Below are 115343 nucleotides of genomic sequence, written 5' to 3' on the forward strand. Positions count from 1 at the left end.
GATTGCAAAAATTGAACAAGGAACTTATGGCATATGCGAGGCGACAGGGCATACAATGCCCATTGAACAAATGAGTATTCTTCCGACAGCTCGTACGACTGACGACTTTTTATATCATAAGCAATACGAGAAAAAAGCATTCACCCCTTATCCTTATGAATCAAACGATTCTCATTTTGAAGCCTTCCACATGTAGGGAGGTTTTTGTCTGTCAACTAAAGTTTCTTTACTCCATCCTGTTTTCTTGATAAAATGCATAAAGACCAAAGTATGAAGATGGAGGAACGTGTGTGTTCTATTACATAATCGCATTCGTGATAATTTGTTTAGATCAATTAACAAAATGGCTCATTGTCAAACATATGATGCTCGGTGATTCTATTCCTGTGATTGATGGCTTCTTTTACATCACATCCCACCGAAATTCAGGAGCCGCATGGGGGATTCTCCAAGGACAAATGTGGTTTTTCTATGTGATCACACTCGTTGTTATTGCAGGAATTGTTTATTATTTGCAAAAACATGGACAAAAGGACAAGCTACTTGGCGTAGCGCTTGCCTTAATGCTTGGCGGAGCGATTGGAAACTTTATTGACCGTATTTTCCGTCAAGAAGTGGTTGATTTTGCTCATTTCGTATTTGGGGATTACCATTATCCAATCTTTAATATCGCAGATTCCTCTCTATGTGTGGGGGTCATTCTGCTCTTTATTCAAATGCTGTTAGATGGAAAGAAAAATAAGGAGTCAACTACATGAATCAAGTAAACATTGCCGTTTCAGAAGAACAAACGAGTGAACGGCTTGATAAATTTTTAAGCACAACTGAACCAGAATGGTCAAGAACCCAAGTCCAGCAGTGGGTGAAAGATGGGCTCATCGAAGTAAATGGAAAACAAGTGAAGGCCAATTATAAAGTACAAGCTGGAGATCAAATCAAAGTAGAGATTCCAGATCCAGAAGCACTAGATGTAGAAGCGGAATCAATGGATCTTGATATTTATTATGAGGATGAAGATGTACTAGTGGTCAATAAACCAAGAGGAATGGTCGTTCATCCAGCACCAGGACATGTGACAGGTACTCTTGTTAATGGCCTCATGGCTCATTGCAATGATTTGTCAGGCATTAATGGTGTGATGAGACCAGGAATTGTCCACCGGATTGATAAAGATACGTCAGGGCTTTTAATGGTCGCAAAAAATGATATGGCTCATGAATCACTCGTCAATCAGCTGGTGGCGAAAACGGTCACTAGAAAATACACAGCCGTTGTTCATGGCATCATTCAGCATGATACTGGAACGATTGATGCACCAATTGGTCGAGACAAAAAAGATCGCCAAAGCATGACGGTCACAAAAGAAAATGCAAAGCAGGCAGTCACTCATTTTGATGTGATGGAGCGCTTTAAAGACTTTACCGTTGTAGAATGCCGCCTTGAAACAGGAAGAACCCATCAAATTCGTGTTCATATGAAATACATTGGTTATCCTCTTGCCGGAGATCCAAAATATGGCCCGAGAAAAACCGTTGATTTCAATGGACAACTGCTGCATGCAGGCGTGTTAGGATTTGATCACCCTAGAACAGGAGAATATATGGAGTTTACAGCTCCAATTCCAGCTGATATGCGGGGCTTTATCGATTCATTAAGAAATAACGATTGACAGGCCGTTCTTTTTTTGAAATAATAAACGAAGAAATTGAGATTCTTTAAAACAGTCCAGAGAGGCTGAGAAGGATAACGGATCAATTTGTGCACGAGTATGCACAAATGAGCGCCCCTCTCTGCCCTTTGCAGAAGGGGCTTTTTATTTGTCAAAAAGAGGTGTAAAAGATGGAACAAAAAGCAGTTATTCTTGATGAACAAGCGATAAGACGAGCGCTTACCCGTATTGCACATGAAATGATTGAGCGCAACAAAGGGATGAAGGATGTCATCCTGGCCGGGATCAAGACAAGAGGTATTCATCTTGCAAAGCGCCTTGCAGAGCGCATCGAGCAAATAGAAGGAAACCCCGTGACTGTGGGTGAACTGGATATTACGCTATACCGTGATGACCTGACAAAAAAGACAGAGAATCAAGACCCGCTTGTCAAGGGTGCAGACATTCCAGCTGACATTAATGACAAAACACTCATTGTCGTGGATGATGTGCTGTTCACAGGCAGAACGGTGAGAGCAGCTATGGATGCGCTTGTGGATGTAGGAAGACCATCTTCCATTCAGCTGGCTGTTCTAGTCGACCGGGGACACCGGGAGCTGCCGATTCGGGCAGATTATATCGGAAAAAACATCCCAACATCAAAAGCAGAGACAGTCATGGTTCAGCTCAATGAAGTAGATCAAAACGACCTTGTCGCTATATATGAAAAATAACCTTTTTAAATGCATTCCAGAGAGTTTGCAAAGAGGGCAATAACAGAGACACCGAGCACACGACTAAAGTGACGTGTACGGTTTTTCTAGGCCTCTTTGCGCATACTCGCAAAGAGGCTTTTTTAATGAAAAGGACACATCTAGGAGGAAAATCATGAGTCAGCAAAAAGCCAATTTAGGCATTCGAGATATCCCAAAACCGTTCACATGGCTGTCACTCAGCCTGCAGCACTTGTTTGCCATGTTTGGTGCAACCATTCTTGTACCAAAGATCATTGATATGAGCCCAGCCGTTGCGCTCATCTCAAGCGGGGTTGGAACCATTGTGTACTTAATCATCACAAGAGGACAGATTCCGGCGTATCTTGGATCGTCCTTTGCCTTTATCGCCCCTATCTTGAATGTAAAAGCCACCGGCGGCCCAGGAGCCGCAATGGTAGGTGCCTTTATGGCGGGTGTGGCATATGCACTCATCGCATTATTTATCAAATGGCTCGGCACAGGCTGGTTAATGAAGCTTCTGCCGCCTGTTGTTGTAGGCCCCGTCATTATGGTCATCGGACTCGGACTCGCTGGAACAGCTGTTAACATGGCGATGTATGTGGATCCAAATGCAAAGGAGCTTGTTTACAGCCTGAAGCACTTAATGGTTGCAGGTTTCACGCTCGCTGTCACCATTATTAGTATGATTTTCCTAAGAGGATTCCTTAGCTTGATTCCAGTCTTAATCGGCATTATCAGCGGCTACCTTTTTGCTTTAACACAAGGCATTGTGAACTTCCAGCCAGTCATTGACGCAAAATGGTTTGCTGTACCAGACTTTGTTGTGCCATTTGTCGACTATACACCTGCTGTGACCTTAAGCATTCTCACAGTGATGGTGCCGGTTGCCTTTGTGACCATGTCTGAGCACATCGGCCATCAAGTCGTGTTAAGCAAAGTTGTTGGACAAGATTTTATTAAAAAGCCAGGTCTTCATCGCTCCATTTTAGGAGACAGTGCGGCGACAATCTTCGCTTCACTCATCGGCGGACCTCCAACAACGACTTATGGAGAGAACATTGGTGTCCTTGCGATCACAAGAGTGTTCAGTATCTTCGTTATCGGCGGAGCAGCGGTGTTTGCGATCTGCTTCGGCTTTGTTGGGAAAATTTCAGCATTAATCAGTACAGTACCATCCGCGGTTATGGGGGGCGTTTCGTTCCTGCTCTTTGGAATCATAGCCTCAAGCGGACTGCGAATCCTGATTGATCATAAAGTGAATTTTGAAGAAAAGCGCAATCTCATTATCGCATCAGTCATCTTAGTCATTGGAATTGGCGGGGCATTCATTGAGGTGAAACAAATCAATCTGACGCTGTCAGGAATGGCACTCGCTGCCATTACTGGCGTCCTGTTAAACATGATTCTGCCGCATCAGAAGGCAGAAGATGATGAGTCAAATGAATCGAATACCGAAAACCTTTTAAAAGAAGTCCAGTGAGGCTGACAAGGGTTCTAAACGGAGCAGAACGTGCGAAAGCACCCCTGCTTCTTTTGGAGAACCCTAAGCTGCCGAGGCTTAGGGTTTTTTTGAACCTGAAAGTGATGAAAAACTAGAGGGGGCAGAAAAAATGAATGATTTATCGACAATGAGCAGCTTGTCAAAGGAAGAAATTTTACAGCTGATTGAAGAAGCATGTGCGTTGAAAAAAGGGAAAAAGGAACATGGTTTAGCAGGTGAATTTGTAGCGAACCTCTTCTTTGAACCAAGTACAAGAACGCGTTTTAGCTTTGAGGTGGCAGAGAAGAAACTTGGAATGAATGTGCTGAACCTAGACGCAGCAAGTACCTCTGTTCAAAAGGGAGAGACCCTTTACGATACAGTGAAAACACTTGAATCCATCGGAGTCAAGGCATGTGTCATCAGAGACAGTACAGACGAATATTACAAAGAGCTGATTGGGAAGGTCGGGATTCCAATCATTAATGCGGGAGATGGCTGCGGACAGCATCCTACCCAATCATTGCTGGATTTGATGACGATTTATGAAGAGTTTGGCGGTTTTGAAGGCTTAACGATCTCGATTCATGGTGATATCAAGCATAGCAGGGTGGCAAGGTCCAATGCTGAAGTCCTCGCAAGACTAGGAGCGACAGTGCTCTTTTCAGGACCAGCTTCTTTCCAAGATGAACAAAACCCTCATGGAACGTATGTCGAAGTGGACGAAGCCATGAAGCGGTCTGACGTGGTGATGCTGCTGAGAATTCAGCATGAAAGACACTCAGAAAAGATGGGCAACGAGGGTTACTTATCGACTTATGGATTAACAGTAGACAGGGCAAGCAACATGAAAGAAAGAGCGATTATTATGCATCCAGCACCAGTAAATAGAGGTGTTGAAATAGATGATTCATTAGTAGAGTCAAAACAGTCAAGGATTTTTAAACAAATGGAAAATGGTGTGTATATCCGAATGGCTGTGTTAAAAAGAGCTTTTCAAAATAGCAGACTACATCAAAAAGGGAGAGATTCTGTCTATGTCATATCTCATTAAAAACGGTTTTATCTTAACAAGCACAGGGGAAAGAGTGCAGCAGGATATTAGGGTAGAAGGAAAAGTGATCCAAGCAATGGGTTACTTAGAAAGAGGAGACGGAGAAGAAGTCATTGATGCAGCAGGGCTATTTGTATCACCAGGTTTGATTGATCTGCATGTGCATTTAAGAGAGCCAGGCGGCGAGAAAAAAGAAACCATTGAAACAGGTTCTAAGGCAGCAGCAAGAGGCGGGTATACGACCATTGCAGCAATGCCGAATACACGACCAGTTCCAGATACAAAAGAACAAATGGAATGGCTGATGAATCGAATCAAAGAGACCTCCTCTGTAAGAGTACTGCCATACGCTTCCATCACGACGAGACAAATTGGCGAAGAGATGACAGACTTTGCAGCGTTAAAAGAAGCGGGCGCTTTTGCCTTTACGGATGACGGTGTTGGTATTCAAACAGCAGGCATGATGTACGAAGCAATGAAAAAGGCAGCGAGCCTTGATCAAGCCATAGTGGCGCACTGTGAAGATAACTCACTCATTTATGGAGGATGCGTTCATGAAGGAGACTTTTCAAAAGCAAATGGGTTAAACGGAATACCGTCCATTTGTGAATCGGTGCATATTGCAAGAGATGTCCTCTTAGCAGAAGCAGCGAATTGTCATTATCATGTATGTCATATCAGTACAAAGGAATCCGTCCGAGTGGTACGCGATGCAAAAAAAGCAGGCATTCGTGTGACGGCTGAGGTCTCTCCACATCACCTTCTCTTATGTGATGCAGACATTCCAGGTCTTGACACAAACTATAAAATGAATCCGCCGCTCAGAGGAGCGGAAGATCGCGAGGCACTGATCGAGGGACTTTTAGATGGCACGATTGATTTTATTGCCACAGACCATGCACCGCATACAGAAGAAGAAAAGAACGAAACGATGCAGAGGGCACCATTTGGGATTGTCGGACTTGAAACAGCGTTCCCGCTTCTGTACACACGTTTTGTGAAAACAGGGGAATGGACATTAAAAGAACTTGTTGATTATATGACCATCAAACCAGCAGAAGCCTTTGCTCTTCCATACGGAAAGCTGGAAGAAGGTCAAATCGCTGATATCACACTGATTGATTTAAACAAAGAAATGGCAATTGACAAAAAAAGCTTCTTATCTAAAGGACAAAATACACCGTTTGACAAATTGACTGTATCAGGATGGCCGGTCATGACACTTGCATCTGGGAAAGTCGTTTATGAAGAGGGGAGACTAGTAAAATGAAGAGACGCTTAGTGCTAGAAAACGGAACAGTATTCGAAGGAACAGGCTTTGGCAGCTTAGAACCGTCAGTCGGAGAAGTCGTCTTTAACACAGGGATGACAGGCTATCAAGAAATTTTGTCTGACCCGTCGTACTGCGGACAAATTGTCACACTCACTTACCCGCTGATCGGCAACTATGGCATTAACCGTGATGATTTTGAATCGATCACACCGTTTGTGAAAGGGCTGATCGTGAAAGAGCTTTGTGAAAAGCCTTCAAACTGGCGCTCTTCATACTCACTTGATGAGTATTTAAAAATGAAAAATATCCCGGGTCTTAGCGGTATTGATACACGCAAGCTCACGCGCATGATTCGAAGTGCAGGTACATTAAGAGGAGCTTTTGCAGGACCGGATGAACAAGTAGAAGACGTTGTGAGCCGCCTTCAAACAATGCAGTTACCAACAGATCAAGTAAGCCAAGTATCTGTGAAAAATGCGTATCCAAGCCCAGGAAGAGGCAAAAGAATTGTGCTTGTCGATTTCGGCATGAAGCATGGCATTTTGCGCGAACTCAATAAGCGAGATTGTGATGTCATTGTGGTGCCATACAATATCACAGCAGATGAAGTATTACAGTTAAAACCAGATGGCATCATGCTTTCAAACGGACCTGGGGATCCAGTCGATGTGCCAGAAGCGGTTGAAATGATTCAGCAGCTGATCGGAAAGGTACCACTCTTTGGTATCTGCCTAGGACACCAATTATTCGCACTTGCGTGCGGCGCAAGTACAGAAAAAATGAAATTTGGGCATAGAGGATCCAATCATCCAGTCAAAGAACTAGCAACTGGCAAGGTAACCTTGACGTCTCAAAACCATGGCTACACGGTTAGCGCCATTAATGAAGACGTGCTTGAAGTCACACATATTGCGCTAAATGATAATACGATTGAAGGATTAAAACATAAAGAAGCACCAGCATTCACTGTCCAGTATCACCCAGAAGCATCACCGGGTCCAGAAGATGCGAACTACTTATTTGACGAGTTCATGGACATGATTCATACAACTGAGAAAGAAGGGGAAGAAGTATGCCAAAACGCGTAGATATCAAAAAGATTTTAGTGATCGGTTCAGGTCCAATCATCATCGGTCAGGCAGCGGAGTTTGACTATGCAGGCACACAGGCTTGCTTAGCGCTAAAAGAAGAGGGCTATGAAGTCGTTCTTGTGAACTCTAACCCTGCGACGATCATGACGGATACAGAAATGGCCGATAAGGTATACATCGAACCACTGACACCAGAATTTTTAACACGAATCATTCGAAAAGAACGTCCTGATGCGATTCTGCCGACACTTGGCGGACAAACTGGATTGAACCTTGCTGTTGAATTATCAGATCTTGGTGTACTCGCTGAATGCGGTGTTGAAGTACTAGGCACCAAGCTGTCAGCTATTCAAAAAGCAGAGGACAGAGATTTATTCCGTAATCTAATGAATGAATTAAATGAACCTGTACCAGAAAGTGAAATCATCCATAATCTTGAAGAAGCGATGGCATTCACAGATCAAATCGGTTTCCCGGTCATTGTTAGACCAGCCTATACACTAGGCGGAACAGGCGGCGGAATTTGTACAAATGAACAAGAATTAAAAGAAATCGTCGAGAATGGACTGAAGTTAAGTCCGGTGACACAATGTTTGCTTGAAAAAAGTATCGCAGGCTTTAAAGAAATTGAATATGAGGTCATGCGTGACAGCGGAGATCATGCCATTGTGGTTTGTAACATGGAAAACTTTGATCCTGTCGGCATCCACACAGGTGACAGTATCGTTGTGGCACCAAGTCAAACGCTAAGTGATCGTGAATATCAGCTGCTTCGTAATGTGTCACTCAAACTGATCCGTGCACTTGGCATTGAAGGCGGATGTAACGTACAGCTGGCGATTGACCCAGACAGCTTCCAATACTATATCATCGAAGTAAACCCGCGCGTGAGCCGTTCTTCTGCTCTTGCGTCTAAAGCAACTGGATATCCAATTGCAAAACTTGCAGCGAAAATCGCAGTCGGCCTAACACTTGATGAAATGATGAACCCAGTCACAGGTAAAACATATGCAGCGTTCGAGCCAGCACTTGACTATATTGTTTCAAAAATCCCGCGCTGGCCTTTCGATAAATTTGAATCTGCCAACAGACGACTTGGAACACAAATGAAAGCAACGGGTGAAGTCATGGCGATTGGCCGCACATTAGAAGAGTCTCTTTTAAAGGCTGTTCGTTCACTTGAAGCGGATGTACATCACATTGAATTAAAAGACGAAGCGGACATTACAAACGAAGTGCTTGAAAAGCGGATTATCAAAGCAGGAGATGAGCGTCTGTTTTATATCGCTGAGGCGCTAAGAAGAGGCTATACTGTCGAACAGATTCATGAATTCTCGAAAATTGATTATTTCTTCCTTCATAAATTGGAAGGCATCATCACTTTTGAAAAGACACTAAAAGAAAATAAAGGCAATGTAGACGTTTTAAAAGAAGCGAAAGAAAAAGGTTTCTCAGATATTTATATTAGTCGCGAATGGAATATGAATGAGGCAGATGTCTATAACCTAAGAACAGAAGCAGGCATCGTTCCTGTGTATAAGATGGTGGACACATGTGCGGCAGAATTTGAATCAGAAACACCGTATTTCTACAGCACATATGAAGATGAAAATGAATCCGAACGAACAGATAAGAAAAGTGTCATCGTGCTAGGCTCAGGTCCAATCAGAATCGGACAAGGGGTTGAATTCGATTATGCGACCGTTCATTCAGTGTGGGCAATCAAACAAGCAGGCTATGAAGCCATTATTATTAACAACAACCCTGAAACCGTCTCAACAGACTTTAGTATTTCAGATAAGCTCTACTTTGAACCACTCACTGTAGAAGATGTGATGCACATCATCGACCTTGAACAACCAGAAGGTGTCGTTGTTCAGTTTGGCGGACAAACAGCGATTAACTTAGCAGATGAATTATCAAATAGAGGGGTTAAGATTCTTGGAACTTCGCTTGAAGACCTTGACCGTGCGGAAAACCGTGACAAGTTTGAACAAACATTAGAAACACTCGGCGTGCCGCAGCCAAATGGTAAGACAGCAACGTCTGTGCCAGAGGCAGTAGCGATTGCGAATCAAATCGGTTACCCCGTGCTTGTCCGTCCTTCCTATGTATTAGGCGGCCGTGCAATGGAAATTGTGTATCAAGAAGCTGAGCTCCTTCACTACATGGAGAATGCGGTGAAAGTCAATCCGCAGCATCCAGTGCTCATTGACAAGTATTTGACAGGAAAAGAAATTGAAGTAGATGCTGTGTCTGACGGAGAAACGGTTGTCATACCAGGCATTATGGAACACATTGAAAGAGCCGGCGTTCACTCTGGAGACTCCATTGCGGTCTACCCGCCGCAAACTTTGTCTGAGGACATCAAAGCGAAAATCGCAGAATACACGATTAAACTCGCAAAAGGCCTTAACATCATTGGGCTTTTGAACATTCAATTTGTTCTATCAAAAGGTGAAGTGTATGTACTTGAAGTGAATCCGCGTTCAAGCCGGACTGTCCCATTCTTAAGTAAAATTACAGGCATTCCAATGGCGAACTTAGCTACAAAGGTTATTTTAGGAGAAAAACTGAAAAACTATGGCTACCAAGAAGGGCTTCATGTTGAGCAAGAAGGCGTATATGTTAAAGTTCCAGTCTTCTCTTTTGCAAAACTAAGAAGAGTAGATATTACACTAGGGCCTGAAATGAAATCAACAGGTGAAGTCATGGGGAAAGATGTCACAATCGAAAAAGCCCTCTACAAAGGGCTGATTGCATCAGGCATTCAAATTCCAAAAGACGGAACGGTTCTCCTGACAGTGGCTGATAAAGATAAAGAAGAAGGACTTGAGATTGCAAGAAGATTCCATTCCATCGGCTATCATATTTTAGCAACAGAAGGAACAGCGAATTACTTAAAACAAGCTTCCATTCCATCAAGTGTTGTCGGCAAAATAGGAGAAGAAGGAAAGAATCTGCTGGATGTCATTCGAAATGGTGAAGCCCAATTTGTCATCAACACCTTAACAAAAGGAAAACAGCCAGCAAGAGACGGCTTTAGAATTAGACGTGAATCTGTTGAAAATGGTGTCGCTTGCTTAACGTCACTAGATACAGCGGAAGCGATTTTAAGAGTGCTAGAGAGCATGACATTTAGAGCAGATGAAATGCCAGAAGTGAAAACGAATGCTGAGGTGACAGTAACGATATGAAAAAAGCATACTTGACGGTCGTCTCGAACCGAGAGATCGCTGATCATATTTACGAAATGACATTAAAGGGTGATCTTGTTGAATCCTTTCAAACAGCTGGACAGTTTCTTCATATAAAGGTCAGTGAATCCATGACACCGCTGCTGAGAAGACCGATCAGTATTGCCAACATTCATGCCGAAAAGCAAGAAGCAACCATCATTTACCGCGCAGAGGGAGAGGGCACAAAGCTCCTTTCCCAAAAGCGGGCGGGAGAGTCAGTCGATGTGTTAGGTCCGCTTGGAAACGGCTATGACCCTTCAGTCGTTCAGGCCGGACAGACCGCATTATTAGTCGGTGGAGGAATCGGTGTGCCTCCGCTATATGAACTGTCTAAGCGGTTAACGAAAAAAGGCGTCATCGTAAAGCATGTTCTCGGTTTTCAATCGAAAAAGGATGTATTTTATGAGGAGAAGTTTCAAGCACTCGGAGATACGTTTATCGCAACCGTTGATGGGACATATGGTTCGAAAGGTTTCGTGACAAATGTCATTGAAGAGAATGAGCTGGACTTTGATGTCTTGCTTTCCTGTGGACCGACACCTATGTTAAAAGCACTAAAAGACTCTTATCCCGATAAGCCTGTCTATATTTCAATGGAAGAACGAATGGGCTGCGGAATCGGTGCATGCTTTGCTTGTGTCTGTCATACCGATCAGCACGAGAAACCGTACGTTAAAGTTTGTCTGGATGGACCTGTTTTTAAAGCGGAGGAGGTGGCGCTATCATGCTAAACATCGAATTACCCGGCTTATCTTTAAAAAATCCAATCATTCCTGCATCAGGCTGTTTTGGATTTGGAAAAGAATTCGCATCATTATATGACCTTTCCTTGCTGGGCGGCATCATGATTAAAGCCACGACCCTTGAACCGAGATTTGGCAACCCGACACCGAGGGTAGCTGAGACAGGAGCCGGTATGCTGAATGCGATTGGTCTCCAAAATCCAGGTCTAAAAGGCGTGCTTGAACATGAATTACCTTGGCTTGAGCAGTTCGATACCCCTATTATTGCCAATGTTGCTGGATCACAAGTTGATGATTATGTTGAAGTAGCAAAGCAAATTAGTCAAGCAAGCAATGTTCACGCCCTTGAACTGAATATCTCGTGTCCGAATGTGAAAACAGGCGGAATTGCCTTTGGGACCGATCCAGAAATGGCGGCTACATTGACAAAAGCTGTTAAGGAAGTTTCCTCCGTTCCTGTTTATGTGAAACTGTCACCTAATGTAGCCAATATCGTTGAGATTGCTAAAGCGATTGAATCGGCTGGAGCGGATGGACTCACCATGATCAATACCTTGATTGGGATGCGTTTAGATTTAAAAACAGGCAAACCCATTCTTGCCAATAAAACAGGCGGATTATCAGGTCCTGCTGTAAAACCTGTTGCCATCCGAATGGTGCATGAGGTCAGTCAGGCCGTTTCTATTCCGATTATTGGGATGGGCGGGGTGCAAAGCGCTGAAGATGTACTTGAATTTTTACTAGCTGGCGCAAGTGCGGTAGCTGTTGGGACAGCCAATTTTGTGAACCCATTTATTTGCCCGGAAATCATTGATGAACTGCCGAATGTGTTAGCGGCTTATGGGTATTCATCTGTAGAGGAATGCATCGGAAGGAGCTGGAAACATGAAGCACTTGCCCATCATCGCGCTTGATTTTCCATCAGGACAGGAGGCGCACGCCTTTATAGATCGTTTTGAAGGCACTCCATTATTCGTAAAGGTCGGCATGGAGCTGTTTTACCAAGAAGGTCCTGCCATTATTGACGCACTGAAAGAAAAAAATTGCCGTATTTTCCTTGATCTGAAGCTTCATGACATTCCAACAACCGTGCAAAAAGCGATGAACAGGCTTGCTGCACTTGGTGTTGATTTGGTGAATGTGCATGCAGGCGGCGGGAAAAGAATGATGCAGGCGGCCGTAGAGGGGCTTGAAAGCGGAACCCCTGCCGGGCAAAATCGCCCAGGCATTATTGCAGTGACCCAGCTGACAAGCACGTCAGAAGATATGATGAAAAAAGAATTACTAATTGACCGCCCATTGCAAGAGGCTGTGCTTCATTATGGACAATTGGCATATGAAAGTGGACTTGATGGTGTGGTGTGCTCTGTTCATGAATCAAAACAGCTTCATGAACAAATCTCTCCTTCCTTTCTCACTGTGACACCAGGAATTCGCTTACCAAATGATCAAACGGATGACCAAAAGCGTGTGGCGACACCTGCCTTTGCCAAAGAACAGGGTGTTTCACAGATTGTTGTGGGAAGATCGATCACAAAAGCCACAAACCCAGTGGAAGCTTATCAACAAATTTTGAAAGAGTGGGAGTGACTGCCGGATGAAAACGAAAATCGCGAAGCATTTATTACAAATCAAAGCTGTCTCTTTAAAACCAGACGAACCATTTACATGGGCGAGCGGTATCAAATCACCGATTTACTGTGACAATCGCCTCACCTTGTCTTATCCTGAGGTCAGAGGGGACATTGCGGAAGGTTTAAAAGACTTGATTCTCACTCATTTTGAAGGAGCGGAAGTTGTCGCAGGTACAGCTACAGCTGGCATTCCTCATGCGGCATTAGCAGCTGATCGTCTGAATGTACCGATGTGTTATGTAAGAAGTAAACCAAAAGCACACGGAAAAGGAAATCAAATTGAAGGAGCCGTATCACCTGGACAAAAGGTGGTTGTCGTAGAAGACCTCATCTCAACTGGAGGCAGCGTTCTTGAAGTTGTGGCTGCGCTAGAAGAAGAAGGCTGTGACGTACTCGGAGTTGTTGCGATCTTCACTTATGGACTGCCAAAAGCAGCTGCGGCTTTTCAAGAGAAAAACATTCCCTATGTCACGCTGACAGACTATGACACACTGACAGAAGTGGCACTTGAGCTAAAAGCAATTGAGCCTTCTGCTATGAATAAACTAAAACGCTGGAGACAGGATCCTTCGTCTGAATCTTGGATGGAAGAAACGGTCTAAAAAGCTTGTCTTGTTTTAAAAAAGCTGTGCTGCACTGCACAGCTTTTTATTTGGTTAAAAATAGTAAAATAGACTCAAATTTAAATAAAAACTAATCCTATCAATAAAGTCGGGTTGACTTTTGTTTGAATTGTGTTAATATTTAATACAAATTAAAACTCTTATCCAGAGAGGTGGAGGGACTGGCCCGATGAAGCCCGGCAACCTGCGATTTGCAAGGTGCTACTTCCTGCAAAATGATTCTATTTTGAAAGATAAGGAAATCGTGAGCTTCCTCATCTTTCTTTCGGACTGAAAGAAAGTTTTTTTATTTTAACGGTGAGGAGGAAGAGGAGATGGAACTGAAACAAAACCAGGATGAGGACTTAGTGAAGCATATGCAAGAGCTGATTGGGGATATGAAATTCGGTTCAATTACGTTGATCGTTCAGGACGGTCAAGTGATTCAAGTGGAAAAAAATGAAAAAATCAGATTAAAGTAGTGCGGAGAATAGCAATAGAAGCAGTACTCCGGAAGGGGAGAAACAATGTTAACTTATGAAAATTGGCAAGAGCCGTCCATTACATTTCAAGAGGACGATTTGTATAAAGGGGCCCTATCTGTGCTGAAATGGGCGTACGGCCACTATGGTGATCAGCTCGTTTATGCATGCAGTTTTGGCATTGAGGGCATTGTCCTGATCGATCTTATTGCGAAAGTAAAAAAAGATGCAAGAATTGTCTTTTTAGATACAGGTCTGCATTTCAAGGAAACATACGACACCATTGATGCAGTTAAGGAAAGATATCCTGGTTTAGACATCGTGCTGAAAACACCTGAGCTGACGGTGGAAGAGCAGAATGAGCAGCATGGTGATAAATTATGGGAAACGAATCCTCAAAGCTGCTGTCATATGAGAAAGGTCATTCCATTGCAAGAGGCACTATCTGGCTATCCGGCATGGCTGTCTGGTTTAAGAAGAGAGCAGTCGCCTAAACGAGCAGGTACGAACTTCTTAAATAAGGATGAAAAATTCCAATCAGTCAAAGTATGTCCGCTCATCCACTGGACGTGGAAGGACATATGGAGATATGCGTCTAGAGAGGATCTTACTTATAATCCGCTGCATGACCAAGGATATCCAAGCATCGGGTGTGCACCTTGTACACAGCCGGCATTTACTGCTGATGATTTGCGTTCTGGAAGATGGTCAGGGACAGCAAAGACTGAGTGCGGATTACATGAGTAAGGGAGCATAATGTATGGAAATCGCCGCAATTTTATTTAGCTTATTCTTTGCTTTAAATATTGGCGCAAGCGGAGCAGCCGCTTCGATGGGCATCGCATATGGTTCAGGTGCGATCAAAAAGCCAATATACGCGCTCAGCGTTTGTGCAGTTGGAATATTAGCAGGTTCAGTGATTGGCGGCGGCGAGGTCGTCAAAACGATCAGCTCCGGGATTATGCCTGAATCTGTCATCACACTTGAAATTGTGTGTATCATCATTGGCTCGGCCGCATTATCACTTTTCATAGCGAACCTCTTGGCCATTCCTTTATCCACAAGTGAGGTCACAGTAGGAGCTGTGGTCGGTGTGGCAGCCGCATATAAAGTGCTGTATGTGAAATCGATCTTAGTCATTGTCTCTTTTTGGGTGATTATTCCGATTGTTGCCTTTGTTTTTACCTTTGCTGTTGTCAAAATCATCAGATTGTTCCCTAAACGGACATTATCCAAAAAAGGTACATTGATCTTATCTGTTGTTTTGATTATCAGTGGGTTTTTAGAAGCATTTTCAGCCGGCATGAACAATGTCGCCAATGCGGTCGGCCCGCTTGTCGCATCAGGTGTTTTATCAGTCGGGCAAGGAACCCTTTACGGCGGAATCTTTGTGGCCATTGGGGCGCTGCTTCTAGGAAGAAGGGTACTAGAAACAAACGGAAAGAAAATTACACGCTATCAAACGGGTGAAGGCATTCTATTATCGAGCACCGGTGCAGGACTTGTCATCGTCAGCTCTATATTCGGACTCCCTGTTCCCCTTACTCAAATTACCTCCTCGTCCATTATTGGGCTTGGTATGGCAAAGGGTGGACCGAACATTTTTCATAAACATGTTGTGAAAAAAATGCTGAAGGTATGGGTTGTGTCACCTTTCTTATCACTTAGTCTATCTTATTTGTTGGTAAGCCTTTTCTTAAAAGGAGACTATTACTCTATCTTTATCATGATGAGTGTACTGCTTGCTTCACTAGGTGCACTGAGTCTTATGAAGGCAGTTAAAAATGAGAGCAGCTCGATTCATGAACAGGGCGGCGGGATTTAAATATAAATCCGACTATTAACATCTAATAAATATGAACATTGAGAGGAAGATGAACAAATGAGTTTAACACCACATGGTGGCGTATTAATTAATCGAGTAAATGAAGAATTTGATCTAAGCACAGCTGCGAAAGAAATTGAGCTGGATGCCATCTCTTTTGCAGACCTTGAACTCATCGCCATTGGCGGGTATAGTCCAATTGAAGGGTTTTTAACGAAAGCTGATTATGAAGCAGTTGTCAGCAGTATGCGACTAGCAAGTGGTGTCGTTTGGTCTCTTCCGATTACTTTGCCTGTCACAAAGGAAAAAGCAGCGGAGATCAATCAAGGTGACATTGTTCGTCTATCGTATAATGGAACAGTATACGGGGTCATTGAGGTGGAAGATCAATACACACCTGATAAGGAAAAAGAAGCAGTGAATGTGTATAAAACAGATGACCGCAATCACCCAGGCGTGAAAAAATTATTTGAACGCGGTGATACGTATATTGGTGGTAAAATTACACTGACGAAACGCAGTGAAAAACCTTTCCCGCAATTTACGTATGAGCCAGAAGAAACAAGAAAACATTTTAAAGAAAACGGCTGGAAAACCATTGTTGGTTTCCAAACGAGAAACCCAGTCCATCGTGCGCATGAATACATTCAAAAGACAGCACTGGAAACAGTGGATGGTCTATTTCTAAATCCACTTGTTGGTGAAACAAAATCTGATGATATTCCAGCAGATGTAAGAATGAAAAGCTATCAAGTGTTGCTGAACGGTTATTACCCGAAAGACCGCGTCTTTTTAGGTGTTTTTCCTGCTGCCATGCGTTATGCTGGACCAAAGGAAGCGATTTTTCATGCGCTTGTGCGTAAAAATTATGGCTGTACACATTTTATTGTCGGCAGAGATCATGCAGGTGTTGGTGATTATTACGGCACATACGAAGCGCAGGAGCTATTTGAACAATTTACAAGCGAAGAAATTGGGATCACACCATTAAAATTTGAGCACAGCTTTTACTGCAATACATGTGAAGCCATGGCAACACCAAAAACATGCCCACATGATAAAAGCGAACATGTCATTCTCTCAGGTACAAAGGTAAGAACGATGCTGAGAAATGGTGAATTACCACCGAGCACGTTCAGCCGAAAAGAAGTCATTGAAACATTAATCGAAGGATTAAAAACGACGGTATCTTAAAGGAGGATATGACATGAGCAACGAACATATCGTGTGGCATGATTCATCTATTACTAAAAAAGAATATCAACAGAAAAACAACCATACAAGCGGGATCATTTGGCTGACAGGACTAAGCGGTTCAGGTAAATCGACGATCGCCAACGCAGCGGCTCGAGAGCTGTTTGAACAGGGGTACCAAGTGACAGTCCTTGATGGCGATAACGTACGCCATGGACTCAATAAAGACTTAGGCTTTTCAGATGACGACAGAAAAGAGAACATTCGGCGCATCGGTGAAGTGGCGAAATTATTTGTTGAGCAAGGAACGATTGTCATTACTGCTTTTATTTCACCATTTCAAGAAGACCGCCAAATCGTAAGACAGTTAGTCGAAGACGGAGAATTTCACGAAGTGTTTGTGAAATGTGATCTGAACGTGTGTGAAGAGCGTGATCCAAAGGGATTATATAAAAAAGCAAGAAACGGCGAAATTCCATTTTTCACGGGAATCGATTCACCATACGAAGAGCCAGCTGCGCCTGAGCTCGTCCTAGATACAGGTGAATTATCACGCGAGGAGTCAAAACAGCGCCTTGTTGATTATGTAAAGGATAAAACGAAATAATCGCCTGATGGCAGGGGGAGAAAGCAAGATGGGGAAAGTATACATTGTTGGTGCCGGACCGGGTGACCCAGACTTAATTACGCTAAAGGCCCATAAGGCAATACAGCAGGCAGATGTCATTTTATATGATCGTCTTGTCAATCAAGAGATTCTTGCCCATGCCAAACCGGAGGCGGAGTTGATCTATTGCGGCAAACTGCCGAATCATCATACGATGAGACAGGAAGCGATTAATGAAGCACTTGTTGCTCATGCGAAGGAAGGGAACATAGTCGTTCGTCTAAAAGGCGGTGATCCCTTTGTATTTGGCCGTGGCGGTGAAGAAATCGAATGCTTAGCTGAGCATGGTATTCCGTATGAAGTTGTCCCAGGGATTACTTCTGGCATTGCAGCCGCTGCTTATGCAGGCATTCCAGTCACGCACCGAGAATTCAGCTCAAATGTTGCGTTTGTGACAGGGCATTATCAAAAGGATGAACATTTTGAAGAAAAGTGGGAAGCGCTGGCGACGGGGATAGATACCCTTGTCATTTACATGGGCGTCAAAAACGTGGAAAGAGTCCAGCGGCTGCTTTTGAAAAATGGGCGGAATCCTGAAACCCCAGCTGCGTTTATTCACTGGGGAACGACCACAAGGCAAAAGACGACTTGCTGCACGGTGGCGACACTATCTGAAACGGTTGAAAAAGAAGGGATCGAGCACCCAAGTTTAATCGTGGTAGGAGATGTTGTTCACTTTCATCAAAAGTTGAACTGGTTTGAACCAGCACTGATTGAGAAATGAGAACAAAGGTGAAAAGACACGTGTAGACATCGTGTCTTTTCGTCTGAATAAAACTAAGGTCGCAAGGAGGAGTCAAATGAAACAAGCTGTCCTTTATGTTGGGCATGGAAGCAGGGTAAAAGAAGCACAGGATAAAGCCATTTCTTTTATGAAAAGCTGTATGCCGTTAGTGGAAGCAGATATCCAAGAAATTTGTTTTTTAGAGTTGACGGACCCTTCAATCGAAGAAGGGTTTGAGACTTGTGTACAAAAAGGAGCAACCCACATTGCGATCGTCCCGCTCCTCCTTTTAACTGCCATGCATGCCAAATCAGATATTCCAGATGAGATTGTGAAAGTACAAAAACGTTTCCCACAAGTGAAGGTGACATATGGAAGACCTATAGGCGTGAACCAAGAAGTCACGAAAGCGGTTATCGCAAGGATTGAAGAAGCAGGATACAAGGGAGAGCACGCAAAAATTCTCTTAATTGGCCGTGGAAGCTCTGATCCAGATGTAAAGCGGGATGTGTTTGGCATTGCAGATGATGTCCGAAGCATGTTACCTTGTGCAGAGGTTTTTCCGTGTTTTATTACAGCGTGTGAACCGAATTATCGTGACGTCTTAGCACAGTTAACAGTAGATGATGATACGCCTGTCTATCTCGTGCCTTATCTTTTATTTACCGGCATTTTAATGAAAGAGATTGAGAGTGAAGCGAATCAGGCGAGAGAGCGGCTGCGAGATGTCCGTGTCTGCCGATATATTGGGTTTCATCCCCATGTAAAAGCAGCTTATATTGAACGTGTGCAGGAAACCATCTTAAACAAAGAGGATGCGTTTCGTTTTCAAGGAGAAAGCCATGCTTCCAGTTCATCTTGATCTAACCAATAAACACGTGCTAATTGCCGGCGGTGGAAGGGTTGCGGCTAGAAGGACGAGTGCGCTATGCATGGAGCCATGCAACATAACCATTGTGAGCCCTGACATTTGTGATGAAATGGCGAATCTCATTGAGACATATCAACTGACTTGGAAGAAAAAGAAAGTGGATGCGGAAGATGTAAAGGATGCATTTTTAATTGTTGCTGCTACAGATGATGCTTCAGTAAACGAGTGGATGACGCAATCAGCGCTTCCGCATCAGCTCGTCAACTGTGTGAGCCAGTCAGAGCTAGGCAATGTGATTGTGCCAAAGGTTGTAAGGGCAGGAAAAGTGACAATCTCCATATCTACGAGTGGTGCAAGCCCAGCCCGCACTAAACAGCTGGCTGCGGCCATTGAGACCTTGCTTGAACAAGAGGATGTAGATGCACTGGATGAGCTCTATATAGAAAGAAAAAAAAGACAAAGAAAAAGCCGATAAAATCTCATCTAAAGATTTAATCGGCTCTTTTTTATTTTCTCAGCTTTAGGACAACATCCTCATCAGGCGTCACAAACAACGTTTGCTGTTGATCATACGTGACAAAGCCCGGTTTTGCTCCGTTTGGTTTTTTCACATGCCGGATTTTCGTATAATCGACAGGGACGGAGCTTGATTCTTTTGCCTTCGAGAAGTAGGCAGCAATTTGTGCCGCTTCAAGCAAGGTTTGTTCATCAGGCGCTTTGTGACGAATGACGACATGTGATCCAGGAATATCCTTTGTGTGCAGCCAAATGTCATCACGAGCTGCCGCCTTTGTGGTCAAATATTCGTTTTGCTTGTTGTTTTTTCCGACGAGAATCGGAACACCTTGAGAGGATTCATATGCTTCAAGCTGAATGGCCGATGGTTTCTTCTTTTTGGCGTTGCGTTTTTGTTTGGGACGCAAATATTTTCCTTCCACCAGTTCTTCTCTTATTTCCTCTAAATCTTTTGGTGAGGCAGAGGACAGCTGCTGGATCAGCTCGTCAAAATAAACAATTTCTTCATGTGTTCGCTTGATTTGTTCATTTACGGCCTCTACTGCATTTTTTGCCTTTTGGTATTTTGTAAAATACGCTTGTGCATTTTCAGAAGGGGTTTTGTTTGTTTTGAGCGGGATCGTGATCTCTCCGCCTTCTTCATCATAATAATTGATAACAGTCGCTTCTTTATCCCCTTTTTTAATCGCATATATATTGGCAGTAAGCAATTCACCATAAAGCTGATACTTATGCGCATTTTGAGATTCTTCAAGCGTTCTTTTTAGTTTTTTCAGCTTGTTTTCATTTTTCTTTTTTTCATTCGCAACAAAACGTTCAAGGTCAGCCGCCTGCTGTTTGACTCTGTCTCTTTCAGCTTTTCCGAAATAAAAACGGTCAAGTAGCTCACTAAGAGAATCAAACGTCTTCATGTCACCATCGACGTGCTGAAGTTCTAATAAATAAAAATACTCTTTCCCATCTTTTCTCGTGAGCTGAGGGGTAAAAGAATGCGCCTGAATGAGCTGAAACATCTCGAGCAATGTACTTGGAATCGTTTCCTGATTGGCAAGACCGGCCCTGTGGACAGCTTCCTTAGCAAACAGCGGAGAAACCCCAGAGAATGTATCGACAATTTGATTGGCGATTTTCCCTTCTTGAAAACGTAAATGCTTTAAAATATCTTCCTTCGTCACGTCAAAAGGATTCAGCTTTTGCTGTGCCGGCGGCAGAAGATATTGATGTCCGGGCAGCACCGTTCGATAGCTGTTCACAGATGGAGAAAGATGTTTCAGTCCGTCAATGATCTGCTCCGTTTCGTCCTCCACGAGAATTAAGTTGCTGTGCCGGCCCATAATTTCAATATACAGCTTACGGGTTTGTTCATCGCCAATTTCATTTCGGCTTCGCACGTGCAGCACGATCACCCGATCTAACCCGATTTGTTCAAAACGTTCAATGAACCCACCCTCAAGATGTTTTCTGAGGAGCATACAAAACATTGGCGGTTCGCTCGGATTATCATCATGGTGCTCAGTGAGCTGTACCCTTGCATAGCTCGGGTGAGCGGATAAAAGAAGCTTATGATTCTTCCCCTTTGACCGGATATGAAAAATCAGCTCATGCTTGTATGGCTGATGTATTTTCGAAATTCTTCCGCCAGTTAATGTTTCTTGCAATTCATTTGTCATACCGTATGTAAAAATGCCGTCAAATGACATGTTGGATACACCCTCTTTTTTCACACAAATCTACTGAAAGAACCTTACGTTTTCTCGTTCTTTAGGCAGTCTTATTATTATAGCATGATTTAGGACGAGTCTGAATAAACTGGCTTATAGAACACTGCATAAGAGAGAGAACAAAAGAGGAGTGGACGAGGTCAAATGAATTGGCATGAACTGAACCAAACCGATTTATTAAAAACAATGAATACATCGATAGGTGACGGACTGTCAGAAAAAGATGTGCAAAAGCGGCTTGAAAAGCATGGGCCAAATGAATTGCAGGAAGGGAAAAAGGCGTCGGCGTTCGTTATTTTTTTAGCGCAATTTAAAGACTTTATGGTGTTAATCCTGCTTGCGGCAACGATTATTTCTGCTTTTTTAGGTGAATACATTGATGCTGTGGCGATTGTGGCGATTGTGCTGATAAATGGTGTGCTTGGCTTTTATCAGGAACGCCGTGCGGAAAAGTCCCTCCAAGCACTAAAGGAATTATCAACGCCGCATGTCTATGCAAGGAGAAACAATGAATGGGTCAAGATCCCATCCAAGCACCTCGTGCCGGGAGATATTGTGAAGTTTTCAAGCGGGGACCGAATTGGGGCAGATATCAGATTACTAGAAACAAAGAGTTTGGAAATCGAAGAATCTGCCCTCACCGGAGAGTCTATCCCAGCGGTCAAACATGCGAGTCCGCTCTCGCGAGATCATGTCTCACTTGGAGATTTGACGAACATGGCCTTTATGGGGACGCTTGTCACAAGAGGAAGCGGTGTAGGGGTTGTCATTGGTACAGGGATGAATACGGCGATGGGACAAATTGCCGGTATGCTTGATTCAGCAGGTAATATGGAAACACCGCTGCAAAGACGCCTTGAGCAGCTGGGGAAAATTTTAATTGTTGCTGCATTATTTTTAACTGTGCTTGTGGTTGTTCTTGGTGTGGTGCAAGGTCATGATTTGTATCATATGTTCTTAGCGGGTGTATCTCTCGCTGTTGCTGCGATTCCAGAAGGACTGCCGGCGATCGTCACTGTCGCACTTTCCCTAGGTGTGCAGCGGATGATTAAACAAAAATCCATTGTCAGAAAGCTGCCGGCTGTGGAAACACTCGGCTGCGCCTCGATTATTTGCTCAGATAAAACAGGCACAATGACACAAAATAAAATGACAGTGACACATGTATGGGCAGAGGGGAAAACGTGGAATATTTCTGGCACTGGGTACGAGCCGTCAGGTGATTTTACCTTAAACGGAGAACTTGTCCATGTCGACAAACATCCAAGCCTGCAAAAGGTGCTATTATACGGAGCACTTTGTAATACATCGACCATCGTTGAAAAAGACGGAGAGATGAGACTTGATGGTGATCCGACAGAAGGAGCACTTCTAACCGCTGCGCGTAAAGCGGGTTTTACAGAGCAATTCATCGAAGCGGGATTTCGTGTGGTGGAGGAATTCCCTTTTGACTCTGAAAGAAAAATGATGTCAGTCGTCGTGGAAACGAATCAGAAGGAGCGGTATGTCATTGCCAAAGGGGCGCCAGATGTGCTGATGAACCGTTCAAGTCATATGATGCACGACGGACGCACCGCCTCATTTTCAAAGGCCCACCGGCAAGAAACAGAAGCTGCCATTCAAGGTTTAGCAAGACAAGCGCTTAGAACCATTGCGATTGCATATAAAAAAGTAAGCCTGACAGAAAAAATCACCTCTGTTCAGCAGGCAGAAACTGGCCTCACATTTATCGGTCTAGAGGGCATGATTGATCCACCTCGTCCTGAAGTGAGACGAGCGATTAAAGAATGCCGGGATGCTGGCATTAAAACAGTGATGATTACAGGCGATCACGTAGAAACGGCTAAAGCGATCGCTAAAGATTTAAGTCTCTTACCGAAGCAAGGAAAGGTGCTTGATGGAAAAGCTCTGGATCAGCTAAGCGACAAAGAGCTGGAGCAAACAGCAGAAGATGTGTACGTCTTTGCCCGTGTATCACCTGAGCATAAACTGAGAATTGTGAAGGCCTATCAAAAAAATGGCCATATTGTCGCGATGACAGGTGATGGGGTGAATGATGCGCCAGCGATTAAACAGGCGGATATCGGCATATCCATGGGGATTACCGGAACAGACGTTGCCAAAGAAGCTTCTTCTCTTATTTTGCTTGATGACAACTTTGCGACCATTAAATCCGCTATTAAAGAGGGCCGGAATATTTATGAAAACATTCGCAAATTTGTCCGCTATTTGCTGGCATCGAATGTGGGAGAGATTTTGGTCATGCTGTTTGCGATGCTTCTTGCGCTTCCATTGCCTCTCGTTCCAATTCAAATTTTGTGGGTAAACCTTGTCACAGACGGCTTGCCGGCTATGGCACTTGGAATGGATAAACCAGAAGGCGATGTCATGAAGAGAAAGCCGCGGAACATGAAAGAGGGGATTTTTGCAAGAGGGCTTGGTTGGAAGGTCATATCAAGAGGGTTTCTGATCGGGATTGCCACTTTGTTAGCCTTTATGTTTGTGTATCACCGTGATCCGAACAATCTTCAATATGCGCAGACGGTTGCATTCAGCACACTCGTTTTGGCGCAGCTCATTCATGTGTTTGACTGCCGCAGTGAACGGTCTATTTTTGAACGCAATCCATTCGGGAATATGTACTTGATCGGCGCCGTTGTGTCTTCCCTTCTGCTGATGCTTGTGGTCATTTATTATCCGCCGCTTCAGCCAATTTTCAAAACGGTGGCGGTCGCACCAGTCGATTGGCTTCTGATCATCGGTATGTCTGCATTGCCAACTTTTTTACTGGCGGGATCACTTTTGACAAGAAAAAAATAATTGGTTATGGTATAATTTTGAGGTAATAGTGTCTGCTATTACCTTTTTCATTTTATTAATATGAAAGAATTGGGTGTTTTCACATGATACGCAGTATGACGGGATTCGGCCAAGCGAGTAAAACGGATGGAGAACTGACAGTGTCAGTTGAGCTAAAATCGGTCAATCACCGTTTTAAAGAGGTTCATGCCCGTTTGCCGAGGCCGCTTTTATATTTCGAAGATACATTAAAAAAAATCATTCTTCGTCACGTGCAGCGCGGTCGAATTGAGCTGTTTGTTACGATTGAAGGCGGTAAACTTGCAAGCCGGTCTTTACAGATTGACTGGCCGCTGCTTGATGAATATATGAAAGCCGCAAAAGACCTTGAGGACCGCTATCATATCTCAGGTATTCAGCATGCACATGACTTACTGAAGCTGGAACAGGCTGTTCAGGTGGAAGAGTCAGTCAGCCGGAATGAGCAGCTGGAGCATTTGCTGATTGACACTTGTGAAGAAGCTGTCAAGGAGCTTTGCTTTATGAGAGAGCAGGAGGGAACATCACTTCAAAAAGACTGTGAACTCAGGCTGTCTGAACTCGAGGCATTTACAGAAGAAATCAAAGTGTTTGCACCAGAGGTTGTGAGTCAGTACAAAGAACGATTGAATCAAAGATTGCAAGAATGGATCGGAGAGGCGCTTGAAGAGAGCAGACTGACCACAGAAGCGGCCATCTTTGCTGATCGCTGTGACATTACAGAAGAGATTACCAGGCTGAAAAGTCATTTTCAGCAGTTCCAGCAAATTTTGACGCAAGGCGGCGCTGCCGGACGAAAGCTTGACTTTCTTGTACAGGAGCTCAACCGTGAAGTGAACACGATTGGATCAAAAGCAAACCATCACCATTTAACAAAGCTGGTGGTTGAAATGAAAAGCGCTATTGAAAAAATAAAAGAACAAGTGCAAAATATAGAATAGTCATTGTGTATGCTGTTTACAGTGCGTCTCTTTCGGCGAGACTAGAGACGTTTATATTACAGGGGGACGAAAGAAGATGACCATAAAGTTGATCAATATCGGATTTGGAAACATCATTTCAGCGAATCGGATGATTTCGATCGTCAGTCCGGAATCAGCACCGATTAAACGAATGATACAAGACGCAAGAGATCGAGGCATGCTCATTGATGCGACATACGGAAGAAGAACCCGTGCTGTTGTCATTATGGACAGTGACCATGTCATCTTATCTGCCGTTCAGCCTGAGACTGTCGCGCAAAGACTTTCTGTAAAAGAAGAAATCATAGATGAAGGGCAGGGGTAATACGCCATTATGAAAGAAAGAGGACTTTTAATCGTTCTCTCTGGACCTTCGGGAGTTGGAAAAGGAACGGTCAGACAAGCCATTTTCTCCCAGGAAGATACGAAATTTGAATACTCTATTTCTGTGACAACCCGCAAACCGCGTGAAGGTGAAAGAAATGGTGTTGATTATTTCTTTAAAACCAGGGAAGAATTTGAACATATGATTGAAAACAAAAAGCTGTTAGAATGGGCAGAATATGTCGGGAATTACTACGGCACGCCTGTTGACTATGTAGAACAAACATTGAGCGAAGGAAAAGATGTTTTCCTTGAAATCGAAGTGCAAGGTGCACTTCAAGTAAGAGAAGCATTCCCGGAAGGTCTCTTTATTTTCCTTGCACCGCCAAGTCTTTCAGAACTTCAAAACCGCATTATTACACGCGGGACAGAATCTGAGGATCTCATCCGTAACCGAATGGCTGCTGCAAAAGAAGAAATTGAAATGATGGATGCTTATGACTATGTCGTTGAAAACGACGATGTCGAGCTTGCATGTGAAAGAATTAAAGCGATCGTCCTTGCAGAGCACCTGCGAAGAGACAGAGTCGCACCAAGATATAAAAAAATGCTGGGGGTAGAATAAACCATGTTAGATCCTTCAATTGACTCATTGATGAACAAACTTGACTCAAAATATACACTTGTCACAGTGTCTGCACGCCGTGCACGTGAAATGCAAATCCATCAAGATCAACAAATCGAAAACACAAAATCCTATAAATTTGTAGGGAAAGCTCTTGAAGAAATCGATGCTGGTCTTTTGACATTTGAAAAAGAAGAGCAAGAATAACATCGCTTCTGCTATGCAGATACGATACGTTCAAAAAAGTCAAAACTATGATTGGTTTTGACTTTTTTGAATTGTAGACGAATTTGTGAAAAAGGCCGTTAAGGGGGACAAACAAATGTTACAGTCAAAAAATATTTTACTCGGCGTCAGCGGAGGAATCGCCGTATATAAAGCAGCTGCACTCACTAGTAAACTCGTACAGGCAGGCGCAAACGTAAGAGTGATTATGACAGAATCTGCCCGTGAGTTTGTGTCTCCGCTCACCTTTCAAGCCCTATCTCGGCATGAGGTGTATGTGGATACATTTAAAGAAAATAATCCAAAAGTCATAGCGCATATTGATGTAGCTGACTGGGCCGATCTCATTCTTGTTGCCCCTGCAACAGCACATACCATTGGTAAAATGGCCGCAGGACTTGCTGATGATATGCTCACAACGACCTTGCTTGCTTCAACAGCTCCTGTATGGGTTGCACCGGCTATGAATGTGCACATGTATGACCATCCAGCTGTCAAGCGGAACATCCGCACTTTATATGAAGACGGCTACCGGTTTATAGAGCCAAGTGAAGGCTATTTAGCATGCGGCTACATTGGAAAAGGACGCTTAGAGGAGCCTGAAAAAATTGTTGAACAAATCCGTGCGTTTTTTGATGAGCCAACCAGCTTGCCGCTTTCAGGCAAAAAAGTCGTGGTCACAGCTGGCCCTACACGAGAAGTGATCGACCCTGTTCGTTTCCTTTCAAATCGATCTTCTGGGAAAATGGGCTATGCCATTGCAGAAGCTGCCGAGCAAATGGGGGCTGATGTCACGCTCATTTCAGGACCTGTTTCGTTAACTGCGCCTGAGCATGTGAATGTGGTGCAAGTGGAATCGGCTGAGGAGATGTATCAAGCAGCGTTAGAGGTGTACGAGAAAGCAGATATAGTGATTAAATCAGCAGCCGTTGCCGATTATACGCCCGTCACGACGTATTCTCATAAAATGAAAAAACAAGACGGTGAACTAGCGGTTGAATTTAAGCGGACGAAAGATATTTTAAAAGAGCTTGGGAAAAGAAAAGAACATCAGGTGCTAGTCGGCTTTGCAGCTGAGACGCAGGATGTTGAATACTATGCGAAAAAGAAAATCGAATCCAAGCATTTAGATATGATTGTCGCGAACAATGTTGCAGCAGAGGGCGCAGGCTTTGGCACAGATACAAATGTCGCAGCATTGATCAAAGCAGACGGAACAAAAAAAGAGCTGCCAATGATGAGCAAAAAAGATCTTGCCTTTGAAATCTTACAGGAGGCAAAGCAGCTGCTGCCAAAAGAGCGTGATCGAGCATGATTGCTGAAGTGATCGTCGATGTCACAACGAAAGCCATTGACAGGCCATTTGACTATCGTGTGCCAGACCGCTTTAAAGGCCTTGTCAAGGCTGGTATGAGGGTAGTGGTTCCTTTTGGCCCAAGGAAGATTCAAGGGTTTGTGACAAAAATCAAAGAAGAAACAGACGTACAGTCAGGAAACATCAAGGACATTGTCGATTTATTTGATTTATCTCCTGTTCTGACAGATGAGCTATTGGAGCTTTCCCACTGGCTGACGGAAAAAACATTGTCCTATCATATTACGGCGCTTCAATCGATGCTTCCAGCAGCGATGAAAGCCAAATATGAAAAAGAAATTCAGGTGTTATCAGCTGAGGAACTTCCGCAGTCATTGAAAGAGCTTTTCGGTCAGCAAGAGAGCATCCTTTACGCTGACATTCCGCCTGAACAGCTGAAGCCTATTCAAAAGCATGTCCAAAAAGGCCATCTAGAAGTCAGATATCACGTCTCACAAAAATCCGGAAAGAAAAAGGTGCGGACACTTCAGGTAGCAGTTACGAAAGAAAAACTTGAAGAAAAACAGAAGCAGTTAAAGAAAAATGCGGTGAAACAGAAGGCGCTGCTTACCTTTTTATTTCAAGCGAATGAAACGACGTTTTTAGCAAAAGATTTGCAGCAGCAAACAGGTGCTAGTTCTCAAACGATAAAAGCTTTGATTCAAGAAGGCCTGTTAACAGAAAGCTATGAAGAGATTTATCGAGATCCTTATCGGGATAGGGAGTTTACACCATCTACTCCTCTTGATCTCACAACAGAGCAAGCAGAAGCGGCAAAACCCATTCATCAAGCAGTGAGCGATGAAAAACATGAAACGTTTTTACTGCACGGGGTCACAGGAAGCGGTAAAACCGAAATTTATTTACAGACGATTGATCATGTCCTCCAAAAGGGAAAAGAAGCGATCGTCCTAGTTCCTGAAATTTCATTAACGCCTCAAATGGTCCAGCGTTTTAAAGAGCGCTTCGGCTCCAATGTGGCTGTCCTTCATAGCGGCTTATCGACTGGGGAAAAATACGATGAATGGCGGAAAATCCACCGCAAGGAAGTCAAACTTGTCGTTGGCGCAAGATCGGCTGTTTTTGCCCCGTTTGAGAATTTAGGAATGATCATTATAGATGAAGAACACGAATCTTCATATAAACAAGAAGAAATGCCTCGGTATCATGCGAAAGATGTGGCCATTGAACGAGCAGGGCGGCACCAATGTCCGGTTGTATTAGGCAGTGCAACGCCTTCACTTGAGTCATATGCGCGTGCGAAAAAGGGTGTGTATACACTGCTGACGCTCAAACGGCGCGTCAATCAGCAGCAGCTGCCGCACGTTTCTTTAATTGATATGAGAGAAGAATTAAGAAACGGCAACCGCTCCATGTTCTCAGAAGAATTAATGCTCAGGTTAAAAGAAGTACTTGAAAGGAAAGAGCAGGCGGTTTTATTTCTCAATAAAAGAGGTTATTCATCCTTTGTGATGTGCCGGGATTGCGGATATGTGGAACAATGTCCTCATTGTGAGATCTCTCTCACTTATCACCGCTTTCAAAAACGGCTGAAGTGCCATTACTGCGGTCACGAAGCTCCTGTACCTGCAGAATGTCCAGAATGCCATAGTGAGCATATTCGCTATTTTGGTACAGGCACGCAGCGTGTGGAAGAAGAGCTGACGAAGGTATTGCCAGAAGCAAGGGTCATCCGAATGGATGTAGATACAACCTCTCGGAAAGGTGCGCACGAAAAGCTTCTCACGTCCTTTGGTAATAAAGAAGCAGACATTCTGCTTGGGACGCAAATGATTGCAAAAGGATTAGACTTCCCAGATGTTACACTTGTCGGTGTCCTTAGTGCGGATACGTCTCTTCACATCCCTGATTTTCGTTCAAGTGAAAAAACGTTTCAGCTTCTTACACAAGTAAGCGGACGTGCGGGACGTCATGAAAAAGCGGGATCAGTCATTATTCAATCATATACACCTTCGCATTATAGTATTGAATTAACCAAACAGCATGATTATGAAGCCTTTTATGAGCAGGAGATGTTGCACCGTCGTCATCAGTCCTATCCGCCATTTTATTTTTTGGCGATGGTGACTGTATCACATGAAGAAGTGACAAAGGCAGCGCATGTCACAGACAAAATTGTTCAGTTCCTGAAAATGAATTGTGCACCGAATACAAGAATTCTCGGTCCTGCTGCTTCTCCGATCGCTAAGATCAAAGATAGATATCGATATCAATGCGTGATAAAATACAAAAGGGAAAATGAACTGGCAAGTTTATTACGAAAAATACAAGATCATTATCAAAAAGAAATGGAACAAAAACAGTTGATGATATCAATCGATATGAATCCATATATGATGATGTAAAACGGAGGTCTTTTCGTGGCAATCAAACCGATAGTCTTACATCCTGCAGACGTGCTTGAACAACAAACAGAGCTTGTTGATACATTCGATAAAAAACTGAAAAAACTGCTGGATGATATGTATGATACAATGCTTGAACTAGATGGAGTTGGCCTAGCCGCACCACAAATCGGCATCTCAAAAAGAATCGCCGTGGTCGATATCGGAGAAGATTCTGGGAGGATTGACTTAGTAAATCCTGAGATTCTTGAAGTGGAAGGGAGCCAGACAGACATTGAAGGCTGCCTGAGCTTTCCATCTTTGTACGGAACGGTTGAAAGACCAAATTATGTGAAGGTGAAAGCCTTTGATAAGAAAGGCAAACCATTTACAATAGAAGCAGAAGGATTTTTAGCAAGAGCTTTATTGCATGAAATTGATCACTTAGACGGCGTATTATTCACGTCGAAGATCATTCAAACGTATACAGAAAAAGAACTTGCGGAAATGGAAGGGTGAAGAAAATGGCACGTATCGTATTTATGGGAACCCCTGATTTCTCAGTACCTGTGCTGCAAACACTTATAACAGAAGGATACGAAGTGGTAGGGGTCGTCACACAGCCAGATCGCCCGAAAGGCAGAAAACGAGTGCTCACGCCACCTCCTGTAAAAGTAGAAGCCTTAAAACACGGCATTCCAGTTTTACAGCCTGAAAAGGTACGTCTTGATGAAGAAATTGATAAAGTGCTTGCGTTAAAGCCAGATTTGATCGTAACAGCAGCATTCGGACAAATTTTGCCAAAAAGATTACTTGATGAACCTGAATTTGGCTGTATCAACGTTCATGCCTCACTGCTGCCAGAACTAAGAGGCGGTGCACCGATCCATTATGCGATCCTGCAAGGCAAAAAGAAAACAGGCGTGACGATCATGTATATGGTAGAAAAGCTTGATGCAGGTGACATGATTAGCAAAGTAGAAGTAGAAATTGATGAATTAGACAACGTCGGAACACTGCACGATAAATTAAGTGTGGCTGGTGCGGCCTTATTAAAAGACACAGTTCCAAATGTGTTAAGCAGGTCTATCTCGCCAATTCCGCAAAATGAAGAGGCAGCAACGTATGCACCAAATATTAAGCGGGAGCAGGAAAGGTTAGACTGGACCAAGCCAGGAGAAGAGCTTTACAACCAAGTTCGCGGCTTAAATCCATGGCCAGTTGCCTATACTGAATGGAACGGTGCTAACTTAAAAGTATGGGAAGCGAAAAAAGTTCCGCTTCAAACACCAGAAGAACCTGGGAAAGTGATTGAGCTTCAAAAAGAAGGACCAGTCGTTGGAACAGGAAATCAGCAAGGCCTTTTATTAACGAGTGTACAGCCCGCTGGAAAGAAAAAAATGAGCGGTGAAGACTTCTTAAGAGGCGCAAATATCGAAATTGGACAGAAATTAGGGCTAATCAATGAAGAAAAGTAATGTGAGAGAAGTAGCACTAGACGCTTTAATCAAACTCGAACAAAATCAAGCCTACAGTAACTTGCTTTTGCAGTCAGTGATGAAAGAGAAAGAACTCTCCGATCAAGACAAACCGCTATTAACAGAACTTGTATACGGTACACTGCAAAACAAGCTGGCACTTGATTATATGCTCACACCCTTTGTGAAAAAACCGCAAAAAGTGGCTCCATGGGTGATGCAGCTTTTGCGGATGTCTCTTTATCAGATGGTTTATCTTGAAAAAATTCCAGATCGTGCAGCCATCCACGAAGCAGTGGAACTAACGAAAAAGCGCGGACATAAAGGTATTTCTTCACTAGTCAACGGCGTTCTTCGTTCTGTGCAAAGAGAAGGCGTGCCATCATTTGATGCGATCAAAGATCCGGTCAAGCGGCTATCGGTTGAGACAAGCCATCCATTGTGGCTCGTACAAGAATGGGTGGAGGCGTACGGTTTTGAAGCAGCAGAAAGCATGTGCCGTATTCATTTAGTCCCGCCAAAGCAGACATTGCGTGTCAATCAAATGAAAAAAACCCGCACTGCACTGCAGCAAGAACTCATGGATGCAGGAATTGAGACAGAGCTCGGCGATCTCTCTGAGGATGCACTCAAACTCATGAAAGGATCTATCGTATCCACTCCTTTCTTTCAAGAGGGCTTTGTCACGATCCAAGATGAAAGCTCCATGCTTGTCGCAAGAGCGCTGGACCCTCAGCCGGGAGAAATGGTGCTTGATGCCTGTGCCGCCCCTGGTGGTAAATCAACACATATTGCAGAGCGAATGAACGATGAGGGGAACATTGTGTCTCTTGATTTACATGAGCACAAAGTAAAACTGATCAAACAGGCGGCAAAGCGTCTGAACTTAACGCATATTGAGGCAAAAGCGCTTGATGCAAGAAAAGCATCCGACCATTATGATGATGCTTCGTTTGACCGTATTCTTATTGATGCACCATGTTCAGGTTTTGGCGTCATCAGACGAAAACCAGATATGAAATATACAAAGTCCTCGGAAGACTCAGCAAGACTTGCGACAATTCAGCAATCGATCTTGCATGAAACAGCCCAGCTGCTAAAGCCAGGCGGAACCCTTGTATACAGTACATGTACAATGGATCCAACAGAAAATCAACAAGTGATTCATGCGTTTTTACAAGAACACCAAGACTTCGAACCCGATCTATCTCTTAATGAACGGCTGCCTGAGCAGGTTGCTCCGTTTGTTCAAAACGGAAGTGTACAAATACTTCCTCATTATTTCGGAACAGATGGTTTCTTTATTTGCAGCATGAGAAAGAAGGGATAAAAAATGACAGAACAAAAACAAAAAGTAAGAAAAGAACTGAAAACAGACATGCCGTCGATCTACTCGTTTGAGCTAAATGAAATCAAAGACTGGTTAAAGGAACAAGGCGAAAAGCCTTTCCGTGCAACACAAATTTTTGAGTGGCTTTATGAAAAACGCGTCACATCCTTTGATGAAATGTCTAACCTTTCAAAGGAATTAAGAGAAAAATTAAAAGATCAATTCGCCATCACGACCTTAAAAACAGTGATCAAACAAACATCTCAAGATGGAACGATCAAGTTTTTATTTGAATTACACGATGGCTATACCATTGAAACCGTGCTAATGCGCCACGAATACGGCAACTCTGTCTGCGTCACAACACAGGTTGGCTGCCGGATTGGCTGTACATTCTGTGCATCTACACTTGGTGGATTGAAACGTAACCTTGAGGCGGGAGAAATTGTGGCCCAAGTCTTGAAAGTACAACAGGCGCTTGATGAAACAGATGAACGTGTCAGCTCAGTTGTCATTATGGGAATTGGCGAACCGTTTGATAACTTTGATGAAATGCTTGCATTCCTTAAAATAATTAACCATGACAACGGCTTAAATATTGGAGCACGTCATATTACGGTTTCGACGAGCGGGATCATTCCAAAGATTTATCAATTTGCGGATGAGCAAATGCAAATCAACTTTGCTGTCTCCCTGCACGCACCAAATACTGAAATTCGAAGCCGCCTCATGCCAATCAATAAGGCATACAAGCTGCCAAAATTAATGGAAGCTATCGAATACTACATTCAAAAAACAGGCAGACGCGTGAGCTTTGAATACGGTCTGTTTGGCGGAGTCAATGATCAAGTTCATCACGCAGAAGAACTTGCTGATTTATTAAAAGGAATCAAATGCCATGTAAACCTCATCCCAGTGAACTATGTACCAGAAAGAGATTACGTGAGAACACCAAGAGAACAAATCTTCCTATTTGAAAAAACGCTGAAAGAACGAGGCGTAAACGTAACGATTAGACGAGAGCAAGGCCATGATATTGATGCTGCTTGCGGTCAGCTAAGAGCGAAGGAGCGTCAGGAAGAGACGAGGTGACGAATGTTGATAAGGGCAGCCTTTCAAACCGATACAGGAAAAGTCCGTCAGCATAATGAAGATGATGCAGGTATTTTTGAAGCAAAAGAAGACACACTTCTAGCTGTTGTAGCAGATGGAATGGGAGGTCATCTTGCTGGTGATGTAGCCAGCAAGATGGCAGTTTCTTCTTTAAAAGAATACTGGCAGGAAACATCTTCAATTCCAAATAAACCAGCCGATCAAGAAAATTGGTTAATCTCAAAAATTAGCGACATTAATGACCAAGTATACGAACATGCGAAAAACAATGAGGAATGCCAAGGAATGGGGACGACCATCGTTTGTGCGCTCGTGCATTTGCAAACGGTCACAATTGCCCATATTGGTGACAGCCGCTGCTACTTGCTAAGAGAAGGCGCGCTGACCCAATTAACAGATGATCACTCACTAGTGAATGAGTTAGTGAAAACAGGAGAGATTTCAAAAGCGGATGCAGAATATCATCCAAGAAAAAATGTGCTGACCAAAGCGTTAGGAACGGATAAACACGTTCAAATTGATGCACGAACTTTTGAAGTGGATCCAGGAGATCAAATTTTGCTTTGCTCAGACGGATTATCGAATAAAGTAGAAGAAGAACATTTGATTCAGATTTTATCGCAAACAACCGCACCAGATGAAAAAGTAACAGAGTTAGTTCAAACAGCGAATGACAACGGCGGTGAAGATAACATTACAGCAGTACTGTTAGAAATCTCCTCCCAAACAGAGGAGGGTGACAGCAAGTGTTGATCGGAAAAAGGATCAGCGGCCGTTATCAAATTCTTCGCGCCATAGGCGGAGGTGGAATGGCCAACGTTTATTTGGCGGAGGATATGATTTTAGATCGCGAAGTGGCGATTAAAATTTTACGGTTTGACTTTGCAAGCGATGATGATTTTATTAGACGGTTCCGGAGAGAAGCGCAATCAGCAGCCAGCTTAGATCATCCGAATATTGTCAGTATCTACGATGTAGGAGAAGAAGATGACATTTATTATATTGTCATGGAATATGTCGAAGGGATGACGCTGAAAGAATACATACACGCCAATGGACCGCTTCATCCAAAAGAAGCCGTTCGCATTATGGAGCAAGTCGTTGCGGCGATGGAAGAAGCCCATGCGAAACAGCTCGTCCATAGAGACATTAAGCCTCACAATATATTAATAGACAACTTGGGGAATATCAAAGTCACTGATTTTGGCATTGCCATGGCACTTAGCTCAGCGACCATTACCCATACGAATTCTGTTCTTGGCTCCGTGCATTATTTGTCCCCAGAGCAAGCGCGCGGCGGTCTTGCAACGAAAAAGTCAGACATTTATTCACTTGGTATTGTTCTTTATGAGCTGATTTCAGGACGCATGCCATTTGAAGGAGAATCCGCTGTCAGTGTCGCACTGAAGCATTTGCAATCAGAGCCGCCATCTGTGAGAAGGTGGAATCCATCTGTACCACAAAGCGTGGAGAACATCATTTTAAAATCGATGGCCAAAGATCCATTCTATCGATACGAAGATGCATCTGAAATGCAAAAAGACTTAAAAACGGCTTTTGACCCTGCAAGACTAAAAGAAAAGCGCTTTGTCATTGAAGAAGATCATGAAGCAACAAAAGCCATTCCTATTATAAAAGATCATCAAGTCGATCAAGACAATGAAAAAACAGCCGTCCACCCGGTTCAAAAACCAAAGAAAAAAGAGAAACAAAAGCCGAAGAAAAAACGGAAAAAATGGCCGTGGATTGTAGCGTCGATCTTATTTATTTTGACGGCTGCGACCATTTTAGCGATCACGGTCTTCCCAGGATTACTCTTTCCAAAAGACGTAGAGGTAACCGATGTTTCTGGCATGACGGTTGAAAAAGCGGAAGACACCTTGAAGAAAGCCGGATTTACCGTCGCTTCTGAACCCATTGATATTGCCGACGAGAAGATTGAAAAAGGGCTGGTTGTCAAAACAGACCCGAAAATCGGAACAAAGGTAAAAGAAGGGACAGAAATTCAGCTTTATCAAAGTACAGGTAAAGAAAAAACCGAATTACCTGATGTAACAGGTGAAAAGGTCGAGAAAGCAAAAGAACTATTAGAGAAAAAAGGTTTTAAACAGGTTGTTGTAGAGGAAGTGAATGATAATGACACAGAATCAGGCATTGTCATGGAACAGAAACCTTCCGCAAATACAGAACTTGTCGCAGCAGATGAAGAAGTCACATTGACCGTCAGTATAGGCCCTGCCGATATTACCTTACGGGATTTAACGACGTATAGTAAACAGGCCGCATCAAATTATCTAGAGGATAATGGACTAAAGTTAGATGAAAAAGAAGCATATTCTGACGATGTGCCAAAAGGTGAGGTCATGAAGCAGGAACCGGGAGCGGGGACAGCTGTTAAACCTGGTGATACGGTTAAAATTACGTTCTCTCTTGGCCCAAAAGAGAAACCGGCTAAAACGGTGACTGAAAAGATTGCGATCCCGTATGAACCAGAAACAGAAGGACAAGAAATGAATGTTCAAATATCTATTGATGACGCAGAACATAGCATTTCTGATTTATATGAAACCTTTAAAATCACTGCGCCCACTGAGCGAACGATTAAATTTAAGATAGAACCTGGTCAAAAAGGATACTATCAGGTGACAGTGGATGATAAAGTAGTGAGCTCCAAAACGATTGAATACCCTGATGATGAATAAAGGAGGGACTTTATGCCTGAGGGCAAAATTATTAAAGCATTAAGCGGATTTTATTATGTGCTGGATGAGTCTCTAGAAAGTGGCAAAGTAATTCAGTGTAGAGCAAGAGGGATTTTTCGTAAAAACAAAATAACCCCGCTTGTTGGAGATTATGTCGTCTATCAAGCAGATAACGATAAGGAAGGCTATTTGCTGGAAGTAAAAGAGCGGACCAATGAGCTGATTCGCCCGCCTATTAGCAACGTTGATCAAGCGGTGCTCGTTTTCTCAGCAGCAGAGCCGACCTTTAGTACATCGCTGTTAGACAGATTCCTAGTGCTTGTTGAAGAGAGCCAGATTGAACCGATTATCTGCATCACAAAAATGGACTTGTTGAAAACAGACCAAGAGCGAGAAACGATTCAAGCCTATGCAGAAGACTATCGCCAAATTGGATACGACGTTCATTTAACATCGACAATCGAAGGGGATGGAATTGAAAAACTGACCCCGCATTTCCATCACAAAATTACTGTATTTGCAGGTCAATCAGGTGTAGGGAAGTCTTCTCTCTTAAATGCGATGAGTCCTGATTTAGCACTGAAAACAAATGATATTTCCTCCCATCTTGGCAGGGGGAAACATACAACAAGACATGTGGAACTCATTCGAACGGCTGAAGGGCTCATTGCCGATACACCAGGATTTAGCTCGCTTGAATTTACAGGTATCGAAGCGGAAGATTTAGGGCTCTATTTCTTAGAAATCAGAGAGAAGAGTGCAGAATGTAAATTCAGGGGCTGTTTGCACGTAAAAGAGCCTGGATGTGCGGTAAAAGAGGCAGTAGAACACGATCGCATCAGAGAGTATCGCTATCAGCATTATTTAGAGTTTTTAACTGAAATTAAAGACAGAAAGCCGAGGTACTAAATCATGGTTTATATTGCCCCATCCATTTTATCAGCCGATTTTGCCAATCTGGAGAAAGATATCCGTGATGTGGAAAAAGGTGGAGCGGATTATATTCATATTGATGTGATGGACGGTCATTTTGTACCGAATATGACATTTGGACCAAATGTAGTGGAGGCGATCAGGCCGCATACAAAGCTGCCGCTCGATGTTCACTTAATGATTGAGCAGCCAGACCAGTATATCCCTGCATTTGCAAAAGCGGGCGCTGATATTATTTCTGTTCATGTTGAAGCGTGTCCACACTTACATCGCACAATTCAGCATATAAAAGAACAAGGTGTCAAAGCAGGGGTTGTTTTAAACCCGCACACACCCGTTTCTCAAATCGCGCATGTATTAGAGGATGTTGACCTCGTCTTATTCATGACGGTGAACCCTGGTTTTGGCGGACAGGCGTTTATTCCCTCTGTTCTCTCAAAGGTAAAAGAAGTAAAGACACTTAGTGAACAAAAAGGCTTAACTGATTTACTCATTGAAATAGATGGCGGTGTCAATGTAGAGACAGCAAAGAGCTGCAAAGAAGCAGGCGCTAATCTACTTGTTGCCGGCTCAGCGGTATATGGGAAAGATGACCGCGCGGCGGCCATTCAGGCCATTCGAGAAGCATAAGAAAAAGAACCAAAGTCATTGTGATCTTTGGTTCTTTTTCAATGGAGAGGAGCGTAATCATGCACATACATATCGTAGCCGGCGGTCCTTTTGCGTACATCCCGCCGCTTGATCATGAAGCATCTGAGGAGGACATTCTCTGGGTCGGCGTAGATCGGGGAACCCTTTTCTTACTAGAGCACGGCATTGTACCTGATAGAGCATTTGGTGATTTTGATAGTGTGACAGAAGAAGAGCTTCATGAACTGAAAAAGAAATTGCCTGCACTCAATCTATTTCAGGCAGAGAAAGATGAAACGGATTTAGAACTTGCGCTGAACTGGTCTTTGCGTCAGAATCCAGCACATATTCAAATTTACGGCATCACAGGCGGAAGAGCAGATCATTTTCTTGGGAATATCCATCTCCTTTACAAAGGCATTCAGCATAAACAGAGCATGACCCTTGTAGATAAACAAAATATCATTCAAATGTTTGGACCTGGTACATACGAAATCAAACAAGACCCCGATAAAAAATATGTGTCGTTTTTGCCCTTCGGTACATCGGTTGAAAAGCTGACATTAAAAGGTTTCAAATATCCTCTGAAAAATTGTCATATTGAGCCTGGTTCCACACTATGTATTAGTAACGAACTCATCCACTCAAATGGTACTTTTTCTTTTCATGAAGGCATATTAATAATGGTAAGAAGCAAAGATTGACCAACCTATCAATGTGGATGGCTGATTAAGCTCAATTGTGCTGCAAGCGGTACTTTTAGGAGGGGGACAAAATGAAATTTTATACAATCAAACTGCCTAGATTTCTTGGCGGCATTGTCCGTGCGATGCTTGGTTCATTTAAGAAAGATTAATGAGTAATCTCCTTTATTTCCACATAAAAACGCCTGCTACAGTTAAATGTAGCAGGCGTTTACTCTTGCTTATACACGCTCAACTTTACCAGATTTCAAAGCTCGAGCTGATACATATACTCTTTTAGGCTTACCGTCCACTAGAATACGAACTTTTTGAAGGTTCGCGCCCCATGTACGTTTTGTAGAGTTCATTGCGTGAGAACGGTTGTTCCCAGCTTTTGTTTTTCTGCCTGTAATAACGCATTTACGTGCCATTTGTTTCCCTCCTAACTGCGAAAACATCATCATATTCTTCATATACGTACTTAGAGATGCCTCAAGATACTTTAATAATTTACCACAGCTTCAAGGGGTTTGCAAGGATTGTTTGCTCCTCTTTCAAGAAAAATACCTTGACATCTTGATAAAAAATCAAGGCTATAGTATAAGTAGGATTGGGTCGGATTGAATGATTTCTTTTAAAAAGAAGGGTCTTATAGTAAAATAGTGATAACTCAGGGCAATTTCTCAAAAAGGGGGAACCAATGTGTCCATTGAACTTAGAACGAAATACGGACAAATTGATATATCAAATGAAGTCATTGCAATGGTGGCAGGAGGCGCTGCGATCGATTGCTATGGTATTGTTGGCATGGCGTCCAAAAATCAAATAAAGGACGGCTTGACGGATATTCTCCGCAAAGAGAACTTCAGCCGGGGTGTTCTTGTGCGTCAAAAAGAAGATCGCATTCATATTGATATGTACATCATCGTCAGCTACGGTACAAAAATATCAGAAGTCGCACATAATGTTCAAACGAAAGTCAAATATACGATTCATCACACGATTGGACTTTCAGTTGACTCAGTCAACATTTATGTACAAGGAGTAAAAGTTACGAACCCGTAGTAAGGAGGAAATATATTGTCTATTAGAAATCTGGGTGGCCGCTCATTTGCAAAAATGATTCTTGCAGGTGCTCACCATCTTTCTCAAAACGCACAAATTGTTGATGCGTTAAATGTTTTTCCAGTGCCAGACGGAGACACGGGGACAAATATGAATTTGTCAATGACTTCAGGGGCAAAAGCAGTTGAAGAAACAAATACCGATCACATTGGTAAGGTCGGGGTGGCTCTGTCGAAAGGGCTGTTAATGGGGGCAAGAGGAAACTCAGGTGTGATCCTGTCTCAGCTCTTCAGAGGTTTCAGCAAAAATATAGAACAAAAAGAAACAATTGACGCAAAAGAATTTGCGCTTGCCTTGCAGGCTGGTGTTGATACAGCATATAAAGCCGTCATGAAACCGATTGAAGGAACCATCTTAACGGTTGCAAAAGACGCAGCAAAGAAAGCGGTTGCTGTTTCAGCAACAGAAGACCAAATCGATCGTGTGCTTGAATTAACGATTGAGGAAGCAAGAGCATCACTAGACCGCACACCAGATCTCCTTCCTGTTTTAAAAGAAGTCGGCGTTGTAGATAGCGGCGGTAAAGGACTTCTTTGTGTATATGAAGGTTTCCTTGCTTCATTAAGAGGAGAAGAGCTTCCTCCTAAAACGGCCTCTTTGCCAACATTAAAAGAATTAGTGAGTGCAGAGCATCATAAAAGTGCACAAAGCCATATGAACACAGAAGATATTGAATTTGGCTATTGTACAGAATTTATGGTGAAATTCGAAGAAGACAAACAGTCCTTTGACGAAAATGCCTTCAGAGAAGAATTAAGCGAATTCGGAGATTCACTTCTTGTGGTATCTGATGATACGCTTGCAAAAGTTCATATTCATGCAGAGCAGCCAGGAGATGTCTTATCATATGCACAGCGCTACGGCAGCTTAATTAATATGAAAATTGAAAACATGAGAGAGCAGCATAGCTCGATCGTCAATGAAGAAAAAGATCACTCGCCTGCTGCACCAAAAGCAACAGCTGCTGAAAAACAGCGTTTTGGAGTAGTGAGTGTCGCAATGGGAGAAGGGATTGCTGACTTGTTTAAAAGTATCGGAGCATCCGTCGTCATTGAAGGCGGACAGACAATGAATCCGAGCACAGAAGACATTGTCAAAGCAATTGATAGCATTCATGCCGAAACCGTCTTTATCTTACCTAATAATTCTAATATTGTCATGGCAGCTAAACAGGCGGCAACTGTCTCAAGTCGTGAGGTCGTTGTTATTCCGACAAAGACCGTTCCTCAAGGAATGTCGGCACTTCTTTCTCTAAATGAAACAGCTTCAAATGAAGACAATGAAGCAGCGATGTTAGAAGCGATTGATCATGTGAAAAGCGGCCAAATTACCTTTGCAGTGAGAGATACTCAAATTGATGGGATCGACATTGCCAAAGGCGATTATATGGGCCTATACAATGGAAAAATCACCTTAACAGCTAAAAATCAATTAGATGCAGCAAAAGAGCTTTTGACCCAAATGGTGACAGAAGATGATGAGATTGTCACAATCATCAAAGGGGAAGATGCATCATCTGATGAGATGGAAGCTTTAGAAGCATATATTGAAGAAACATTTGAAGATGTAGAAGTTGAAGTCCACGATGGAAAACAGCCGCTTTATTCATATATTTTGGCTGTTGAATAAAGAAAGAAGGGCACATGAAGCCCTTCTTCTTCTTTTGCATTTTTTTACTATGTGTTCATTCGTCAAATGAGTTGCGGGAATCGAATGAATCCATTAGTCTAAAGGGAGTAACAAACCAATCTGTGATTGGTGATGAGAGGGGAAGACCTATGAAATTTAGAAGTGTGTTTGATATTATTGGACCCGTCATGATTGGTCCATCAAGTTCGCACACGGCGGGTGCGGCTCGTATTGGAAGAGTGGCTCGCAGCTTGTTCGGAAGAGAACCGAAACGAATTACTGTTTCGTTTTATGGCTCTTTTAAAGATACGTATAAAGGACACGGGACAGATGTAGCCATTATCGGCGGTGTTCTTGACTTTGATACATTTGATGAACGAATTAAAACAGCGATCGATATTGCAAAAAGCAAAGAAATCGACATTGAGTTTAAAGAAGAAGATGCGGTGCCAGCGCATCCGAATACAGCAAAAGTAGAAATTTCAGATGCGAATGGAAGCCTTGAATTAATCGGGATTTCCATTGGCGGAGGTAAAATTGAAATCACAGAATTAAATGGCTTTGAACTGAGACTCTCAGGGAATCACCCGGCCATTCTTGTGGTTCATAACGACCGTTACGGGACGATTGCAGCAGTTGCCAATGTGTTAGCGAAATTCGCCATCAACATTGGTCATATGGAAGTGGCACGTAAAGAGGTCGGGCAAGAAGCACTCATGACGATTGAAGTGGATCAGAATATTGATCCAGCGGTTTTAACAGAGCTTGAGACGCTGCCAAACATTATTCAAGTCACACAAATTGCAGAGTAACAACAAGGAGGTTATGTATGATGTTTAAAAACGTCAAAGAACTCGTGCAGCTAACAGAAGAACGGAATACCTCCATTTCAGAAATTATGATTACTCAAGAAATGGAAGTGACAGGGAAGTCACGTGAAGACATTTTCTCGCAGATGTACCGCAACCTAGAAGTGATGGAACAGGCCGTTGAAAACGGACTGAAAGGTGTGAAATCATTATCTGGTTTAACAGGCGGGGATGCGGTGAAACTTCAAGCATATATCGCATCAGGCAAAACATTGTCTGGTCATACCATTTTAGATGCTGTCAGTAAGGCAGTGGCAACAAATGAAGTGAACGCAGCAATGGGAACGATCTGTGCAACGCCTACAGCTGGCTCAGCAGGTGTTGTGCCAGGAACGCTCTTTGCGGTGAAAGAAACATTAAAGCCAACAAAGGAACAAATGGTCAGATTCCTATTTACATCTGGTGCATTTGGTTTTGTTGTCGCCAATAACGCAAGTATCTCTGGTGCAGCAGGCGGCTGTCAGGCAGAAGTAGGATCTGCATCAGGTATGGCAGCAGCAGCCATTGTAGAAATGGCAGGCGGTACGCCGCAGCAATCCGCTGAAGCCATGGCCATCACCCTAAAAAATATGCTAGGTCTTGTTTGCGATCCAGTCGCAGGACTTGTGGAAGTGCCATGTGTGAAACGAAACGCAATGGGCGCTTCTAATGCGATGATTGCAGCAGATATGGCACTTGCCGGCATTACAAGCCGCATCCCTTGTGATGAAGTCATTGATGCGATGTACAAAATTGGTCAAACGATGCCAACCGCTCTTCGTGAGACTGCACAAGGCGGACTTGCTGCAACACCGACAGCTAGGGAGCTTGAAAAGAAGATTTTCGGAGGTGTGACCTCATCTCGTGATACAGAAATTGCAAGATAAGATCTCTGCCTTGAAAGGGATTGGAGAAGAAACAGAAAAAACACTAAATGAACTTGGAATCTACACAGTAGCCGATTTACTCGGCTACTTCCCTTATCGATATGACGACTATGAGCTTCGCAACTTAGAAGAAGTCAGGCATGACGAACGTGTCACAGTTGAAGGAAAAGTGCACAGTGAGCCCGTTCTCACCTATTATGGAAAAAAACGAAGCAGGCTGACATTCAGGCTGCTTGTCGGTCGTTTTTTGATTACAGCCATATGCTTCAATCGCCCTTATTTAAAACGAAGTCTTGTTTTAGGCGATACGGTATCCGTCACAGGGAAGTGGGATAAAAACCGGCAATCCATGATGGTTCAGGAATTTAAAAAAGGAACACACGAACAAGATGGCAGTATAGAACCTGTTTATTCAGTCAAAGAAAATGTAACCGTGAAGATGATGAGACGATTTGTAAAACAAGCGTTGTCACTCTATGTAGATCATGCAGAAGATCCACTGCCAAAGCAGCTTGTAGCTGCTTATAAACTCATGTCTTATCAAGAAGCACTAAAAACCATTCATCTCCCTGAAACGAGAGACTCGCTCAAGCAAGCAAGACGACGCTTCGTGTACGAGGAATTTCTCATCTTTCAACTGAAGATGCAGGCGATCAGAAAAAAAGAACGAGAAAAAACATCAGGCATCCAGCATCCGTTCTCAAAAGAGGCGGTCTTTGAGTTTGTTCATAGCCTGCCGTTCCCACTGACAAAAGCACAATCAAGAGTGCTGGATGAAATTATGTCAGATATGGCATCCCCGTACCGAATGAACCGGCTTCTTCAAGGGGATGTTGGATCGGGGAAAACAGCTGTAGCGGCAATTGCCCTTTATGCCGCTCATTTATCCGGCTTTCAAGGTGCGCTGATGGTGCCAACTGAAATTTTGGCTGAACAGCATGCCGATTCACTGTATCAGCTATTTGAAAAATGGGGGCTAAATATTGCTCTTTTGACGAGTTCAGTGAAAGGAAAGCGCCGCAGAGAACTGCTTGAACGTCTGAAAGAGGGAGATATTGATATTTTAGTCGGCACGCATGCCCTTATCCAGGATGAAGTGGAATTTCAGCAGCTTGGTCTTGTTATTACAGATGAACAGCATAGGTTCGGCGTGGAACAGCGGAAAAAACTGCGAAGCAAAGGGCAGGACCCAGATGTGTTGTTTATGACCGCAACGCCGATTCCAAGAACGCTTGCCATCACAGTATTTGGAGAAATGGACGTCTCTGTCATTGATGAGCTGCCAGCCGGCCGAAAGCAGATTGAAACGTATTGGGTGAAGCATGACATGCTTGAGCGGATTCTTGCTTTTGTTGATAAAGAGCTGAGAAAAGGCAGACAAGCGTATATTATTTGTCCACTTATAGAAGAATCAGACAAACTGGATGTCCAAAATGCGATTGATGTTCACAGCATGCTGACAGAGGCGTATCGCGGAAAATGGTCGATCGGCTTAATGCATGGGAAACTTGCAAGTGATGAAAAAGATCAAGTGATGAGAGATTTCACTTCCAATGAAGTGCAAATCCTTGTGTCAACGACAGTTGTTGAAGTTGGAGTCAACGTGCCAAATGCGACCATCATGGTCATTTATGATGCGGACCGCTTTGGACTGTCACAGCTTCATCAGTTAAGAGGCCGGGTCGGACGCGGAGAGCATCAATCTTTTTGTATTTTAATGGCGGACCCTAAATCAGAGACCGGTAAAGAGCGCATGCGGATCATGTCTGAAACAACGGATGGCTTTGAACTGTCTGAAAAGGACTTAGAACTAAGAGGCCCTGGCGACTTCTTTGGCAAAAAACAAAGCGGAATGCCTGAATTTAAAGTGGCAGACATGGTTCATGACTATAGAGCGCTTGAAACCGCTAGAAAAGATGCGGCAGAGCTCGTGCAGTCTGAAGCCTTTTGGACAGACCCTGAATACAAAGAACTTAGGCAAACACTCGTAGACAGCGGTGTGCTTGGCGGAGATAAATTGAGCTGATCAAGTGCTGGAGGAATTTTCTTGTCTTTTTGAAACAAGGATTGATTTATCATCTATGAGATTATATACTACTATTAGTACCTAGTCATAAATGTACGGATGGTGTCTGCATATGAAACTAAATAAAAAAGAACGACAAAAGCTTCTCCAGCAAACGATCAGCTCGACTCCGTTCATTACTGATGAAGAATTGGCAAGTAAGTTCGGTGTAAGCATTCAAACAGTTCGACTTGACCGTTTGGAGCTGTCAATCCCTGAATTACGCGAACGAATTAAGCACGTGGCCGAAAAGACATTAGAGGATGAAGTGAAGTCTCTTCCGCTGGATGAAGTCATTGGAGAGATGATTGATGTAGAGCTTGATGATCAAGCGATTTCCATTTTTGAAGTAAGAAAAGAGCATGTATTCAGCCGTAACCAAATTGCCAGGGGACATCATCTTTTTGCCCAGGCAAATTCGCTGGCAGTAGCCGTCATCGACGATGAACTGGCTTTGACAGCAAAAGCAAATATTAAGTTTACAAGGCAGGTCAAACAAGGCGAAAGAGTCGTCTCAAAAGCCAAAGTTGCCTCACATGATAAAGAAAAAGGCAGAACCGTAGTTGAAGTAAACAGCTATGTAGGTGAGGAAGTTGTCTTCTCAGGCGATTTCGTCATGTATCGCTCAAAACAAAAGTAAAAGGTGGCACATAACATGAGAATTGCAGTCGATGCAATGGGGGGAGATCATGCCCCTAAAGCCATTATTGACGGTGTGCAAAAAAGCTTAGAAGCATTTTCAGATATCGAGATTACACTAGTCGGCGATGAAAGCAAGATCAAATCATACATAACAAATCATGAACGCATCACGATCTTAGATGCAAAAGAAGTCATTGAACCAACGGATGAACCAGTGCGTGCAGTGAGACGTAAAAAGGATTCTTCTATGGTGAAAATGGCGCAGGAAGTTTCAGAAGGAAGAGCAGATGCCTGTATTTCAGCTGGAAATACTGGGGCACTCATGACAGCAGGCCTGTTTATCGTAGGCAGAATTGATGGCATTGACAGACCAGCACTTGCTCCGACGTTGCCAACACTTGATGGCAGCGGGTTCTTATTATTGGATGTCGGCGCAAACGTTGATGCAAAGCCAGAGCATCTTGTGCAATATGCCATGATGGGATCTATTTACGCAGAGCATGTCTTCCCGAAGAGCAATCCACGGGTTGGACTTTTAAATGTCGGGACAGAAGATAAAAAAGGCAACGATTTAACGAAAAAAACCTTTGAATTATTAAAAGCATCAGATTTGAATTTCGTAGGAAATGTAGAATCGCGTGATTTATTAGAGGGTGTAGCTGATGTCGTTGTCACAGATGGTTTCACGGGGAATATCGCCCTTAAAACGATCGAAGGCACAGCCCTTTCTGTTTTTAAAATGCTGAAAGAAACCTTAACATCCAGCTTCACAGCTAAAATAGCAGCAGGTATGATGAAGCCAAAATTAATGCAGATGAAATCTAAAATGGATTACTCCGAATATGGTGGTGCCGCATTATTTGGTTTAAAAGCACCCGTTATTAAAGCGCATGGTTCCTCTGATGAAAATGCGATTTTTCATGCCATTCGTCAGGCGCGCGACATCGTTAAAAAAGACGTTTCAGCTATCATTCATCAAGAAGTTCAAAAAGAAGACACGAATGAGTCGTAATGGAGGTAGAGCAGCATGAGTAAAATTGCTTTTTTATTCCCAGGCCAAGGCTCTCAAAAAATTGGCATGGGAAAAGATTTATTTGACCAAGAAGCAGCATCTAAAGCTGTGTTTGAAGAAGCAGATCAGACCCTTGGTTTTGATTTATCTTCAATGATTTTTGAAGGAGATGCAGAAGAACTGACGCTGACATATAATGCACAGCCAGCTCTTTTAACGACAAGCATCGCGATCTTAAAGAAATTTGAAGAGAGCGGAATCAAAGCAGATTATGCAGCAGGGCACAGCCTGGGTGAATATACAGCCCTTGTTGCAGCGGGAGCTCTTTCGTTTAAAGATGCCGTTTTCGCAGTGAGAAAGCGCGGCGAATTAATGAATGAAGCCGTTCCAGCAGGAGAAGGCGCAATGGCGGCGATTCTTGGCTTAGACCAAGCAGCGCTTGTAGAAGTGACAAAAGAAGTGACAGAAAGCGGTCATCTTGTAGAACTTGCGAACTTAAACTGTCCGGGCCAAATCGTCATCTCTGGTACAGCAAAAGGTGTGGAACTTGCATCAGAGAAAGCGAAAGAAAAGGGCGCAAAACGCGCAATTCCACTTGAAGTGAGTGGACCTTTCCATTCTGCATTAATGAAACCAGCAGCTGAAAAATTCACAGATGTATTATCTAAATTAGACATTTCTGATGCCGCGACGCCAGTCATTTCAAACGTAACAGCAGACATCGTGACATCACGTAATGAAATTGAAACGAAGCTGATTGAACAATTGTATTCTCCTGTTCGATTTGAAGAAAGTGTAGAACGCCTGATTGACTTAGGTGTGACAACATTTATTGAAATTGGTCCTGGTAAAGTGCTCTCAGGTCTTGTGAAAAAAGTCAATCGCCGCCTGACGACCATTTCCGTATCAGATCAAGAAACAATTGAAGCAGCCATTCAAACACTCAAGGGGGATTCTTGATGCTTACAAATAAAACAGCCGTTGTCACAGGTGCATCTCGCGGTATTGGTCGTTCGATTGCGATCGATTTGGCGAAAAAAGGTGCCAATGTTGTGGTGAACTATTCAGGCAACGAAGCAAAAGCAAATGAAGTCGTAGATGAGATCAAAGCACTTGGCCAGCAGGCTTTTGCTGTCAAAGCGGATGTGTCAAATGCAGAAGAAGTACAGGCATTAATGAAACAAGCCGTTGATACATTTGGTTCAATCGACATTCTTGTGAATAATGCTGGAATTACAAAGGACAACCTGCTCATGAGAATGAAAGAAAATGAATGGGATGATGTCATTAACATAAACTTAAAAGGTGTCTTCAACTGTACAAAAGCTGTGACACGTCAAATGATGAAACAGCGCAGCGGAAGAATCATCAATGTAGCATCTGTTGTCGGCGTTTGCGGAAACCCTGGACAAGCAAACTACGTTGCAGCAAAAGCTGGTGTGATCGGTTTAACGAAAACAACAGCGAAAGAGCTGGCAAGCCGTCATATTACAGTCAATGCCGTAGCACCAGGCTTTATTTCTACTGATATGACTGACAAGCTTGATGAGAATGTTCAAACAGAAATGCTAAAGCAAATCCCGCTCGCACGCTTTGGTGCGCCTGAAGATATAAGCAACGTTGTTGTCTTTTTAGCTTCAGAAGGAGCAGGTTATATTACAGGCCAAACCATCCAAGTGGATGGCGGAATGGTTATGTCCTAAGAAATATCAAAATTTCGTTACGTTTTCTCTAGTTTTTTAAAAACGAATCAACTATAATACTTTGAGGGGAGGTGAAAGGCAATGGCAGACGTATTAGAGCGTGTATCAAAAATTATTGTAGACCGCCTTGGCGTTGATGAGGCTGACGTGAAAATGGAAGCTTCATTTAAAGAAGATTTAGGCGCTGATTCCCTTGATGTAGTTGAGCTAGTTATGGAACTTGAAGATGAGTTCGATATGGAAATTTCTGACGAAGATGCTGAAAAAATTGCAACAGTCGGTGACGCTGTGAACTACATAAATAGCCAGCAATAAGCGTAACAAAGTCCCGTCTATTTTCATGGCGGGACTTTGAAAATTTATGTTAGTTTCAACATATTCAGCTGATCAATTGTCAGCCTTTTTCAGATGCTAAGGAGCACGGTTTCCTTGCATGTAGAAAGAGAGACTCCATATAATCAGTATCCTTAAAGGCGATGACGCCTACCTGGAGGTTGCTATGCCAAAACACTATAAAGACAAACAGAAACAGAGCAAAAAACTAGAGCAATTCAGAGAATTTCAGCAGCGCATTTCTGTACACTTTAAAAATGAAAAACTACTCTATCAAGCCTTTACACATTCCTCTTATGTGAATGAGCATCGGAAAAAACCTTATGAGGATAATGAAAGACTTGAATTTTTAGGGGACGCTGTTTTAGAATTGACGATCTCACAGTTCTTATTTGCAAAGTATCCAGCCATGAGCGAGGGAGATTTAACAAAACTGAGAGCGGCGATCGTATGTGAGCCATCACTTGTGTCATTAGCACATGAGCTGTCCTTCGGAGACCTTGTTCTTTTAGGAAAAGGGGAAGAAATGACAGGCGGCAGAAAGCGTCCGGCACTCTTAGCAGACGTATTTGAGGCGTTTATCGGAGCGCTTTATTTAGATCAAGGACTTGAGCCTGTTGAACGATTCCTTGAAGCCTATGTGTACCCAAAAATTAATGACGGGGCATTCTCACATGTCATGGACTTTAAAAGCCAGCTTCAAGAATTTGTTCAGCGAGATGGAAAAGGTGTACTTGAATACCGAATCCTGCATGAAAAAGGCCCAGCACATAACCGAGAATTTGAAGCCAATGTATCCCTTAGAGGAGAAGTGCTCGGAATTGGGAATGGCCGTTCAAAAAAAGAAGCGGAACAGCATGCTGCACAGGAAGCACTTGCTAAATTACAGAAACATCATATGAACCAATAAAATCCCCCTCGTGATTCAGGGGGATTTCACTCTGTTTTCCATCATCTTTTTTCAGTTCATATGGTAAGATAATAGTACTTTAAATACATAAGGAGGATCACTCTCATGTTCCTCAAACGTTTAGACGTGATAGGATTCAAATCTTTCGCACAGCGGGTGACTGTAGACTTTGTCAAAGGGGTTACAGCTGTTGTTGGACCAAACGGAAGCGGCAAAAGTAATATTACTGATGCGATCCGCTGGGTACTTGGAGAGCAATCAGCAAAAAGCCTCCGCGGAGGAAAAATGGAAGACATCATTTTTGCAGGAAGTGACTCAAGAAAACGAGTCAACTTAGCAGAAGTGACATTAACGCTCGATAACGAAGATCACTTTTTGCCGATCGATTTTCACGAAGTCAGTGTGACAAGAAGAGTCTATCGTTCTGGAGAAAGTGAATTTCTCATTAACAATCAATCTGTCCGCTTAAAGGATATTATTGATCTTTTCATGGATTCAGGTCTTGGAAAAGAAGCTTTTTCGATCATCAGCCAAGGTAAGGTAGAAGAGATTCTATCGAGTAAAGCTGAAGAAAGACGTAGCATCTTTGAAGAAGCAGCTGGTGTCCTGAAATATAAAACAAGAAAGAAAAAAGCCGAGAATAAACTGTTTGAAACGCAGGACAACTTAAACCGGGTAGAAGATATTCTGCATGAACTAGAAGATCAAGTAGAACCACTAAGAATGCAGGCATCTATTGCAAAAGACTATTTGCAAAAGAAAGAAGAACTTGAAAATGTAGAAATTGCTCTCACCGTCCATGATATTGAAGCACTGCACAAAAAATGGACAACACTTGGTGAAGCTGTCGAGCGGTTCAAACAAGATGAAACGAAGCAGTCCACAGACATTCAAGCGAAGGAAGCCAAAATCGAAGAATCGAGAGACCGTATTCAGGCGCTTGACGATTCGATTCATGACCTCCAAGAATTCCTCCTTTTCACAAGTGAAGAACTAGAAAAGCTTGAAGGGAAAAAAGAAGTTCTAAAAGAACGGAAAAAAAATGCGGCCGCTAACCAAGGTCAGCTAGAAGATACGCTCGTGCGTTTAACCGAAAAACAGGCGTTGTTAACGGAAAAGATTGAACAGCAGAAAGTCACACGTGACAGCCTGCAAACAGAAGTGCAGCAGCTAAAAGATGAAGTGAAAACAAAACAGCATCAGCTGTCTCTTCATAGTGAAGATGTGGAAGGGCAAATTGAACAGCTGAAAAGCGATTATTTTGACCTATTAAACGAGCAAGCTTCTATCCGAAACGAACGTAAATTACTAGAAGAACAGCAGCGCCAAGCAGCCTTGCAGCTAGAGCGGTTAACGCAAAATAATCAGAAACATATCGAAGAACGGGTATCTGTGAAGGAAAAGAAAACAGAAGCCGAGAAGCAACTTTCAGAACGAGAAGAAGACATTTTGGCTCAGGTGAAACGCTTTAGAGAAGCGGAACAAAAGCTAGAGCAGATGAAACGTCAATACGAGAAAAAAGAAACGGCACTTTACCAAGCCTATCAATATGTACAGCAGGCAAAATCTAAAAAAGAAATGCTTGAATCCATGCAGGAAGACTTCTCAGGATTTTTCCAAGGAGTGAAAGAGGTTTTAAAGGCAAAGGATCGGTTAGGTGGTATTCACGGGGCGATTGCAGAGCTGATTCAAACAGAGCAGCAACATGAAACAGCGATTGAAATTGCACTTGGCGCAGCCACGCAGCATGTCGTTACTGAAAATGAAGCGGCTGCCAGACAGGCCATTGGATACTTAAAGCAGCATTCCTTTGGGCGTGCGACCTTCCTGCCGATGAACGTCATCAAAGAACGAACCATTCAGTTCAGAGATATTCAAACAGCTGAGCAGCATGACGCATTTATCGGCGTAGCGAGTCAGCTCGTTTCCTTTGACGAAAAGTATGAAAAAGTCATTCGGAATTTGCTTGGAACAGTCCTAATCGTGAAAGACTTAAAAGGTGCCAACGAGCTAGCGAAAATGCTTGGACATCGTTATCGTATCGTGACCCTTGATGGGGACGTCGTCAACCCAGGCGGTTCAATGACTGGGGGAGGCGTAAAGAAAAAGAACAATTCCCTCCTCTCCAGAAACCGAGAGATTGAAACATTAACAAAGCAGCTCGTTGAAATGGAAGAAAAAACAACGATCCTTGAAAAAGAAACAAAAGAAACGAAGCAATCGATTGCCGAAAGCGAAGTCCAATTAAATGAATTGCGTCAGCGCGGCGAAATGCTTCGAGAAAAGCAGCAAGAGTTAAAAGGGACATTATATGAACTGCAAGTAGCTGAAAAAAATATTAACGCTCATCTAGAGCTCTATGATCAAGAAAAAGAAGAGTTGCAGCAGCGCTCTAGCGAACTTGCGAGCAAGGATAAAGAGCAGGCAGCCCTTGAAACATCTATAGGTGAGAAACTGACCTCTCTTGACGAAGAGATCAACACGTTAACAAAACGGAAGCAGACCCAAAGCTCAACGAAAGAAACCATTTCTTCCGAATTAACAGAGCTGAAAATCTCGCTTGCCAAAAAAGAGCAGTCTTTAGCAAATGAACAAGAAAAACTGTCGAGCTTAACGGCTGAATTAGAAGAGGCTGAAAAGACGCTGACGGAAACAAAAGAAGATTTGTCCCTCTTAACAAGTGAAATGTCATCCAGCTCAAGCGGCGCCGAACAACTGGAAGAAGCGGCAAAAGAGAAACTGGAACATAAAAACAAAACGACAGCGCTTATCTCAGAGCGACGCAAACAGCGCCTGGCTCTTTCTGAAACATTAGAATTCGCTGAACGTGAACTGAAGGAGCAAAAACGCCTGTATAAACAGCTCACGACAAGCTTAAAAGATGAAGAAATCAAGCTTGGCCGCATGGAAGTTGAACTTGATAACCTCATCGCCTATTTAAACGAAGAGTATGCCCTTTCGTTTGAAGGAGCAAAAGAAATGTATCATTTGACGCTATCGCCGGATGAAGCAAGAAAACGCGTGAAATTGATCAAACTAGCCATTGAAGAGCTTGGAACAGTGAACTTAGGCAGCATTGACGAGTATGAACGTGTGAATGAACGTTTTCTCTTCTTAACTGAACAGCGCAATGATCTGACAGAAGCGAAAAATACGTTATTCCAAGTCATTGAAGAAATGGATCAGGAGATGACGAAACGTTTCTCTGAGACATTCTCTCAAATCCGCGGGCATTTTGAATCTGTTTTCCAAGCATTATTTGGCGGAGGAAGAGCAGACCTTAAGTTGACAGATCCAAACGATTTACTAAACTCAGGTGTCGATATTGTGGCGCAGCCGCCGGGGAAAAAGCTGCAAAATCTAAGCCTACTTTCAGGCGGAGAAAGAGCATTAACAGCCATCGCTTTATTATTCTCGATCTTAAAAGTGAGACCAGTACCATTCTGTGTGCTAGATGAGGTAGAAGCGGCGCTTGATGAAGCGAATGTGTTCCGCTTTGCTCAGTATTTAAAGAAATACAGCCAAGAAACACAGTTCATTGTGATTACACACCGAAAAGGAACCATGGAAGAAGCAGATGTTCTGTACGGTGTCACGATGCAGGAGTCAGGTGTCTCAAAACTGGTATCTGTCAAACTAGAGGAAACGAAAGAGCTTGTCCAGTAATTAAAGGAGGTTTTTGAACCCATGAGCTTTTTTAAGAAATTAAAAGAAAAATTTACGCAGCAAACCGATTCAGTATCAGAAAAGTTTAAAGATGGACTTGAAAAAACGAGAAATTCATTTCAGGGAAAAGTAAATGAACTCATTTCTCGCTATCGTAAAGTGGATGAAGACTTTTTTGAAGAACTAGAAGAAGTGTTAATCGGTGCGGATGTTGGTTTCACGACTGTGATGGAACTGATTGATGAGCTGAAAAAAGAAGTGAAATTAAGAAACATTCAAGACCCAAGTGAAGTACAAGCAGTCATCTCTGAAAAACTCGTGGAGATTTACAATAGCGGTGAGGAACAAATTTCTGAACTGAACATTGAAGACGGCCGTTTAAACATTATTTTATTCGTAGGCGTGAACGGTGTCGGTAAAACCACAACCATTGGTAAGCTGGCAAACAAGCTAAAAAATGAAGGGAAATCCGTCATTTTAGCAGCAGGTGATACGTTCCGTGCGGGGGCGATTGAGCAGCTTGAAGTATGGGGCGAGCGCTCTGGTGTTCCTGTCGTTAAACAAACAGCAGGCTCTGACCCGGCAGCGGTCATCTATGATGCCGTTCAATCAGCTAAAGCCAAAAAAGCAGATGTCTTGATCTGTGATACAGCAGGCAGACTGCAAAACAAAGTCAACTTGATGAAAGAGCTAGAGAAGGTCAAGAGAGTCATTGAACGCGAAGTGCCCGATGCACCGCACGAAGTACTGCTTGCCCTTGATGCGACAACGGGTCAAAATGCGATGGCGCAAGCGAAGGAATTTTCTAAAGCGACAAACGTGACAGGTATCGCTTTAACAAAGCTTGACGGTACTGCAAAAGGCGGGATTGTTCTTGCCATTCGCAATGAGCTCAACATCCCTGTAAAACTTGTCGGATTAGGTGAAAAAGTAGACGATCTGCAAGAGTTCGATGCTGAATCGTATGTGTACGGATTATTCTCAGACATGATTGATCAAGAAGACTAATCAAAATGCCGGCAAAACTGCCGGCTTTTTTATTTAAATATCGCCGCAGGAAGTGACAAGATAAAAACTTGACACATAGATCAGAACCGTGTAAACTTAGTTGTTGTAAAGGGAATGAACTTAACAAAGGGGAGAGAGCCCATGACGCTTGAAAAGACAACGAGAATGAACTACTTGTTTGATTTCTATCAATCGTTGTTGACCGCAAAACAAAAGAGCTACATGTCGCTTTACTACCTAGACGATTTTTCCCTCGGTGAAATTGCGGATGAATATGAAGTATCAAGACAGGCTGTTTATGATAATATTAAACGGACTGAAGCGATGCTTGAACAATATGAAGAAAAGCTGCTCTTGTTTAAGAAATTTAAAGAGCGTAAAGAACTTCTCACAAAAATGAGAGAGCTTGTAGCAGATTCCGCGCAAAAGGAAGAAGCAGAAGCTTTAATTGAATCGCTTGAGAAATTAGATTAGGAGGCGGCACAGTATGGCATTTGAAGGATTAGCCGACCGACTGCAGCAGACGATTTCAAAAATCCGCGGCAAAGGAAAAGTGTCAGAGCAAGATGTAAAAGAAATGATGCGCGAGGTGCGCCTTGCCCTTCTTGAAGCTGACGTCAATTTTAAAGTAGTCAAAGACTTTGTGAAAAAAGTAAGCGAGCGGGCAGTTGGACAAGAGGTCATGCAAAGTCTTACCCCAGGACAACAGGTCATTAAAGTTGTAAAAGAAGAACTCACTGAATTAATGGGCGGGGAAGAGAGTAAAATCGCTGTAGCGAAAAAGTCTCCAACTGTCATTATGATGGTTGGTCTTCAAGGGGCAGGTAAAACGACCACAACTGGAAAGCTTGCCAACTTACTTCGCAAAAAACATAATCGCAAGCCGATGATGGTGGCCGCTGATATTTACAGACCAGCAGCGATCCAGCAGCTTCAAACGCTTGGGAAACAGCTTGATATGCCCGTATTCTCATTAGGTGATCAAGTTAGTCCTGTCGAAATTGCCAAACAGGCAATTGAAAAAGCGAAAGAAGAACATCATGATTATGTCATTTTAGATACAGCAGGACGTCTTCATATTGATGAAGACTTAATGGATGAACTTCAGAAAGTAAAAGAAGTCGCAAATCCAGAAGAGATTTTCCTCGTTGTTGACTCGATGACTGGTCAAGATGCTGTCAATGTCGCAAAAAGCTTTAATGAACAGCTTGGTTTAACAGGTGTCGTTCTGACAAAACTAGACGGTGATACGCGAGGCGGGGCAGCATTGTCAATTCGTGCAGTCACAAATACGCCGATTAAATTCGCCGCACTAGGTGAAAAGCTTGATGCAATTGAACCATTCCATCCAGAGCGGATGGCATCGAGAATTCTTGGCATGGGAGATGTGCTCACGCTTATTGAAAAAGCACAAGCAAACGTTGACCAAGATAAAGCGAAAGAGCTTGAACAAAAAATGCGGACAATGAGCTTCACGCTCGATGATTTCCTCGAGCAGCTTGGGCAGGTTCGCAACATGGGTCCACTTGATGAACTGATCCAAATGATGCCGGGAGCCGGTAAAATGAAAGGGCTCAAAAACGTCCAAGTAGACGAAAAGCAGCTCAATCACATCGAAGCGATCATTAAATCAATGACGACTGAAGAAAAAGAACAGCCAGAGGTCATCAATGCAAGCCGAAGAAAACGGATTGCAAAAGGAAGCGGAACATCTGTACAGGAAGTCAATCGCCTTTTAAAACAATTTGACGAAATGAAAAAGATGATGAAGCAAATGACCAATATGTCCAAAGGAAAGAAAAAAGGCGGCTTTAAATTACCATTTATGTAATTGGTTATACATGATAAAACCGTTGTTAAGAAAAAACACTTTACAAACCCTTTTATCATTGTTAATATACTATCTTGTTGAAATATTTTCGGAGGTGCTAGTAAAATGGCAGTAAAAATTCGTTTAAAACGTATGGGAGCAAAAAAATCTCCTTTCTATCGTATTGTTGTAGCAGATTCTCGTTCACCACGTGACGGTCGTTTCATCGAAACAGTTGGAACTTACAACCCAGTGGTATCACCAGCTGAGGTGAAAATCAACGAAGAATTAGCGCTTAAATGGCTTCAAAATGGTGCGAAACCATCTGATACAGTTCGTAACCTTTTCTCAAGCCAAGGAATTCTTGAAAAATTTCATAATGCGAAAAACAGCAAATAATGAATGAGCTGTCCTTGGAAGAATTGATTGTGTCCATCGTCGAGCCACTTGTTGATTTCCCTGAAGATATTCACGTATCTTCATTAGAAAAAGATGAGCAGGTCATTTACACACTGTCTGTCAATGCTGAAGATACCGGAAAAGTGATCGGAAAGCAGGGACGTACAGCTAAAGCGATACGAACAGTCATGTTTGCAGCAAGTGCAGAGTCTTCTAAGAAAGTTCAACTTGAGATTGCTGACTAAAAAGGGAGAGGGCTTAGGACCTCCCCTTTTTTTACACGTTTAAATCTATTTTTCGTTATACTGTAGAGGACAAATGCCTTCGGATAGGGGGACAAAAAGGAAGATGCAGATCATTCAACATGTCACCGTCATGCAAGTATTAACTGAAAGCAGTAAGGACAAACTGTTAACGACTTTTTTGGAGAAAAAAGAAAGACTAGAACGTGAGTGCAATCAACTATATTTTCAACTCAAAAAGCATGAAAAAGAACCACATCAGCAAGAAGCCATCCCTCAATTTCAAAAAGCCATTGAAAAAAGACAAGAGAAAATGAGGCAAATTGACTTTCAAGTCGAGCAGCTGCATATCTTGCCTCTTGGCAGTGAAATGAAAGAAACAGAAGTGGATGCGCTGATTGAAGTAAAAATAGGTGATAAATGGGATGACAAAATGCAAGACAATGTCATCGTCGTGAAAGACGGCACCATTGTGGAAATACGTCAGGGGTGATTGAGAACATGGAGCTAGAATGGTTGAATGTCGGAAAGATCGTCAATACACATGGAGTGCGCGGAGAAGTACGTGTTGTGTCAAAGACTGATTTTCCAGAAGAACGCTACAAAAAAGGCAGCGTCCTTTATATTTTCAAACAAAATCAAAAAGAACCGCTAAAAGTGACTGTCGCATCACATAGACAGCACAAACAATTTGATTTACTGACATTTGAAGAAGTCGGTTCATTAAATGAAGCTGAGCAATTAAAAGAGTCGATTTTAAAAGTAGAAAAAGAACATCTTGGTTCATTAGATGAAGGGGAATTCTATTTCCACGAAATCATCGGCTGTGAAGTATATGATGAAGAGGACAAACTGATTGGTCAAATCAAAGAAGTTTTAACGCCAGGGGCAAATGATGTATGGGTGGTTGGAAGAAAAGGCAAAAAAGATGCCCTCATCCCGTATATTCCATCTGTCGTCAAAACAGTTGATATTTCATCCAAGAAAGTACACATTGAAGTGATGGAAGGACTCATTGACGAATGAAAATTGACTTTTTAACACTGTTTCCTGAAATGTTTGAAGGAGTGCTTCACTCATCGATCTTAAAAAAAGCTCAGGAAAAAGATGCGGTCTCATTTGATGTCGTGAATTTTAGGGAGTATTCCGATCATAAACATAAAACAGTGGATGACTATCCGTATGGCGGCGGTGCTGGCATGGTTCTGAAAGCACAGCCTGTATTTGATGCGGTAGAAGATTTAACGAAAAAAGCAAACAAGAAGCCCCGCATTATTCTTGTCTGTCCTCAAGGAGAAAGATATACACAAAAGAAAGCAGAAGAGCTTGCAAAAGAAGAGCATCTTATGTTCATTTGCGGCCACTATGAAGGCTACGATGAGCGCATCAGGGAGCATCTTGTCACAGATGAAATCTCAATCGGAGATTTCGTTCTCACAGGCGGAGAGCTGCCGGCGATGATGATTGCAGACAGTGTGGTCAGGCTTTTGCCTCATGTGCTTGGAAAAGAAGCGTCTCATATCGAAGATTCATTTAGTACAGGTCTGCTTGAGCATCCGCACTATACAAGACCAGCTGATTATAAAGGATTGAAAGTACCAGATGTGCTTCTCTCTGGAAATCATGCCAAAATTGAAGAGTGGCGGCGTAAAGAATCGTTGAAGCGAACCTATACAAGACGGCCAGATTTGATCGATTCTTGCAAAACATTAACGGATGAAGAAAAAAGATGGCTTTGGCAGCTTCATAATGACTAGATTGTATTGCACAAGGTATACAGGTGTGGTATGATACTACTTGTGACTTGGACGGCTTGCCGATTCAAGTTTGAAAACGATGTTCCGCTGCAATGAAGAAAGAGGACATGAGCATCTGTTGGAAGGAGTTGAAAACGATGCAACAATTGATTGAAGAAATCACAAAAGAACAATTACGCACTGATCTTCCTGCGTTCCGTCCTGGTGACACTTTACGTGTACACGTGAAAGTTGTCGAGGGTACTCGTGAGCGTATCCAGATCTTTGAAGGTGTTGTAATTAAGCGTCGTGGTGGTGGAATCAGCGAAACTTTCACAGTTCGTAAGATCTCTTACGGTGTAGGCGTTGAGCGTACATTCCCTGTACACACACCAAAAATCGCTAAGATCGAAGTTGTACGTCACGGTAAGGTACGTCGTGCGAAACTTTACTACCTACGTGAACTTCGCGGTAAAGCGGCTCGTATCAAAGAAATCAGACGATAATGATATCAAAAGAAAGAGCTTGTTACCTGTAACAGGCTCTTTTTTTGTACAATGTATAGAGACAACCGTTAGAAGAGAGAAGGTGCACATATGACAATTCAATGGTTTCCAGGCCATATGGCAAAAGCAAGACGGGAAGTCACAGAAAAATTAAAGCTCATCGACATCGTATTTGAATTAACCGATGCAAGAATTCCGATGTCCTCTAGAAACCCAATGATTGAAGAAATCCTCCAAAATAAACCGAAAATTATGCTTTTGAACAAAGCAGATAAAGCAGATCCTCGTATGACAAAAGAGTGGCAGGCACACTTTGAAGCGCAAGGTGTACGGTCACTTGCCATTAATTCTGTCGATGGACAAGGGTTAAATCAAATCATTACGACATCAAAAGAAATCTTAAAAGAAAAGTTCGATCGAATGAAAGCAAAAGGTGTTAAGCCGCGTGCCATTCGAGCTTTGATTATCGGAATTCCCAATGTCGGCAAATCAACGCTGATCAATCGGTTGGCAAAGAAAAATATTGCGAAAACAGGAGATCGACCTGGTATTACGACGTCACAACAATGGGTGAAGGTCGGAAAAGAACTTGAACTGCTCGATACCCCCGGAATTCTCTGGCCGAAATTTGAAGATGAACAAGTAGGTCTTAGGCTGGCCGTCACTGGAGCGATTAAAGACTCAATCATCAACTTGCAGGATGTCGCAGTGTATGCGCTCCGCTTTTTAGAAGAGCACTATCCAGAGCGGTTAAAAAAACGCTATGATTTAGCAGAAATACCTGAAGATACAGTTGAGCTGTTTGATGCCATTGGCACAAAACGCGGCTGTCTGATGAGTGGAGGATTCATTAATTACGACAAAACGACCGAAATCATTATTCGGGATATTCGAACGGAAAAATTTGGTCCCCTCACTTTTGAGAAGCCTGAAAGCTAAAAGACACGCAGCTCATGCGGGTCTTTATTTTTTGCGAAAAACTGCCGATATAAAGAAGGAGGCTGCGGAAAAGCCAATGTACACGGTCAAACAAATAAAAGAATTAATAGAACAACATGCTGACGACGAGTCATACATTCGTGAACTATTGAAAGACGATACAAGAAAAAGTGTCCATAAGCTGATGGACAAATGGAACAAAGAGAGAGAAAAACAGCAAGAACTGCATGCAGCATGGAAGCAAATGCTGCAATTTGAAACCAAAGCAAGAGCGCAAGGATACAATTGTATCGCAGGCATAGATGAAGCAGGAAGAGGACCACTGGCTGGCCCAGTTGTTGCGGCAGCTGTGATATTAAAAGAAGATACCGTCCTACTCGGTTTAAATGATTCAAAACAGCTATCTGAGAAAAAAAGAATGACCTATTATGAGCTCATTCAAAAGGAAGCACTCGACATCGGCATCGGCATTGTTGATGCGGCAACGATTGACGAAATGAATATATACGAAGCATCAAGACTGGCGATGGTGAAGGCTGTAAAGCAGCTCACTCACACACCTGATTATCTACTCATAGATGCGATGACGCTCCCGCTTCCTACTCAACAGGAGAATATCATCAAAGGAGATGCTAAAAGCGCATCCATCGCAGCTGGTGCATGTATTGCCAAAGTGACAAGGGACAAAATGATGGAAGAGTATGGACGCCAGTACCCTGAGTATCAATTTGAAAAAAATAAAGGGTATGGAACGAAAGAGCACCTGGCTGCCATTCAAACACATGGCGCCACACCTATCCACCGGTTATCATTTGCACCAGTGAAATCTGTTATTTCATAAATATTTTGACAAAAGGAGGCTGCCTGTGATGACAAGAGTTGAAGATATACATACTGCACTGAATAGTCGGCTGAATACGGCAGAATCTGTTCCGCTTAACACGGAAGGAAAGGAAAATATTCACCGGCTCATTCTCGGCAAAGTACTGAAAATGCTTGGTGATGATACAGCACTTGTTCAAATAGGTTCGACCAAAATCAAAGCGCAGCTAGCGGCTCAGCTAAAAGCCGATTCTTTCTACTGGTTCCAATTAGAACAAGAAGGTGGAGGCAGTCTGAGTAAATTAAGACCTGTTCAGCAATTTGACCAAGATCCTAAAACATTAAAGGATGCCGCAGCTAAACTACTAGAAGGTCTGTCGCTTAAAAATGGACTTGAACAAATGTTAACAGCTACAGCCTTTTTAAAAGAAAAACCGGTCATCAACGAAGCAGAGTTAAAAACGGCAGTAAAATGGATTGAACAACTTCAAGGCCCGGATATCAAAAAAGGTCTGCAAGCACTTCTTTTTGCTTTAAAGAAAGATTTGCCGATTCAGCAAGGAGTGCTCCAATCAATATTAGCGATGAAATCCCCCTCTGCACTTCATCAGGATGTGACAGCACTGCTAGATCGATTAACACAGCTTCCGAAGCAAACAGAAGCCACACAGGCTCTTACACAGGCCGTTCGTACGGTTGTAAATGCTGAGACAACTGTTCATGCAGAAAAGCTCTTATCGGTGCTTCTAGGAGCAAAAGAAGGTCAAACGAAGCAAGGAGAAAGCTTGCAGCAGGTGCAGCCTCATGTCAATCCGGCTCAGCAAACAAAGCAGAGCCAGCCCGCCGCTATACAAGGGCGGCAGGTGGATACAGTGAATCAGAACAGCGTGCAGCAATTATTAAGTCCAAAACAGCTCCCGCTTCAGCAAATAGAACGCATTCTGACAAGCATCACAAAGCAAGGCACAGACGGACAGCAGCAGCTTGATGTAAAACAACTCACATCACTGGTTCAAGCAGTCCAGCAGGCAGGGCCACAGGCTGACGCAAAGGCAGCCGTGCTTCAAAAGGAATTTCCGTTTCTTTCAAAAACAGAGACGAACGCATTGGCAAAGGTCATTCAGCAGACTGAACCAGCATTAAGCAATAAAACCGATGTACTCGATTTACTGATGACGATGAAAAAAGCGATAGGTGTACGAGATGAAATTGGGATGCTGAAATTACTGGAAAAGGGCAGCCAAGATGTCAAAAGCCAAGAGCTTCACCAATTAAAGATGGTTTTAAATGATGCAAGGCAAGCTGATGTTCCGGAACCCGTAAAAAAAGAAATGGATCAATTATTCCATAGATTAAATGGGCAGTTACTAGTGCATCAGGAAAACCAAACAGTTAGTCAAATGATGGTTTCTTACCCTCTTTTCTCAAAACATAGTGTTCAAGATTTAACCTTTATTCTAAAAGGGCATAAGAAAAAAGATGGCTCTATTGATATTTCTCAGTGCCGTTTAATGTTTTATTTAAACATGGAGAACTTAGAAGAAACGTTAATAGACTGTACGATTCAGCAAAAAGTGATGTCAATTACAGTCGAGACGGCTCACGAACTTCAAGGGACCATTAATCCAATGATTCCAGCTGTTCGAGAGAATTTAAATGCCCTAGGGTATAGTTTAACGGGGATTACAGCGAAAAAGAGAGAAGAGCCAATTGATCCGTCTGACTTTCTAGATGAACACTTTCATAAAATCAGCGAGAAAGGGCTGGACTTACGAGTATGAAAGATTCAAAACCGCTTAGAAGAGCGGTCGCTCTACACTATGATGAAGAAAAACAAAAAGCGCCAAAAGTCGTTGCAACAGGCAGCGGCTATGTGGCTGATCATATTATTGAAGAAGCTCAAAAAGCTGGCGTCCCTATCCAAGAAGACCGTAATTTAGTAGAACTGATGCGCCACTTAACGCTCGATGAGGAAATCCCAGAAGCGTTATACGATACTGTAGCAGAAATATTTTCATTTATCTATCGGTTGGATCAAAAAATGAAAAAATAAGGTAAAATAAGTGTTTTGACTGAAAAATTTATATTTTTAATAAAATAAAAGTTTGAATGTTTAGAAGGATTTTACGATTTTACATAGAACCCTAGACATTCTCTTTTTTATTCTTTAAAATGAAAGCGCAGTCTATTTTATAATTTTTGTTTCTACATATGTTGGGAGGATGGGAAATGAATATCCATGAGTACCAAGGAAAAGAAATCCTAAGAAAATATGGGGTTTCAGTTCCAAATGGTAAAGTAGCATTTACACCTGATGAAGCAGTGAAAGCATCAGAAGAGCTAGGAAGCTCTGTATATGTCGTAAAAGCACAGATTCATGCAGGCGGCCGTGGTAAAGCAGGTGGGGTAAAAATTGCAAAAACAAAAGATGAAGTGAAAGGGTTTGCAGAGGAATTGCTCGGCAAGACACTTGTCACACATCAAACAGGGCCTGAAGGGCGCGAAATAAAACGCTTACTTATTGAAGAAGGCTGCGATATTCAAAAAGAGTACTATGTAGGACTCGTTTTGGATAGAGCGACATCAAGAATTGTTTTGATGGCTTCTGAAGAAGGCGGTACTGAAATTGAAGAAGTAGCAGAAAAAACGCCAGAAAAAATCGTGAAAGTGGTCATCGACCCAGCGATTGGTCTCCAAGCCTATCAGGCGAGAGAAGTTGCGTTTAAAATTAATATTCCAACAAAATTAGTTGGTCAAGCTGTTAAGTTTATGACAAGCCTTTACAATGCGTTTATTGAAAAGGATTGTTCAATTGCCGAGATAAATCCTCTTGTTGTAACAGGTGATGGAAAAGTCATGGCACTTGACGCAAAATTAAACTTTGATAGCAATGCCTTATATAGACAAAAAGATATATTAGAATACCGTGACCTTGATGAAGAAGATCCAAAAGAGATTGAAGCATCTAAATATGACCTAAGCTACATTTCTCTAGATGGGAATATTGGCTGTATGGTGAATGGAGCAGGCCTTGCGATGTCTACAATGGATATCATCAAGCATTACGGCGGGGACCCTGCAAACTTCCTTGATGTTGGCGGCGGTGCAACTGCTGAAAAAGTAACGGAAGCATTTAAAATCATCTTATCTGATCAAAATGTCAAAGGGATTTTCGTGAACATTTTTGGCGGCATCATGAAATGTGATGTCATCGCAGAAGGTGTTGTTGAAGCGACGAAACAAGTCGGCTTAACATTACCACTCGTTGTACGTCTTGAAGGAACAAACGTTGAATTAGGGAAGAAAATCCTGAGTGATTCAGGCTTAAATATCACTTCTGCTGAGTCTATGGCTGACGGGGCAGAAAAGATTGTATCTTTAGTCAAGTAGAGCAGAAAGGCAGGGAACCTAAATGAGTGTATTTATTAATAAAAATACGAGAGTAATTGTTCAGGGGATTACCGGTTCAACCGCATTATTCCATACAAAACAAATGATTGAGTATGGAACAAATATCGTTGGCGGTGTCACACCTGGAAAAGGTGGAACTGAAGTAGAGGGAGTTCCTGTATTTAATACTGTATCTGAAGCAGTACAGACAACTGGAGCAGATGCTTCTGTTATCTATGTACCAGCTCCATTTGCAGCAGACGCCATTTTAGAGGCTGTTGATGCAGAAGTGGATCTAGTGATTTGTATCACAGAACACATTCCAGTTCTGGATATGGTTAAAGTGAAACGCTATATGGAAGGTAAGAAGACAAGACTTGTTGGACCGAACTGTCCTGGCGTGATTACACCTGAAGAATGTAAAATTGGCATCATGCCTGGCTACATTCATAAAAAAGGTCATGTTGGTGTTGTGTCTCGTTCTGGAACGCTTACATATGAAGCGGTACATCAGCTTTCAGAGGCTGGTGTTGGTCAATCAACAGCTGTAGGAATTGGCGGAGACCCTGTCAATGGCACGAACTTTATTGATGTATTAAAAGCCTTCAATGAAGATCCTGAAACGCATGCTGTGATCATGATTGGTGAAATCGGTGGTACTGCTGAAGAAGAAGCAGCTGAATGGGTAAAAGCAAATATGACCAAGCCGGTTGTTGGCTTTATTGGCGGTAAAACAGCGCCTCCAGGAAAACGTATGGGACATGCTGGTGCCATTATTTCTGGTGGTAAAGGAACTGCTGATGAAAAAGTAAAAACAATGCGTGAATGTGGAATTGAAGTGGCAGAGACACCATCTGTCATGGGAGAAACCTTAATTAAAGTGTTAAAAGAGAAGAATCTCTTCGAAGCTTGTAAAACGCATTAATGACACAAGAAGACTTGTTCTTTGACAAGTCTTCTTCTTTCTATCTTAAACTGGAGGAATGGTATGTACAACGTGTCCGAAAGAATGATTTTTCACCGCTTAAAAGGCCTCATCTCACCCTCTTTGTTAACAAAATGGTGGAAAGTCGATCCTGAGCTATATATAAATGAAGAAACACATCATTTCAAACAGGATCGATCATTACAAAAGATCGACTTTACCCGCTTACAACAAGCTGAAGAAAATGAATTCCCCATTTTTCAACACATCGTTCAAGCCTATTTAAAGCAAAATATTCACATGATTCCCATCACATCACCTTTATATCCCAGCTCACTAAAACACATTTATGATCCTCCCCCAGTATTATTCCTAAAAGGAAACGTTACCTATTTAAATGAAGAAAAAAGTCTAGGTGTAGTAGGTACACGAGTGCCATCCTCTTACGGAGAAGCGTGCGTGAAGAAAATTGTTGGAGAACTTGTAGAGGAGAATTGGATGATTGTGAGTGGTTTAGCAAAAGGAATTGATGGACTTGCACACAAAGAGTGCATAAGAAAAAAAGGAAAAACGATTGGTGTTGTAGCTGGCGGCTTTCAACATGTATATCCAAAAGAACATGTGCAAATGGCTCAATATATGGGAGAACATCATTTACTGTTGTCAGAGCATCCGCCTTATATCAAACCAGAAAAATGGCATTTTCCAATGAGAAACAGATTAATTAGTGCCCTGACAAGAGGAACCATCGTGGTCCAGTGCAAAGAAAAGAGCGGTTCGCTTATTACAGCCTACCAGGCATTAGAGCAAGGAAAAGAAGTGTTTGCTGTTGCAGGATCGATCTTTGATTCTAATTCTATAGGTCCAGCTAGACTGATTCAGCAAGGTGCCAAGCTTGTTCATTCAACGAAGGATATTTTAGAGGAATTCTCCTTGAGTGGTGTTCAATATACTGAACTCCCATAAAAATATCGTTTGACAAAAGACATCGGAATATTTAATAATAGTGAGGATTTAAGTTTACACTTTGTTTTTCGGGTTTATAATGATGTTCATCATAAAGAATTTTTAACGATTGCCTGTTAGATAGGTGCAATTAACATAAATATAAATTTGTGAAATGGATAAAGAGAGAACACCTCTTAAGGGGGATTTTGAGTATGGCTGATTATTTAGTCATCGTTGAGTCGCCAGCAAAGGCGAAAACGATTGAGCGTTATTTAGGAAAAAAGTATAAAGTAAAGGCTTCAATGGGGCATGTAAGGGATTTACCGAAAAGTCAGCTTGGTGTTGACACTGAGCATGACTTCGAACCGAGATATATTACGATTCGAGGAAAAGGTCCAGTCTTAAAAGAATTAAAAACAGCAGCGAAGAAAGCAAAAAAAGTATATCTCGCAGCTGACCCCGACAGAGAGGGAGAAGCGATTGCTTGGCATTTAGCCCACAGCCTTGACCTTGACCTCTCTTCAGATTGCCGCGTTGTCTTTAACGAGATTACAAAAGATGCAATTAAAGATTCCTTTAAACATCCACGTATGATCGATATGGACTTGGTTGATGCGCAGCAGGCAAGACGGATTTTAGATCGTCTCGTTGGATATAAAATCAGCCCGATTTTATGGAAGAAAGTCAAAAAGGGTTTAAGCGCCGGTCGTGTTCAATCAGTTGCACTCCGCCTGATTATTGACCGCGAGAATGAAATTAATGAATTCAAACCAGAAGAATACTGGACAATTGATGGCACCTTCCTAAAAGGGAAAGAAAGTTTTGAAGCGAGTTTCTTTGGCGTAAATGGCAAAAAACATCCGCTAAAAACAAAAGAAGATGTAAAAGAAATCCTTTCGAAATTAAAAGGAAGCAAGTTTTCTGTTGAAAAAGTGACGAAAAAAGAACGTAAACGCAACCCAGCTGTTCCGTTTACAACATCTACCTTACAACAAGAGGCAGCGAGAAAACTAAACTTCCGTGCGAAGAAAACGATGATGATTGCACAGCAATTATATGAAGGAATTGATCTTGGTAAAGAAGGTACAGTAGGTCTCATTACATATATGAGAACGGACTCGACACGTATTTCCAATACGGCAATTGAAGAAGTATCTGCTTTCATTGATCAAACGTATGGCAAGAATTTCTTGAATACAACAAAACGTACTACCAAAAAGAGCGAAAATGCACAGGATGCTCACGAAGCCATCCGTCCGACTTCTACACTAAGAAAACCAGCAGATGTCAAACACGTGCTAAGCAGAGATCAGCTTCGTCTTTATAAATTGATTTGGGAACGTTTTGTGGCAAGCCAAATGGCACCAGCTGTTCTTGATACAATGAGTGTGGATCTTGAAAATAACGGGCTTACTTTCCGTGCAAATGGGAGTAAGGTGAAATTCCCTGGATTTATGAAAGTATATGTTGAAGGGAAGGACGACCAGTTAGAAGAAAAGGACAAAATGCTTCCTGATCTGAAAGAGGGAGACACCGTTCTTTCAAAAGATATTGAACCAGAGCAGCACTTTACGCAGCCGCCTCCACGCTACACTGAGGCTAGACTTGTCAAAACCCTTGAAGAGCTAGGTATCGGCCGCCCATCGACGTATGCACCAACATTAGATACCATTCAAAAGCGCGGCTACGTGGCACTTGATAACAAACGGTTTATTCCAACAGAGCTTGGAGAGATTGTGCTCAACTTAATTATTGAATTCTTCCCTGAAATCATTAACGTAGAATTTACTGCGAAAATGGAAAAAGAACTTGATAGCGTTGAAGAAGGTACGATTGAATGGGTACGCATTATCGACAGTTTCTATCAAGATTTTGCAAAACGGGTAGAAAAAGCAGAAGCAGAGATGCAGGAAGTTGAGATCGAGCCTGAATACGCCGGAGTTGATTGCGAAGAGTGTGGTCATCCAATGGTGTACAAAATGGGGAGATACGGTAAGTTCATGGCATGCTCTAATTTCCCTGACTGCCGTAACACAAAACCAATTGTCAAAGATATTGGTGTCAAATGCCCGACTTGTCACGAAGGAAATATCGTTGAACGGAAATCTAAGAAGCGCCGCATTTTTTACGGTTGCGATCGTTTTCCAGAGTGTGAATTCGTGTCTTGGGACAAACCAATTGAAAGAAAGTGTCCAAAATGCGAAAATATGCTTGTAGAGAAAAAGCTGAAAAAAGGCATTCAAGTTCAATGTGTGAACTGTGATTATAAAGAGGAACAACAAAAATAGCGGTGAGCAGCCTTGTTCACCTGCTTTTTTATGTCATCAAATAGAACTTACGAAATAGGAGAGTTGTACAATGAGTCAATTTGTAAATGTGATTGGAGCAGGTTTAGCAGGAAGTGAAGCGGCATGGCAAATTGCCAAGCGCGGAATTAAAGTTCATTTGTATGAAATGAGACCTGTTAAACAAACACCAGCTCACCACACTGATAAATTTGCGGAGCTCGTATGCAGTAACTCATTGCGTGCGAACGCTTTAACAAACGCAGTAGGTGTACTAAAGGAAGAAATGCGTCATTTAGACTCAGCAATCATCGCAGCAGCAGATGAAAGCTCGGTTCCTGCTGGTGGAGCGCTTGCAGTAGATCGTCATGAATTTGCAGCTAACGTCACAGACCGCGTGAAAAATCACCCGAATGTGACGGTCTTTCAAGAAGAAGTGCAAAGCATTCCAGAAGGTCCGACGATTATCGCAACGGGTCCTCTTACATCAGAAGCACTTTCAAAAGAATTAAAATCCTTAACAGGTGAAGAGTATTTATATTTCTACGATGCAGCAGCGCCGATCCTCGAGAAAGACAGCATCGATATGGATAAAGTGTACTTGAAATCACGTTATGATAAAGGGGAAGCGGCTTATTTAAACTGTCCGATGACAGAAGAAGAATTCGATCGTTTTTATGAGGCGCTCATTTCTGCTGAAACTGTGCCGTTAAAAGAGTTCGAAAAAGAAATCTTCTTCGAAGGCTGTATGCCCATTGAAGTCATGGCCAAAAGAGGGAAAAAAACCATGTTGTTTGGCCCGATGAAACCAGTCGGACTTGAAGATCCAAAAACAGGGAAAAGACCTTACGCTGTGGTTCAATTAAGACAGGATGATGCAGCAGGTACTTTATATAATATTGTTGGGTTCCAAACACATCTAAAATGGGGCGATCAAAAGGAAGTATTCCGTTTGATCCCAGGTCTTGAAGAGGCAGAGATTGTTCGCTATGGTGTGATGCACCGTAATACATTTATTAACTCGCCAAGCCTTCTAAAACCGACATATCAATTTAAAAATAGAGACGACTTATTCTTTGCCGGACAAATGACTGGTGTTGAAGGATATGTTGAGTCCGCAGCTTCAGGACTAGTGGCTGGAATCAACGCAGCTCGTTTTGTTAAAGGAGAAGAGCTTGTGACACTTCCAGAAGAAACAGCGATTGGCAGTATGGCTTACTACATCACATCAACAAACAAGAAAAGCTTCCAGCCGATGAATGCAAACTTTGGCTTGCTGAAAGATCTTGGCGTTCGAATTAAAAACAAACAAGAGCGCTATGCAGAGTACGCTAAACGCGCAATCGAAACTATTCAAACTATTTCGAAATCTCTGTAGTAAAACATTGCACGGGAAGCAAGATATGTGATACCATTTAAAAGCCTTAAAGAGGTGTAAAAATGACAGATAAACAGCGTCTTGTCCACTTATTCATTGAATATTTGCAGATTGAAAAGAACTATTCAGCTTTAACGATCTCGGGTTATACTGAGGCGATTGAAGAGTTTGTCAGATTTATGAACATTCAAGGAATAGACGGTTTTGAAGAGGTATCCTATCAAGATACGAGAATTTATTTAACAGAAGCTTATGAAAAAGGCCTTACAAGAAGAACGATTAGTAAGAAAGTCTCTGCACTTCGCAGCTTTTATAAATTTTTATTAAGAGAACAGCTTGTGAAAGAAAATCCTTTTTTACTCGTTAGCTTACCAAAGCAGGATAAGCGAATTCCTTCCTTTTTGTATGAAGAGGAACTAAAAGAGCTATTTACAGTTTCTGATGTAAATACACCGCTTGGTCAAAGAAATCAAGCCATTTTAGAACTTCTTTATGCAACAGGTATGAGGGTCAGTGAGTTATGTTCATTAAAAGAATCTGATCTTGATTTATCGATGGATACAGTGCTTGTTCATGGGAAAGGCAGCAAACAGCGGTATGTACCTTTCGGCTCTTATGCACATGAAGCGCTCTCCACATATTTAGAGGATGGAAGGCAGAAGCTGAAAGTGAGGGGAAAGGATCGTGCTGATTCACATGTGTTTTTGAATCAGCGCGGAGCTCCTCTTACAGACAGAGGCGTTCGATTCATTCTAACTGAATTAATGAAAAAGGCGTCTGGCACATTACATATCCATCCTCACATGTTAAGGCACACCTTTGCTACGCATCTTTTAAACGAGGGAGCGGATTTAAGAAGTGTTCAAGAACTTCTTGGTCACTCAAATTTATCATCAACACAGGTGTACACGCATGTATCAAAAGATTCTTTAAGAAAAACGTACATGTCTCATCACCCAAGGGCTTTTAAACGATCCTAAAAGGAGGTTTTTTCATGTCATCATTTCATGCAACCACAATCTTTGCCGTTCAACATAAAGGAAAAAGTGCGATGGCTGGAGACGGTCAAGTCACTTTTGGGCAGGCTGTCGTCATGAAACACACAGCAAAAAAAGTGCGCCGTCTTTTCGGAGGCAAAGTACTCGCAGGTTTTGCTGGTTCAGTTGCAGATGCATTTACACTCTTTGAGAAGTTTGAAACGAAGCTTGAAGAATACGGTGGTAACCTAAAACGAGCAGCTGTAGAACTGGCGAAAGAATGGCGAAGTGACAAGATGCTCAGACAGCTTGAGGCCATGCTGATCGTCATGAATAAAGAAAGCATCCTGCTCGTATCTGGAACAGGAGAGGTCATCGAGCCAGACGATGGCATTTTGGCTATTGGTTCAGGCGGTAACTACGCGCTTAGCGCCGGGAGAGCACTCAAAAAACATGCAGGTGACCATCTCTCAGCTCGAGAGATTGCAAAGGCGGCTCTTGAAACGGCCGGAGAAATCTGTGTCTACACGAACGATCAAATCACTTTAGAAGAGCTTGAATAGAAAGGACATGAGACGTATGGAGAAAAAGCCGTTCACCCCAAGAGAGATAGTTGAAAAGCTCGATCAGTACATTATTGGTCAGCTTGATGCGAAAAAAGCAGTGGCGGTGGCTTTAAGAAACCGTTACAGAAGAAGTCTTTTACATGATAAGCTAAAGGATGAAGTCGTTCCTAAAAACATCTTAATGATTGGTCCGACAGGTGTGGGGAAAACAGAAATTGCCCGCAGAATTGCAAGGATTTCTGGTGCACCTTTCATTAAAGTGGAAGCGACGAAGTTTACTGAAGTTGGATATGTCGGACGTGACGTAGAATCAATGGTCAGAGATTTAGTGGAAACAGCAATCAGACTAGTCAAAGAAGAAAAAATGAAGGATGTTCAAGAAGAAGCGGAAAAACAAGCAAACAAACGGCTTGTTCATCTACTTGTTCCTGGAAAGAAAAAAAGTCAGTCTGTGAAAAATCCTTTTGAGATGCTGTTTGGTGGTTCTGATGCTGATGAAAGTGATCGAGATCACTCAAGTGAAGAAGTAGAGCTTGAATCGACGAGAAAACGCATTGCGCACCAGCTGGCGATGGGTGAACTTGAAGACCATTACGTCACGATTGAAGTCGAAGAGCAGCAGCCTTCCATGTTTGATATGCTTCAAGGCTCGGGTATGGAGCAAATGGGTATGAACATGCAGGATGCGCTTAGCAATCTCATGCCTAAAAAGAAAAAACGCAGAAAGCTGACCGTCAGAGAAGCGAGAAAAGCGTTAACTGCTGAGGAAGCTTCAAAACTGATTGATATGGATGAAGTCGGTCAGGAAGCCGTGCAAAAAGCAGAGCAGCAAGGAATCATCTTTATCGATGAGATCGATAAAATTGCCAAAAGCGGTGGTGCATCGTCTGCAGATGTTTCTCGTGAAGGGGTTCAACGTGATATTTTACCGATTGTAGAAGGTTCCACTGTGATGACGAAGTATGGGGCTGTGAAAACAGATCATGTTCTATTTGTAGCAGCAGGCGCTTTTCATATGGCGAAACCCTCGGATTTGATTCCAGAGCTTCAAGGGCGCTTCCCAATCCGTGTAGAATTAGATAAATTAAGTATAGAAGACTTTGTGAAAATCTTAACGGAACCAGATAACGCGTTATTAAAGCAATATAAGGCTTTACTTGAAACAGAAGGTATATCTCTTGAATTTTCTGACGATGCTATTCATAAGATTGCCGAAGTGGCTTATCACGTCAATCAGGAGACGGATAACATCGGTGCAAGAAGGCTTCACACCATACTTGAGAAGCTGCTTGAAGAGCTCTCATTTGAGGCGCCTGATATTACAATGGAAACAGTGACCATTACCCCTCAGTATGTAGAAGAGAAGCTAGGAAAGATTGCAAATAATAAAGACTTAAGTCAATTTATACTTTAACAAATGAATAAAGTAATCTAGGAGGATCATTATTATGGCGTTACTACAAAAAACAAGGATTATTAACTCGATGCTGCAAGATGCAGCGGGGAAGCCGGTTAATTTCAAAGAAATGGCAGAAACATTGAGAGATGTCATTGATTCAAACATTTTCGTTTTAAGCAGAAGAGGGAAACTTCTTGGCTACTCCATTAACCAGCAGATTGAAAATGCACGTATGAAAAAAATGCTGGAAGATCGTCAGTTCCCTGAAGAATATACAAAAAGCTTATTCAATGTCCCTGAAACATCTTCAAACCTTGACATCAACAGTGAGTACACAGCTTTCCCGATTGAGAACCGTGATTTATTCCAATCAGGTTTGACAACGATTGTACCAATCATCGGAGGCGGAGACCGCTTAGGGACGTTAATCCTTTCTCGTTTGCAAGATACATTCACAGATGATGATTTAATTCTTGCTGAATACGGCGCAACAGTTGTTGGAATGGAGATTCTTCGCGAGAAAGCGGAAGAAATTGAAGAAGAAGCAAGAAGTAAAGCGGTTGTTCAAATGGCAATCAGCTCTCTTTCATATAGTGAGCTTGAAGCGATTGAGCATATCTTTGAAGAACTTGATGGAAACGAAGGGCTGCTTGTGGCAAGTAAGATTGCTGACCGTGTAGGAATCACTCGTTCAGTGATCGTAAACGCACTTCGTAAATTAGAAAGTGCAGGCGTTATTGAATCTCGTTCCCTTGGAATGAAGGGAACATACATCAAAGTATTAAACAACAAATTTTTAATTGAACTTGAAAATTTAAAATCTCACTAATCAAAAAAAACCCTTTTCGGCCGAAATAAATGCTGAAAAGGGTTTTTTTGTATAAAAAATGAGGATTTGTCCGAAAAATGACACTCTTTTTTCGAAGAAACCCCTTACAATTCTGTAGTGCTTTGAATCTAGGTCTTTATACCTATTCGTAAAATAGATATATATTACGAGTTTTTTTTACAATTACATCATAGACTTTAATCCTATTATTTCTTACAATGAACATATGGTTTTACAAATCTCGACATGATTAAATGGAATGAAATACATATGATTGGAGGTATATGGTTTTGGATATATTTTCTGGAACGATAAGTAACCTTGAGAATGCCTTGGGCAGAGCGAACGTTAAGCAAAAAGTCATAAGCAATAATATCGCGAATATAGACACACCGAACTACAAGTCTAAAAAAGTTGCATTCCACGACATGCTAAATGATGCGTCAATCAAATTAGATGCTAAAAAAACATACCAAGGTCACATTGATTTCTCTAAAACAGGGTCTAATTATTCAGTTGTTTCGAGTAACCGTACTTCTTATCAAGAAAACGGAAATAATGTCGATATTGATCAAGAGATGAGTGAACTCGCTAAAAACCAAATTCAGTATAATGCGTTGGTTGAAAGAATGAGCGGAAAGTTCAATTCTCTTAAAACAGTTTTGACAGGAGGTAAGTGATGTCGATTTTTTCAGGCGTGAACGCTTCGGCCTCAGCATTAACAGCACAGAGGCTCAGAATGGACGTTGTATCCTCTAACCTTGCGAATATGGATACAACAAGAGCTAAACAGGTTGATGGCAAGTGGGAGCCTTATAGACGCAAGCTCGTCACATTACAGCCGTCAGGTGAATCATTTTCATCTATATTGAACTCAAGCATGAATTCGAGCGGCAAATTAGGAAACGGCGTCAAAGTAACAAAAATTACTGAAGACGAAACTCCATTCAACCTTCAATATGATCCTACAAATCCCGATGCCAATGAAAATGGATATGTTCAAACACCAAACGTTGATCCATTAAAGGAAATGGTTGATCTCATCAGCAGCTCAAGATCATATGAAGCAAACGTGACTGCGCTGAATGCGAATAAAAGCATGCTGATGAAAGCTTTAGAAATAGGAAAGTAAGGTGAAAAGAATTGGTTAACGCAATATCTCCTTTCCAGCTTCAAACCGCTCAGCAAGCAAGTGAATTGACGAATGCATCGTCTGTGCAGGCGGCTGCACCTAAAAGTCAAACGAATTTCTCTGATGTGCTGAAGAATTCCATTGAGGCATTAAATCAATCACAGCTGAAATCAGACCAGTATACGAATGCTCTCGCACAAGGGAAAGATGTCAATCTCGATGAAGTCATGATTGCTTCACAAAAAGCGAGTGTGACACTCACAGCTGCAACCGAGTTTCGGAATAAAGCAGTCGAATCGTACCAAGAGATTATGAGAATGCAGATGTAGGAGGTGCTGGTGGACAAAAAATAGACTGAATGGAATGACCGGGGGTTAAGATGAATCGTACTTTAATGCAATTAAGAACAAAAACAGTTGAGTTTTGGCGAAATCGATCAAAATTACAAAAAATACTCATGATTGGCGGCGTAGCTGCCCTAGCAATCATTATTACGGTTGTTAGCATCTTTGCTTCTTCTGAAAAAATGGTTCCGTTGTTTAGAGATTTGTCTGAGGCAGAAGCAGGACAAATCAAACAGGAACTGGATGGCAAAAACGTTAAATCGGAACTTGCAAATAACGGAACGACGATTTTAGTTCCAGAAAAGCAAGCAGACACTTTAAAAGTAACACTTGCATCAGAAGGACTTCCTAAAACGGGGAATATTGATTACTCCTTCTTTGCGAACAATTCCGGCTTCGGTTTAACAGATAATGAATTTGATGTTCTGAAAGTAGACGCAACTCAGACAGAACTATCCAATCTGATCAACACGATTGATGGGATTAAAGATTCAAAGGTTATGATTAACCTGCCAAAAGATTCCGTTTTTGTTGGAGAAGAGCAAAGTAATGCATCAGCATCAATTGTGCTGCAAGTTCAACCAGGCTACACGCTTACTCAGCAACAAGTAAAAGGCCTTTATCATCTTATTTCAAAAAGTGTGCCGAATTTAAAAACAGAAAACATTGTCATTATGGACCAAGATTCCAACTACTATGACTTAAACAGCAGCTCAGATTCCTATGCAAGTGGAATGGATGCACAGCAGCAGAAAAAAGAGGAGATTGAAAAGAATCTTCAACGAAAAATTCAACAGCTACTTGGAACGATGATGGGTCAAGAGAAAGTTGCCGTATCGGTCACTACAGACATTGATTTTACTGAAGAAAAAAGAAAAGAAGATCTTGTCGAACCAGTTGATCAAGAAAACATGCAAGGAATTGCTGTCAGCGCTGAAAAGATTGCTGAAACTTATTCAGGCAATGGTGCAGCAGCTGGAGGCACCGCTGGAACAGGTGACGATGATGTCACAAATTATCAAGGTGCCGATGGAACGAATGGAAGCGGAGATTACGAAAAGAGCGAAGATCGTATCAATTATGAAGTCAACCGCATTCATAAAGATATCAAAGAAAGTCCTTATAAAATCAGAGACGTTGGCATTCAGGCACTGGTTGAACCACCTACTGCAAACGATCCGAACTCATTAACTGCTGAAAGGCAGGATGATATCAAAAAAATTCTTTCAACCATCATCAGTACATCGATTGATAAAGAATACACAAACGGTCAAGCGCTCACTCAAGCTGACTTAGATAACAAAATCGTTTTATCTGTATCAAAATTAGACGGTAAACAGCAAACGGCAGCAGAAAACCCTTCAAACAATATTCCAATTTGGGTTTATATTGTTGGCGGTGTGCTACTACTTGCCATTATCGCTCTCATTATCCTTCTCGTACGTAAGAGAAGAAAAGATGAGGAAGAAGAGTTTGAGTTTGATGAACGTACACCAATTCATGTTCCTGATATCGATACTGAGCCAGAAACAGAAGAAATGGTGAGAAAAAATCAGCTTGAAAAAATGGCAAAAGATAAACCAGAAGACTTTGCTAAATTGCTACGCAGCTGGCTGTCCGAGGATTAGGAGGAATACACATGTCGAGAAAAGATCCAAATCGACTAACAGGCAGACAAAAAGCAGCAATCCTAATGATTTCCTTAGGGCTAGACGTGTCAGCATCTGTATACAAACATCTGTCTGAAGACGAAATAGAAAAATTAACATTAGAAATTTCAAATGTAAGAAGTGTAGATACTGCTAAAAAAGATGAGATCATCGAAGAATTTCACAGCATTGCCATCGCGCAGGACTACATATCACAAGGTGGCCTTATGTACGCAAGACAAGTGCTTGAAAAAGCGCTTGGTGAGGACAAAGCGGACAGCATCTTAAATCGCTTAACATCCTCACTTCAAGTGAAACCATTTGATTTTGCTAGAAAGGCTGACCCAGAGCAAATTTTAAACTTTATCCAGCATGAGCATCCACAAACCATTGCGCTCATTCTTTCCTACCTAGATCCAGTACAGGCTGGACAGATTTTATCTGAGTTAGGCGAGGAAGTACAAACCGAGGTTGCAAGAAGAATTGCTTTAATGGACCGCACATCTCCAGAGATCATCAATGAGGTGGAACGTATTCTTGAACAAAAGCTTTCTTCAACCTTTACGCAAGATTATACCCAAACGGGCGGAGTCGAAGCGGTAGTCGAAGTCCTGAATGGTGTAGACCGTGCAACGGAGAAAACCATTTTAGATACACTGGAAATTCAAGATCCTGAGCTTGCTGATGAAATTAAGAAACGTATGTTTGTCTTTGAAGACATTGTTACTCTTGATAGCAGAGCCATTCAGCGTGTGATTCGAGATGTTGAAAATGACGATTTACTACTTGCACTCAAAGTGGCAAGCGAAGAAGTCAAAGAAATTGTCTTCCGCAACATGTCGCAACGTATGGTCGAAACGTTCAAAGAAGAAATGGAGTTTATGGGACCTGTCCGGCTTAGAGATGTCGAGGAAGCACAGACTCGTATTGTCAGCATCGTAAGACGACTTGAAGAGGCTGGAGAAATCGTCATAGCTCGAGGTGGAGGAGACGATATCATTGTCTAGGATTATCAAACATGAAACATCTGTTATTCCTGAACAAGGCCGTCAAACCATTCCCTTGCAGCAAGTGGAATTCAAAAGAGAACATCACGAAGAAGAGCTTGTCAACGAGACAGAAGCATCTCAACTTGTATTAAGTGATGCGCAAGATGAAGCAAGCCGTATTTTAGAACAAGCAAATCGTGAGCTGGAACAAACAATGGCTGAAATCAATCAGCGGCGAGCTGATTTTGAAGCAGAAAGAGTACAGCTCATTGAAGAAGCGAAACAAACAGGATATCAAGATGGTTTTCAAAAGGGCGAAGCAGATGCGAATTTACAGTATCAATCGATTCTTGATCAAGCGAATGACATTGTCAGCCTTGCAAAGCAGGACTATGAAGCAAAAATCGAAAGCTCTGCTGAAGAAATTGTCGAACTTGCGTTTGAGCTCGCTAAACGAGTATGGAATGCAGCTGAGGACACAAAAGAACAATTTTTAACGCTAGTGAAGCAGGTCGTTTCAGAAGTGAAGGAATATGACGATATTTCCATCTATGTCGACCCTGCACATTACGAACATGTGATGGAATATAAAGACGAATTAAATAGAATCCTTCAAAAGAATACACATCTTGCCATTTACTCGGATGAAAAAGCACCAAAAGGTACTTGTTACGTCGAAACAAGCTTTGGAAAAGTGGAAGCGAGTGTTGATACCCAAATGAATCAGTTAAAAGAAAAGTTATTAGAAGTCATTGATTCAGGTGATCACAAATGAACATAGATGTGCTAAAAGAAACGATTGAAACCGCCGATCCTTATAAACGTTTTGGTAAAGTCAATCGAGTTGTTGGACTGATGATCGAGTCCAAGGGGCCAGAAAGCTCAATCGGTGATGTATGTCTTATTCACAAAAAAGGGAGTAAGAATCATCCGATCAAAGCAGAAGTCGTTGGCTTTAAAGATGAAAACATTCTACTCATGCCCTACGTAGAAGCCTCTAACATCTCACCAGGCAGTCTTGTTGAAGCAACAGGTGAATCGTTAAAGGTCAAAGTAGGAACTGGTTTAATCGGGCAGGTTGTTGATGCCTTCGGTGATCCACTGGACGGCAGCATGCTTCCTAAAGGACTTGCACCTGTCTCAACAGAACAATCTCCTCCAAACCCGATGGACAGACCGCCTATTCGTGAAAAAATGGGCGTTGGTGTCAGAGTGATTGACAGCTTGCTCACAGTCGGCACTGGTCAAAGAATTGGCATATTCGCGGGAAGCGGTGTTGGTAAAAGTACCTTGATGGGGATGATTGCCAAGCAGACAGAAGCGGATCTCAATGTCATTGCACTTGTTGGAGAGCGTGGACGTGAAGTTCGCGAGTTTATCGAAAAAGATTTAGGAGCTGAAGGACTGAAGCGTTCGATTGTTGTTGTCGCAACTTCAGATCAGCCCGCACTGACAAGATTAAAAGCAGCCTATACTGCAACAGCTATTGCCGAATATTTCAGAGACAGAGGCAAAAATGTCATGTTTATGATGGATTCTGTCACAAGGGTCGCCATGGCACAGCGGGAAATAGGACTTGCAACCGGTGAACCGCCAACAACAAAAGGATATACGCCTTCAGTGTTCGCTATACTGCCAAAATTGCTAGAACGAACTGGTACAAATCAACTTGGTTCCATCACAGCGTTTTACACAGTGCTTGTTGATGGTGACGATATGAATGAGCCGATCGCTGATACAGTGCGGGGGATTTTAGATGGCCACATAGTACTTGATCGTGCACTGGCCAACAAAGGACAGTTTCCAGCTGTCAATATTCTGAAAAGTATCAGTCGTGTCATGAGTAATATCGCAAGTCATGATCACAAGGAAGCGGCTAACCGGTTCCGCCAGCTTTTATCCACATATCAAAACGCTGAAGACCTCATTAACATTGGAGCATATAAAAAAGGCTCCTCTAAAGATATTGATGAGGCCATGCAAGCTTACCCACAACTGATTTCATTTTTGAAGCAGGATGTTGAAGAGGCTGTATCGATTGAAGACAGCGTGAGGATATTGCTCAGTTTGATGAATAGAGAGGATTGACAAAAACAGTGAGATATCAATACAAATTTCAAAAGCTCTTAGAATTGAAAGAAAGTGAAAAAGACAAATCACTCGCAGCGTATCAACAATCCGTTTCGGCATTTGAGCAAGCCGCTGAAAAACTCTATGAAAATATGAGTAAAAAAGAGCTAATGGAAAAGAGCAAAGAAGAAAAGCTGAGAAGTGGGATGAGTGTTCAAGAAATGCGTCATTATCAGCAATTTGTGACGAATTTAGATAACACCATTCATCATTATCAGCAGCTTGTGATCATGAAACGCCATCAAATGAATGAAAAACAATCTGATTTAACTGAAAAAAATATTGAGTTTAAAAAGTTTGAAAAAATGAAAGAAAAGCAATTTGAAAAGTTCTCCCTTGAACATAAGGCAATTGAAATGAAAGAAATGGATGATATCTCTATCAGCCAATTCATGTTTCAAGGACATTAGGAGTCGAGATGAATGCCTAAGAAGGAAAAAACAAAGGAATCAAGCGGCGGCGGTAAATTTCAATGGATCTTGTTTATTGTCATTATCCCATTGGTTGTGCTTGTGATTGTAACGGGCACAATCCTTTATATGGCAGGTTATGATCTAAAGAAACCGCTCCAAAACATTCCGGGGATTAGCAGCTTGGTTGGATCAGATGACACATCAAAAACGTCATCTTCAAATAACGATCAACGTGATACAGAGTTGAAAGCGTTGAAAAAGACGATTAAAGAACAAGAGAATGAACTTGAAATTGCTCAAAAAGACTTGAAGACAAGTGATGAAGAGATTAAACGATTGAATCAAAAAATCAATTCACTTGAAAAAACATCTGATAAAGAGAACACGTCAGCAAGTGACAGTTCATCAAACAGTACATCATCAAGTAATAACGGATCAGGATCTTCAACTGATTCGTCAGCATCTTCTAATCAGCAATCAAAAGGAAAGGTCGCCAGCATTTATGAAAGCATGGATGCAGGAAAATCTGCCAAAATTCTATCAGAGCTAAGTGATAAAGAGGCTTTGAAGATCCTTGAAGAGCTGAGTAAAAATAAGCTGACGGACATATTAGCAAAACTGACACCTCAGAGGGCAGCAACGTTCACGAAGGAGCTTGCCAAAAAAGAAGAAAGTGAAAATGGAGGTGGACAATAAGTGAAGCTATTGGACATTGGAGCCTTACAGCAATCTTCCCAAGGTCTCTCGGGACTAAAGGGAGAGGGGGCAGTATCTGCTCGCGGCCTGTTTAAACAATTGTTAAATGGCGCAGGTATTCAAAGTGGTCCAGCTATTTCTCAGCCAGCGGAAACCAATCTATCCATGAATGATGCGATGCAAATCATTGAAAAATGGATGCAATCACCTGAAGAAGGAATAGATGGAGATCTTCTTGCGGCACTTCAGGCGCTGCAAGGGCAAAAGCTTGAAGGGGCTGACTTAAAGTCACTTGAAGAGCTATTTCAAAAGATGGAATCGGTGATCTATGGCGATCAGGATAAGAAGCCAGTTGCTGAACATAGTGAACAGCTCATACAAGTCCACTTTTTCTTATATCAAATACTGAATCAGCAGCCGGTGAGCTTTGATGCAAAATTTGTACAGGATATTCAAGCAAAAGGTGAAGAGTTCATCAAGTTTCTAACGAAAAACGGAGCAGATGAAAAGCTCATTCAACAAGTAAAAGAGCAGTTCTTCTCGCAAGGATCGGCACCTAAGCTGAATAATATGTCACAAAGCGAGCTGAAACACTTTAATCAGTTAATCGATCATATGATGGCGAATGCGAAAGGGTCAGATAAAGAGTGGAAAATTTCCTTAGGAGAGTTAAAAGAAATGGTTGCTCCAAGGCAAGAATCTTCCTTCTCATCTCCAGCAAAAGGTGTTGCCTCACTTGAATGGCTTCTGAAAAAAGAAGTCACCAAAGGTCAAGGCACTACGGCACCTGCTTCTGAAAAAACAATCACCCATACGCTGCTTCCAGGGCATAAACAGTTCTTCCAACTGCAATCAGCTGCTCCTGTGCAGCAGACGCAAACAACTGACGAAAAGCCAGGCACGGTTGATCAGCAGATTTTAAATACGTGGAAACAAATGAAGTTCACACCATTTGGCAATTCAAGCGGACGGTTTACCGTACGATTAAATCCAGAAAATCTAGGGTTTATTACCATCCAGCTAACGAAACAAAACGGGATGTATGCGAGTAAAATTACAGCTTCAACGCAAGCAGCAAAAGAGCTGCTCGAGCATCATCTGCCGCAGCTCAAGCAGGCGCTACCGAATATGTCGGTTCAAGTTGACCGTTTCCATATACCGCTTCAGTCAAATGAGCAGCCGTCTTTTGGACAATTTAATGAGGAAGGCAAGCAGCAGCCATCAAAAGGACAAAGTTTCCAGCAGCCTGATGAACAGGAAGCTGAATTCCAAGATGTACTAGATGCGCTTGTTGGATCAGAAGAAGAAGAGGAGGAGATCTAATGGCAACTGTTGATGCGACGAATAGAACAGCCGCACAAGCGGACACTTCTTCAAACGCAGCAAAGAAAACAGATACACTTGGCCGAGATCAGTTCTTGAAAATCTTGCTTACGCAGCTTCAAAACCAAGATCCGACAAACCCGATTGATGACCGTGAGTTTGTCACACAGCTTGCAACATTTTCTTCTTTAGAACAGCAAATGAATATGAACGAATCTATCACTCAAATGAATCAGATCATGTCTACATTTGTTGCACACCAAGATCCATTTACGACATATGTAGGCTGGATTGGTAAAGAAGTAGCGGGCAAACAAGATGATAAAGACATATCTGGCACTGTGAAGTCTGTGAAAAACATAAACAATGAATACTTCCTATATTTAGAAGATGGAACGAAAATCAGCCCATGGGATGTTACAACTGTTGGAGAAAAATCGTAAGCAAATCGAGGAGGAAAATAAATGTTACGCTCACTTTACTCAGGAATTAGTGGAATGAAAAACTTCCAATCAAAATTAGATGTTGTAGCCAACAACGTAGCCAACGTCAACACACACGGATACAAAAAAAGCCGTATCACTTTTAAAGATATGGTCAGCCAAACCATTGGAAGTTCTGGTGGGCCAACGAACAACTCTGGTTCAATCAACTCAAAGCAAATTGGTTTAGGGTCATCTTTATCTTCAATCGATAAAATCATGTCAGCGGGATCTTCTCAAAATACAAATGAACCTTACGACTTCTATATCAATGGAGATGGGTTTTTCCGTATTGAAGTTCAAGGAGAAGTTCTTTATACAAGAACAGGAAATTTCGACACTGATTCAGAGGGAAGCTTAGTCACCTCTGATGGAAATTATCTACTTGGAATGAATGGACAAAAGATAACGATTCCAGACGGTGTTTCAAGTGTAAGTGTTGGTCCAGATGGAACGATTTCGGTTGTTGAAAACAATGTATCAAGAACCGTTGGTCAAATATCACTCGTATCTTTCCGTAACGCAGGAGGGCTAGACAAAGTTGGTGACAACCTTTACCGCCAAACGTTAAGCTCAGGTGCTCCAAGTAATCCAATCGTACCAGGTGAACAAGGAACGGGCGTGGTCCAAACAGGTAAACTTGAAATGTCAAACGTTGATTTAACAGACGAGTTTACAGAAATGATTATCGCACAGCGTGGATTCCAATCGAATGCAAAGACGATCACAACATCTGATGAAATTCTGCAAGAACTTGTGAATCTGAAACGATAGGAGGTAGGGGGAGCGGTTTATCGCTTCTCTGCTTAATATGATTGAAGTGACAAGATTAAATGGCAAAGGATTTATGCTCAACGCTCTCCATATCGAGCAAATCGAAAGCTTTCCAGACACGACCATTACACTCGCCAATGGAAAGAAATTCGTTGTGAAAGAAGATGAAGAGCAGCTTCAGGAGAAAATCATTTCTTTCTATAGAAAAATCCAAGTCATTTCATTGAATCAAGGAATAGAGGAGTTTGAATGAAGAAGAAATTAGTCGTAGTAATGCTAATCATGATTATTGCTATCGTCGGAATTGGAGCAGGTATTGTCTTTCTGGTGAATGGGTCAGACGAAGCAAAAGCAGAAAAAGAGCCAACAGCAGATGAAGTCGTAAAAGCTTCTGTTGAAATTCCTGAGATTGTGACCAATTTAAAATCTGAAGGAAATGCGGTTAAACTTGTACTAAATATTGAAACTGATTCAGAAAAAGCCAAAGAAGAGCTTGAAAAAAGAAGCTTCCAAGTGAAAGATGCCGTGATTGACATTTTATCAGACACGAATGCAGATGAACTTGATGGCAAAAAAGGCAGAGAACATTTTAAAACACAGGTCAAAAACAAAGTGAATAACTATTTGCAAGATGGCAAGGTGAAAGAAGTTTATATAACCTCCTTTAATCTGCAATAGAGGCGATTAATTGACACGATGGAGGTGAAGAAATGTCAGGAGAAGTGCTTTCCCAGAATGAGATCGACGCATTATTATCCGCCATATCAACAGGCGAAATGGATGCAGAAGAGCTGAAAAAAGAAGAAACGACGAAAAAAGTGAAAGTGTATGACTTTAAACGTGCACTGCGCTTTTCAAAAGACCAGATTCGAAGTTTAACAAGAATTCATGATAACTTCGCTAGACTGCTTACCACACACTTTTCAGCGCAGCTAAGATCATATATTCAAATTTCTGTCAGCTCGGTTGACCAAGTGCCATATGAAGAATTTATTCGTTCGATTCCTAATATGACATTATTAAACTTATTTTACGTCAGCCCGCTTGAAGGAAGAATCATGCTTGAAGTGAACCCAACGATTGGCTATGCCATGATGGATAGGCTGATGGGTGGGATTGGCATTAGTCATAATAAGACAGAATCACTGACAGAAATCGAAACAAAGATTATCTCAAACATGTTTGAGGGAGCTTTGGAAAACTACAGAGAAGCGTGGCAGTCCATAACCGACATCGAGCCAGAAATGGCAGATTTCGAGGTAAATCCCCAGTTTGTTCAAATGGTGTCACCAAATGAAACAGTTGTCGTCATTTCTCTTAATACACAAATTGGTGAGGTAAGCGGGGTTATTAACCTCTGTATTCCTCACGTAGTATTAGAGCCTATTATTCCGAAGCTGTCTGTACACTACTGGATGCAATCTGAACGAAATGAACCGAAACAAGAAGAAACAAAGGCCATTGAAAAACGGATTATGACGGCGAAAATACCGGTAGTCGCAGAGCTTGGACAATCGGAAATGACGGTGGAAGAGTTTTTGAATTTGGAAATTGGTGATTGTATTGCCTTGGACAAACCAGTAAATGCGCCTCTTACTGTTATGGTCGGAAATAAACCGAAATTCTTGGGACAGGCCGGCCGCGTGAATCGGAAACAGGCGATTCAAATTCTAGATCACGACATAAGAGGTGAAGAAGATGGAGAATAACGGAAGTAAATTATCACAAGATGAAATCGATGCGCTCCTTAAAGGAGGCAGCAATGACGATATAGAGCCTGATACACTCCTTTCTGCAATGGAACAAGATGCCATTGGGGAAATCGGAAATATATCATTTGGAAGCTCTGCAACAGCACTTTCAACCCTATTAAGTCAAAAAGTGGAGATTACAACTCCAACTGTCACAGTGATTCAAAAAAGCAAGCTGAATGAGGAATTTCCTCATCCGTATGTCGCGATTGAAGTGAATTATACGGAAGGCTTCAGCGCTAGTAACCTGCTTGTCATCCAGCAAACCGATGCGGCAGTCATTGCGGATTTAATGATGGGCGGAGATGGAACAAATGCTGACCCGTCGTTAAGTGAAATTCACTTAAGTGCAGTACAAGAAGCGATGAACCAAATGATGGGTTCAGCAGCGACGTCCATGTCAACAGTCTTTAATAAAAAGATTGATATTTCTCCGCCTCGCGTTGAGTTGCTTGATGTGAAAGAAGGAGAAGGCACAGACCGCATTCCAGCTGAAGAGATGCTTGTCAAAGTGTCCTTTAGATTAACAATAGGTGAACTCATAGATTCAAATATTATGCAGCTTTACCCTATTACGTTTGCGAAAGATTTGATTGCAGAATTAACAGACCCAGCGGAAGAAGAGCCGGTTCAAGAAGCACCTCAGAGTGCACCTGAACCACAGCAGGCTGCTCCGCAAGCACAATCTGCTCCTATGCAGCAATCGGCACCGCCGAAAAGACAGGCGAAGCCAAAGCCGGCAGAACCTGTCAATGTGGCGCCAGTTGAATTTGAGGCATTTAGTGAGCCTCAGCATACTACAAGTCAGCTCGGTAATCTTGATATGCTGATGGATATTCCACTTTCCATAACAGTGGAGCTTGGAAGAACGCAGCGCAGTGTGAAAGAAGTACTTGAACTTTCTGCTGGAAGTATCATTGAACTGGACAAACTTGCAGGTGAGCCAGTCGACATTCTGGTCAACAAACGAATCGTCGCCAAAGGAGAAGTTGTTGTCATTGATGAGAACTTTGGTGTACGTGTGACTGACATTTTAAGTCAGTCTGAAAGACTTTCTAATTTAAAATAAACAAACATATAGGGAGAGAATAAGTAAATGGCTACTAAGGTATTAATCGTAGATGATGCAGCATTCATGAGAATGATGATTAAGGATATTCTTGTAAAAAACGGATTTGATGTAGTAGGAGAAGCAGAAAACGGCGCACAAGCTGTTGAAAAATATAAAGAAACATCTCCTGATCTAGTCACAATGGATATCACAATGCCAGAAATGGACGGGATCACAGCATTAAAAGAAATTAAACAAATCGATGCTTCTGCAAAAATCATTATGTGCTCAGCGATGGGACAACAATCAATGGTTATTGATGCCATTCAAGCAGGTGCAAAAGACTTTATCGTGAAGCCATTCCAGGCAGACCGTGTACTTGAAGCAATTAATAAAACGTTAGGCTAAAAAAGGGTGTAAGACTTGTTGAAAAAACGTTTGATATGTATAGCAATGATCAGTTTTATGCTTTTCTTGACAGCGCAGCCAGCCTCACTGCTTGCTGAAACAAAAGATCCTGAAAATGGCATGGTGAATGACTGGATCAAAGATGAGAAAGAAAGCAAAAAGGATACAGAAAAGAAAACCACTGACAATCAAACGAATCCGGCAGAAGAAGTTCCCTCTTCTTCTGTCTCCATTATGGATTTTGTCAAAATGATTGGTGCCTTACTTTTTGTCATCCTGCTCATTTACGGATTGGTGAGATTTGTTGGAAAGCAAAACCGCTTACTCAAGCCATTTCGCTATGTTGAAAATATTGGCGGAACGACGGTTGGTCAAAATCGTTCAGTTCAGCTGATCAAAGTGGGCAAACGAGTATTAGTTGTCGGCGTAGCAGACTCAATCCAGCTACTAAAAGAAATCGATGATGAACAAGAATGCGAAGCGATTGTGAAACAATACGAAGAAGCGATGGAAAGTAAGACTGACTTACCGAAAATGATGCAAAAATTAACATCGCAAGTGAAGAAACACGATCAGCCGACCACTTCTTCTTTTTCAGCCAATTTAAAGGCGCAGCTAGCCGAATTGAAAAAGACCCAATCAGAAGTCAGAAAGAAAGGCCCGAAACAAAATGAATGAGTTTATCGATTTATTTAATTCCAGTGGTGCAGGGAATATTAGCACATCTGTCCGTCTTCTTTTATTGTTAACTGTATTTTCAGTTGCACCAGGCATTCTTATTTTAATGACCTGTTTTACACGGATTGTGATTGTTCTTTCGTTCGTCAGAACATCACTTGCAACCAACTCAATGCCGCCAAACCAAGTGCTTGTAGGACTTGCTTTGTTTCTCACATTTTTTATTATGGCACCCACGTTCTCAGAGATTAATAAAGAGGCACTCACGCCGCTTTTAAATGATGATATTACGTTAAATCAGGCCTATGAAAAAGCCGAAGTGCCAATTAAAGAGTTTATGAGTAAACATACGAGACAGAAAGATTTGGCTTTATTTCTTAGTTACGCAAAAATGGATACCCCTGAATCGATTAAAGATATTCCCTTAACGGCGATGGTACCAGCGTTTGCAATTTCAGAATTAAAGACGGCATTTCAAATTGGTTTCATGATCTTTATTCCATTTTTAATTATTGACATGGTGGTCGCAAGTGTCCTGATGTCGATGGGGATGATGATGCTTCCGCCGGTTATGATATCGCTCCCTTTCAAAATATTGTTATTTGTATTAGTTGATGGATGGTATTTGATTGTTAAATCTTTGCTGCAAAGCTTTTAGAGTAGGTGCTTAAAACATGAGTTCAGAATTTGTCATTACGATGGCTGAAAGATCAGTGTATGTTGTATTACTTGTCAGCGGGCCGCTTCTAGCGCTCGCACTAATCGTGGGACTAATTGTCAGTGTGTTTCAGGCGACAACCCAAATCCAAGAACAGACGCTTGCGTTCATTCCAAAAATTGTTGCAGTGCTCATTGGACTTGTTGTGTTTGGTCCGTGGATGCTTTCAACAATTGTGTCATTTACAACAGAGCTGTTCTCGAATTTAGATCGATTTGCAGGTTAATCAGAGATGTCAATCATAGAATTATTTCCTGCCTTTCTTCTCGTTTTCATTCGGATCACCGCTTTTTTCGTGACAGTGCCGCTATTAGCGCATCGAACGATACCAGCAGTTCACAGAGTTGGTTTTTCACTGTTTTTGGCTGTCATTAGTTTTAGCACCATTAAAGAACCGCCAGCACTCGATATCGACGGTCTTTACATGATGCTTGCCGTGAAAGAAGCAATGGTCGGACTTTTGCTTGGACTGATTGCATATATCATGGTGTCCGCAGTTCAAATTGCCGGCTCATTCATCGATTTTCAAATGGGTTTTGCAATCGCCAATATTATTGATCCACAAACAGGGGCGCAAACGCCGCTGATGGGGCAGTTTTTTTATACGGTGACCTTGCTACTGATGCTGGCAACAAATGCACATCATTTGCTGCTTGATGGAATCTATTACAGTTTTCAATATATTCAAGTTGATCAGTATGCGCTGAACTTCGGTAGTGAATCCTTTGCTTACTTTATTGCAAAGAGCTTCAACCAAATGTTCATCATAGCCTTTCAAATCTCAGCACCTGTTGTGGCTAGTTTGTTTTTAGTCGATTTGGCATTAGGAATTGTGGCACGTACAGTTCCACAAATGAACGTATTTGTCGTTGGACTTCCCATTAAAATGGGCGTGAGTTTTATTATGATCATCATTTGTATGGGTGTCATCTTCGGGGTCGTCCAAAATACATTTGAAACGATTGTGCTCACCATGAGGAATTTCTTAGCATTGGTCGGTGGTTCGTCATGACGACAAGACTTAGACTCGACTTGCAATTTTTCGCAGGTGAAAAAACAGAAAAAGCAACACCGAAAAAAAGACGGGATTCACGTAAAAAAGGGCAGGTTGCCAAAAGTACCGACGTCAATACAGCCATCTCATTTCTACTAATCTTTTTATCATTCTTTTTTATTGGGCCTTTTATGAAAGAGCGTATTATTGCGCTCATTGAACGTTTTTATTCAACAACGATGCTAATGAAGGTTAGCACATCTAATATTCACCAGTTATTCTTGGAATTGCTTCAAGAGACAGGTCTCCTCCTCATGCCAATTCTTGGTGTTGGGATGCTTGCAGGGATCATTAGTAACTATTTGCAGGTTGGCTTTCTCTTTTCGACAGAAGTAATCAAACCGAAATTAGAAAAACTCGATCCAATCAAAGGGTTTAAACGAATATACAGTATTCGAGCACTCGTTGAGCTATTAAAATCCATTTTGAAAATTGGTTTTGTTGGTTTTGCGACATTTATCGCTCTATGGATGCACTTTGACGAAATCTTGCGGCTCCCTCTACTCACTGCAGAGGAAACCCTTCATTTCGTGGCAAATATGACCTTGATTATGGGGCTATATGCAGCAGGTGCTCTTCTGATCTTAGCCGGGCTTGACTACATGTATCAGAAATTTGATTATGAAAAAAACTTACGGATGTCTAAACAAGACATCAAAGATGAGTATAAAAAATCAGAGGGTGACCCGCTCATAAAATCAAAAATTAAACAGCGGCAAAGGGAAATGGCCATGAGACGGATGATGCAGGAAGTCCCAAAAGCGGACGTCATCATTACAAACCCGACCCACTACGCAATTGCCTTGAAATATGACGAAGAAAAGATGGACGCGCCGTTTGTTGTGGCAAAGGGAACAGATATTTTGGCTTTGAAAATTAGAACAATTGCGAAAGAACACGATGTCATGACTGTAGAGAACCGGCCGCTCGCCCGTGCCCTCTATGATCAAGTGGATATCAACCAAGCGGTGCCGGAAGAATATTTTAAGGCGATCGCAGAAATTTTGGCTTACGTATATAAAACGAAACAAAAGATTTTATGAATTTTTGGTTTTAAAAGGAGAGAACAGGCATGTCAGCAAGAGATTTATCTGTTTTATTCAGTGTTATTTTAATCGTGGCGATGCTGGTCATACCGTTTCCGCCCGTCCTATTAAGTATTTTAATTATTATTAATATTTCTCTTGCGCTTATCGTGCTTCTCACCACAATGAACATGCAAGAACCACTGCAATTTTCCATTTTTCCATCGTTGCTTTTGCTCTTAACACTGTTTCGTTTAGGGCTTAACATCTCTACAACCCGTTCTATTTTATCAACTGGAGATGCTGGTAAGGTTGTCGAAACGTTTGGATCATTTGTTGTTGGGGGCAATATACTCGTTGGTCTGGTTGTCTTCCTTATTCTGATCATCATTCAGTTTGTTGTCATCACCAAAGGGGCAGAGCGTGTATCAGAGGTTGCGGCCAGATTTACACTCGATGCGATGCCAGGTAAACAGATGAGTATTGACGCAGATTTGAATGCAGGAATGCTGACAGAAAGTGAAGCTAGAAACCGCCGTGAAAAAGTAGCCAGAGAAGCAGACTTTTATGGTGCGATGGATGGTGCAAGTAAGTTCGTTAAAGGGGATGCCATCGCAGGTATTATCATCGTTATTATCAATATTATTTTTGGCATCATTATTGGGATGATTCAGCAAGGAATGTCAATTCAAGAATCAGCTTCCCACTTTACTCTGTTAACAGTAGGGGACGGAATTGTTTCCCAGATCCCTGCACTTCTTATTTCAACAGCGACAGGGATTGTTGTCACGAGAGCGGCTTCTAACGGAAACCTTGGTTCAGACATTACGGGTCAGCTCTTTGCCTTCCCTGCCATGCTTTACGTCACAGCAGGTACGATCTTCCTGCTTGGATTGTTTACGCCAATTGGCGTACTTTTGACAGGGCCGATCGCAGGTTTACTTGCACTCGGTGCGTACATGATGTCGAAAAACAAACAGGATCAAGAAGAGATTGAAGAAGTACTGGAAGAACAGGCAGAGGTAGAAGAGATGAAAAGTCCAGAAAGCGTCATTCATCTCCTGCAAATGGATGCCATTGAATTTGAATTTGGCTACGGGTTGATCCCGCTTGCAGATGCCAATCAAGGCGGAGACCTGCTAGACCGAATTGTCATGATCAGAAGGCAGCTTGCTCTCGAACTAGGTCTTGTCATTCCAGTTGTCCGTATTCGAGACAACATTGCGCTGAACCCGAATGAATACAGGCTCAAAATAAAAGGGAACGAAGTGGCAAAAGGAGAGCTGCTGCTCGATCATTACTTAGCGATGTCTCCAACGCCTGATGATGATCCGATTGAAGGAATTGAAACAATCGAACCATCCTTTGGTCTGCCGGCAAAATGGATATCAGAAGCAGAAAAAGATCAGGCTGAAATGCTTGGGTATACAGTGGTCGATCCAGCATCTGTTGTGTCTACCCACATCACAGAGAAGATTAGACAAAACACCCATGAACTGCTTGGACGCCAAGAAACGAAGCAATTAATCGATCATCTGAAAGAAAGTTATCCAGTTCTAGTAGATGAGGTAACACCGAATCCACTAGCAGTCGGGGATATCCAAAAAGTACTTGCAAAGCTTCTGAAAGAAAAGGTCTCCATTCGAAACCTTGTGACCATTTTTGAGACTCTTGCAGACTACGGAAAATTAACGACTGATACAGACTTGCTAACAGAGTATGTTAGACAGGCACTTGCAAGACAGATTACTGCACAGTATGCAAGAGAAAATGAATCACTGAAAGTCGTGACATGCTCTGGCCGAGTCGAAAAGGTGATTGCAGACAGCGTGCAGCAAACAGAGCATGGGAACTACTTATCGTTAGATCCAGAATCCTCTGAAAGTGTGATTCAATCAGTGGCGAGAGAAATTGAACAGCTTTCGCTTCGTCAGGAAACGCCGGTTCTATTATGCTCACCTCCTATAAGAATGTACGTCAAACAGTTGTTAGAAAGATATTTCCCAGATTTACCGGTACTATCTTATAACGAACTAGAAGCAAATGTGGAAGTACAGAGCATCGGAGTGGTGGATATCTAATGAAAATGAAAAAAATCACAGCGAATTCTATGCAGGAGGCAACGATCCAAATCAGGCAGCAGCTTGGGAAGGATGCCGTCATATTAAATTCGAAAACCGTTGTCAAACGAAAGCTGTTCGGTTTAAAGAAACAGCAAATGGTCGAAGTGATTGCAGTGCTGGATCAAGATTTTGAAGAAAGAGCCGGCAAAGGATTACAACCAGCAGCTGCGCCTATCCCGGTGTTACCGAAAAAGGAGCAGACTCAACACCTTACACAAGAGCTGCCGGCTGCTGCTCAAGCAGTCAAAGCAGCGCCTTCTTATTCTCAGCCTATAGAATATGCAAGAAACGAACGCCATGCCGGGATCTTGCCGGATTCTCTCATGAAAATGGATCAAAAACTAAAGGATCAAGGTCTTGATGATGAGATTCGAGATGAGTGCTTAAAGGGTCTTTTAACAAAAGGTGCTGTGAAAGAAGAGCAGATTGAAAAAGAACTTGAAAAACTACTCACAGGGATGTTGCCGGCACACACTTCTGATGAGCCGATGATTCGTTCGAAATACATTGTGCTGTTTGGTTCAACTGGTGCTGGTAAAACGACAACGATTGCAAAGCTGGCTGCGAAAACGGCTATTCAGCAGCAAAAGAAAATTGCTTTTATCACAACAGATACGTACCGGATTGCAGCGATTGAACAACTAAAAACATATGCTGAACTGCTGAATGCACCTCTTGAGGTTTGTTATTCAAGAGAGGACTTTGTGAAAGCACAGCAGACCTTTAAAGACTATGATCATATTTTCATCGATACAGCAGGCCGTAACTTTAAAGAAGAGGCGTACATCAAAGAGCTGACAGATATCATTCCATTTGATGAAAGCATTCAAAGTTTTCTCGTCATGAGTGCGACATCGAAATATCAAGATATGAAAGCCATGGTCAAACGTTTTGAACACGTTCCAATCGATCAATTTATTTTTACAAAAGTTGATGAAACAGACACGATGGGAACGATCTTTCAAATCATTGCAGAATCTCAAATCGGGCTCGGGTTTTTAACAAATGGTCAAAATGTACCTGAGGATATTCTTGAGAGTTCCCCCCTTGATTTGACAAGGATGGTCTTACAATGATGAAGCCTGACCAAGCCGAAGGTTTAAGAAAGCTTGTTCAGCAGAATCAACTGATTGTACCGAACTCTCTTCATGCGAATGGACAGGCGAAAACCATTGCTGTCATGAGCGGTAAAGGCGGAGTAGGTAAATCGAATTTGACGCTGAATATGGCACTGTCTATCGCAAGTACGGGCAAGCAAGTGCTCATCATCGACCTCGACTTTGGCATGGGGAATATTGATATTTTACTAGGGAAAACATCGACCAGCTCTATATTAGACGTGCTTGTTAGAAAAAAATCCTTCCAAGCGGCTATGACAAAAGGAACGGACAATCTGTATTACATTTCTGGCGGAAGCGGGCTTGAACAGCTGTTTTCTTTAGACAAAGATCAATGGTCGTTCTTTTTAGAAGAGATGGAGAAAATATTGAATGACTTTGATTGTATATTCTTTGATATGGGTGCAGGCTTGTCAAAAGATCAACTCCCTTTTGTCTTATCAGCAGGAGAGGTGGTCGTTGTGACAACGCCAGAACCAACATCCATCATGGATGCCTACAGCGCAATTAAGCACTTAGCCATTCATCAGTTTGAACAGTCTGTTCAAATCATCGTCAACCGGTGTAAAACCCCGTCAGAAGGGTCTGAAACGTACCGGAAATTAGCAGGAGTGGTGACGTCCTTTCTACACCGAAAGCTTGTGTTTGCTGGGGCGGTGCCTGATGATCCTGCTGTTCCTAAAGCAGTCACTGAACAAATGCCATTTTATATGAAGCAGCCTCATTCAAGGCTAAGTAAAACCATTAAAATGCTGGCTGAAACACTGTATCATCAGCAGATAAGAGAGGCACGGAGAGAGCAGCATACGTTTATAGATAAGTTGTCCTCTTTTTTTAAAAGGAGGAAGGTGGACTCATGATTAGAGTGCTTGTAGTAGATGACTCGGCTTTTATGAGAAAACTCATCAGTGATTTCCTAAGTGCCGAGCAAGAAATTGAAGTCGTCGGAACGGCGCGAAATGGAGAAGATGCCTTAAAGCGGATTAAGGAATTGAATCCAGATGTTGTCACACTTGATGTGGAAATGCCTGTTCTAAATGGAACAGAAGCATTAAAACAAATTCTGGCTGAACACGACCTTGCTGTGATTATGGTGTCAAGCCAGACGAAGCAAGGGAAGGAATTAACCATCCATTGCTTAGAACTCGGTGCTTTTGACTTTGTGACAAAGCCTTCAGGAAGTATTTCGCTCGATTTACACAAAGTAAGAGGTCAAATTGTAGAGCGGGTACTTGCGGCAGGCCTGTCTAGAAAACGTACTGAGAAACAAGTTTCTCCTAAGCCGTTCATGAAGCCGCCAAGTCCAATTCCAGCGGTCGCTCCCCGCCTGCAAGAAGTAAGAAGCGGTTCATCACTCCGAAAGATTATTTCAATCGGAACTTCTACGGGAGGGCCTAGGGCGCTTCAACGAGTCGTCACGAAGCTGCCAAAAGACATAGAGGCGCCGATTTTGATTGTGCAGCATATGCCGGCAGGATTTACGGCATCGCTGGCTACTAGATTAGATCATTTATCACAAATTACGATCAAAGAAGCTCAAGATGGAGACATCGCTAAAAATGGAGTGGCTTACATAGCTCCTGGTGGATTGAATATGTCACTTCATGAACAAGGGGCAGCTTTAGTGATCAGGCTGTCCCCAGAAGACACTGACAGCCGTCACAAACCTTCTGTTAACTATTTATTTGAATCCATCAGCAACATAAAAGGTTACGAGAAAATCGCTGTCATTATGACAGGAATGGGTAGTGATGGCACAGAAGGTGTCAAAAAAATGGTCGCAAGCGGTCATACAAAAGTCATTGCAGAAAAAGAAGAATCATGTGTTGTTTTCGGAATGCCTAAATCAGTCATTAAAGCAGGCCTTGCACATGAAACAAGGCATGTGGATGACATCGCACATGCAATTATAAGCTCCATGAAAAAAGAGAGGGCGTGAACACGTTGGATGTAAACCAATACTTAGATATCTTTTTAGATGAAAGCAGAGAACACTTACAAACTTGTAATGAAAAACTTCTTGAATTAGAAAATAACCCAACAGACTTGCAGCTAGTGAATGATATATTCAGAGCCGCTCATACACTGAAAGGCATGAGTGCAACGATGGGCTTTGATGATATGGCTCAATTAACACATCATTTAGAAAACATGTTTGATGCCATCAGAAACGAACAAATGATTGTCACTCCTGAATCAATGGATACGATGTTTGAAGCACTTGATCACCTTGAAGCAATGGTTCAATCGATTGCAGAGGGCGGGGATGGAAAGCGTGATGTCACGGAGATTAGTAAAAAACTAGATGTGACAGGAAGCCATGCAGAAACAGCATCTGCCGTTGAGACTGCTGAAGCATCATCAGCTGCAAGCGACCTAGACTATAACGAATTTGAACGAACAGTTCTTGATGAAGCGAGAGAACAAGGCTTTAAATGTTATGAGCTGAACGTGACATTAAGTGACGCATGCTTATTAAAAGCCGTTCGTGTCTATATGATTTTTGAAAGACTGAACGAAGCAGGAGAAGTTGTCAAAACGGTTCCGAATGCAGAACTTTTAGAATCAGAAGATTTTGAATCTGAATTCAGCATTTCTTACTTATCGAAACAGCCGATGGAAGAAGTGAAAAAAATCGTGACAGCGATCTCAGAGGTTGAACAAGTGGAGATTTCTGAAGTCTCTGCCTTTGAAGAAGCGGCTCCGGCTGAAACAAAAGCAGAGAAACCTGAGCAGAAAAATGAAGAAGCCGCAGCTCCTGCTGCTAAAGCGCCAGCAAACGATGCGCCAAAAGCAAATGGCAATAACGGTGCAGCTGCCGGCGGAACGAAAACGATCCGTGTCAACATCGATCGTCTAGATTCGCTTATGAACCTGTTTGAAGAGCTTGTCATTGATAGAGGACGTTTAGAACAGATTGCTAAAGAACTTGAAAACAACGAACTCACGGATACAGTGGAAAGAATGTCCCGTATTTCTGGAGACCTGCAATCGATCATCTTGAACATGAGAATGGTGCCTGTAGAAACGGTGTTTAACAGATTCCCACGTATGATTCGTCAATTGACGAAAGAGCTCAATAAGAAAATTGAACTGATCATTGAAGGTGCTGAGACAGAGCTTGATCGAACAGTGATCGATGAAATTGGCGATCCGCTCTTACACTTACTTAGAAACAGTCTCGATCACGGGATTGAATCACCAGAAGAACGTGTGAAAAAAGGCAAACCAGAAAAAGGAACTGTTCTTTTAAAAGCATATCATAGCGGAAACCATGTCTTCATTGAAGTAGAAGATGATGGCGGCGGGATTAACCGTAAAAAGGTCCTTGAAAAAGCATTAGAGCGCGGAGTTATTACAGAAAGAGAAGCGGAAACGCTTGAAGATCACCAAATTGATTCATTGATCTTTGCAGCAGGGTTCTCTACAGCGGATACGATTTCTGATATCTCGGGCCGGGGTGTAGGTCTTGACGTTGTGAAAAACAAGCTGGAATCATTAGGTGGTTCTGTGAGTATTAACTCAACAGAAGGTCAAGGCTCACTGTTCTCAATTCAGCTTCCACTCACATTATCGATCATTTCCGTACTTCTTGTGAAACTAGAGGAAGAAACATTTGCTATTCCGATTTCTTCTATTATAGAAACAGCTGTCATTAAGAAGAGTGACATCCTTCAAACGCATGATCGTGAAGTCATTGATTTCCGTGGATTTATCGTACCGGTTGTGTACTTGAAGAAACAGTTCAACGTACCAAATGCGAATGATTTAGAAGAAGAACTGCACATTATTGTTGTCCGTAAAGGAGACAAGCTAACAGCATTTGTGGTCGATTCGTTTATCGGTCAGCAAGAGGTTGTATTGAAATCACTTGGAGATTACCTACCAAACGTATTTGCGATATCAGGCGCAACAATCTTAGGTGACGGTCAGGTTGCACTCATCGTTGACTGTAATGCACTGATTAAGTAAAAAACAATAGAGGAGCGGTCTGAAATGAGTACAGATATCAAAACTGGCGAAAAGATGATTGTGTTTATCGTAAACAAAAAAGAATACGCCATTTCAGTATCAGAAGTAAAGTCCATTGAAAAATGGCAGCAGCCGACAAGAGTTCCTGGCGTTGCCCCTTATATATGCGGTGTCATTAATCTACGTGGTGTCGTGACACCTGTCATTGACCTTAGAGTGAGACTTGGATCAACTGACAACGAGATTACAGACGAAACAAGAATGATTATTGTACAAGTTGGTGACATTGAAGTCGGCTGGATTGTTGATGAAGCAAATGATGTCATTACTGTTCATCAGGAAGAGGTAGAAACTTCTACTGATTCAGCTGAAAAAGAAGGACTGTCATGGGTGACAGGAATTATTAAGCATGATCAGCGTCTATTCAATATCATTCATGCTGGTGCGGTCCTCGACAAGAGCGTGCAAGATGCACCTGTTCATTAAGGGGGATGTGAGATGAGCATTTTCAATGAAATTAAAGATGAACAGCTAGATATATTAAGTGAGGTTGGGAATATCGGAGCAGGCCATGCAGCGTCTGCTCTTGCCAGCCTATTGAATCGCAAAATTGATATGGCTGTTCCTTTTGTCAAAGTTCTCTCGTTTGAAGATTTAATGGATTTCTTTGGTGGAGCAGACCTTCCAGTTGCCAGTATCTTTTTGCGAATGGAGGGTGACCTTACCGGTTCAATCTTTTTCATTATGCCGTTTGAACAAGCTGAACAATTTGTAAGAGAGCTTGTTCAGGACCCAGCATTTGATATTGATACGATTCATGAACACATGCTAGGAACATCAGCGCTTCATGAGCTAGGAAATATTTTAGCAGGCTCTTATTTATCAGCACTTGCCGATTTAACAAAACTGCAGCTTCACCCAAGCGTTCCAGATGTCACGCTCGACATGTTCGGGGCTGTCATTAGTGAAGGATTAATGCAGTTTAGCCCTCTCGGCGATCAGGCGATTGTGATTGATACATCGATTTTCGATGATCAAAACCAGCAAGAGCTGAAAGGAAATATGTTTCTATTACCAGACTTTGAATCGTTTGAAAAACTGTTCAAAGCATTAGGTAACCTATAATGAACGTGCAGATTCCGGCAGTTGTAAAGGTTGGTATAGCGGATGTTCAGCTTGTGAAAACACCGGACCGTATTCGGACATCCGGTCTCGGTTCTTGCGTAGGACTTGTCCTTTTTGACCAAGAAAAAAAACTGGCAGGACTTGTCCATGTCATGCTTCCAGACTCCTCTCTTTCAAAAGGAGCGGTAGAGAACTTGGCTAAGTATGCAGATACAGGTGTCAAGCATACAATTGATCTGCTCTTAAAAGAAGGAGCGCGCAAACATGCGCTAAAAGCGAAGCTTGCTGGCGGCGCAGAAATGTTTAAATTTAAGTCAACCAATGATCTGATGAGAATTGGACCTAGAAATGTATCAGCTGTGAAAGAACATCTGTCTCTTCATCATATCCCGATCATTAGTGAGGACACGGGCGGAAACAATGGACGCACGATTGAATTCGATCCGCTTACAACAGAACTTGAGATCCGCACTGTGAAACAAGGCATTATGAAGATATAACTAAGGAAGTATAGGGGGAGAAAGATGCAATCCTTAAATTACGAAGATCAGGCGCTATGGGCTAGATGGAAAGAGTGGAAGGACCCAGCTGCTGGAGATGATCTTATGCGCCGCTATATGCCGCTCGTCACATATCATGTTGGAAGAATTTCCATCGGTCTCCCGAAGTCAGTGCACAAAGAAGACTTGATCAGTCTAGGGATGCTCGGTTTATATGATGCCCTTGAAAAATTTGACCCCGGAAGAGATCTGAAGTTTGATACATATGCATCCTTCAGAATTCGCGGGGCCATCATCGACGGTCTTCGTAAAGAGGACTGGCTGCCTCGTACATCAAGAGAAAAAACAAAAAAAGTAGAAGCGGCAATTGAAAAGCTTGAACAGCGATATTTACGAAATGTGACACCAACAGAGGTTGCTGAAGAACTCGGCATGAGTGAACAAGATGTGGTCACAACGATGAATGAAGGGTTCTTTGCGAATTTGCTCTCGATTGATGAGAAGCTGCATGATCAAGAAGACGGAGAAAACGTTCAAGTCATGATTCGCGACGAAAAGACTGTGACACCTGAAGAAAAAATGCTGAAAGATGAATTAATTGAACAGCTTGCCGAAAAAATGACAGAGCTTTCGGAAAAAGAAAAGCTTGTGATTAGTCTTTTCTATAAAGAGGAATTGACGTTAACGGAAATTGGTCAAGTGCTTAATTTATCGACCTCCCGCATTTCGCAAATTCATTCAAAGGCATTGTTCAAGCTTAAGCATCTGCTTGATAAAGCCATTCAATCTTAAAGAGTTAGTGAGTGAAAAAATATGCTATGGCTGATTAGCTTTATGCTTCATGCTGCACTTATTTATTTTGTGATCATTTTATACACGAGAATGAATTCGCTGAAGGCAACAGAACAAAAGCAGCGAGAGCTTTTAGAAGAAACGGAAAATACCCTGGCTGCATTTTTGATGGAAGTCAAAGAAGAGAATGAAAAACTATCAAAAGCTGCAGCCACTTCCCCTGATTTTTCTGCTGAAGAGCTGAAATCGGATCTTCAGACACCAAAGCAGCCACAACCACCAATTGAATCCCAGCAATCGGTAGAAAGTGAAGATCCAGTTCCAGAGCACCTGTCGGCTCTCCTTAGCGAAGTTGAGGTGCAGGAAGAGAAGGTAAACGAACCCGTTTCAAGTCTCGAAACAGAAGCTTCTGCGCCTTCTGAAAGTGAAAGAGAAGAAACATTCGAGGATCAAGTAAAGGCCTTATATGATCAAGGGCTATCATTAGAAGAAATAGCGAAAGAGTTAAAAACGGGCAAGACAGAAATCGAGCTTTTATTAAAATTTAGCGGAAAGCTGTAAAGGATTCTTGATTGTCAGTCCATCATGTGTTATATTATTTCTTGGTGTTAAATACACACGCTTAATGATTCGTATGAAGGTGCTGCCGTGGCGCAGTTTTATGTGAACATGACTTAAGCGGAGGAAAAAAAACCATTATATTAGGAGGCAACAACATGTCAGTTATTTCTATGAAACAATTGCTAGAAGCTGGTGTTCACTTCGGTCACCAAACACGCCGTTGGAACCCAAAAATGAAGCGTTACATCTTTACAGAGCGTAACGGTATCTACATCATCGATCTTCAAAAAACGGTGAAAAAAGTAGAGGAAGCTTACAACTTCACGAAAAACCTTGCTGCTGACGGAGGAAAAATCCTTTTCGTTGGTACGAAAAAGCAAGCACAAGATTCAGTGAAAGAAGAAGCAATCCGTTCTGGTATGTTCTATGTAAACCAACGCTGGCTTGGTGGAACGTTAACAAACTTTGAAACAATCCAAAAACGTATCAAACGTTTAAAAGATATCGAAAAAATGCAAGAAAACGGTACGTTCGAAGTTCTTCCTAAGAAAGAAGTCGTTCAACTGAAAAAAGAATTAGAACGTCTTGAAAAATTCCTAGGCGGAATCAAAGACATGAAGGGTCTTCCAGATGCACTTTTCATTATCGACCCTCGTAAAGAGCGTATTGCAGTTGCAGAAGCTCGTAAATTGAATATCCCAATTATCGGTATCGTTGACACAAACTGTGATCCAGACGAAATTGATGTTGTGATCCCTGCAAACGATGATGCAATCCGTGCTGTAAAACTTCTAACTGCTAAAATGGCAGATGCGATTCTTGAGTCTAAACAAGGCGAAGAAGAAGCTGTTGTAGAAGAAACGACAGAAACTGAAACAACAACTGCGTAACCTATTCAAAAGGTGATAAGAGGGAACTGCCTTTTATCACCTTTTTTTCACCTAGTAATCCGTGTTTTAACATAGAAGGAGGAAATGTAAAATGGCAATTACTGCTCAATTAGTAAAAGAACTGCGTCAAAAAACTGGTGCAGGTATGATGGACTGTAAAAAAGCGTTAACAGAAACTGATGGTGACATCGACAAAGCAATCGATCTTCTAAGAGAAAAAGGGATCGCAAAAGCTGCGAAAAAAGCAGACCGTATTGCGGCAGAAGGATTAACTCTTATTAAAACTGACGGCAATACTGGTGTTATCCTAGAAGTGAACTCTGAGACTGATTTCGTTGCGAAAAACGAAGGATTCCAAAATCTTCTTAACGAACTTGCTGATCATTTACTTGCTGCGAAACCTGCAACAATTGAAGAAGCACATGCTTCTAAAATGGAAAATGGTTCAACAGTTGAAGAACATATTACTTCTGCAATTGCGAAAATCGGAGAAAAAATTACGCTGCGCCGTTTCTCAGTCATCACAAAAGAAGATAACGCTGCATTCGGTTCTTACTTACACATGGGCGGACGCATCGGTGTATTAGCGGTTCTTAACGGAACAACTGATGAAGAGCTTGCGAGAGACATCGCAATGCACGTTGCTGCTGTAAACCCTAAATACATTTCTCGTGACCAAGTGTCTGAAGAAGAAGCGAACCGTGAGCGTGAAGTATTAACACAACAAGCGCTTCAAGAAGGAAAGCCTGAAAATATCGTTGCTAAAATGGTAGAAGGCCGTCTAAACAAATTCTTCGAAGAAATTTGCTTACTTGACCAAGCATTCGTTAAAAACCCAGATGAAAAAGTGAAACAAGTTGTAGGTGCGAAAAACGCAACTGTTCAAACTTATGTTCGCTATGAAGTGGGCGAAGGTATCGAAAAGCGTCAAGACAACTTTGCTGAAGAAGTCATGAGCCAAGTGAAAAAATAATGTTTGAAAAGCTCTCTGGGGCTTTTTTAGGGAGCACAAGCACTGTGTTCCCTATTTTTTAGAGGATATTGATTTACAAAAGACGGTTTCTTACGCATAATAAGAGACGGTATAGTTTACACTTGGAGGTTATCATGAGCAAACCGAAATATAATCGCATTGTACTGAAGCTAAGTGGAGAAGCACTAGCTGGTGATGCTGGAAATGGAATTAACCCAACTGTCATTCAATCAATTGCAAAGCAAGTAAAAGAAATTGCAGAACTTGATGTTGAAGTTGCAGTCGTTGTAGGCGGAGGAAACCTTTGGCGTGGTAAGACAGGCAGTGACTTAGGAATGGACCGGGCAACAGCAGACTATATGGGGATGCTTGCAACAGTGATGAATTCATTGGCATTACAAGATAGCCTAGAAACGCTTGGCATTCAGTCTAGAGTACAAACCTCTATCGAAATGAGACAGGTTGCAGAGCCATACATAAGAAGAAAAGCGATCCGTCACCTTGAAAAGAAACGTGTCGTGATTTTTGCTGCAGGTACTGGTAACCCTTATTTCTCTACTGATACAACAGCAGCACTTCGTGCAGCTGAAATTGAAGCAGATGTCATTTTAATGGCGAAAAACAATGTAGACGGTGTCTACAGTGCTGATCCTCGTACAGATGCGGATGCAGTAAAATATGATAAGCTTTCATATCTTGATGTACTAAAAGAAGGGCTTGCTGTAATGGATTCTACTGCGTCCTCATTATGTATGGACAATGACATTCCATTAATCGTCTTCTCTATTATGGAAGAAGGAAATATTAAACGTGCCGTCAATGGCGAATCAATCGGAACGATCGTGAGGGGGAAATAACGTGTCAAAAGAAGTGTTGAACCAAACAAAAGAAAAAATGGAAAAAGCCGTTCAAGCATACGGACGTGAACTAGCAACTGTCCGTGCGGGCAGAGCTAATGCTTCCCTTTTAGACAAAGTAACAGTGGATTACTATGGTGCGCAAACACCACTAAACCAAATTGCGTCAATTACAGTGCCAGAAGCACGTATGCTGATTATCACACCTTACGATAAAACAGCGATCGGTGATATCGAAAAGGCGATCCAAAAGTCTGATCTTGGTATCACACCAACAAGTGACGGAAACGTGATCCGTATTGCGATCCCAGCACTAACAGAAGAAAGACGTAAAGAACTTGTAAAAGTTGTGAGAAAATACTCAGAAGAAGCAAAAGTAGCTGTTCGTAACGTTCGTCGTGATGCAAACGATGAATTGAAAAAGCTAGAGAAAAATGGGGAGATCACTGAAGATGAATTAAGATCATCTACAGAGGATGTTCAAAAATTGACAGATGAATATGTCGCTAAAATTGATGAAGTGACAAAAGATAAAGAAAAAGAAATCATGGAAGTTTAAGAAAAAACTATGTACAATAGATAATAGTGAAAAGACCCTCTTCATGTTTACAGGGGGTTTTTTTGTTAATACTGTTGAGGACTATATTATTAGCGGGAACGCAACCTTTTTGGGTGATGGAGGAATCTCATGCTCAATATACTCAAAAATTGGAAGAATCAGCAAACAGCAGCTTCCAACTTAGAAAGCCTGACAAAAGAAGACATATTAAATGGAGAAATTCCTGAACATATCGCCATTATCATGGATGGGAATGGAAGATGGGCAAAGAAACGTGCACTTCCACGGGTAGCAGGACATCATGAAGGAATGAAAGTTGTCAAGCGCATGACCAAGCTTGCAAATGAGCTGAATGTCAAAGTGCTGACTTTGTATGCTTTCTCTACAGAAAATTGGAAACGTCCAAAACTAGAAGTAGACTTTTTAATGAAGCTTCCTGAAGAGTTTCTAAACATCTATCTGCCTGAACTTATCGAGGAAAATGTCCGTGTACGTTTAACAGGTGATCCAGACGGCCTCCCGCAGCATACGAAAAAAGCGGTAGAGAACGCAGTGAAGAGTACGGCGAATAATGACGGACTCATTTTAAATTTTGCGCTCAATTATGGAGGACGGACAGAAATTATTTCTGCATGCAGACAAATTTCTGAAAAAGTCAAAGAAGGCAAGCTTCGAGCAGAAGACATCACAGAAGAGATGTTTTCAGCTTATTTAATGACAGAATCTCTTCAAGATCCGGATTTGCTTATTCGTACGAGTGGAGAAATTAGATTAAGCAACTTTATGCTTTGGCAAATTGCATACAGCGAGTTTGTCTTTACGGATGTGCTTTGGCCTGACTTTTCTGATGAGCATCTCATAGGCGCTATCGGAGAGTACCAGCGCCGCGGCCGGAGGTTCGGTGGAATTTAGAGGGTGGTGCAGATGAAACAAAGAATTTTGACGGGTGTTCTGGCAGCTGCAGTGTTTTTACTTGCAGTGATTTATGGACAAATGCCGTTTACCCTGCTGATTTATTTAATGGGAAGTGTCGCTCTCTTTGAGCTTCTTAGAATGAAAAAGATTTCGATTTTCAGCTTTCCTGGCATTGTCAGCTTAATATTGCTTTGGCTTTTAATGGGCGGAGAAAATAGCTTCTTCCCGAACGTAGACGCATCAAAAATGCAGATTGCTTTATTTGCAGTCTTAATCCTTTTAACTTATACAGTTCTGAGCAAAAACTCTTTCACATTCGATGAGGTTGCTTTTGTTATATTAGCCACATTATATATTGGCGTTAGTTTCTATTATTTTATTCAAATTAGAGGCTTGTATGGCATGAGTGCGATCTTCTTCGCAGCGGTGATTATTTGGTCCACTGACTCAGGTGCCTATTTTATTGGGAAATCTATGGGGAAACGAAAGCTTTGGCCAGAGATCAGCCCAAACAAAACAGTAGAAGGATTTATCGGCGGAATCGTCACAGCGGTCGTGCTGTCACTTGTGTTCCAGGCGGTTACAGGATTTTTGCCATCATATCTGCTTGTTATGTTTATTACTCTTTTGCTCAGTATTTTTGGACAGCTTGGCGACCTTGTGGAATCTGCTTTAAAGCGTCATTACCATGTGAAGGATTCAGGGACAATACTCCCAGGTCATGGCGGAATTTTGGACAGGTTTGACAGCTTTTTATTCGTTCTGCCGTTTTTATATCTATTGCTGGCCACGTTTGCTAGCTAACCTCATAGAAACTAATTGAACGAGAGAAGGAGTGGCAATTTGAAATATATTTCGCTATTAGGCGCAACAGGATCAATTGGAGAACAAACATTAGATGTGATCAGGCAGCATCCAGACAAATTCAAGTTGAAAGCGATGACGTTTGGCAGAAATATAGACAAGGCCATCCCTATCATTGAACAATTTCACCCTGAATTTGTTGGATGTGTAGACGAAGAGACCTATCGCACGTTAAAAGGTCATTCATTTCAATACGATGTCAAAATGGCTGCGGGTGATGAAGCGAACATCGAAGCAGCGACCTATGATGCAGTGGATGTTGTGGTCAATGCACTGGTAGGAAGTGTCGGACTTGTACCGACATTAAAAGCCATTGAACAAAAAAAGACGATCGCACTTGCAAATAAGGAAACACTTGTGACAGCTGGTCATATAGTAAAAGAGTACGCCAAAAAGTATGACGTGCCTTTACTTCCTGTCGATAGTGAACACTCCGCTATTTTTCAATCCCTGCAAGGTGAACAAGCTAAAAACATTGAACGCTTAATCGTCACAGCTTCAGGCGGCAGTTTCCGAGATAAAAAACGCACGGAGCTTGAAGGTGTAACGGTAGAAGAAGCGCTGAATCATCCGAACTGGTCCATGGGCGCAAAAATCACGATCGATTCAGCGACCATGATGAATAAGGGGCTTGAGGTGATTGAGGCGCATTGGCTGTTTGATATCCCATACGATCAAATTGATGTGCTGTTACATAAAGAGAGCATCATCCATTCCATGGTGGAATTCCATGACAAAAGTGTCATGGCTCAGTTAGGTACACCTGACATGAGGGTTCCGATTCAATACGCGCTCACTTATCCTGATAGAGCGCCATTAAAAGAAGCGAAATCATTAAACCTTTGGGAGATTGGACAATTAAATTTCCAAAAAGCGGATTTTGACAGGTATCGCTGCTTACATTTTGCTTATGAATCAGGTAAAATAGGAGGGACAATGCCTACTGTGCTTAATGCAGCCAATGAAATAGCTGTTGATGCATTTTTAAAAGGCAAAGTAACGTTCCTGCAAATTGAAGAATTGATTGAAAAGGCACTGAACAGACATCATGTGATTTCAACGCCTAGTTTGCAAGATATCCATGAAGTGGACAAAGATACACGAGACTTTGTTCAATCAATCCTCGCATAAGGTGGTATGTTCGTGAATACAGTGATTGCGTTTATTATTATTTTTGGAACGCTCGTTTTTTTCCACGAGCTTGGCCATTTAATTATGGCGCAGCGCGCAGGCATTTTATGCCGCGAGTTCGCAATTGGTTTTGGACCGAAGATTTTCTCCTTTAAACGAAAAGAAACCGTCTATACCATCAGACTTCTGCCAATCGGCGGATTTGTTAAAATGGCTGGAGAAGACCCTGAAGTCATTGAAATTAAACCGGGTCATACAGTGGGGCTCTTATTCAATGAGCAAAATGAAGTAGAAAAAATCATTTTAAATGATAAAGAAAAATATCCTGATGCACTTGTCATTGAAGTTGAACAAATTGATTTAGATCATGCGATGAGAATTTCAGGATATGAGGCTGGAAATGAAGACATTCTGACTGGCTACAATGTAAGCCAAACAAGCTTCTATATTGCAGATGGTGAAGAAATTCAAATTGCGCCATACAACCGTCAGTTTGGTTCAAAAACAGTATGGCAGCGTATTAAAGCCATTGCAGCTGGACCGATTATGAACTTTATCCTGGCATATGTGATTCTAGTGGCTTTAGGATTTATTCAAGGTGTAACCGTGGATGATCCTGTACTTGGTAAGCTGACAAAAGACGGCCGGGCAGCGCAAGCCGGGCTTATGCAGGGAGATCATATCGTTTCAATTAATGGGGATAAAATGAATTCTTGGACAGACGTTGTTCAAACGGTTCAAAAGAACCCAGATAAAAAAATGAATGTCGTCATTGACCGAGATGGCAAAGAAAGCACCATTCAAGTTGTACCGGAAGCTGTGAAGGCCGAAGGAAAAACCATTGGCCGTTTTGGCTCTTACCCGCCAACAGAAAATGGCTTTCTCAAAGTCATCTCATCCTCAGGAACGACAGTGATATCAACAGCAGGTCTCATCTTAACGAACTTGCAAAAGATTGTCACAGGACAATTTTCATTAGATATGCTTGCAGGTCCTGTTGGAATATATGACATGACAGGAGAAGTAGCGAAACAAGGTGTGTTAACATTAATGCAGTTTGCTGCGTTTCTTAGTATCAACTTAGGGATCGTGAATTTATTACCGATTCCTGCATTAGACGGAGGAAGATTACTTTTCCTATTCGTTGAAGCCATTCGCGGCAAACCAATTAATCGTGAGAAAGAGGCACTTGTTGTCTTCATTGGTGTTGCGTTCCTCATGCTATTAATGCTAGTAGTGACATGGAATGACATCCAGCGATTATTTTTATAAAAACCAATGTCTCTTGTTTCTCATTCTGGGAAACAAGAGTTTTTGTGAGAAGTCCTATTTCTTAAATGAGGTGTAACGACATGAGACAATCCCTGACTTTCATTCCAACTCTTCGAGAGGTGCCGGCAGATGCTGAGGCAAAAAGTCATCAGCTATTAGTAAGAGCTGGATTTATTAGACAAAACACGAGCGGTATCTATCATTATCTGCCGCTAGCACATAAAGTGATTCAGCACATTCAATCCATTGTTCGCAAGGAAATGGAAAAGGCGGGTGCAGCTGAGCTGTTAATGCCAGTGCTGCAGCAAGCAGAAATGTGGCAAGAGTCAGGAAGATGGTATACATACGGTCCAGAACTCATGCGTATGAAAGATCGCCACGGCCGCGAGTTTGCACTTGGCCCAACACACGAAGAAGTGATCACATCACTCGTACGCAGTGAAGTCAAATCGTATAAAAAGCTTCCTTTGACACTTTATCAAATCCAATCTAAATTCCGTGATGAACAAAGACCTCGCTTTGGGTTATTGCGCGGACGTGAATTTATTATGAAGGACGCCTATTCATTCCACTCTTCACCAGAGAGCCTTGATGACACATACAACAAAATGTTTACAGCTTACTCGAATGTCTTTTCAAAAGTAGGTCTTAACTTTAGACCCGTCATTGCCGATTCTGGGGCAATGGGAGGAAAAGATACACATGAGTTTATGGCACTGTCAGAAGTAGGAGAAGATACAATCGCATACTCTGACACATCTTCCTACGCTGCGAACATTGAAATGGCTGAGGCTGTGTATCACGGAGAAGAAGCAAACCCTGCGGACTTCAAAGAACTCGAGAAAGTACACACGCCGCAGGTGAAGACGATACAAGATGTTGCGTCATTCTTAGAAGTGGATCCTTCTACATGTATCAAATCTGTCTTGTTTAAAGCGGACGATGCGTATGTACTTGTCCTGACAAGAGGCGATCATGAAGTAAATGATGTGAAAGTGAAAAACTTAGTTGGAGCACAGCTTGTAGAGCTTGCTTCACGTGAGGAAGTACTAGACGTGATCGGAACAGAACCAGGATTTGTTGGACCAGTGAAGCTTGAAGCGGAAGTAACGATTTATGCAGACCACGCTGTAAAAGGAATGACAAATGCAGTTGCAGGTGCAAATGAATCGGATTATCACTATGTCAATGTTAATCCTGCTCGTGATCTATCAGTGAAGGAATATACAGATCTTCGCTTGATTCAAGAAGGAGACGTTTCTCCAGATGGTGAAGGTACAATCCAGTTCGCAAAAGGAATTGAAGTAGGACAAGTCTTTAAGCTAGGCACACGTTATTCAGAGGCAATGGATGCAACATACCTCGATGAAAATGGACGTGCGCAGCCAATGATCATGGGCTGCTATGGCATCGGAATTTCTAGAACCCTTTCTGCGATTGTTGAACAACATCATGATGACAAGGGGATTATTTGGCCAGAAACAGTTGCGCCATATGATCTTCATCTACTTGCCTTAAATATGAAAAACGATGCACAAAAGGAACTGGCTGAAACGCTGTATGAGCGTTTACAGGAAGAGGGCTATGAAGTCCTTTTCGATGACCGCCAAGAGCGTGCAGGCGTCAAATTTGCCGACAGTGACTTAATTGGACTGCCAATTCGCATTAGCTGCGGGAAACGTTCAGAAGAAGGAATTGTCGAAGTGAAATTCAGAAAATCAGGTGAATCACACGAAGTATCTGTTGATGAACTGATTTCATTTATACGCCAAGCATAAAAAACGAACAAAAAAATGAAGGTACCTCCTGCAAAAAAGAGGTACCTTTCTGATTTGCAAAAGGAGGGTCCTGTCTTGGATGAACAATTACCGATTACCCGGCGGCAATTTCATATATTACTCAATCAGATTCAAATGACAGATGATGACCTCAGCCGTTACTTTGAAGAAGGCGAGATCGTCAAATTGACGGTGCATAAGGCGGCAAAAACGTGGCATTTTCTTTTTAAATTTAAGGCACTTTTGCCTTACAAAGTATATGCAATGTTTTTAAGCAGGCTGACAAATGCATTTTCTCATATCGCACAAGTCACTTGTACGATTGAAGTCAATGATCCGCACATATCTGAAGAGCTCGTTCAATCGTATTGGTCACATTGTGTGGAAGAGCTTCAAGGAATTTCTCCCCCGATCATCAGCTTGCTTCAACAGCAAAAACCAGTGCTGTCTGGACATAAGATCATCATCAAAACAAAAAGCGAAACTGAGGCTCTGGCCATCAAGAAGAAATATAGCCCAATGCTTCAGGCTGCATTTAAACAAGTCGGTTTTCCAGAACTTCAATTTGATACAGAAATTTTTGTATCAGATCAAGAGATTCAGAAGTTCAGAGAACAAAAACTTGCTGAAGATCAAGAAAGAGCCATGCAAGCCCTTGTTGAGATGGAGAAGAAGGAAAGTGAGGATCAAGAGGAAGCTCCTTCTGGCCCACTGATGATTGGCTATCAAATCAAAGACAATGAAGAAATACGTACGCTTGATAGTATTATGGACGAAGAAAGACGAATCACCGTCCAAGGATACGTGTTTGATGCAGAAACGCGCGAACTAAAAAGCGGCAGAACCCTTTGTATCTTTAAAATTACCGATTATACGAATAGTATTTTGATCAAAATGTTTGCGAGAGAAAAAGAAGATGCTCAGCTCATGAAATCCTTGAAAAAAGGGATGTGGGTCAAAGCAAGAGGAAGCATTCAAAACGATACGTTTGTGAGAGATCTTGTCATGATCGCAAATGACGTCAATGAAATGAAACCTCAGCTGAAAGAAGATACTGCACCAGAGGGAGAAAAGCGTGTTGAGCTTCATTTGCATTCGCCAATGAGCCAGATGGATGCTGTCACTGGCATCGGTAGACTTGTTGAACAAGCAAAAAAATGGGGGCATGAGGCCATTGCCCTGACAGATCACGCCGTTGTACAATCCTTTCCAGATGCGTATGCAGCAAGTAAAAAGCATGGCATCAAAATGATGTACGGGGTGGAAATCAATTTAGTCGATGACGGGGTGCCGATTGCGTATAATCCAGAGCACCGCTTGTTAGAAGATGCGACGTTTGTCGTATTTGATGTTGAGACAACGGGACTCTCTGCTGTGTATGATACGATCATTGAGCTTGCAGCTGTGAAAATCAAAGGCGGGGAAATCATTGACCGCTTTGAGGCATTTGCAAACCCTCATCATCCGTTATCAGCAACAACCATTGAACTAACCGGTATCACGGATGACATGGTGAGAGATGCACCAGATGTGGTCGATGTTGTTCGAGATTTCAAAGAGTGGATTGGACAAGATATCCTTGTTGCTCACAATGCGAGCTTTGATATGGGCTTTTTAAATGCAGCATATAAGCGCCTGTTAAAAACAGATAAAGCGTCAAACCCTGTCATTGATACACTAGAACTCGGCCGATTCCTTTATCCTGAATTTAAAAATCACCGGCTGAACACGCTGTGTAAAAAGTTTGATATTGAACTCACGCAGCATCACCGGGCGATTTATGATGCAGAAGCAACTGGTTACCTCATGCTGAAGATGCTAAAAGATGCGGCTGAAAAAGAGATTGCTTACCACGATCAATTGAATGAAAACATGGGACAGTCCAATGCGTATCAGCGCTCACGTCCTTACCATGCAACCGTGATTGCACAAAATGAGACGGGTCTAAAGAATTTATTTAAGCTTGTTTCACTTTCTCATATTCATTATTTCTACCGCGTGCCGCGTATCCCTCGCTCACAGCTTGAGAAATATCGAGAAGGTTTAATTGTTGGGTCTGCTTGTGATAAGGGTGAAGTGTTTGAAGGGATGATGCAGAAGTCACCTGATGAGGTAGAAGACATTGCCGCATTTTACGACTATTTAGAAGTTCATCCGCCAGAAGTGTATCAGCATTTACTCCAGCTGGAGCTTGTTCGGGATGAACGTGCATTAAAAGAGATCATCACAAACATTGTGAAACTTGGTGAAAAACTGAATAAACCAGTCGTGGCGACTGGAAATGTGCACTACCTGCATCCAGAAGACAAAATTTATCGCAAAATCTTAATTTCATCACAAGGCGGGGCGAATCCGCTGAATCGTCATGAACTGCCAAAAGTTCATTTTAGAACAACTGATGAAATGCTAGAAGCATTCTCTTTCCTTGGAGACGAGAAGGCGAAAGAGATTGTCGTGACGAATACGCAAAAAGTATCTGAGATGGTCGAAAGTATTAAACCAATCAAAGACGATCTTTATACACCAAAAATCGAAGGTGCAGATGAAGAAATTCGGGAAATGAGCTATAACATGGCTCGTAGCATCTACGGTGACGATTTACCGAAAATTGTAGAAGACCGGATTGAGAAAGAATTAAAGAGTATTATTGGTCACGGTTTCGCTGTTATTTATTTAATTTCTCATAAGCTTGTTAAGAAATCACTTGATGATGGATATCTAGTTGGTTCAAGGGGATCAGTTGGTTCATCTCTCGTTGCGACATTAACAGAGATTACAGAAGTAAACCCGCTTGCGCCGCACTATGTATGTCCAAGTTGCAAGCACTCTGAGTTCTTTAATGACGGATCGGTTGGCTCAGGATTTGACCTTCCTGATAAAGACTGTCCTGAATGCGGGACGCCGTATAAAAAAGACGGACACGATATTCCGTTTGAAACGTTCTTAGGTTTTAAAGGAGATAAAGTGCCTGATATCGACTTGAACTTCTCAGGAGAATATCAGCCGATTGCCCATAACTATACGAAAGAGTTGTTTGGTGAAGAGTATGTATACCGCGCAGGTACAATCGGTACCGTTGCAGAAAAAACGGCATATGGTTATGTGAAAGGCTACGCAGGAGATCATAACCTTCATATGAGAGGTGCTGAAATTGACCGGCTCGTACAGGGCTGTACGGGCGTCAAACGGACAACAGGCCAACATCCAGGCGGTATTATCGTCGTGCCGGATTATATGGACATTTACGATTTCTCACCAATACAATATCCAGCAGATGCGACAGGTTCTGATTGGAAAACGACGCATTTTGATTTCCATTCAATCCATGATAACTTGCTGAAACTAGATATTCTTGGACACGATGATCCAACGGTCATTCGGATGCTTCAGGACTTGAGCGGAATTGATCCAAAAACGATTCCGACAGATGATCCTGAGGTCATGAAAATCTTCCAAGGAACGGAACCTCTCGGTGTCACAGAAGAACAAATTGGATGTAAAACGGGAACACTTGGGATCCCAGAGTTTGGCACAAGGTTTGTTCGTCAGATGCTTGAGGATACAAAACCGACCACCTTCTCGGAGCTTGTTCAGATCTCTGGTCTATCTCACGGTACAGATGTATGGCTCGGCAACGCCCAAGAGCTGATTCATAATAAAACGTGTGAACTAAGCGAAGTGATTGGCTGTCGTGATGATATTATGGTCTATCTGATTTATCAAGGTTTAGAGCCGTCACTTGCCTTTAAAATCATGGAATCTGTTCGTAAAGGGAAGGGACTTCCTCCTGAATGGGAAGAAGAAATGAAGAATAATAACGTACCGAACTGGTACATTGATTCTTGTAAAAAGATTAAATACATGTTCCCTAAAGCCCACGCGGCTGCTTATGTATTAATGGCCGTTCGGATTGCTTATTTCAAGGTGCACCATGCACTTCTGTACTATGCGGCTTATTTTACCGTTCGTGCTGATGATTTTGATATTGAAACGATGACAAAAGGATCGAATGCGATTCGAGCGGTCATGGACGATATTAACTCAAAAGGTCTTGATGCATCACCGAAAGAGAAGAACCTATTAACTGTACTAGAGCTTGCACTTGAAATGTGTGAAAGAGGCTATCACTTTAAAAAAGTAGACCTATACCGGTCAAGTGCCACTGAGTTTATCATTGATGGAGACGGGCTAATCCCGCCATTCAACTCCATCCCTGGACTCGGAACAAACGTTGCGTTAAATATTGTACGCGCACGCCAAGATGGTGAATTCCTTTCAAAAGAAGATTTACAAAAACGAGGAAAAGTGTCTAAGACCATCCTTGAGTATTTGGATCGTCAAGGTTGCTTAGAAGCACTTCCTGATCAAAACCAGCTTTCTTTGTTCTAATGTGAAAAATGAGGAGCGCCCTTAAAGGGCGTTCTTTTTTGTATATACAATAATATTATTATGTTAACTAAATATTTTAACTGGAATTATTTTCTTGTTGGTTCATATATCTTGATTTAACGTCGTGTTTTGAGAGAAGAGATTGTATGTCATTCTTTCTACCCAAATAGAGCAAAAAAGAGAATTTAGCCGTCTGAAATGTTCTCATACGACATATGATCATTTTGGGTACAGTCACATGAAGAATCAGGAGAAAACCACCCTCGGTGAGCGTCAAGCTGATGGCTGTTTACTATGCACATTTTTGAAACACGCTTGATTCTTTTCAACACTGTACAAAACACGAACGGAATAACAAGGAGGTGGTCATTTCTTGTTCAATGTTTCACGTTTAAGAAAAAAGAAGGGGTGAGAAGTAGGTACATGTCAGATTACAACTATGTAGAGGTGCTTCAAAAATCCATTTTGTTTTACGAAGCCCAGCGTTCCGGAAAGCTTCCTGAAAGCAATCGTCTTAACTGGCGAGGGGATTCTGGACTAGAGGATGGGAAAGATGTTGGTCATGATTTAACAGGCGGCTGGTACGATGCTGGTGATCATGTGAAGTTCGGACTTCCGATGGCTTACTCGGCAGCCGTGCTTGCATGGACAGTCTATGAGTACCGAGAAGCTTACGAAGAGGCAGAGCTGCTTGATGATATGTTAGATCAAATCAAGTGGGCAACCGATTATTTTTTGAAAGCCCATACAGGTCCAAATGAATTTTGGGCACAAGTAGGCGATGGGAACGCAGATCATGGCTGGTGGGGTCCAGCAGAAGTGATGCCGATGAACCGGCCAGCATTTAAAATTGATGAACAGTGTCCAGGAACAGAAGTAGCCGCC

At 42.2% G+C, this 115343-nt stretch carries 117 protein-coding genes and 1 riboswitch (2 of these 118 cut by a window edge); of the genes, 115 read left to right on the plus strand and 2 right to left on the minus strand.

Annotated features, from left to right (window positions below; genetic code table 11):
* The 21 genes from NSQ70_RS07525 to NSQ70_RS07625 all read left to right on the plus strand — a co-directional run.
* A protein-coding gene (locus NSQ70_RS07525; protein ID WP_008344944.1) for a hypothetical protein crosses the window boundary here: on the plus strand, positions 1 to 196 show its 3' portion. 179 nt of this gene lie to the left of the window's left edge; the window shows 196 of its 375 coding nt (coding positions 180–375); its start codon lies off the left edge, out of view; it ends in the stop codon at positions 194 to 196.
* Positions 197 to 290: 94 nt separating this feature from the next.
* A complete protein-coding gene (gene lspA, locus NSQ70_RS07530) occupies positions 291 to 758 on the plus strand; it encodes a signal peptidase II (RefSeq protein WP_008344942.1) in 468 nt (155 codons plus the stop codon).
* Positions 755 to 1669 (plus strand): RluA family pseudouridine synthase, encoded by a 915-nt coding sequence (locus NSQ70_RS07535; protein WP_007499719.1) that lies wholly within the window; start codon positions 755 to 757, stop codon positions 1667 to 1669. Before lspA ends, NSQ70_RS07535 begins: the two co-directional genes overlap by 4 nt.
* A gap of 170 nt (positions 1670 to 1839) precedes the next feature.
* Positions 1840 to 2382, plus strand: a complete 543-nt coding sequence (pyrR, locus tag NSQ70_RS07540) for a bifunctional pyr operon transcriptional regulator/uracil phosphoribosyltransferase PyrR (RefSeq protein WP_007499718.1) — start codon at positions 1840 to 1842, stop codon at positions 2380 to 2382.
* A 154-nt stretch (positions 2383 to 2536) separates the two neighbouring features.
* Positions 2537 to 3865: a solute carrier family 23 protein gene (locus NSQ70_RS07545; protein ID WP_024720322.1), complete on the plus strand. Its 1329-nt coding sequence runs from the start codon at positions 2537 to 2539 to the stop codon at positions 3863 to 3865.
* Between the two features lie 130 nt (positions 3866 to 3995).
* Complete coding sequence (locus NSQ70_RS07550; RefSeq protein WP_342502534.1) at positions 3996 to 4919, plus strand: aspartate carbamoyltransferase catalytic subunit; 924 nt, start codon at positions 3996 to 3998, stop codon at positions 4917 to 4919.
* Entirely contained in the window at positions 4903 to 6189 is a 1287-nt protein-coding gene (locus NSQ70_RS07555) for a dihydroorotase (RefSeq protein WP_327872179.1), read from the plus strand. The genes NSQ70_RS07550 and NSQ70_RS07555 overlap by 17 nt, the downstream gene beginning before the upstream one ends.
* Positions 6186 to 7280, plus strand: a complete 1095-nt coding sequence (locus tag NSQ70_RS07560; RefSeq protein ID WP_019743288.1) for a carbamoyl phosphate synthase small subunit — start codon at positions 6186 to 6188, stop codon at positions 7278 to 7280. The genes NSQ70_RS07555 and NSQ70_RS07560 overlap by 4 nt, the downstream gene beginning before the upstream one ends.
* A complete protein-coding gene (carB, locus tag NSQ70_RS07565; protein WP_061419028.1) occupies positions 7265 to 10480 on the plus strand; it encodes a carbamoyl-phosphate synthase (glutamine-hydrolyzing) large subunit in 3216 nt (1071 codons plus the stop codon). The genes NSQ70_RS07560 and carB overlap by 16 nt, the downstream gene beginning before the upstream one ends.
* Positions 10477 to 11253 (plus strand): dihydroorotate dehydrogenase electron transfer subunit, encoded by a 777-nt coding sequence (locus NSQ70_RS07570; RefSeq protein ID WP_007499709.1) that lies wholly within the window; start codon positions 10477 to 10479, stop codon positions 11251 to 11253. The genes carB and NSQ70_RS07570 overlap by 4 nt, the downstream gene beginning before the upstream one ends.
* On the plus strand, positions 11247 to 12179 hold the full coding sequence (locus NSQ70_RS07575) for a dihydroorotate dehydrogenase (protein WP_017359348.1): 933 nt from the start codon (positions 11247 to 11249) through the stop codon (positions 12177 to 12179). The genes NSQ70_RS07570 and NSQ70_RS07575 overlap by 7 nt, the downstream gene beginning before the upstream one ends.
* The gene (gene pyrF, locus NSQ70_RS07580) at positions 12151 to 12855 is read left to right on the plus strand and encodes an orotidine-5'-phosphate decarboxylase (protein ID WP_327872178.1); all 705 of its coding nucleotides are present in this window, start codon (positions 12151 to 12153) and stop codon (positions 12853 to 12855) included. Before NSQ70_RS07575 ends, pyrF begins: the two co-directional genes overlap by 29 nt.
* 7 nt (positions 12856 to 12862) lie before the next feature.
* On the plus strand, positions 12863 to 13501 hold the full coding sequence (pyrE, locus tag NSQ70_RS07585; RefSeq protein ID WP_017359346.1) for an orotate phosphoribosyltransferase: 639 nt from the start codon (positions 12863 to 12865) through the stop codon (positions 13499 to 13501).
* Between the two features lie 158 nt (positions 13502 to 13659).
* Positions 13660 to 13762, plus strand: a riboswitch (SAM riboswitch).
* A gap of 74 nt (positions 13763 to 13836) precedes the next feature.
* Complete coding sequence (locus NSQ70_RS07590; RefSeq protein ID WP_008344920.1) at positions 13837 to 13983, plus strand: YezD family protein; 147 nt, start codon at positions 13837 to 13839, stop codon at positions 13981 to 13983.
* Between the two features lie 45 nt (positions 13984 to 14028).
* Positions 14029 to 14730 (plus strand): phosphoadenylyl-sulfate reductase, encoded by a 702-nt coding sequence (locus NSQ70_RS07595; RefSeq protein ID WP_008344917.1) that lies wholly within the window; start codon positions 14029 to 14031, stop codon positions 14728 to 14730.
* Positions 14731 to 14743: 13 nt separating this feature from the next.
* Positions 14744 to 15808, plus strand: coding sequence for an inorganic phosphate transporter (locus NSQ70_RS07600; RefSeq protein WP_008344915.1), 1065 nt, complete (start codon positions 14744 to 14746; stop codon positions 15806 to 15808).
* Positions 15809 to 15865: 57 nt separating this feature from the next.
* Complete coding sequence (sat, locus tag NSQ70_RS07605) at positions 15866 to 17002, plus strand: sulfate adenylyltransferase (RefSeq protein WP_008344912.1); 1137 nt, start codon at positions 15866 to 15868, stop codon at positions 17000 to 17002.
* 13 nt (positions 17003 to 17015) lie between these two features.
* Positions 17016 to 17609 carry an adenylyl-sulfate kinase gene (cysC, locus tag NSQ70_RS07610; RefSeq protein ID WP_008344911.1) on the plus strand — a complete coding sequence of 198 codons (594 nt, stop codon included), beginning with the start codon at positions 17016 to 17018 and terminating at the stop codon, positions 17607 to 17609.
* A 28-nt stretch (positions 17610 to 17637) separates the two neighbouring features.
* The gene (gene cobA / locus NSQ70_RS07615; RefSeq protein WP_035700704.1) at positions 17638 to 18393 is read left to right on the plus strand and encodes a uroporphyrinogen-III C-methyltransferase; all 756 of its coding nucleotides are present in this window, start codon (positions 17638 to 17640) and stop codon (positions 18391 to 18393) included.
* 76 nt (positions 18394 to 18469) lie between these two features.
* Positions 18470 to 19255 (plus strand): sirohydrochlorin chelatase, encoded by a 786-nt coding sequence (locus tag NSQ70_RS07620; protein ID WP_017367214.1) that lies wholly within the window; start codon positions 18470 to 18472, stop codon positions 19253 to 19255.
* Positions 19236 to 19739, plus strand: coding sequence for an NAD(P)-dependent oxidoreductase (locus NSQ70_RS07625; RefSeq protein WP_217967228.1), 504 nt, complete (start codon positions 19236 to 19238; stop codon positions 19737 to 19739). Before NSQ70_RS07620 ends, NSQ70_RS07625 begins: the two co-directional genes overlap by 20 nt.
* A gap of 31 nt (positions 19740 to 19770) precedes the next feature.
* On the opposite strand, the gene NSQ70_RS07630 is transcribed toward NSQ70_RS07625, so the two are convergent.
* A complete protein-coding gene (locus NSQ70_RS07630; RefSeq protein ID WP_327872177.1) occupies positions 19771 to 21480 on the minus strand; it encodes an NFACT RNA binding domain-containing protein in 1710 nt (569 codons plus the stop codon).
* 165 nt (positions 21481 to 21645) lie between these two features.
* Between NSQ70_RS07630 and NSQ70_RS07635 the strand changes: the two genes are divergently transcribed.
* The 17 genes from NSQ70_RS07635 (at position 21646) to spoVM (ending at position 39216) form a co-directional block, all read left to right on the plus strand.
* A complete protein-coding gene (locus NSQ70_RS07635; RefSeq protein WP_096881385.1) occupies positions 21646 to 24321 on the plus strand; it encodes a calcium-translocating P-type ATPase, SERCA-type in 2676 nt (891 codons plus the stop codon).
* A gap of 83 nt (positions 24322 to 24404) precedes the next feature.
* Positions 24405 to 25280, plus strand: a complete 876-nt coding sequence (locus NSQ70_RS07640) for a YicC/YloC family endoribonuclease (RefSeq protein ID WP_007499682.1) — start codon at positions 24405 to 24407, stop codon at positions 25278 to 25280.
* A 76-nt stretch (positions 25281 to 25356) separates the two neighbouring features.
* Positions 25357 to 25626 carry an extracellular matrix/biofilm regulator RemA gene (gene remA, locus NSQ70_RS07645; RefSeq protein WP_008344898.1) on the plus strand — a complete coding sequence of 90 codons (270 nt, stop codon included), beginning with the start codon at positions 25357 to 25359 and terminating at the stop codon, positions 25624 to 25626.
* A gap of 9 nt (positions 25627 to 25635) precedes the next feature.
* Positions 25636 to 26250: a guanylate kinase gene (gene gmk / locus NSQ70_RS07650; protein WP_007499680.1), complete on the plus strand. Its 615-nt coding sequence runs from the start codon at positions 25636 to 25638 to the stop codon at positions 26248 to 26250.
* Positions 26251 to 26253: 3 nt separating this feature from the next.
* Positions 26254 to 26457, plus strand: coding sequence for a DNA-directed RNA polymerase subunit omega (gene rpoZ, locus NSQ70_RS07655; protein ID WP_008344896.1), 204 nt, complete (start codon positions 26254 to 26256; stop codon positions 26455 to 26457).
* 115 nt (positions 26458 to 26572) lie between these two features.
* Complete coding sequence (gene coaBC / locus NSQ70_RS07660) at positions 26573 to 27790, plus strand: bifunctional phosphopantothenoylcysteine decarboxylase/phosphopantothenate--cysteine ligase CoaBC (protein ID WP_327872176.1); 1218 nt, start codon at positions 26573 to 26575, stop codon at positions 27788 to 27790.
* Entirely contained in the window at positions 27787 to 30195 is a 2409-nt protein-coding gene (priA, locus tag NSQ70_RS07665) for a primosomal protein N' (RefSeq protein WP_047947053.1), read from the plus strand. Before coaBC ends, priA begins: the two co-directional genes overlap by 4 nt.
* A gap of 15 nt (positions 30196 to 30210) precedes the next feature.
* Complete coding sequence (gene def / locus NSQ70_RS07670) at positions 30211 to 30693, plus strand: peptide deformylase (RefSeq protein ID WP_017359337.1); 483 nt, start codon at positions 30211 to 30213, stop codon at positions 30691 to 30693.
* A 5-nt stretch (positions 30694 to 30698) separates the two neighbouring features.
* On the plus strand, positions 30699 to 31652 hold the full coding sequence (gene fmt / locus NSQ70_RS07675; RefSeq protein WP_039166735.1) for a methionyl-tRNA formyltransferase: 954 nt from the start codon (positions 30699 to 30701) through the stop codon (positions 31650 to 31652).
* Positions 31639 to 32982 carry a 16S rRNA (cytosine(967)-C(5))-methyltransferase RsmB gene (rsmB, locus tag NSQ70_RS07680; protein WP_039166732.1) on the plus strand — a complete coding sequence of 448 codons (1344 nt, stop codon included), beginning with the start codon at positions 31639 to 31641 and terminating at the stop codon, positions 32980 to 32982. The genes fmt and rsmB overlap by 14 nt, the downstream gene beginning before the upstream one ends.
* A gap of 3 nt (positions 32983 to 32985) precedes the next feature.
* Positions 32986 to 34074, plus strand: coding sequence for a 23S rRNA (adenine(2503)-C(2))-methyltransferase RlmN (rlmN, locus tag NSQ70_RS07685; protein ID WP_024720337.1), 1089 nt, complete (start codon positions 32986 to 32988; stop codon positions 34072 to 34074).
* A 3-nt stretch (positions 34075 to 34077) separates the two neighbouring features.
* Positions 34078 to 34848, plus strand: a complete 771-nt coding sequence (locus tag NSQ70_RS07690) for a Stp1/IreP family PP2C-type Ser/Thr phosphatase (RefSeq protein ID WP_034647887.1) — start codon at positions 34078 to 34080, stop codon at positions 34846 to 34848.
* Complete coding sequence (pknB, locus tag NSQ70_RS07695; RefSeq protein ID WP_277519257.1) at positions 34842 to 36797, plus strand: Stk1 family PASTA domain-containing Ser/Thr kinase; 1956 nt, start codon at positions 34842 to 34844, stop codon at positions 36795 to 36797. Before NSQ70_RS07690 ends, pknB begins: the two co-directional genes overlap by 7 nt.
* A 12-nt stretch (positions 36798 to 36809) precedes the next feature.
* Entirely contained in the window at positions 36810 to 37706 is an 897-nt protein-coding gene (gene rsgA, locus NSQ70_RS07700) for a ribosome small subunit-dependent GTPase A (protein WP_019743292.1), read from the plus strand.
* A 3-nt stretch (positions 37707 to 37709) separates the two neighbouring features.
* On the plus strand, positions 37710 to 38360 hold the full coding sequence (rpe, locus tag NSQ70_RS07705; protein WP_178896647.1) for a ribulose-phosphate 3-epimerase: 651 nt from the start codon (positions 37710 to 37712) through the stop codon (positions 38358 to 38360).
* 59 nt (positions 38361 to 38419) lie between these two features.
* A complete protein-coding gene (locus tag NSQ70_RS07710) occupies positions 38420 to 39064 on the plus strand; it encodes a thiamine diphosphokinase (RefSeq protein ID WP_017367227.1) in 645 nt (214 codons plus the stop codon).
* Positions 39065 to 39135: 71 nt separating this feature from the next.
* Entirely contained in the window at positions 39136 to 39216 is an 81-nt protein-coding gene (gene spoVM / locus NSQ70_RS07715; RefSeq protein WP_008354550.1) for a stage V sporulation protein SpoVM, read from the plus strand.
* Positions 39217 to 39285: 69 nt separating this feature from the next.
* Here the strand turns inward: spoVM and rpmB are convergent, their stop codons facing one another.
* The gene (rpmB, locus tag NSQ70_RS07720) at positions 39286 to 39474 is read right to left on the minus strand and encodes a 50S ribosomal protein L28 (RefSeq protein WP_003212514.1); all 189 of its coding nucleotides are present in this window, start codon (positions 39472 to 39474) and stop codon (positions 39286 to 39288) included.
* 271 nt (positions 39475 to 39745) lie between these two features.
* Between rpmB and NSQ70_RS07725 the strand changes: the two genes are divergently transcribed.
* The 77 genes from NSQ70_RS07725 to NSQ70_RS08105 form a co-directional block, all read left to right on the plus strand.
* Positions 39746 to 40108, plus strand: coding sequence for an Asp23/Gls24 family envelope stress response protein (locus NSQ70_RS07725; RefSeq protein WP_008344871.1), 363 nt, complete (start codon positions 39746 to 39748; stop codon positions 40106 to 40108).
* 15 nt (positions 40109 to 40123) lie between these two features.
* A complete protein-coding gene (locus NSQ70_RS07730; protein WP_024720341.1) occupies positions 40124 to 41797 on the plus strand; it encodes a DAK2 domain-containing protein in 1674 nt (557 codons plus the stop codon).
* Positions 41798 to 41946: 149 nt separating this feature from the next.
* Positions 41947 to 42609, plus strand: coding sequence for an L-serine ammonia-lyase, iron-sulfur-dependent subunit beta (gene sdaAB / locus NSQ70_RS07735; protein WP_017367229.1), 663 nt, complete (start codon positions 41947 to 41949; stop codon positions 42607 to 42609).
* A 20-nt stretch (positions 42610 to 42629) separates the two neighbouring features.
* Positions 42630 to 43532, plus strand: coding sequence for an L-serine ammonia-lyase, iron-sulfur-dependent, subunit alpha (sdaAA, locus tag NSQ70_RS07740; RefSeq protein WP_024720342.1), 903 nt, complete (start codon positions 42630 to 42632; stop codon positions 43530 to 43532).
* On the plus strand, positions 43510 to 45558 hold the full coding sequence (gene recG, locus NSQ70_RS07745; protein WP_024720343.1) for an ATP-dependent DNA helicase RecG: 2049 nt from the start codon (positions 43510 to 43512) through the stop codon (positions 45556 to 45558). The genes sdaAA and recG overlap by 23 nt, the downstream gene beginning before the upstream one ends.
* Before the next feature lie 112 nt (positions 45559 to 45670).
* Positions 45671 to 46237 carry a transcription factor FapR gene (gene fapR, locus NSQ70_RS07750; protein WP_017359102.1) on the plus strand — a complete coding sequence of 189 codons (567 nt, stop codon included), beginning with the start codon at positions 45671 to 45673 and terminating at the stop codon, positions 46235 to 46237.
* A 15-nt stretch (positions 46238 to 46252) separates the two neighbouring features.
* Entirely contained in the window at positions 46253 to 47251 is a 999-nt protein-coding gene (gene plsX, locus NSQ70_RS07755; protein WP_017359101.1) for a phosphate acyltransferase PlsX, read from the plus strand.
* A gap of 15 nt (positions 47252 to 47266) precedes the next feature.
* A complete protein-coding gene (gene fabD / locus NSQ70_RS07760; protein WP_046343522.1) occupies positions 47267 to 48211 on the plus strand; it encodes an ACP S-malonyltransferase in 945 nt (314 codons plus the stop codon).
* A complete protein-coding gene (gene fabG / locus NSQ70_RS07765) occupies positions 48211 to 48954 on the plus strand; it encodes a 3-oxoacyl-[acyl-carrier-protein] reductase (protein ID WP_008344855.1) in 744 nt (247 codons plus the stop codon). The genes fabD and fabG overlap by 1 nt, the downstream gene beginning before the upstream one ends.
* Before the next feature lie 81 nt (positions 48955 to 49035).
* Positions 49036 to 49269: an acyl carrier protein gene (gene acpP, locus NSQ70_RS07770; protein ID WP_003212028.1), complete on the plus strand. Its 234-nt coding sequence runs from the start codon at positions 49036 to 49038 to the stop codon at positions 49267 to 49269.
* 184 nt (positions 49270 to 49453) lie between these two features.
* Positions 49454 to 50197 carry a ribonuclease III gene (gene rnc / locus NSQ70_RS07775; protein ID WP_017367233.1) on the plus strand — a complete coding sequence of 248 codons (744 nt, stop codon included), beginning with the start codon at positions 49454 to 49456 and terminating at the stop codon, positions 50195 to 50197.
* Positions 50198 to 50302: 105 nt separating this feature from the next.
* Positions 50303 to 53863 (plus strand): chromosome segregation protein SMC, encoded by a 3561-nt coding sequence (smc, locus tag NSQ70_RS07780; RefSeq protein ID WP_203144320.1) that lies wholly within the window; start codon positions 50303 to 50305, stop codon positions 53861 to 53863.
* Positions 53864 to 53884: 21 nt separating this feature from the next.
* The gene (gene ftsY, locus NSQ70_RS07785; RefSeq protein WP_017359097.1) at positions 53885 to 54871 is read left to right on the plus strand and encodes a signal recognition particle-docking protein FtsY; all 987 of its coding nucleotides are present in this window, start codon (positions 53885 to 53887) and stop codon (positions 54869 to 54871) included.
* Positions 54872 to 55012: 141 nt separating this feature from the next.
* Positions 55013 to 55345 (plus strand): putative DNA-binding protein, encoded by a 333-nt coding sequence (locus tag NSQ70_RS07790; RefSeq protein ID WP_008344844.1) that lies wholly within the window; start codon positions 55013 to 55015, stop codon positions 55343 to 55345.
* A 13-nt stretch (positions 55346 to 55358) separates the two neighbouring features.
* Positions 55359 to 56702 (plus strand): signal recognition particle protein, encoded by a 1344-nt coding sequence (gene ffh / locus NSQ70_RS07795; RefSeq protein WP_008344842.1) that lies wholly within the window; start codon positions 55359 to 55361, stop codon positions 56700 to 56702.
* A gap of 105 nt (positions 56703 to 56807) precedes the next feature.
* Entirely contained in the window at positions 56808 to 57080 is a 273-nt protein-coding gene (rpsP, locus tag NSQ70_RS07800; protein WP_008344841.1) for a 30S ribosomal protein S16, read from the plus strand.
* On the plus strand, positions 57080 to 57325 hold the full coding sequence (locus NSQ70_RS07805; RefSeq protein WP_012009937.1) for a KH domain-containing protein: 246 nt from the start codon (positions 57080 to 57082) through the stop codon (positions 57323 to 57325). Before rpsP ends, NSQ70_RS07805 begins: the two co-directional genes overlap by 1 nt.
* 103 nt (positions 57326 to 57428) lie before the next feature.
* Positions 57429 to 57815: a YlqD family protein gene (locus tag NSQ70_RS07810; RefSeq protein ID WP_008344839.1), complete on the plus strand. Its 387-nt coding sequence runs from the start codon at positions 57429 to 57431 to the stop codon at positions 57813 to 57815.
* Positions 57816 to 57823: 8 nt separating this feature from the next.
* Positions 57824 to 58348 (plus strand): ribosome maturation factor RimM, encoded by a 525-nt coding sequence (rimM, locus tag NSQ70_RS07815; protein WP_008344836.1) that lies wholly within the window; start codon positions 57824 to 57826, stop codon positions 58346 to 58348.
* Positions 58345 to 59079, plus strand: coding sequence for a tRNA (guanosine(37)-N1)-methyltransferase TrmD (gene trmD, locus NSQ70_RS07820; RefSeq protein WP_007499635.1), 735 nt, complete (start codon positions 58345 to 58347; stop codon positions 59077 to 59079). The genes rimM and trmD overlap by 4 nt, the downstream gene beginning before the upstream one ends.
* Positions 59080 to 59216: 137 nt before the next feature.
* A complete protein-coding gene (gene rplS / locus NSQ70_RS07825; RefSeq protein WP_008344834.1) occupies positions 59217 to 59564 on the plus strand; it encodes a 50S ribosomal protein L19 in 348 nt (115 codons plus the stop codon).
* Between the two features lie 90 nt (positions 59565 to 59654).
* Positions 59655 to 60503, plus strand: coding sequence for a ribosome biogenesis GTPase YlqF (gene ylqF, locus NSQ70_RS07830; RefSeq protein WP_007499632.1), 849 nt, complete (start codon positions 59655 to 59657; stop codon positions 60501 to 60503).
* 76 nt (positions 60504 to 60579) lie between these two features.
* Complete coding sequence (locus NSQ70_RS07835) at positions 60580 to 61344, plus strand: ribonuclease HII (RefSeq protein ID WP_342502535.1); 765 nt, start codon at positions 60580 to 60582, stop codon at positions 61342 to 61344.
* Positions 61345 to 61372: 28 nt separating this feature from the next.
* On the plus strand, positions 61373 to 63106 hold the full coding sequence (locus NSQ70_RS07840; RefSeq protein WP_342502536.1) for a glycosyltransferase: 1734 nt from the start codon (positions 61373 to 61375) through the stop codon (positions 63104 to 63106).
* Positions 63103 to 63378, plus strand: a complete 276-nt coding sequence (locus NSQ70_RS07845; RefSeq protein WP_008344827.1) for a FlhB-like flagellar biosynthesis protein — start codon at positions 63103 to 63105, stop codon at positions 63376 to 63378. Before NSQ70_RS07840 ends, NSQ70_RS07845 begins: the two co-directional genes overlap by 4 nt.
* Positions 63379 to 63554: 176 nt before the next feature.
* Positions 63555 to 64715: an ADP-forming succinate--CoA ligase subunit beta gene (gene sucC / locus NSQ70_RS07850; protein WP_008344824.1), complete on the plus strand. Its 1161-nt coding sequence runs from the start codon at positions 63555 to 63557 to the stop codon at positions 64713 to 64715.
* Between the two features lie 22 nt (positions 64716 to 64737).
* On the plus strand, positions 64738 to 65640 hold the full coding sequence (sucD, locus tag NSQ70_RS07855) for a succinate--CoA ligase subunit alpha (protein WP_072367269.1): 903 nt from the start codon (positions 64738 to 64740) through the stop codon (positions 65638 to 65640).
* Positions 65641 to 65703: 63 nt separating this feature from the next.
* On the plus strand, positions 65704 to 66606 hold the full coding sequence (gene dprA, locus NSQ70_RS07860; protein ID WP_041507310.1) for a DNA-processing protein DprA: 903 nt from the start codon (positions 65704 to 65706) through the stop codon (positions 66604 to 66606).
* A 194-nt stretch (positions 66607 to 66800) separates the two neighbouring features.
* Positions 66801 to 68876 carry a type I DNA topoisomerase gene (topA, locus tag NSQ70_RS07865; protein ID WP_342502537.1) on the plus strand — a complete coding sequence of 692 codons (2076 nt, stop codon included), beginning with the start codon at positions 66801 to 66803 and terminating at the stop codon, positions 68874 to 68876.
* A gap of 70 nt (positions 68877 to 68946) precedes the next feature.
* Positions 68947 to 70251 carry an FADH(2)-oxidizing methylenetetrahydrofolate--tRNA-(uracil(54)-C(5))-methyltransferase TrmFO gene (trmFO, locus tag NSQ70_RS07870; protein WP_007499618.1) on the plus strand — a complete coding sequence of 435 codons (1305 nt, stop codon included), beginning with the start codon at positions 68947 to 68949 and terminating at the stop codon, positions 70249 to 70251.
* 62 nt (positions 70252 to 70313) lie between these two features.
* Positions 70314 to 71231 carry a tyrosine recombinase XerC gene (gene xerC / locus NSQ70_RS07875; protein WP_342502538.1) on the plus strand — a complete coding sequence of 306 codons (918 nt, stop codon included), beginning with the start codon at positions 70314 to 70316 and terminating at the stop codon, positions 71229 to 71231.
* A gap of 14 nt (positions 71232 to 71245) precedes the next feature.
* On the plus strand, positions 71246 to 71791 hold the full coding sequence (gene hslV / locus NSQ70_RS07880; RefSeq protein ID WP_007499614.1) for an ATP-dependent protease subunit HslV: 546 nt from the start codon (positions 71246 to 71248) through the stop codon (positions 71789 to 71791).
* A gap of 16 nt (positions 71792 to 71807) precedes the next feature.
* Entirely contained in the window at positions 71808 to 73208 is a 1401-nt protein-coding gene (gene hslU, locus NSQ70_RS07885; protein ID WP_008344818.1) for an HslU--HslV peptidase ATPase subunit, read from the plus strand.
* Between the two features lie 34 nt (positions 73209 to 73242).
* Positions 73243 to 74022 (plus strand): GTP-sensing pleiotropic transcriptional regulator CodY, encoded by a 780-nt coding sequence (gene codY, locus NSQ70_RS07890; RefSeq protein WP_007499612.1) that lies wholly within the window; start codon positions 73243 to 73245, stop codon positions 74020 to 74022.
* A 290-nt stretch (positions 74023 to 74312) separates the two neighbouring features.
* Entirely contained in the window at positions 74313 to 74702 is a 390-nt protein-coding gene (gene flgB, locus NSQ70_RS07895; RefSeq protein ID WP_017359092.1) for a flagellar basal body rod protein FlgB, read from the plus strand.
* Positions 74702 to 75154, plus strand: a complete 453-nt coding sequence (gene flgC / locus NSQ70_RS07900) for a flagellar basal body rod protein FlgC (protein WP_007499610.1) — start codon at positions 74702 to 74704, stop codon at positions 75152 to 75154. The genes flgB and flgC overlap by 1 nt, the downstream gene beginning before the upstream one ends.
* Before the next feature lie 11 nt (positions 75155 to 75165).
* The gene (fliE, locus tag NSQ70_RS07905; protein ID WP_342502539.1) at positions 75166 to 75483 is read left to right on the plus strand and encodes a flagellar hook-basal body complex protein FliE; all 318 of its coding nucleotides are present in this window, start codon (positions 75166 to 75168) and stop codon (positions 75481 to 75483) included.
* 50 nt (positions 75484 to 75533) lie between these two features.
* Entirely contained in the window at positions 75534 to 77126 is a 1593-nt protein-coding gene (fliF, locus tag NSQ70_RS07910; RefSeq protein ID WP_024720350.1) for a flagellar basal-body MS-ring/collar protein FliF, read from the plus strand.
* Between the two features lie 11 nt (positions 77127 to 77137).
* On the plus strand, positions 77138 to 78154 hold the full coding sequence (gene fliG / locus NSQ70_RS07915; protein WP_008344808.1) for a flagellar motor switch protein FliG: 1017 nt from the start codon (positions 77138 to 77140) through the stop codon (positions 78152 to 78154).
* Positions 78147 to 78911, plus strand: a complete 765-nt coding sequence (gene fliH, locus NSQ70_RS07920; protein WP_024720351.1) for a flagellar assembly protein FliH — start codon at positions 78147 to 78149, stop codon at positions 78909 to 78911. Before fliG ends, fliH begins: the two co-directional genes overlap by 8 nt.
* A complete protein-coding gene (fliI, locus tag NSQ70_RS07925) occupies positions 78908 to 80224 on the plus strand; it encodes a flagellar protein export ATPase FliI (RefSeq protein ID WP_008344803.1) in 1317 nt (438 codons plus the stop codon). Before fliH ends, fliI begins: the two co-directional genes overlap by 4 nt.
* Positions 80225 to 80232: 8 nt before the next feature.
* Positions 80233 to 80676 carry a flagellar export protein FliJ gene (gene fliJ, locus NSQ70_RS07930; RefSeq protein ID WP_024720352.1) on the plus strand — a complete coding sequence of 148 codons (444 nt, stop codon included), beginning with the start codon at positions 80233 to 80235 and terminating at the stop codon, positions 80674 to 80676.
* A 12-nt stretch (positions 80677 to 80688) separates the two neighbouring features.
* Positions 80689 to 81375, plus strand: coding sequence for a MotE family protein (locus NSQ70_RS07935; protein ID WP_326378227.1), 687 nt, complete (start codon positions 80689 to 80691; stop codon positions 81373 to 81375).
* Positions 81376 to 82698: a flagellar hook-length control protein FliK gene (locus tag NSQ70_RS07940; protein ID WP_340936439.1), complete on the plus strand. Its 1323-nt coding sequence runs from the start codon at positions 81376 to 81378 to the stop codon at positions 82696 to 82698.
* The gene (gene flgD, locus NSQ70_RS07945) at positions 82698 to 83141 is read left to right on the plus strand and encodes a flagellar hook assembly protein FlgD (protein WP_041507305.1); all 444 of its coding nucleotides are present in this window, start codon (positions 82698 to 82700) and stop codon (positions 83139 to 83141) included. The genes NSQ70_RS07940 and flgD overlap by 1 nt, the downstream gene beginning before the upstream one ends.
* Before the next feature lie 21 nt (positions 83142 to 83162).
* Positions 83163 to 83954 carry a flagellar basal body rod protein FlgG gene (gene flgG, locus NSQ70_RS07950; protein ID WP_342502540.1) on the plus strand — a complete coding sequence of 264 codons (792 nt, stop codon included), beginning with the start codon at positions 83163 to 83165 and terminating at the stop codon, positions 83952 to 83954.
* Positions 83955 to 83991: 37 nt separating this feature from the next.
* Positions 83992 to 84207 carry a flagellar FlbD family protein gene (locus NSQ70_RS07955; RefSeq protein ID WP_008344794.1) on the plus strand — a complete coding sequence of 72 codons (216 nt, stop codon included), beginning with the start codon at positions 83992 to 83994 and terminating at the stop codon, positions 84205 to 84207.
* Positions 84204 to 84632 carry a flagellar basal body-associated protein FliL gene (gene fliL / locus NSQ70_RS07960; protein WP_007499592.1) on the plus strand — a complete coding sequence of 143 codons (429 nt, stop codon included), beginning with the start codon at positions 84204 to 84206 and terminating at the stop codon, positions 84630 to 84632. Before NSQ70_RS07955 ends, fliL begins: the two co-directional genes overlap by 4 nt.
* Before the next feature lie 32 nt (positions 84633 to 84664).
* Entirely contained in the window at positions 84665 to 85663 is a 999-nt protein-coding gene (gene fliM, locus NSQ70_RS07965) for a flagellar motor switch protein FliM (RefSeq protein ID WP_008354483.1), read from the plus strand.
* Positions 85653 to 86774 carry a flagellar motor switch phosphatase FliY gene (fliY, locus tag NSQ70_RS07970; protein ID WP_007499588.1) on the plus strand — a complete coding sequence of 374 codons (1122 nt, stop codon included), beginning with the start codon at positions 85653 to 85655 and terminating at the stop codon, positions 86772 to 86774. The genes fliM and fliY overlap by 11 nt, the downstream gene beginning before the upstream one ends.
* A gap of 27 nt (positions 86775 to 86801) precedes the next feature.
* Positions 86802 to 87164, plus strand: a complete 363-nt coding sequence (locus tag NSQ70_RS07975; protein ID WP_007499584.1) for a response regulator — start codon at positions 86802 to 86804, stop codon at positions 87162 to 87164.
* Between the two features lie 18 nt (positions 87165 to 87182).
* On the plus strand, positions 87183 to 87842 hold the full coding sequence (gene fliZ, locus NSQ70_RS07980) for a flagella biosynthesis regulatory protein FliZ (protein ID WP_327872171.1): 660 nt from the start codon (positions 87183 to 87185) through the stop codon (positions 87840 to 87842).
* Positions 87835 to 88500 (plus strand): flagellar type III secretion system pore protein FliP, encoded by a 666-nt coding sequence (gene fliP, locus NSQ70_RS07985; RefSeq protein ID WP_007499580.1) that lies wholly within the window; start codon positions 87835 to 87837, stop codon positions 88498 to 88500. The genes fliZ and fliP overlap by 8 nt, the downstream gene beginning before the upstream one ends.
* A gap of 16 nt (positions 88501 to 88516) precedes the next feature.
* The gene (gene fliQ / locus NSQ70_RS07990) at positions 88517 to 88786 is read left to right on the plus strand and encodes a flagellar biosynthesis protein FliQ (RefSeq protein WP_003211206.1); all 270 of its coding nucleotides are present in this window, start codon (positions 88517 to 88519) and stop codon (positions 88784 to 88786) included.
* Positions 88787 to 88792: 6 nt separating this feature from the next.
* Positions 88793 to 89572, plus strand: coding sequence for a flagellar biosynthetic protein FliR (fliR, locus tag NSQ70_RS07995; protein ID WP_007499578.1), 780 nt, complete (start codon positions 88793 to 88795; stop codon positions 89570 to 89572).
* Entirely contained in the window at positions 89569 to 90657 is a 1089-nt protein-coding gene (flhB, locus tag NSQ70_RS08000) for a flagellar biosynthesis protein FlhB (protein ID WP_007499576.1), read from the plus strand. The genes fliR and flhB overlap by 4 nt, the downstream gene beginning before the upstream one ends.
* Positions 90658 to 90686: 29 nt before the next feature.
* Positions 90687 to 92720: a flagellar biosynthesis protein FlhA gene (gene flhA, locus NSQ70_RS08005; protein ID WP_007499573.1), complete on the plus strand. Its 2034-nt coding sequence runs from the start codon at positions 90687 to 90689 to the stop codon at positions 92718 to 92720.
* Positions 92720 to 93838 carry a flagellar biosynthesis protein FlhF gene (flhF, locus tag NSQ70_RS08010; RefSeq protein ID WP_159159622.1) on the plus strand — a complete coding sequence of 373 codons (1119 nt, stop codon included), beginning with the start codon at positions 92720 to 92722 and terminating at the stop codon, positions 93836 to 93838. Before flhA ends, flhF begins: the two co-directional genes overlap by 1 nt.
* A complete protein-coding gene (locus NSQ70_RS08015; RefSeq protein ID WP_045034264.1) occupies positions 93835 to 94740 on the plus strand; it encodes a MinD/ParA family protein in 906 nt (301 codons plus the stop codon). The genes flhF and NSQ70_RS08015 overlap by 4 nt, the downstream gene beginning before the upstream one ends.
* A complete protein-coding gene (locus NSQ70_RS08020; protein ID WP_024720361.1) occupies positions 94737 to 95819 on the plus strand; it encodes a chemotaxis response regulator protein-glutamate methylesterase in 1083 nt (360 codons plus the stop codon). The genes NSQ70_RS08015 and NSQ70_RS08020 overlap by 4 nt, the downstream gene beginning before the upstream one ends.
* Positions 95820 to 95824: 5 nt before the next feature.
* Complete coding sequence (locus tag NSQ70_RS08025) at positions 95825 to 97852, plus strand: chemotaxis protein CheA (protein WP_342502541.1); 2028 nt, start codon at positions 95825 to 95827, stop codon at positions 97850 to 97852.
* A gap of 24 nt (positions 97853 to 97876) precedes the next feature.
* On the plus strand, positions 97877 to 98338 hold the full coding sequence (locus tag NSQ70_RS08030; protein ID WP_045034266.1) for a chemotaxis protein CheW: 462 nt from the start codon (positions 97877 to 97879) through the stop codon (positions 98336 to 98338).
* Between the two features lie 12 nt (positions 98339 to 98350).
* Positions 98351 to 98977 (plus strand): chemotaxis protein CheC, encoded by a 627-nt coding sequence (locus tag NSQ70_RS08035; protein ID WP_007499567.1) that lies wholly within the window; start codon positions 98351 to 98353, stop codon positions 98975 to 98977.
* Entirely contained in the window at positions 98977 to 99477 is a 501-nt protein-coding gene (locus NSQ70_RS08040) for a chemotaxis protein CheD (RefSeq protein ID WP_007499566.1), read from the plus strand. Before NSQ70_RS08035 ends, NSQ70_RS08040 begins: the two co-directional genes overlap by 1 nt.
* A gap of 24 nt (positions 99478 to 99501) precedes the next feature.
* Positions 99502 to 100269, plus strand: a complete 768-nt coding sequence (locus NSQ70_RS08045; protein WP_007499565.1) for a FliA/WhiG family RNA polymerase sigma factor — start codon at positions 99502 to 99504, stop codon at positions 100267 to 100269.
* Between the two features lie 21 nt (positions 100270 to 100290).
* Positions 100291 to 100830, plus strand: coding sequence for a hypothetical protein (locus tag NSQ70_RS08050; RefSeq protein ID WP_045034267.1), 540 nt, complete (start codon positions 100291 to 100293; stop codon positions 100828 to 100830).
* A gap of 155 nt (positions 100831 to 100985) precedes the next feature.
* Complete coding sequence (gene rpsB, locus NSQ70_RS08055) at positions 100986 to 101720, plus strand: 30S ribosomal protein S2 (protein WP_007499561.1); 735 nt, start codon at positions 100986 to 100988, stop codon at positions 101718 to 101720.
* Between the two features lie 91 nt (positions 101721 to 101811).
* A complete protein-coding gene (tsf, locus tag NSQ70_RS08060) occupies positions 101812 to 102693 on the plus strand; it encodes a translation elongation factor Ts (RefSeq protein WP_007499558.1) in 882 nt (293 codons plus the stop codon).
* A gap of 134 nt (positions 102694 to 102827) precedes the next feature.
* On the plus strand, positions 102828 to 103550 hold the full coding sequence (gene pyrH, locus NSQ70_RS08065) for a UMP kinase (RefSeq protein WP_008344767.1): 723 nt from the start codon (positions 102828 to 102830) through the stop codon (positions 103548 to 103550).
* A gap of 1 nt (position 103551) precedes the next feature.
* The gene (gene frr / locus NSQ70_RS08070; RefSeq protein ID WP_008344764.1) at positions 103552 to 104109 is read left to right on the plus strand and encodes a ribosome recycling factor; all 558 of its coding nucleotides are present in this window, start codon (positions 103552 to 103554) and stop codon (positions 104107 to 104109) included.
* Between the two features lie 129 nt (positions 104110 to 104238).
* Positions 104239 to 105021, plus strand: a complete 783-nt coding sequence (locus NSQ70_RS08075) for an isoprenyl transferase (RefSeq protein ID WP_007499552.1) — start codon at positions 104239 to 104241, stop codon at positions 105019 to 105021.
* Positions 105022 to 105033: 12 nt separating this feature from the next.
* The gene (locus NSQ70_RS08080; RefSeq protein ID WP_007499550.1) at positions 105034 to 105828 is read left to right on the plus strand and encodes a phosphatidate cytidylyltransferase; all 795 of its coding nucleotides are present in this window, start codon (positions 105034 to 105036) and stop codon (positions 105826 to 105828) included.
* A 39-nt stretch (positions 105829 to 105867) separates the two neighbouring features.
* Entirely contained in the window at positions 105868 to 107019 is a 1152-nt protein-coding gene (dxr, locus tag NSQ70_RS08085) for a 1-deoxy-D-xylulose-5-phosphate reductoisomerase (protein ID WP_079919196.1), read from the plus strand.
* 6 nt (positions 107020 to 107025) lie between these two features.
* Positions 107026 to 108291 (plus strand): RIP metalloprotease RseP, encoded by a 1266-nt coding sequence (rseP, locus tag NSQ70_RS08090; RefSeq protein WP_007499546.1) that lies wholly within the window; start codon positions 107026 to 107028, stop codon positions 108289 to 108291.
* An 80-nt stretch (positions 108292 to 108371) separates the two neighbouring features.
* Positions 108372 to 110069, plus strand: a complete 1698-nt coding sequence (locus NSQ70_RS08095; protein ID WP_327878335.1) for a proline--tRNA ligase — start codon at positions 108372 to 108374, stop codon at positions 110067 to 110069.
* Positions 110070 to 110204: 135 nt separating this feature from the next.
* Positions 110205 to 114458 (plus strand): PolC-type DNA polymerase III, encoded by a 4254-nt coding sequence (locus NSQ70_RS08100; protein WP_253718760.1) that lies wholly within the window; start codon positions 110205 to 110207, stop codon positions 114456 to 114458.
* A 423-nt stretch (positions 114459 to 114881) separates the two neighbouring features.
* Positions 114882 to 115343, plus strand: partial view of a glycoside hydrolase family 9 protein gene (locus NSQ70_RS08105; protein WP_268382633.1) — the 5' end (the start) only. 1389 nt of this gene lie beyond the right edge of the window; the window shows 462 of its 1851 coding nt (coding positions 1–462); it begins with the start codon at positions 114882 to 114884; the stop codon falls past the right edge of the window.

It is taken from the genome of Bacillus sp. FSL R5-0397, assembly GCF_038593395.1.
GTDB lineage: Bacteria > Bacillota > Bacilli > Bacillales > Bacillaceae > Bacillus > Bacillus altitudinis.

Coding starts and splice junctions, on each gene's coding strand:
- NSQ70_RS07535 (WP_007499719.1), top strand. CDS start 755: ATGAATCAAGTAAACATTGCCGTTTCAGAAGAACAAACGAGTGAACGG.
- pyrR (WP_007499718.1), top strand. CDS start 1,840: ATGGAACAAAAAGCAGTTATTCTTGATGAACAAGCGATAAGACGAGCG.
- NSQ70_RS07545 (WP_024720322.1), top strand. CDS start 2,537: ATGAGTCAGCAAAAAGCCAATTTAGGCATTCGAGATATCCCAAAACCG.
- NSQ70_RS07550 (WP_342502534.1), top strand. CDS start 3,996: ATGAATGATTTATCGACAATGAGCAGCTTGTCAAAGGAAGAAATTTTA.
- NSQ70_RS07555 (WP_327872179.1), top strand. CDS start 4,903: ATGTCATATCTCATTAAAAACGGTTTTATCTTAACAAGCACAGGGGAA.
- NSQ70_RS07560 (WP_019743288.1), top strand. CDS start 6,186: ATGAAGAGACGCTTAGTGCTAGAAAACGGAACAGTATTCGAAGGAACA.
- carB (WP_061419028.1), top strand. CDS start 7,265: ATGCCAAAACGCGTAGATATCAAAAAGATTTTAGTGATCGGTTCAGGT.
- NSQ70_RS07570 (WP_007499709.1), top strand. CDS start 10,477: ATGAAAAAAGCATACTTGACGGTCGTCTCGAACCGAGAGATCGCTGAT.
- NSQ70_RS07575 (WP_017359348.1), top strand. CDS start 11,247: ATGCTAAACATCGAATTACCCGGCTTATCTTTAAAAAATCCAATCATT.
- pyrF (WP_327872178.1), top strand. CDS start 12,151: ATGAAGCACTTGCCCATCATCGCGCTTGATTTTCCATCAGGACAGGAG.
- pyrE (WP_017359346.1), top strand. CDS start 12,863: ATGAAAACGAAAATCGCGAAGCATTTATTACAAATCAAAGCTGTCTCT.
- NSQ70_RS07590 (WP_008344920.1), top strand. CDS start 13,837: ATGGAACTGAAACAAAACCAGGATGAGGACTTAGTGAAGCATATGCAA.
- NSQ70_RS07595 (WP_008344917.1), top strand. CDS start 14,029: ATGTTAACTTATGAAAATTGGCAAGAGCCGTCCATTACATTTCAAGAG.
- NSQ70_RS07600 (WP_008344915.1), top strand. CDS start 14,744: ATGGAAATCGCCGCAATTTTATTTAGCTTATTCTTTGCTTTAAATATT.
- sat (WP_008344912.1), top strand. CDS start 15,866: ATGAGTTTAACACCACATGGTGGCGTATTAATTAATCGAGTAAATGAA.
- cysC (WP_008344911.1), top strand. CDS start 17,016: ATGAGCAACGAACATATCGTGTGGCATGATTCATCTATTACTAAAAAA.
- cobA (WP_035700704.1), top strand. CDS start 17,638: ATGGGGAAAGTATACATTGTTGGTGCCGGACCGGGTGACCCAGACTTA.
- NSQ70_RS07620 (WP_017367214.1), top strand. CDS start 18,470: ATGAAACAAGCTGTCCTTTATGTTGGGCATGGAAGCAGGGTAAAAGAA.
- NSQ70_RS07625 (WP_217967228.1), top strand. CDS start 19,236: ATGCTTCCAGTTCATCTTGATCTAACCAATAAACACGTGCTAATTGCC.
- NSQ70_RS07630 (WP_327872177.1), bottom strand. CDS start 21,480: ATGTCATTTGACGGCATTTTTACATACGGTATGACAAATGAATTGCAA.
- NSQ70_RS07635 (WP_096881385.1), top strand. CDS start 21,646: ATGAATTGGCATGAACTGAACCAAACCGATTTATTAAAAACAATGAAT.
- NSQ70_RS07640 (WP_007499682.1), top strand. CDS start 24,405: ATGATACGCAGTATGACGGGATTCGGCCAAGCGAGTAAAACGGATGGA.
- remA (WP_008344898.1), top strand. CDS start 25,357: ATGACCATAAAGTTGATCAATATCGGATTTGGAAACATCATTTCAGCG.
- gmk (WP_007499680.1), top strand. CDS start 25,636: ATGAAAGAAAGAGGACTTTTAATCGTTCTCTCTGGACCTTCGGGAGTT.
- rpoZ (WP_008344896.1), top strand. CDS start 26,254: ATGTTAGATCCTTCAATTGACTCATTGATGAACAAACTTGACTCAAAA.
- coaBC (WP_327872176.1), top strand. CDS start 26,573: ATGTTACAGTCAAAAAATATTTTACTCGGCGTCAGCGGAGGAATCGCC.
- priA (WP_047947053.1), top strand. CDS start 27,787: ATGATTGCTGAAGTGATCGTCGATGTCACAACGAAAGCCATTGACAGG.
- fmt (WP_039166735.1), top strand. CDS start 30,699: ATGGCACGTATCGTATTTATGGGAACCCCTGATTTCTCAGTACCTGTG.
- rsmB (WP_039166732.1), top strand. CDS start 31,639: ATGAAGAAAAGTAATGTGAGAGAAGTAGCACTAGACGCTTTAATCAAA.
- rlmN (WP_024720337.1), top strand. CDS start 32,986: ATGACAGAACAAAAACAAAAAGTAAGAAAAGAACTGAAAACAGACATG.
- NSQ70_RS07690 (WP_034647887.1), top strand. CDS start 34,078: ATGTTGATAAGGGCAGCCTTTCAAACCGATACAGGAAAAGTCCGTCAG.
- rsgA (WP_019743292.1), top strand. CDS start 36,810: ATGCCTGAGGGCAAAATTATTAAAGCATTAAGCGGATTTTATTATGTG.
- rpe (WP_178896647.1), top strand. CDS start 37,710: ATGGTTTATATTGCCCCATCCATTTTATCAGCCGATTTTGCCAATCTG.
- NSQ70_RS07710 (WP_017367227.1), top strand. CDS start 38,420: ATGCACATACATATCGTAGCCGGCGGTCCTTTTGCGTACATCCCGCCG.
- spoVM (WP_008354550.1), top strand. CDS start 39,136: ATGAAATTTTATACAATCAAACTGCCTAGATTTCTTGGCGGCATTGTC.
- rpmB (WP_003212514.1), bottom strand. CDS start 39,474: ATGGCACGTAAATGCGTTATTACAGGCAGAAAAACAAAAGCTGGGAAC.
- sdaAB (WP_017367229.1), top strand. CDS start 41,947: ATGAAATTTAGAAGTGTGTTTGATATTATTGGACCCGTCATGATTGGT.
- sdaAA (WP_024720342.1), top strand. CDS start 42,630: ATGTTTAAAAACGTCAAAGAACTCGTGCAGCTAACAGAAGAACGGAAT.
- fapR (WP_017359102.1), top strand. CDS start 45,671: ATGAAACTAAATAAAAAAGAACGACAAAAGCTTCTCCAGCAAACGATC.
- plsX (WP_017359101.1), top strand. CDS start 46,253: ATGAGAATTGCAGTCGATGCAATGGGGGGAGATCATGCCCCTAAAGCC.
- fabD (WP_046343522.1), top strand. CDS start 47,267: ATGAGTAAAATTGCTTTTTTATTCCCAGGCCAAGGCTCTCAAAAAATT.
- fabG (WP_008344855.1), top strand. CDS start 48,211: ATGCTTACAAATAAAACAGCCGTTGTCACAGGTGCATCTCGCGGTATT.
- acpP (WP_003212028.1), top strand. CDS start 49,036: ATGGCAGACGTATTAGAGCGTGTATCAAAAATTATTGTAGACCGCCTT.
- rnc (WP_017367233.1), top strand. CDS start 49,454: ATGCCAAAACACTATAAAGACAAACAGAAACAGAGCAAAAAACTAGAG.
- smc (WP_203144320.1), top strand. CDS start 50,303: ATGTTCCTCAAACGTTTAGACGTGATAGGATTCAAATCTTTCGCACAG.
- ftsY (WP_017359097.1), top strand. CDS start 53,885: ATGAGCTTTTTTAAGAAATTAAAAGAAAAATTTACGCAGCAAACCGAT.
- NSQ70_RS07790 (WP_008344844.1), top strand. CDS start 55,013: ATGACGCTTGAAAAGACAACGAGAATGAACTACTTGTTTGATTTCTAT.
- ffh (WP_008344842.1), top strand. CDS start 55,359: ATGGCATTTGAAGGATTAGCCGACCGACTGCAGCAGACGATTTCAAAA.
- rpsP (WP_008344841.1), top strand. CDS start 56,808: ATGGCAGTAAAAATTCGTTTAAAACGTATGGGAGCAAAAAAATCTCCT.
- NSQ70_RS07805 (WP_012009937.1), top strand. CDS start 57,080: ATGAATGAGCTGTCCTTGGAAGAATTGATTGTGTCCATCGTCGAGCCA.
- NSQ70_RS07810 (WP_008344839.1), top strand. CDS start 57,429: ATGCAGATCATTCAACATGTCACCGTCATGCAAGTATTAACTGAAAGC.
- rimM (WP_008344836.1), top strand. CDS start 57,824: ATGGAGCTAGAATGGTTGAATGTCGGAAAGATCGTCAATACACATGGA.
- trmD (WP_007499635.1), top strand. CDS start 58,345: ATGAAAATTGACTTTTTAACACTGTTTCCTGAAATGTTTGAAGGAGTG.
- rplS (WP_008344834.1), top strand. CDS start 59,217: ATGCAACAATTGATTGAAGAAATCACAAAAGAACAATTACGCACTGAT.
- ylqF (WP_007499632.1), top strand. CDS start 59,655: ATGACAATTCAATGGTTTCCAGGCCATATGGCAAAAGCAAGACGGGAA.
- NSQ70_RS07835 (WP_342502535.1), top strand. CDS start 60,580: ATGTACACGGTCAAACAAATAAAAGAATTAATAGAACAACATGCTGAC.
- NSQ70_RS07840 (WP_342502536.1), top strand. CDS start 61,373: ATGACAAGAGTTGAAGATATACATACTGCACTGAATAGTCGGCTGAAT.
- NSQ70_RS07845 (WP_008344827.1), top strand. CDS start 63,103: ATGAAAGATTCAAAACCGCTTAGAAGAGCGGTCGCTCTACACTATGAT.
- sucC (WP_008344824.1), top strand. CDS start 63,555: ATGAATATCCATGAGTACCAAGGAAAAGAAATCCTAAGAAAATATGGG.
- sucD (WP_072367269.1), top strand. CDS start 64,738: ATGAGTGTATTTATTAATAAAAATACGAGAGTAATTGTTCAGGGGATT.
- dprA (WP_041507310.1), top strand. CDS start 65,704: ATGTACAACGTGTCCGAAAGAATGATTTTTCACCGCTTAAAAGGCCTC.
- topA (WP_342502537.1), top strand. CDS start 66,801: ATGGCTGATTATTTAGTCATCGTTGAGTCGCCAGCAAAGGCGAAAACG.
- trmFO (WP_007499618.1), top strand. CDS start 68,947: ATGAGTCAATTTGTAAATGTGATTGGAGCAGGTTTAGCAGGAAGTGAA.
- xerC (WP_342502538.1), top strand. CDS start 70,314: ATGACAGATAAACAGCGTCTTGTCCACTTATTCATTGAATATTTGCAG.
- hslV (WP_007499614.1), top strand. CDS start 71,246: ATGTCATCATTTCATGCAACCACAATCTTTGCCGTTCAACATAAAGGA.
- hslU (WP_008344818.1), top strand. CDS start 71,808: ATGGAGAAAAAGCCGTTCACCCCAAGAGAGATAGTTGAAAAGCTCGAT.
- codY (WP_007499612.1), top strand. CDS start 73,243: ATGGCGTTACTACAAAAAACAAGGATTATTAACTCGATGCTGCAAGAT.
- flgC (WP_007499610.1), top strand. CDS start 74,702: ATGTCGATTTTTTCAGGCGTGAACGCTTCGGCCTCAGCATTAACAGCA.
- fliF (WP_024720350.1), top strand. CDS start 75,534: ATGAATCGTACTTTAATGCAATTAAGAACAAAAACAGTTGAGTTTTGG.
- fliG (WP_008344808.1), top strand. CDS start 77,138: ATGTCGAGAAAAGATCCAAATCGACTAACAGGCAGACAAAAAGCAGCA.
- fliI (WP_008344803.1), top strand. CDS start 78,908: ATGAACATAGATGTGCTAAAAGAAACGATTGAAACCGCCGATCCTTAT.
- NSQ70_RS07935 (WP_326378227.1), top strand. CDS start 80,689: ATGCCTAAGAAGGAAAAAACAAAGGAATCAAGCGGCGGCGGTAAATTT.
- flgD (WP_041507305.1), top strand. CDS start 82,698: ATGGCAACTGTTGATGCGACGAATAGAACAGCCGCACAAGCGGACACT.
- flgG (WP_342502540.1), top strand. CDS start 83,163: ATGTTACGCTCACTTTACTCAGGAATTAGTGGAATGAAAAACTTCCAA.
- NSQ70_RS07955 (WP_008344794.1), top strand. CDS start 83,992: ATGATTGAAGTGACAAGATTAAATGGCAAAGGATTTATGCTCAACGCT.
- fliL (WP_007499592.1), top strand. CDS start 84,204: ATGAAGAAGAAATTAGTCGTAGTAATGCTAATCATGATTATTGCTATC.
- fliM (WP_008354483.1), top strand. CDS start 84,665: ATGTCAGGAGAAGTGCTTTCCCAGAATGAGATCGACGCATTATTATCC.
- fliY (WP_007499588.1), top strand. CDS start 85,653: ATGGAGAATAACGGAAGTAAATTATCACAAGATGAAATCGATGCGCTC.
- NSQ70_RS07975 (WP_007499584.1), top strand. CDS start 86,802: ATGGCTACTAAGGTATTAATCGTAGATGATGCAGCATTCATGAGAATG.
- fliP (WP_007499580.1), top strand. CDS start 87,835: ATGAATGAGTTTATCGATTTATTTAATTCCAGTGGTGCAGGGAATATT.
- fliQ (WP_003211206.1), top strand. CDS start 88,517: ATGAGTTCAGAATTTGTCATTACGATGGCTGAAAGATCAGTGTATGTT.
- fliR (WP_007499578.1), top strand. CDS start 88,793: ATGTCAATCATAGAATTATTTCCTGCCTTTCTTCTCGTTTTCATTCGG.
- flhB (WP_007499576.1), top strand. CDS start 89,569: ATGACGACAAGACTTAGACTCGACTTGCAATTTTTCGCAGGTGAAAAA.
- flhA (WP_007499573.1), top strand. CDS start 90,687: ATGTCAGCAAGAGATTTATCTGTTTTATTCAGTGTTATTTTAATCGTG.
- flhF (WP_159159622.1), top strand. CDS start 92,720: ATGAAAATGAAAAAAATCACAGCGAATTCTATGCAGGAGGCAACGATC.
- NSQ70_RS08015 (WP_045034264.1), top strand. CDS start 93,835: ATGATGAAGCCTGACCAAGCCGAAGGTTTAAGAAAGCTTGTTCAGCAG.
- NSQ70_RS08020 (WP_024720361.1), top strand. CDS start 94,737: ATGATTAGAGTGCTTGTAGTAGATGACTCGGCTTTTATGAGAAAACTC.
- NSQ70_RS08030 (WP_045034266.1), top strand. CDS start 97,877: ATGAGTACAGATATCAAAACTGGCGAAAAGATGATTGTGTTTATCGTA.
- NSQ70_RS08035 (WP_007499567.1), top strand. CDS start 98,351: ATGAGCATTTTCAATGAAATTAAAGATGAACAGCTAGATATATTAAGT.
- NSQ70_RS08040 (WP_007499566.1), top strand. CDS start 98,977: ATGAACGTGCAGATTCCGGCAGTTGTAAAGGTTGGTATAGCGGATGTT.
- NSQ70_RS08045 (WP_007499565.1), top strand. CDS start 99,502: ATGCAATCCTTAAATTACGAAGATCAGGCGCTATGGGCTAGATGGAAA.
- NSQ70_RS08050 (WP_045034267.1), top strand. CDS start 100,291: ATGCTATGGCTGATTAGCTTTATGCTTCATGCTGCACTTATTTATTTT.
- rpsB (WP_007499561.1), top strand. CDS start 100,986: ATGTCAGTTATTTCTATGAAACAATTGCTAGAAGCTGGTGTTCACTTC.
- tsf (WP_007499558.1), top strand. CDS start 101,812: ATGGCAATTACTGCTCAATTAGTAAAAGAACTGCGTCAAAAAACTGGT.
- pyrH (WP_008344767.1), top strand. CDS start 102,828: ATGAGCAAACCGAAATATAATCGCATTGTACTGAAGCTAAGTGGAGAA.
- NSQ70_RS08075 (WP_007499552.1), top strand. CDS start 104,239: ATGCTCAATATACTCAAAAATTGGAAGAATCAGCAAACAGCAGCTTCC.
- NSQ70_RS08080 (WP_007499550.1), top strand. CDS start 105,034: ATGAAACAAAGAATTTTGACGGGTGTTCTGGCAGCTGCAGTGTTTTTA.
- rseP (WP_007499546.1), top strand. CDS start 107,026: ATGTTCGTGAATACAGTGATTGCGTTTATTATTATTTTTGGAACGCTC.
- NSQ70_RS08095 (WP_327878335.1), top strand. CDS start 108,372: ATGAGACAATCCCTGACTTTCATTCCAACTCTTCGAGAGGTGCCGGCA.
- NSQ70_RS08100 (WP_253718760.1), top strand. CDS start 110,205: ATGACAGATGATGACCTCAGCCGTTACTTTGAAGAAGGCGAGATCGTC.